Source organism: Dactylosporangium sp. CA-233914 (assembly GCF_050942935.1).
Taxonomy (GTDB): Bacteria; Actinomycetota; Actinomycetes; order Mycobacteriales; family Micromonosporaceae; genus Dactylosporangium.
This window is the reverse complement of sequence record NZ_CP192030.1, coordinates 7566332-7680615: the sequence shown is the minus strand read 5'-3', so window position 1 is coordinate 7680615 and position 114284 is coordinate 7566332. Positions and strand designations below refer to the sequence as shown.

At 69.4% G+C, this 114284-nt stretch carries 103 protein-coding genes (2 of these 103 running past the window's edge); 61 read left to right on the top strand and 42 right to left on the bottom strand.

Features of this window, described 5'->3' with window-relative positions; all coding sequences use genetic code 11:
* A protein-coding gene (locus ACQPY0_RS34210; RefSeq protein ID WP_432969963.1) for an MFS transporter crosses the window boundary here: on the top strand, positions 1 to 921 show its 3' portion. The gene continues 114 nt to the left of window position 1, outside the view; the window shows 921 of its 1035 coding nt (coding positions 115-1035); its start codon lies beyond the left edge, outside the window; its stop codon occupies positions 919 to 921.
* A 629-nt stretch (positions 922 to 1550) separates the two neighbouring features.
* On the opposite strand, the gene ACQPY0_RS34205 is transcribed toward ACQPY0_RS34210, so the two are convergent.
* Positions 1551 to 2468: an SDR family oxidoreductase gene (locus tag ACQPY0_RS34205; RefSeq protein ID WP_432969960.1), complete on the bottom strand. Its 918-nt coding sequence runs from the start codon at positions 2466 to 2468 to the stop codon at positions 1551 to 1553.
* Between the two features lie 177 nt (positions 2469 to 2645).
* Between ACQPY0_RS34205 and ACQPY0_RS34200 the strand changes: the two genes are divergently transcribed.
* On the top strand, positions 2646 to 2783 hold the full coding sequence (locus ACQPY0_RS34200) for a hypothetical protein (protein ID WP_432969957.1): 138 nt from the start codon (positions 2646 to 2648) through the stop codon (positions 2781 to 2783).
* Between the two features lie 155 nt (positions 2784 to 2938).
* Here ACQPY0_RS34200 and ACQPY0_RS34195 read toward each other — a convergent pair whose 3' ends face one another.
* A complete protein-coding gene (locus ACQPY0_RS34195) occupies positions 2939 to 3322 on the bottom strand; it encodes a winged helix-turn-helix transcriptional regulator (RefSeq protein WP_432969954.1) in 384 nt (127 codons plus the stop codon).
* A 135-nt stretch (positions 3323 to 3457) separates the two neighbouring features.
* Here ACQPY0_RS34195 and ACQPY0_RS34190 point away from each other — a divergent pair, with 135 nt between their 5' ends.
* Positions 3458 to 4015 (top strand): NADPH-dependent FMN reductase, encoded by a 558-nt coding sequence (locus ACQPY0_RS34190; protein WP_432969951.1) that lies wholly within the window; start codon positions 3458 to 3460, stop codon positions 4013 to 4015.
* A gap of 127 nt (positions 4016 to 4142) precedes the next feature.
* Positions 4143 to 5252 carry an IS630 family transposase gene (locus tag ACQPY0_RS34185; protein WP_432969948.1) on the top strand — a complete coding sequence of 370 codons (1110 nt, stop codon included), beginning with the start codon at positions 4143 to 4145 and terminating at the stop codon, positions 5250 to 5252.
* Here ACQPY0_RS34185 and ACQPY0_RS34180 read toward each other — a convergent pair.
* Together ACQPY0_RS34180 and ACQPY0_RS34175 are read right to left on the bottom strand one after the other, a co-directional pair.
* Positions 5249 to 6415 (bottom strand): mandelate racemase/muconate lactonizing enzyme family protein, encoded by a 1167-nt coding sequence (locus ACQPY0_RS34180; protein ID WP_432969945.1) that lies wholly within the window; start codon positions 6413 to 6415, stop codon positions 5249 to 5251. The genes ACQPY0_RS34185 and ACQPY0_RS34180 overlap by 4 nt on opposite strands.
* Before the next feature lie 687 nt (positions 6416 to 7102).
* Complete coding sequence (locus ACQPY0_RS34175) at positions 7103 to 7912, bottom strand: IclR family transcriptional regulator (protein WP_432969942.1); 810 nt, start codon at positions 7910 to 7912, stop codon at positions 7103 to 7105.
* Positions 7913 to 8712: 800 nt separating this feature from the next.
* Here ACQPY0_RS34175 and ACQPY0_RS34170 point away from each other — a divergent pair.
* On the top strand, positions 8713 to 9468 hold the full coding sequence (locus tag ACQPY0_RS34170) for an IclR family transcriptional regulator (RefSeq protein WP_432969939.1): 756 nt from the start codon (positions 8713 to 8715) through the stop codon (positions 9466 to 9468).
* Positions 9469 to 9604: 136 nt separating this feature from the next.
* Here the strand turns inward: ACQPY0_RS34170 and ACQPY0_RS34165 are convergent, their stop codons facing one another.
* Together ACQPY0_RS34165 and ACQPY0_RS34160 are read right to left on the bottom strand one after the other, a co-directional pair.
* Entirely contained in the window at positions 9605 to 10285 is a 681-nt protein-coding gene (locus ACQPY0_RS34165; RefSeq protein ID WP_432969936.1) for a hypothetical protein, read from the bottom strand.
* Between the two features lie 253 nt (positions 10286 to 10538).
* Positions 10539 to 10997: a hypothetical protein gene (locus ACQPY0_RS34160; protein WP_432969933.1), complete on the bottom strand. Its 459-nt coding sequence runs from the start codon at positions 10995 to 10997 to the stop codon at positions 10539 to 10541.
* 252 nt (positions 10998 to 11249) lie between these two features.
* Between ACQPY0_RS34160 and ACQPY0_RS34155 the strand changes: the two genes are divergently transcribed.
* Positions 11250 to 11930, top strand: a complete 681-nt coding sequence (locus ACQPY0_RS34155) for a hypothetical protein (RefSeq protein ID WP_432969930.1) — start codon at positions 11250 to 11252, stop codon at positions 11928 to 11930.
* A gap of 132 nt (positions 11931 to 12062) precedes the next feature.
* Here the strand turns inward: ACQPY0_RS34155 and ACQPY0_RS34150 are convergent, their stop codons facing one another.
* Positions 12063 to 12338 carry a hypothetical protein gene (locus ACQPY0_RS34150; RefSeq protein WP_432969927.1) on the bottom strand — a complete coding sequence of 92 codons (276 nt, stop codon included), beginning with the start codon at positions 12336 to 12338 and terminating at the stop codon, positions 12063 to 12065.
* A 156-nt stretch (positions 12339 to 12494) separates the two neighbouring features.
* Between ACQPY0_RS34150 and ACQPY0_RS34145 the strand changes: the two genes are divergently transcribed.
* Positions 12495 to 13106 carry a hypothetical protein gene (locus ACQPY0_RS34145; protein ID WP_432969924.1) on the top strand — a complete coding sequence of 204 codons (612 nt, stop codon included), beginning with the start codon at positions 12495 to 12497 and terminating at the stop codon, positions 13104 to 13106.
* Positions 13107 to 13146: 40 nt separating this feature from the next.
* Here ACQPY0_RS34145 and ACQPY0_RS34140 read toward each other — a convergent pair whose 3' ends face one another.
* Positions 13147 to 14148 (bottom strand): GlxA family transcriptional regulator, encoded by a 1002-nt coding sequence (locus tag ACQPY0_RS34140; protein WP_432969921.1) that lies wholly within the window; start codon positions 14146 to 14148, stop codon positions 13147 to 13149.
* Positions 14149 to 14325: 177 nt separating this feature from the next.
* Here ACQPY0_RS34140 and ACQPY0_RS34135 point away from each other — a divergent pair, with 177 nt between their 5' ends.
* Entirely contained in the window at positions 14326 to 14853 is a 528-nt protein-coding gene (locus ACQPY0_RS34135; RefSeq protein WP_432969918.1) for an LLM class flavin-dependent oxidoreductase, read from the top strand.
* On the opposite strand, the gene ACQPY0_RS34130 is transcribed toward ACQPY0_RS34135, so the two are convergent.
* Entirely contained in the window at positions 14837 to 15157 is a 321-nt protein-coding gene (locus ACQPY0_RS34130; protein WP_432969915.1) for a hypothetical protein, read from the bottom strand. The genes ACQPY0_RS34135 and ACQPY0_RS34130 overlap by 17 nt on opposite strands.
* Before the next feature lie 483 nt (positions 15158 to 15640).
* Between ACQPY0_RS34130 and ACQPY0_RS34125 the strand changes: the two genes are divergently transcribed.
* Positions 15641 to 16207, top strand: coding sequence for a dihydrofolate reductase family protein (locus ACQPY0_RS34125; protein ID WP_432969912.1), 567 nt, complete (start codon positions 15641 to 15643; stop codon positions 16205 to 16207).
* Positions 16208 to 16404: 197 nt separating this feature from the next.
* Here ACQPY0_RS34125 and ACQPY0_RS34120 read toward each other — a convergent pair whose 3' ends face one another.
* Positions 16405 to 16620, bottom strand: coding sequence for a hypothetical protein (locus tag ACQPY0_RS34120; protein ID WP_432969909.1), 216 nt, complete (start codon positions 16618 to 16620; stop codon positions 16405 to 16407).
* A 376-nt stretch (positions 16621 to 16996) separates the two neighbouring features.
* On the opposite strand from ACQPY0_RS34120, the gene ACQPY0_RS34115 reads away from it, so the two are divergent.
* The gene (locus ACQPY0_RS34115; RefSeq protein WP_432969906.1) at positions 16997 to 17896 is read left to right on the top strand and encodes a manganese catalase family protein; all 900 of its coding nucleotides are present in this window, start codon (positions 16997 to 16999) and stop codon (positions 17894 to 17896) included.
* A 147-nt stretch (positions 17897 to 18043) separates the two neighbouring features.
* Here the strand turns inward: ACQPY0_RS34115 and ACQPY0_RS34110 are convergent, their stop codons facing one another.
* From ACQPY0_RS34110 to ACQPY0_RS34095, 4 genes are all read right to left on the bottom strand, one after another.
* Complete coding sequence (locus ACQPY0_RS34110; protein ID WP_432969903.1) at positions 18044 to 18613, bottom strand: hemerythrin domain-containing protein; 570 nt, start codon at positions 18611 to 18613, stop codon at positions 18044 to 18046.
* Between the two features lie 434 nt (positions 18614 to 19047).
* The gene (locus ACQPY0_RS34105; RefSeq protein ID WP_432969900.1) at positions 19048 to 19302 is read right to left on the bottom strand and encodes a CsbD family protein; all 255 of its coding nucleotides are present in this window, start codon (positions 19300 to 19302) and stop codon (positions 19048 to 19050) included.
* A gap of 63 nt (positions 19303 to 19365) precedes the next feature.
* Entirely contained in the window at positions 19366 to 20421 is a 1056-nt protein-coding gene (locus ACQPY0_RS34100) for a chondroitinase-B domain-containing protein (RefSeq protein WP_432969897.1), read from the bottom strand.
* Positions 20422 to 20425: 4 nt separating this feature from the next.
* Positions 20426 to 21112: a response regulator transcription factor gene (locus tag ACQPY0_RS34095; protein ID WP_432969895.1), complete on the bottom strand. Its 687-nt coding sequence runs from the start codon at positions 21110 to 21112 to the stop codon at positions 20426 to 20428.
* A gap of 342 nt (positions 21113 to 21454) precedes the next feature.
* Here ACQPY0_RS34095 and ACQPY0_RS34090 point away from each other — a divergent pair, with 342 nt between their 5' ends.
* The 4 genes from ACQPY0_RS34090 to ACQPY0_RS34075 all read left to right on the top strand — a co-directional run bounded on the left by ACQPY0_RS34090 (position 21455) and on the right by ACQPY0_RS34075 (position 27042).
* Positions 21455 to 22672: a glycosyltransferase family 2 protein gene (locus tag ACQPY0_RS34090; protein ID WP_432969892.1), complete on the top strand. Its 1218-nt coding sequence runs from the start codon at positions 21455 to 21457 to the stop codon at positions 22670 to 22672.
* The gene (locus tag ACQPY0_RS34085) at positions 22669 to 24606 is read left to right on the top strand and encodes a right-handed parallel beta-helix repeat-containing protein (RefSeq protein ID WP_432969889.1); all 1938 of its coding nucleotides are present in this window, start codon (positions 22669 to 22671) and stop codon (positions 24604 to 24606) included. The genes ACQPY0_RS34090 and ACQPY0_RS34085 overlap by 4 nt, the downstream gene beginning before the upstream one ends.
* A 47-nt stretch (positions 24607 to 24653) precedes the next feature.
* Positions 24654 to 26018, top strand: coding sequence for a UDP-glucose dehydrogenase family protein (locus ACQPY0_RS34080; protein WP_432969886.1), 1365 nt, complete (start codon positions 24654 to 24656; stop codon positions 26016 to 26018).
* A 349-nt stretch (positions 26019 to 26367) separates the two neighbouring features.
* A complete protein-coding gene (locus tag ACQPY0_RS34075) occupies positions 26368 to 27042 on the top strand; it encodes a response regulator transcription factor (RefSeq protein WP_432969883.1) in 675 nt (224 codons plus the stop codon).
* A gap of 143 nt (positions 27043 to 27185) precedes the next feature.
* On the opposite strand, the gene ACQPY0_RS34070 is transcribed toward ACQPY0_RS34075, so the two are convergent.
* The 3 genes from ACQPY0_RS34070 to ACQPY0_RS34060 all read right to left on the bottom strand — a co-directional run bounded on the left by ACQPY0_RS34070 (position 27186) and on the right by ACQPY0_RS34060 (position 29956).
* Complete coding sequence (locus ACQPY0_RS34070) at positions 27186 to 28019, bottom strand: polysaccharide deacetylase family protein (protein ID WP_432969880.1); 834 nt, start codon at positions 28017 to 28019, stop codon at positions 27186 to 27188.
* Entirely contained in the window at positions 28016 to 29176 is a 1161-nt protein-coding gene (locus ACQPY0_RS34065) for an LCP family protein (protein WP_432969877.1), read from the bottom strand. The genes ACQPY0_RS34070 and ACQPY0_RS34065 overlap by 4 nt, the downstream gene beginning before the upstream one ends.
* Positions 29177 to 29560: 384 nt before the next feature.
* A complete protein-coding gene (locus tag ACQPY0_RS34060; RefSeq protein WP_432969874.1) occupies positions 29561 to 29956 on the bottom strand; it encodes a PhzF family phenazine biosynthesis protein in 396 nt (131 codons plus the stop codon).
* A 94-nt stretch (positions 29957 to 30050) separates the two neighbouring features.
* Here ACQPY0_RS34060 and ACQPY0_RS34055 point away from each other — a divergent pair, with 94 nt between their 5' ends.
* Entirely contained in the window at positions 30051 to 30500 is a 450-nt protein-coding gene (locus ACQPY0_RS34055; RefSeq protein WP_432969871.1) for an Lrp/AsnC family transcriptional regulator, read from the top strand.
* Positions 30501 to 30635: 135 nt separating this feature from the next.
* Here ACQPY0_RS34055 and ACQPY0_RS34050 read toward each other — a convergent pair whose 3' ends face one another.
* Positions 30636 to 31466 (bottom strand): helix-turn-helix domain-containing protein, encoded by an 831-nt coding sequence (locus ACQPY0_RS34050; protein WP_432969868.1) that lies wholly within the window; start codon positions 31464 to 31466, stop codon positions 30636 to 30638.
* Positions 31467 to 31550: 84 nt separating this feature from the next.
* On the opposite strand from ACQPY0_RS34050, the gene ACQPY0_RS34045 reads away from it, so the two are divergent.
* On the top strand, positions 31551 to 32198 hold the full coding sequence (locus ACQPY0_RS34045; RefSeq protein WP_432995492.1) for an NAD(P)-dependent oxidoreductase: 648 nt from the start codon (positions 31551 to 31553) through the stop codon (positions 32196 to 32198).
* 25 nt (positions 32199 to 32223) lie between these two features.
* On the opposite strand, the gene ACQPY0_RS34040 is transcribed toward ACQPY0_RS34045, so the two are convergent.
* From ACQPY0_RS34040 to ACQPY0_RS34030, 3 genes are read right to left on the bottom strand one after another with little or no spacing between them, the layout of a single operon-like run.
* Complete coding sequence (locus ACQPY0_RS34040) at positions 32224 to 33093, bottom strand: carbohydrate ABC transporter permease (protein ID WP_432969865.1); 870 nt, start codon at positions 33091 to 33093, stop codon at positions 32224 to 32226.
* A complete protein-coding gene (locus ACQPY0_RS34035) occupies positions 33090 to 34076 on the bottom strand; it encodes a carbohydrate ABC transporter permease (RefSeq protein WP_432995490.1) in 987 nt (328 codons plus the stop codon). The genes ACQPY0_RS34040 and ACQPY0_RS34035 overlap by 4 nt, the downstream gene beginning before the upstream one ends.
* Positions 34077 to 34123: 47 nt before the next feature.
* Positions 34124 to 35389, bottom strand: a complete 1266-nt coding sequence (locus tag ACQPY0_RS34030; protein WP_432969862.1) for an ABC transporter substrate-binding protein — start codon at positions 35387 to 35389, stop codon at positions 34124 to 34126.
* A gap of 160 nt (positions 35390 to 35549) precedes the next feature.
* Here ACQPY0_RS34030 and ACQPY0_RS34025 point away from each other — a divergent pair, with 160 nt between their 5' ends.
* On the top strand, positions 35550 to 37652 hold the full coding sequence (locus ACQPY0_RS34025; RefSeq protein ID WP_432969859.1) for a glycoside hydrolase family 9 protein: 2103 nt from the start codon (positions 35550 to 35552) through the stop codon (positions 37650 to 37652).
* A 169-nt stretch (positions 37653 to 37821) separates the two neighbouring features.
* Here ACQPY0_RS34025 and ACQPY0_RS34020 read toward each other — a convergent pair whose 3' ends face one another.
* A complete protein-coding gene (locus ACQPY0_RS34020; protein ID WP_432969856.1) occupies positions 37822 to 38373 on the bottom strand; it encodes a TetR/AcrR family transcriptional regulator in 552 nt (183 codons plus the stop codon).
* A gap of 218 nt (positions 38374 to 38591) precedes the next feature.
* Here ACQPY0_RS34020 and ACQPY0_RS34015 point away from each other — a divergent pair, with 218 nt between their 5' ends.
* Positions 38592 to 39416, top strand: a complete 825-nt coding sequence (locus ACQPY0_RS34015; protein ID WP_432969853.1) for an NAD(P)-dependent alcohol dehydrogenase — start codon at positions 38592 to 38594, stop codon at positions 39414 to 39416.
* 55 nt (positions 39417 to 39471) lie between these two features.
* On the opposite strand, the gene ACQPY0_RS34010 is transcribed toward ACQPY0_RS34015, so the two are convergent.
* Genes ACQPY0_RS34010 through ACQPY0_RS33995 form a run of 4 tightly spaced genes read right to left on the bottom strand, consistent with a single transcriptional unit; the run spans position 39472 to position 43194 of the window.
* A complete protein-coding gene (locus ACQPY0_RS34010) occupies positions 39472 to 40413 on the bottom strand; it encodes a PfkB family carbohydrate kinase (RefSeq protein WP_432969850.1) in 942 nt (313 codons plus the stop codon).
* Complete coding sequence (locus tag ACQPY0_RS34005; protein ID WP_432969847.1) at positions 40410 to 41165, bottom strand: SDR family NAD(P)-dependent oxidoreductase; 756 nt, start codon at positions 41163 to 41165, stop codon at positions 40410 to 40412. Before ACQPY0_RS34005 ends, ACQPY0_RS34010 begins: the two co-directional genes overlap by 4 nt.
* Positions 41162 to 42055, bottom strand: coding sequence for a dihydrodipicolinate synthase family protein (locus ACQPY0_RS34000; RefSeq protein ID WP_432969845.1), 894 nt, complete (start codon positions 42053 to 42055; stop codon positions 41162 to 41164). The genes ACQPY0_RS34005 and ACQPY0_RS34000 overlap by 4 nt, the downstream gene beginning before the upstream one ends.
* The gene (locus ACQPY0_RS33995; protein WP_432969842.1) at positions 42052 to 43194 is read right to left on the bottom strand and encodes a mandelate racemase/muconate lactonizing enzyme family protein; all 1143 of its coding nucleotides are present in this window, start codon (positions 43192 to 43194) and stop codon (positions 42052 to 42054) included. Before ACQPY0_RS33995 ends, ACQPY0_RS34000 begins: the two co-directional genes overlap by 4 nt.
* Positions 43195 to 43280: 86 nt before the next feature.
* On the opposite strand from ACQPY0_RS33995, the gene ACQPY0_RS33990 reads away from it, so the two are divergent.
* The 4 genes from ACQPY0_RS33990 (at position 43281) to ACQPY0_RS33975 (ending at position 46817) form a co-directional block, all read left to right on the top strand.
* Positions 43281 to 44093 (top strand): IclR family transcriptional regulator, encoded by an 813-nt coding sequence (locus tag ACQPY0_RS33990; protein ID WP_432969839.1) that lies wholly within the window; start codon positions 43281 to 43283, stop codon positions 44091 to 44093.
* A gap of 91 nt (positions 44094 to 44184) precedes the next feature.
* The gene (locus ACQPY0_RS33985) at positions 44185 to 44796 is read left to right on the top strand and encodes a bifunctional 4-hydroxy-2-oxoglutarate aldolase/2-dehydro-3-deoxy-phosphogluconate aldolase (protein ID WP_432969836.1); all 612 of its coding nucleotides are present in this window, start codon (positions 44185 to 44187) and stop codon (positions 44794 to 44796) included.
* Between the two features lie 209 nt (positions 44797 to 45005).
* Positions 45006 to 45911, top strand: coding sequence for an alpha/beta hydrolase fold domain-containing protein (locus ACQPY0_RS33980; protein WP_432969833.1), 906 nt, complete (start codon positions 45006 to 45008; stop codon positions 45909 to 45911).
* Positions 45912 to 46016: 105 nt separating this feature from the next.
* Positions 46017 to 46817 carry an IclR family transcriptional regulator gene (locus ACQPY0_RS33975; protein ID WP_432969830.1) on the top strand — a complete coding sequence of 267 codons (801 nt, stop codon included), beginning with the start codon at positions 46017 to 46019 and terminating at the stop codon, positions 46815 to 46817.
* Positions 46818 to 46892: 75 nt separating this feature from the next.
* Here the strand turns inward: ACQPY0_RS33975 and ACQPY0_RS33970 are convergent, their stop codons facing one another.
* On the bottom strand, positions 46893 to 50879 hold the full coding sequence (locus ACQPY0_RS33970; protein WP_432969827.1) for an NEW3 domain-containing protein: 3987 nt from the start codon (positions 50877 to 50879) through the stop codon (positions 46893 to 46895).
* 494 nt (positions 50880 to 51373) lie between these two features.
* Between ACQPY0_RS33970 and ACQPY0_RS33965 the strand changes: the two genes are divergently transcribed.
* The 8 genes from ACQPY0_RS33965 to ACQPY0_RS33930 all read left to right on the top strand — a co-directional run bounded on the left by ACQPY0_RS33965 (position 51374) and on the right by ACQPY0_RS33930 (position 62512).
* Complete coding sequence (locus ACQPY0_RS33965; RefSeq protein ID WP_432969824.1) at positions 51374 to 51994, top strand: DUF624 domain-containing protein; 621 nt, start codon at positions 51374 to 51376, stop codon at positions 51992 to 51994.
* 493 nt (positions 51995 to 52487) lie between these two features.
* On the top strand, positions 52488 to 53978 hold the full coding sequence (locus ACQPY0_RS33960; RefSeq protein ID WP_432969821.1) for an ABC transporter substrate-binding protein: 1491 nt from the start codon (positions 52488 to 52490) through the stop codon (positions 53976 to 53978).
* Entirely contained in the window at positions 53975 to 54964 is a 990-nt protein-coding gene (locus ACQPY0_RS33955) for a carbohydrate ABC transporter permease (RefSeq protein WP_432969818.1), read from the top strand. The genes ACQPY0_RS33960 and ACQPY0_RS33955 overlap by 4 nt, the downstream gene beginning before the upstream one ends.
* Positions 54961 to 55896: a carbohydrate ABC transporter permease gene (locus ACQPY0_RS33950; RefSeq protein ID WP_432969815.1), complete on the top strand. Its 936-nt coding sequence runs from the start codon at positions 54961 to 54963 to the stop codon at positions 55894 to 55896. The genes ACQPY0_RS33955 and ACQPY0_RS33950 overlap by 4 nt, the downstream gene beginning before the upstream one ends.
* Positions 55897 to 55905: 9 nt before the next feature.
* Positions 55906 to 58602: a hypothetical protein gene (locus ACQPY0_RS33945; protein ID WP_432969812.1), complete on the top strand. Its 2697-nt coding sequence runs from the start codon at positions 55906 to 55908 to the stop codon at positions 58600 to 58602.
* An 83-nt stretch (positions 58603 to 58685) separates the two neighbouring features.
* A complete protein-coding gene (locus ACQPY0_RS33940; protein ID WP_432969809.1) occupies positions 58686 to 59906 on the top strand; it encodes a glycosyltransferase WbsX family protein in 1221 nt (406 codons plus the stop codon).
* A gap of 1 nt (position 59907) precedes the next feature.
* Positions 59908 to 61080, top strand: a complete 1173-nt coding sequence (rhaI, locus tag ACQPY0_RS33935) for an L-rhamnose isomerase (protein ID WP_432969806.1) — start codon at positions 59908 to 59910, stop codon at positions 61078 to 61080.
* A 10-nt stretch (positions 61081 to 61090) separates the two neighbouring features.
* Complete coding sequence (locus ACQPY0_RS33930; RefSeq protein WP_432969804.1) at positions 61091 to 62512, top strand: arabinose isomerase; 1422 nt, start codon at positions 61091 to 61093, stop codon at positions 62510 to 62512.
* 141 nt (positions 62513 to 62653) lie between these two features.
* Here the strand turns inward: ACQPY0_RS33930 and ACQPY0_RS33925 are convergent, their stop codons facing one another.
* From ACQPY0_RS33925 to ACQPY0_RS33915, 3 genes are all read right to left on the bottom strand, one after another.
* The gene (locus ACQPY0_RS33925) at positions 62654 to 63187 is read right to left on the bottom strand and encodes a fascin domain-containing protein (protein ID WP_432969801.1); all 534 of its coding nucleotides are present in this window, start codon (positions 63185 to 63187) and stop codon (positions 62654 to 62656) included.
* Between the two features lie 447 nt (positions 63188 to 63634).
* The gene (locus ACQPY0_RS33920) at positions 63635 to 64975 is read right to left on the bottom strand and encodes a serine/threonine-protein kinase (protein WP_432969798.1); all 1341 of its coding nucleotides are present in this window, start codon (positions 64973 to 64975) and stop codon (positions 63635 to 63637) included.
* A 376-nt stretch (positions 64976 to 65351) separates the two neighbouring features.
* Positions 65352 to 65846, bottom strand: coding sequence for an RraA family protein (locus ACQPY0_RS33915; protein ID WP_432969795.1), 495 nt, complete (start codon positions 65844 to 65846; stop codon positions 65352 to 65354).
* A gap of 692 nt (positions 65847 to 66538) precedes the next feature.
* Between ACQPY0_RS33915 and ACQPY0_RS33910 the strand changes: the two genes are divergently transcribed.
* Positions 66539 to 67546, top strand: coding sequence for a glycoside hydrolase family 5 protein (locus ACQPY0_RS33910; RefSeq protein WP_432969792.1), 1008 nt, complete (start codon positions 66539 to 66541; stop codon positions 67544 to 67546).
* Positions 67547 to 67741: 195 nt separating this feature from the next.
* Positions 67742 to 69106 (top strand): MFS transporter, encoded by a 1365-nt coding sequence (locus tag ACQPY0_RS33905; RefSeq protein WP_432969789.1) that lies wholly within the window; start codon positions 67742 to 67744, stop codon positions 69104 to 69106.
* Positions 69107 to 69775: 669 nt separating this feature from the next.
* On the opposite strand, the gene ACQPY0_RS33900 is transcribed toward ACQPY0_RS33905, so the two are convergent.
* The 3 genes from ACQPY0_RS33900 to ACQPY0_RS33890 all read right to left on the bottom strand — a co-directional run bounded on the left by ACQPY0_RS33900 (position 69776) and on the right by ACQPY0_RS33890 (position 72434).
* The gene (locus tag ACQPY0_RS33900) at positions 69776 to 71260 is read right to left on the bottom strand and encodes an AMP-binding protein (RefSeq protein WP_432969786.1); all 1485 of its coding nucleotides are present in this window, start codon (positions 71258 to 71260) and stop codon (positions 69776 to 69778) included.
* 79 nt (positions 71261 to 71339) lie between these two features.
* Positions 71340 to 71591: a hypothetical protein gene (locus tag ACQPY0_RS33895; protein WP_432969783.1), complete on the bottom strand. Its 252-nt coding sequence runs from the start codon at positions 71589 to 71591 to the stop codon at positions 71340 to 71342.
* A gap of 252 nt (positions 71592 to 71843) precedes the next feature.
* Positions 71844 to 72434, bottom strand: coding sequence for a TetR/AcrR family transcriptional regulator (locus ACQPY0_RS33890; RefSeq protein WP_432969780.1), 591 nt, complete (start codon positions 72432 to 72434; stop codon positions 71844 to 71846).
* A gap of 95 nt (positions 72435 to 72529) precedes the next feature.
* On the opposite strand from ACQPY0_RS33890, the gene ACQPY0_RS33885 reads away from it, so the two are divergent.
* A complete protein-coding gene (locus ACQPY0_RS33885) occupies positions 72530 to 73486 on the top strand; it encodes a sugar phosphate isomerase/epimerase family protein (protein WP_432969777.1) in 957 nt (318 codons plus the stop codon).
* Position 73487: 1 nt separating this feature from the next.
* A complete protein-coding gene (locus ACQPY0_RS33880) occupies positions 73488 to 75005 on the top strand; it encodes a GMC oxidoreductase (protein WP_432969774.1) in 1518 nt (505 codons plus the stop codon).
* A gap of 74 nt (positions 75006 to 75079) precedes the next feature.
* Here ACQPY0_RS33880 and ACQPY0_RS33875 read toward each other — a convergent pair whose 3' ends face one another.
* The gene (locus ACQPY0_RS33875) at positions 75080 to 75886 is read right to left on the bottom strand and encodes an enoyl-CoA hydratase/isomerase family protein (protein ID WP_432969771.1); all 807 of its coding nucleotides are present in this window, start codon (positions 75884 to 75886) and stop codon (positions 75080 to 75082) included.
* 131 nt (positions 75887 to 76017) lie between these two features.
* Between ACQPY0_RS33875 and ACQPY0_RS33870 the strand changes: the two genes are divergently transcribed.
* The 7 genes from ACQPY0_RS33870 (at position 76018) to ACQPY0_RS33840 (ending at position 82836) form a co-directional block, all read left to right on the top strand.
* Positions 76018 to 77205, top strand: a complete 1188-nt coding sequence (locus tag ACQPY0_RS33870; protein WP_432969768.1) for a lipid-transfer protein — start codon at positions 76018 to 76020, stop codon at positions 77203 to 77205.
* Positions 77205 to 78032: an SDR family NAD(P)-dependent oxidoreductase gene (locus ACQPY0_RS33865; protein WP_432969765.1), complete on the top strand. Its 828-nt coding sequence runs from the start codon at positions 77205 to 77207 to the stop codon at positions 78030 to 78032. Before ACQPY0_RS33870 ends, ACQPY0_RS33865 begins: the two co-directional genes overlap by 1 nt.
* 10 nt (positions 78033 to 78042) lie before the next feature.
* Positions 78043 to 78951, top strand: a complete 909-nt coding sequence (locus ACQPY0_RS33860) for an SDR family NAD(P)-dependent oxidoreductase (protein ID WP_432969762.1) — start codon at positions 78043 to 78045, stop codon at positions 78949 to 78951.
* 80 nt (positions 78952 to 79031) lie between these two features.
* A complete protein-coding gene (locus ACQPY0_RS33855; protein WP_432969759.1) occupies positions 79032 to 79706 on the top strand; it encodes a TetR/AcrR family transcriptional regulator in 675 nt (224 codons plus the stop codon).
* A gap of 216 nt (positions 79707 to 79922) precedes the next feature.
* Positions 79923 to 81422 carry an AMP-binding protein gene (locus ACQPY0_RS33850; RefSeq protein ID WP_432969756.1) on the top strand — a complete coding sequence of 500 codons (1500 nt, stop codon included), beginning with the start codon at positions 79923 to 79925 and terminating at the stop codon, positions 81420 to 81422.
* On the top strand, positions 81415 to 82272 hold the full coding sequence (locus ACQPY0_RS33845; RefSeq protein ID WP_432969753.1) for an enoyl-CoA hydratase: 858 nt from the start codon (positions 81415 to 81417) through the stop codon (positions 82270 to 82272). Before ACQPY0_RS33850 ends, ACQPY0_RS33845 begins: the two co-directional genes overlap by 8 nt.
* A gap of 27 nt (positions 82273 to 82299) precedes the next feature.
* Complete coding sequence (locus tag ACQPY0_RS33840) at positions 82300 to 82836, top strand: hypothetical protein (protein ID WP_432969750.1); 537 nt, start codon at positions 82300 to 82302, stop codon at positions 82834 to 82836.
* Positions 82837 to 82906: 70 nt separating this feature from the next.
* Here ACQPY0_RS33840 and ACQPY0_RS33835 read toward each other — a convergent pair whose 3' ends face one another.
* Positions 82907 to 83722 (bottom strand): SDR family oxidoreductase, encoded by an 816-nt coding sequence (locus ACQPY0_RS33835; RefSeq protein WP_432969747.1) that lies wholly within the window; start codon positions 83720 to 83722, stop codon positions 82907 to 82909.
* Positions 83723 to 84018: 296 nt separating this feature from the next.
* On the opposite strand from ACQPY0_RS33835, the gene ACQPY0_RS33830 reads away from it, so the two are divergent.
* The 6 genes from ACQPY0_RS33830 (at position 84019) to ACQPY0_RS33805 (ending at position 91884) form a co-directional block, all read left to right on the top strand.
* Positions 84019 to 86232, top strand: coding sequence for an MFS transporter (locus ACQPY0_RS33830; RefSeq protein WP_432969744.1), 2214 nt, complete (start codon positions 84019 to 84021; stop codon positions 86230 to 86232).
* Position 86233: 1 nt separating this feature from the next.
* Positions 86234 to 89047 (top strand): ABC transporter permease subunit, encoded by a 2814-nt coding sequence (locus ACQPY0_RS33825; protein ID WP_432969741.1) that lies wholly within the window; start codon positions 86234 to 86236, stop codon positions 89045 to 89047.
* Positions 89044 to 89265 (top strand): hypothetical protein, encoded by a 222-nt coding sequence (locus tag ACQPY0_RS33820; protein WP_432969738.1) that lies wholly within the window; start codon positions 89044 to 89046, stop codon positions 89263 to 89265. Before ACQPY0_RS33825 ends, ACQPY0_RS33820 begins: the two co-directional genes overlap by 4 nt.
* Positions 89262 to 90680, top strand: coding sequence for an ABC transporter substrate-binding protein (locus ACQPY0_RS33815; RefSeq protein ID WP_432969735.1), 1419 nt, complete (start codon positions 89262 to 89264; stop codon positions 90678 to 90680). The genes ACQPY0_RS33820 and ACQPY0_RS33815 overlap by 4 nt, the downstream gene beginning before the upstream one ends.
* A gap of 74 nt (positions 90681 to 90754) precedes the next feature.
* Positions 90755 to 90970, top strand: a complete 216-nt coding sequence (locus ACQPY0_RS33810) for a hypothetical protein (protein WP_432969732.1) — start codon at positions 90755 to 90757, stop codon at positions 90968 to 90970.
* Positions 90967 to 91884, top strand: a complete 918-nt coding sequence (locus ACQPY0_RS33805) for an alpha/beta fold hydrolase (protein ID WP_432969729.1) — start codon at positions 90967 to 90969, stop codon at positions 91882 to 91884. Before ACQPY0_RS33810 ends, ACQPY0_RS33805 begins: the two co-directional genes overlap by 4 nt.
* Before the next feature lie 341 nt (positions 91885 to 92225).
* Here the strand turns inward: ACQPY0_RS33805 and ACQPY0_RS33800 are convergent, their stop codons facing one another.
* Positions 92226 to 93776 carry a long-chain-fatty-acid--CoA ligase gene (locus tag ACQPY0_RS33800; RefSeq protein WP_432969726.1) on the bottom strand — a complete coding sequence of 517 codons (1551 nt, stop codon included), beginning with the start codon at positions 93774 to 93776 and terminating at the stop codon, positions 92226 to 92228.
* 160 nt (positions 93777 to 93936) lie between these two features.
* Between ACQPY0_RS33800 and ACQPY0_RS33795 the strand changes: the two genes are divergently transcribed.
* The 7 genes from ACQPY0_RS33795 (at position 93937) to ACQPY0_RS33765 (ending at position 100497) form a co-directional block, all read left to right on the top strand.
* Positions 93937 to 95118: a lipid-transfer protein gene (locus ACQPY0_RS33795; RefSeq protein WP_432969723.1), complete on the top strand. Its 1182-nt coding sequence runs from the start codon at positions 93937 to 93939 to the stop codon at positions 95116 to 95118.
* Entirely contained in the window at positions 95115 to 95570 is a 456-nt protein-coding gene (locus ACQPY0_RS33790) for a MaoC family dehydratase N-terminal domain-containing protein (RefSeq protein ID WP_432969721.1), read from the top strand. Before ACQPY0_RS33795 ends, ACQPY0_RS33790 begins: the two co-directional genes overlap by 4 nt.
* Positions 95567 to 95974 carry a MaoC/PaaZ C-terminal domain-containing protein gene (locus ACQPY0_RS33785; protein WP_432969718.1) on the top strand — a complete coding sequence of 136 codons (408 nt, stop codon included), beginning with the start codon at positions 95567 to 95569 and terminating at the stop codon, positions 95972 to 95974. Before ACQPY0_RS33790 ends, ACQPY0_RS33785 begins: the two co-directional genes overlap by 4 nt.
* Positions 95975 to 96022: 48 nt before the next feature.
* Positions 96023 to 96850: an SDR family NAD(P)-dependent oxidoreductase gene (locus tag ACQPY0_RS33780; RefSeq protein ID WP_432969715.1), complete on the top strand. Its 828-nt coding sequence runs from the start codon at positions 96023 to 96025 to the stop codon at positions 96848 to 96850.
* An 11-nt stretch (positions 96851 to 96861) separates the two neighbouring features.
* Positions 96862 to 98007, top strand: coding sequence for an acyl-CoA dehydrogenase family protein (locus tag ACQPY0_RS33775; protein WP_432969712.1), 1146 nt, complete (start codon positions 96862 to 96864; stop codon positions 98005 to 98007).
* A gap of 19 nt (positions 98008 to 98026) precedes the next feature.
* A complete protein-coding gene (locus ACQPY0_RS33770) occupies positions 98027 to 99187 on the top strand; it encodes a TetR/AcrR family transcriptional regulator (protein WP_432969709.1) in 1161 nt (386 codons plus the stop codon).
* A 170-nt stretch (positions 99188 to 99357) separates the two neighbouring features.
* Positions 99358 to 100497 carry a cation:proton antiporter gene (locus tag ACQPY0_RS33765; protein WP_432969706.1) on the top strand — a complete coding sequence of 380 codons (1140 nt, stop codon included), beginning with the start codon at positions 99358 to 99360 and terminating at the stop codon, positions 100495 to 100497.
* Positions 100498 to 100759: 262 nt separating this feature from the next.
* On the opposite strand, the gene ACQPY0_RS33760 is transcribed toward ACQPY0_RS33765, so the two are convergent.
* Positions 100760 to 101287, bottom strand: coding sequence for a GGDEF domain-containing protein (locus ACQPY0_RS33760; RefSeq protein WP_432969703.1), 528 nt, complete (start codon positions 101285 to 101287; stop codon positions 100760 to 100762).
* A 421-nt stretch (positions 101288 to 101708) separates the two neighbouring features.
* Between ACQPY0_RS33760 and ACQPY0_RS33755 the strand changes: the two genes are divergently transcribed.
* Positions 101709 to 101915, top strand: coding sequence for a DUF397 domain-containing protein (locus tag ACQPY0_RS33755; RefSeq protein ID WP_432969700.1), 207 nt, complete (start codon positions 101709 to 101711; stop codon positions 101913 to 101915).
* Between the two features lie 55 nt (positions 101916 to 101970).
* Here ACQPY0_RS33755 and ACQPY0_RS33750 read toward each other — a convergent pair whose 3' ends face one another.
* The 5 genes from ACQPY0_RS33750 to ACQPY0_RS33730 all read right to left on the bottom strand — a co-directional run bounded on the left by ACQPY0_RS33750 (position 101971) and on the right by ACQPY0_RS33730 (position 107822).
* Positions 101971 to 102777, bottom strand: coding sequence for an SAM-dependent methyltransferase (locus tag ACQPY0_RS33750; RefSeq protein ID WP_432969697.1), 807 nt, complete (start codon positions 102775 to 102777; stop codon positions 101971 to 101973).
* A gap of 34 nt (positions 102778 to 102811) precedes the next feature.
* Positions 102812 to 103633 (bottom strand): helix-turn-helix domain-containing protein, encoded by an 822-nt coding sequence (locus tag ACQPY0_RS33745; RefSeq protein ID WP_432969694.1) that lies wholly within the window; start codon positions 103631 to 103633, stop codon positions 102812 to 102814.
* A gap of 448 nt (positions 103634 to 104081) precedes the next feature.
* Positions 104082 to 105773, bottom strand: coding sequence for a sensor histidine kinase (locus tag ACQPY0_RS33740; RefSeq protein WP_432969691.1), 1692 nt, complete (start codon positions 105771 to 105773; stop codon positions 104082 to 104084).
* A gap of 365 nt (positions 105774 to 106138) precedes the next feature.
* Positions 106139 to 107074, bottom strand: a complete 936-nt coding sequence (locus tag ACQPY0_RS33735; RefSeq protein ID WP_432969688.1) for a LysR substrate-binding domain-containing protein — start codon at positions 107072 to 107074, stop codon at positions 106139 to 106141.
* A gap of 439 nt (positions 107075 to 107513) precedes the next feature.
* Positions 107514 to 107822 (bottom strand): aldehyde dehydrogenase family protein, encoded by a 309-nt coding sequence (locus tag ACQPY0_RS33730; protein ID WP_432995488.1) that lies wholly within the window; start codon positions 107820 to 107822, stop codon positions 107514 to 107516.
* Here ACQPY0_RS33730 and ACQPY0_RS33725 point away from each other — a divergent pair.
* From ACQPY0_RS33725 to ACQPY0_RS33700, 6 genes are all read left to right on the top strand, one after another.
* Positions 107802 to 107951 carry a group II intron maturase-specific domain-containing protein gene (locus ACQPY0_RS33725; protein ID WP_432969685.1) on the top strand — a complete coding sequence of 50 codons (150 nt, stop codon included), beginning with the start codon at positions 107802 to 107804 and terminating at the stop codon, positions 107949 to 107951. The two genes, ACQPY0_RS33730 and ACQPY0_RS33725, sit on opposite strands and share 21 nt — an antisense overlap.
* 159 nt (positions 107952 to 108110) lie before the next feature.
* Complete coding sequence (locus tag ACQPY0_RS33720; RefSeq protein ID WP_432969682.1) at positions 108111 to 110051, top strand: ISL3 family transposase; 1941 nt, start codon at positions 108111 to 108113, stop codon at positions 110049 to 110051.
* Between the two features lie 240 nt (positions 110052 to 110291).
* Complete coding sequence (locus ACQPY0_RS33715; protein WP_432969679.1) at positions 110292 to 111152, top strand: branched-chain amino acid ABC transporter permease; 861 nt, start codon at positions 110292 to 110294, stop codon at positions 111150 to 111152.
* A 1-nt stretch (position 111153) separates the two neighbouring features.
* Positions 111154 to 112974, top strand: a complete 1821-nt coding sequence (locus tag ACQPY0_RS33710) for a branched-chain amino acid ABC transporter ATP-binding protein/permease (RefSeq protein ID WP_432969676.1) — start codon at positions 111154 to 111156, stop codon at positions 112972 to 112974.
* Entirely contained in the window at positions 112974 to 113738 is a 765-nt protein-coding gene (locus ACQPY0_RS33705; protein ID WP_432969673.1) for an ABC transporter ATP-binding protein, read from the top strand. Before ACQPY0_RS33710 ends, ACQPY0_RS33705 begins: the two co-directional genes overlap by 1 nt.
* A gap of 78 nt (positions 113739 to 113816) precedes the next feature.
* Positions 113817 to 114284: the 5' portion of an ABC transporter substrate-binding protein gene (locus ACQPY0_RS33700; RefSeq protein WP_432969670.1), read on the top strand. 738 nt of this gene lie beyond the right edge of the window; the window shows 468 of its 1206 coding nt (coding positions 1-468); it begins with the start codon at positions 113817 to 113819; its stop codon lies beyond the right edge, outside the window.

The window sequence follows — 114284 nt, the reverse complement described above, 5'->3', positions numbered from 1 at the left end:
TCGGTCATCCGTCACGACCTGCACGCCTCCCCGGGCTGGGGAGCCTGGATCCTGAGCGCCTTCCTGATCTCCAGTGCTGTCGCGACTCCCGTGTTCGCCCGGCTCGGCGATCTACACGGCCACGGCCGGGTCGTCATCGCCGTGCTGGCGATCTACGCGATCGGTACCGTGGTCGCCGCAGCCGCCCCCAGCATCGAAGTGCTCATCGCCGGACGCGTGCTGCAGGGCCCAGCGCTGTCCCTGGTGCCGCTCGCCTTCGCGGTCGCGCACGACGCCGTGCCGCTGCGACATCTGCACCGCACCACGGCCCTTCTGTCCGGGCTCATGGGCGGCGGGGCCGGTATCGGGCTGGTCCTCGGCGGAGTGATCACCGATCACGCTTCATGGCGCTCGCTGTTCATCCTCAGTGCCGGTCTGGCGGTCCTCAGCCTGATCCTCGTGCTGTCCTGGGTGCCGCGCGGCGCCGCCACAACGGCCGGCTCTCTCGACTGGCCCGGAACGCTGCTGCTGGCCGCTACCCTGGTATGCCTGCTGGTGACGATCACCCAGGGCGGTGCATGGGGGTGGACCAGCCCCGCATCGCTCTGTCTCAACGCGGCAACCGTGCTCCTCGCCGTCAGCCTGACCATGGTCGAACGCCGCTCGCCTCGTCCGTTGCTCGACATCGCTGAGTTCGCATACCGGCCGGTCCTGACCACACACCTGGCCGCGTTCCTCTGGGGTGCGATGTCGTACCTGTTCTACGTGGCCCTGCCCGCCTTCGCGCTGGCGCCGCGTCCCCAGGGCTTCGCGAGTACCGTCACCACAGCCGGCCTGATCATGCTCCCCGGAGCCCTCACGGTACTGATCGGTAGCACGCTCGCCCACCGGCTCGGGTACACACTCGGGCACCGCTGGCCTCTTGGAATCGGATTCCGATAAGCCTCAGGTGTAGGGCTTCTCCTGATGTACTTGGGCTGCTCGGTCAGCCAGCCCAGTTGGGTGACCATCCTGCCTGGCTCTCTGATCGCGGGTAACGGGTTGGGCCTGGCGAACACGCCCGTGACCAACACGACCACCGCGAGCGTGCCCGAGGCGCGTTCGGGTATGGCCTCCGGCATTGACATGACCGCACGCTTGACCTTCCTGGCGATCAGGCCTGTCCGCGGACAACCTCGCTGACCTGGCCCAGCGGGTCGCGAACGGCGAAGACACGGCTTCCCTCACGAACATCGAATCAAGGCTGCCGGCCGGCGAGACCGTCGAGAACCTTGCCGCCGCTGCTGTCGCCCACGGCTTCGGCCTCTCCGCGCGCTATGGCGCGATCGCTGTCGTGGTGCTCGCGATCACAAGCCGCTTCGTCTTTGGACGCAAGGCGAATCACGCGAGCGCGGAGGACAATCGTCGGATCGCAGAAGCGGAGTCGTGAACAACCAGACTCCGACGCCGACGCGGCGACGCACGGCATAGTGTGACCGCGGAAGTGAAGTTCGCTGATCGTGATGCGGCAGGGTGTCTGCGTGCGCTTCGATCTGGACGTCGGGCCGCTTTCAGGCGGTCAGCAGTGGCCGCTACCGGTTGGCAGATGCGCGTAGCGGCGGCTGAGCTTGTGTGAACGCTGCCCGGCCGTCGGGGTCGAACTCGGCGGCGTGGTCGGCTACCCACTGGGAGAACGTGCGCGCCGGCGTGCCGGTGACCGTTTCCACCGTCGTTGTCGGCTGGTCGGGTTCGGCGGCGGCCAGGCGGGCGTACGCGGCGAGCATGGCGTCCGCGTACGGCGCCGGCATCCAGGTGAGGAATTGTTCGCGGGCGACCTCCGGGGTTGTCTCCTCCCAGCGCGTTGGGCGGCCGATCACCTCGCCGATCACGCGGACCTGCTCGATCTGGGTGAGTGCCTGAGGGCCGGTGAGGTCGTACTTGGCGCCGGCGTGGCCGTCGGTGGTCAGTGCTGCTACCGCGACCGCCGCCATGTCGGCCTCGTGGATGAGGGTGGAGACCACCGAGCCGTAGGCGCCGCGAACGACGCCGTCTTCCCGGATCTGAGGTGCCCAACCCAGGGTGTTGGTGGCGAAACCATGTGGCTGGAGGAACGTCCACTCCAGAGTAGTGCGCTCGATCGCCCTCTCCACCGCCAAGTGGACCTGGCTGATCGGGTTCTCCCGGTCGGTGCGTTCGTCGCTGGCCGCGGTCGAGGACAGCAGCACCAGTCGGCTGGCGCTGGTGGCGATCGTGTTCGCGATCGCCGTGGCCAGGTCGCCGGAAGGCAGCGGCCACATCAGAAACACCGAGTCCACGTCACGCAGCGCCGGGCCAAGACTGTCCAGATCGGACAGATCTCCTTGGACGACCTCGACACCGTCGGGCAGACCGGCCCGTTCGGGCCGGCGGGCCAGCGCACGGACCGGCAGGCCACCTTCGGCCAGCTGGGTCACGACCTGACGGCCGACGTTGCCGGTGGAGCCGATCACCAGAATCGGGTTGGTTGTCATGGGGAGACCCCTTCTTGAGATCGCAGTGAAGCTCACAATAGGTTTCCAGCTTTCGATTGGTAGGTACATACCTCGGGGTAAGCTCCCCACGTCGTGGTAGGTCTTGAGGCAGTCCGGCATGCGGCCGCGGCGCGGGGTGACGCATGCAACAGTGACTGTCCGGCCACCCCACCCAAAGTGTCGTATGCACTCACCGAACTCGGTCAGGAACTCACGGTGCCGGTGCAGGATCTGCTGGGCTGGATCACCACGCGTGCCCTCGACGTGGTCCGAGCTCAACGGCAGCACGACAAGCGGTACAAGCCGGCAGACTGACCGGTTGTCGCGGGAAAGGACCGTCGCTTCGCCGCATCCGTGATGACGACCCAGGGATGCGAGGCGTGTCGGACAGGGAGCCGACGTCAACCGCCAAGTCTCAGCGTCGACGGGATGATGATCTGGGCGGCGGTGGAAGCCGGCCCCCGGCGCTGTTATCGGGGCGGTCCCGCCTGGCGGTTGCGTAGCACCGTGCTGCCGTGCTCCTCGACCCAACGCGTGAGGGCGGTGACCGGATCGAGGAGGGTGAGGCCGAGGGGCGTCAGCGCGTACTGAACCCGCGGCGGCACCTCGGCGTGCACGCCGCGCGTGACCAGACCGTCGTGCTCGAGGTCGCGCAGTGTCTTCGTGAGCATCCGATGGGAGATGCCGTCAATGCGCCGCTGCAGCACGGTGAAGCGGCACTCACCGCCGATGAGTGCTCCGACGACGGCGAGTGTCCACTTGTCCCCGATGCTCGTCAGAAGTCCGCGTAGCAGCCCCCTCAGTTCCTCGTCCCGGCATGTGGAAGACGTGGATTCCGCGTCTGTCGTCGTCATCGCTGTTCTCCTCCAAAACGCATCCGCAGGTGCGTGACGCACTAAATAGTGCGTCTTTCCCATTGGGAATCAAGCCTGGTTACCGTGCGCTCGATCAGTCGACGAAAGTCGTCCGAGTATGAGGAGCACGCAAGCATGACCAAGATCGCCATCATCGTCGGCAGTGTGCGGCCGGGCCGCTACAGCACCCAGGTCGCCGACTGGGTGTACGCGGAGGCGTCGAAGCGCACCGACGCGGAGTTCGAGATCGTCGACCTCGCCGATCACCCATTGCCGCACCTCGACGAGCCTATCCCGGCCTCCGGCGGGCAGTACGCCAACGAGCACACGAAGGCGTGGGCGGAGCGCATCGCGGGCTTCGACGGGTACGTTTTCGTCACTCCGGAGTACAACCACTCCACGACCGGGGTGCTGAAGAACGCACTGGACTACCTCTATGCCGAGTGGAACAACAAGGCCGCCGGGTTCGTCGGCTACGGCGTGGTGGGTGCGGTCCGAGCGGTGGAGCACCTGCGGCTGATCGCGGCCGAGCTCCAGCTGGCCACGGTCCGTGCCCAGGTGGCGCTGTCGCTCTACACCGACTTTGAGAACTTTGCCACGCTGAAGCCGGGCGCCCACCAGGCGGACACCCTTACCGCGACCCTGGACCAGGTGATCGCCTGGTCCGACGCCCTGGCCGTGCTGCGCAAGTAACGCGGTGAGCTGGTCGGCGTGCGTCGCCTCAGGCATCGCACGCCGACCCGTCCGGCAAGCCGGACCACCGGAGTTCGGAGATAGTTGCTAGTGTCTTGAGTCGTTAATTCGTTGGTAGATTAGGGCTATGGGTGATGGTCGTGGTCCGAAGTTGGCGGTGCTGGAGCTGACCCAGGCCGAGCAGGACGTGCTGCAGGCGTGGGCGCGTCGAGGCAAGACCGCGCAGGCGTTGGCGGTCCGCGCTCGGATCGTGCTGGCGTGCGCGCGAGGGCTGTCCAACAGCGAGGTGTCCAGGCAGCTGGGTGTGTCATTGCCGACGGTGGGTAAGTGGCGGGCCCGGTTCGTTACCGATCGGCTGGACGGCCTGGGTGACGAGCCGCGGCCGGGGGCGCCGCGCACCGTCACCGACGAGCAGGTTGAGGCGGTGATCGTGAAGACGCTTGAGGAAGTACCGTCCAATCAGGACAGTCATTGGTCGACGCGGTCGATGGCGAGGGCCACCGGCATGTCGCAAAGCGCGATCTCGCGGATCTGGCGGGCGTTCGGTCTCAAGCCCCACCTGGTTGACACCTGGAAGTTGTCGACTGATCCGCTGTTCATTGACAAGGTCCGCGACGTGGTCGGCTTGTACCTCGACCCGCCGGACAAGGCGGTCGTTCTCGCGGTGGACGAGAAATCGCAGATGCAGGCCCTCGATCGCACCGCGCCGATGCTGCCGATGATGCCCGGCGTACCGGGACGTCGCACGCACGACTACGTGCGCCACGGAACGACCAGCCTGTTCGCTGCTCTGGACATCGCTACCGGCAAGGTGATCGGCCAGCATCAGCGTCGGCACCGCCACCAGGAGTTCCTGCGCTTCCTCAAGACCATCGACAAGAACACGCCCAGTGATCTGGACCTGCACTTGATCTGTGACAACTACGCCACGCACAAGACCCCCGCGATCAAGGCCTGGCTGGCCGCGCATCCCCGCTTCCACCTGCACTTCACGCCGACTTCCGGGAGCTGGCTCAACCTGGTCGAACGCTGGTTCGCCGAGCTGACCAACCGCAAGCTGCGCCGCAGCACCCATCGCAGCGTCAAAGAACTCGAAGACGACGTCAATGCCTGGATCGCGGCGTGGAACGAAGACCCGAAACCCTTTGTGTGGACCAAAACCGCCGACGAGATCCTCGACAACCTCGCCAACTACTGCACTCGAATCAATAAAGCTTTCAATGACTCAGAACACTAGCGGTCGCCGACGAAGCGGTCGGGCACGCCGGCGAGGGTGCCCGCGACCCGTCTGCCTAGCGCCTGGTAGGGGTTCGCGGCGAGGGCTGACTCGTCCAGCGTCATGCCCAGCCCGGGGCCGTCCGGGATCGCCAGCTCACCGTCCACAATGGCGTCAAGGCCCGTCGGTGACTCAGGGCTCAACGTAGCGTATGCCGGCATGCAGTTGATGGGGTATTCGAGCAGGCGCACCGCCGGGATCGTGGCGGCGACGTGCAGGTTGGCGGCAAGGGCCAGCGGCCCGGCGCAATTGTGTGGCACGACGCGGACGCCGAAGTGCGCGCCGAGCAGCGCCATCTGCCGCGCCTCCTCGATGCCGCCGGTGGTGGCGGCATCGGCTTGGAGCACACTTAGCTCGCCGTTGCGGATCGCGCCGATTGCCTCGTCACGCCCGTAGAGGTGCTCGCCGTAGGCGAGGGGCACCGGTGAGCAGCGAGCCAGCTCCTGAATGCCCGCCCTGGCCCCCTGGGGCATCGGCTCCTCGAACCACACCACGCCGAGATCGGCCAGCCGCCGTGCGATCTCCCGTGCGGTAGGCAGTGTGTAGGTCTCACTGCCGTCAATCGCCACCTCAATGCCGGGGCCGAGCAGGTCGCGTACGCGGGCCAGGGTTTCGAGGTCCGCGCGCCAGTCCGGGCCGACGCGTAGCTTTACCATCCGCACCCCACGGTCGAGGATCGGCCTGAGCTGGTCGGCGTGCCAATCGGCTGGCCCCTCCTCTAGGAAGGCTGCCGAGGCGTATACAGCGACCCGGTCGCGGACCCGGCCGATCAGGTCGCTCACCGACCGGCCGGCGGCGCGGCCCAATAGGTCCCAGAGGGCGATCTCGACGGCGCTGCGCGCCTGCACCGCCACCCAGGCGTCCCCGAGTCGGCGCCTGGTGGCCAGACGTAACTGCTCTGCGACGGCGGGCGCGGCGGTTACCTCTTGGCCGATCAGCAGCGGTGCGTAAACGTCGTCGATCAGCGTAGCGAGCACGGTGCCGTATGAACAGCCGTAGCTGTCGCACGCCTCGCCGTAGCCGCTGACCCCGGCGTCTGTATCGACGCGCAGGAAGAAGTAGGACATCGGTCCCCGGTCTGAGGGGACGGTGACCGGCCAGGAGCGGATGGAAGAGATCTTCATCGGGGGCGCACACCGTTCTACTATCAGAGATACTGGTTTGCGATGCGGTACGGCGGTGATCGTATCAGGCGTTGACGCGCTGATGGGACAGCGTTTTTTGGGGTCTCCTGGAGTTCCTCGGCAAGAGTCCGTCCGAGTTCGACAGTTGGTGGGCATGCGGGGCGGGTCGGTGGCGGATCTGCGCAGGTGAGAGGGCTGGCGTCCACCGAGACTGTCTGGGGGCGTGGGTAAACGGATTTGCCGCGGGGACTGTTCTGGTCAGGGTTGTTGCCTGAGACGCGGGCATGTACTTGCGGAAGATTCAGCGGCGGAACAAGGACGGGTCGGTGGCGCGCTATCTCCAACTCGCCCACAACCGGCGCCGAGTGGGCCACCCGCGTCCAGGTCATCCCTGGCCTGGACACCCGGGTCAAGCGCCGCCGGCGCGGGCTGACCCGGGCGGGGAAGTTGCGCCTACGCGTGATGGTTGGCGAGTTCGACCGACAGCGCATCCCGGCGGATCACGGCGACCCCGGCCCGGATCTCATTGCCAGGTCGCCGCAGCGGGCTCCCCAGGAGGTCGGGCGGCTTGTGCCAAGGGTCGCTCGGCGGAGAGCGAGCCGAGAACCAGCACCAGGCACCCGGCCGCCCCGAAGCTGCGAGGTGCGGACGCGGGGTTGTCAGACGTCCTAGGTCGCCGGGAACGCGCTAGGTTGGCTCGCGGCTTAGCTCCGCCGTCACCATGGCGGCGACTCGGATCACGGCCGCAGCGACCGGGGAGTCCGTGCCTTCCGGCACCGAGCTGGTGGTGCCGACCACTGCAAGCGAGGCGATCAGGGATGCGCTGCGGAAGACCGGCGCGGCGATACTGCGTACCCCGTTCACCGACGGAGTGTTCGCCGATACACCGTCCGTGCGGATCGCCGCAAGCTCCCTGCGCAGCGCGCGAGATGCATTGAGCTGCTGCTCCAGGCCGGGCACCATCTCTGGCGGTAGGAACGCGCAGAACACCTTGCCCTGCGCCGACTCCACATGCGACAGTCGGGATCCCGTGCGGACACTCACCTGGACCAGCCGATCGGTGTTGTCGTTGACGTGAACCACCACCGGCGAGTCGCCGTCCCACACAGTGAGCACAACCGTCTCGTCGACCTCGCGGACTAACTGCTGCATGTGCTGTCCGGCCACGCCGATCACCGGCATACCGGCGCGGGCGGCGGCGGAGAGGTTGAGGATCTTTGGCCCCAGCGAGTACACGCCTTCGCGCTCGTCGAAACGCAACAGGCTGCTCTCCCGTAGCGCCTTGGTGTAACGGTGCGCGGTGGCTTTGCTGGTGCCCAGGCTGGCGGTCAGCTCGTTGAGCCGGAGCCGAGGCCGTCCCACCGTGAAGGCGCTGAGGATCGCCGCGGCGCGCTGCACGGTCTGGAATGTCGGCGTGGCGACCGTGGGCGAACCGCCGTCCGCGGTGCTGCCGGCATCGTCCGCCATCCCGGTGAATCCCTTCTGCACTTCGAGCATAAGGGCGAGACGCCATCATGGCACGCAGGACCAGTGGTGTCGATGGTCGCCGACGTTGGTGGCCGTTCGCCTAATGACGAGATGCAATACGGCGCCAGCGCTACCGGCCTCGTCCGAATGGCCCCACCATGGAACGGCGCCTTGAGCCGGATCTGGACGAACACGCCCAGGTTCGGGCGAAGACGATGTTCGGCGGCCAGTCTTCGCCACCACTGCCGCCGCCGGGGGGCGAGGCCGGATGCCGTCGTTCCGCCGAACGGTAAGTGGAGTGCCGGCACTGGACAGCAGCAGTGCGAGCGATGTGGCCAGTCTGTGGAGACGAGCGCGGGCCGCTCTGGCGAGCCGGACCAGCGCAGCCGCTTCGCGCAGTCGATGCCCAGCGAGGCGATTGGTTTCTCAGCGTCGATGACTTGCCGGTCGGAGGCAGGGTCGCAGGAGAGTGAGCGCGTCGAGGTGGGAGTAGAGCAGGAATTCTCGTCTGTCGGCATATCGCGACGTGGCTGAAAGGTTGCCTCCGGCCTGGCCGACGTGGTTCTCGCGTCGTTAATTGACGCACGGTCACCGCCGCTGCGCCCAGGCGGTGACCCAGGCAGCGAGTGCGCCGTCCTGCCGCTTTGGGCTCGGCACGGCGGTCAGCTCCGGTGGCGTCGACTACCTGCCCTGGGTAACCATCGGTGATGCGATATCCCATGAAGAGGAACGTAGCGTGTGGTCACGCCCGGCTTGCCGAGCAGGATCCGCCCCCGCACCGGTAGAGTTCGGCGTTGGTGGAGGCGATGGTGGTACATGGAGGTTGTGGTATGGCGGACGCATTACGCGAAGGCGAAACGGATGCCCCGGCAATCCAGACCGTCCAGAGGCTTGCCGCTGTCCTGAACATTTTCACCGTCGACCGTCCCCGGCTTACCTTCGCAGAGATCGTCGCCGAGTTGGCCCTCAGCAAGGCCACGGCGCACCGTTACGCCCGCGCGCTGCGCGAGGCCCGCCTACTGCGCTACGACACAGGCTCTGACACGTACGCTATCGGCCCCTTGGTGCTGGCCCTGGAAGCTGCGGCCCGCGCGGGGCTGCCCATCGTCACGGCCGCCGAGCCGTTCCTGGAGCGGCTGCTCGCCGAGACCGACCGCACCGTCGTGCTCAGCGTGTGGAACGGTGAGACCGCTACGGTAGTGCGCTGCCTCGACAACACCACAGGGGAGATCCGGCTTCGCGTGCGGGTGGGCGCCCAGCTGCACCCGACCCGGTCCGCCCAGGGCCGGATCTTCTGCGCGTTCCTGCCTCCGAGCGAGGCTCCCGCGGTGGCCCGCCAAATGCGCGCCTCGAGCGAACTGCGTCAGATTGTTGAGGAGATTCGCCGGACGGGCATGGCCGTTAACACCCAGGTCGACTACGGCGTACGCGTGCTCGCGGCACCGGTATTCGAGCAGACCCGGGTAGTTGCCGCAATGGCGCTGATGGGCACCAGCGTCACGCTATCCGGCGAGGACGAGGCGTCCGCTGCCGCGGCGCTGCGCCGGGTCAGCGGCGAGCTGTCCAGCCAGCTTGCCGCCGTATAGGCCCGGCTTGCCTCGGATCGCGCTCGCCCGAGGTGCCCTCGTGTCCGTGCCAGTCGCCATAGTTCGCGTTCCCCCCGCCGACGTCCGGGCGTACATCGCCCAGGTCACGCCGCGAACGATGTGACCGCCCGCTCCGTCATGACCGCCATTGACACCTCGGCGTTAGTGTCCCGAGTCGTTGAATCGTTGACAGTAGGCGGTGAGTGTTTCGAGGGTCTCGTCGGCGGTCTTGGTTCAGGTGAATGGTTTCGGGTCGATGTACCACGCCTCGATCCAGGCGGTCACGCAGGCTCTTGTCGGTGAAGCCGATTGCGGCGAGCAGCGTTTGGCAGCGGGCCATGCCCCGAGGATCGCCGAACCGCAGGGCTGGGGTCCTGTCGCCCGCCGCGTCAACGGTGGGGTGCGCGATCCGTTCGAAGGCCGGACTCGCGAGGACGCAGCCCTGACCGACATGTTCAGCGTCCAGGATCCGTCGGTTGCAGGCACGGGCTTTGGTCTGTAGGTCGTCGAGGTTGGGCAGGCAGGCGTTGCAGCCAAGGTCGCGGGGGTGATTGATGACGGTCTCGATGCGCATGGCGCGGCCGTCTTTGAGGTACTGCTTGATGGGGGAGTGCCGGTAGAAGACGTTAAGTAGCACGCCGCCGTTGTCGCGGCGGTCGATGGCGGTACGGAACGTGCCGAGGGTGTCGCGTCGGACTCGACGGCCGAAGGTGATCTCCACGTTGTGTGGCCGGCCCAGGTCGAGGTTGTCGACGATGAGGGTTCGAAAGCCGCGGGCATGCCGGGGCGCGTCGAACACGATGGTGCGGGAGGTCACCCGCTCTGAGGGCGGTGTACAGCTTGCCGACGAACTCGTCGGCCAAGCTGATCGTCATTGCCTCCACGCGGTCGAAGTCGACGGTGGCCACGACGCTCGCGGGAGCGTTCCTGACTTCCGTTTCCAGGCGTTCTCGAGCTTGCTGAGCCTTGCTTCTCGTCGCCAGGAAGGCGCCGAACTGACTCACCGGAAAGTCCAGAGCAGCGGAATCCACCGTTGTCTCCAGGTTCAGTGAAACCACTGAAACACGCCGTCACGGATCTCGCACCCGGAGCCACGCCCATGTTCCCCTGATCTCGTCCGCAGTTGTCGCATACGCTGGTCGTCGATCATGCTGGCGCGCCGCGACGCTGGCAAGCCCTCGCCCACTGCGCAGAACGAGCAGCAAGTAGCCGGCGGTGCCGGTCACGTTGAACAGGTCCGCCAGGCCGTTGCCGCGCTTGTCGTCGGTGCCCGTGACGCCGCGCTGCAGCGCCCGCCGAAGCGCAGCCTCGTCATCCTGCACGTCGAGGTTCCCCGGGTTCTTGCGCAGATGATCGAAGATGCCGATTCCTGTGTCGCAGATCGCGAACTCCAGCCCGCGTCGCTTCGAGGTCCGGCCGGAGTACGCCTGCAAGGCGGCGAACGCCTCGTCGGGGTGGTCGACGGCGATCCGGATCGCGTCGCGGACCGGTTCGCCGATCGCTACGCCGACGGAGAAGCAGGTGTTCATGCCGTGCTCGCACAGGGACCGGATGTGGGCCAACCCGTACGTGCAGCAGTGATCTGGGCCGGAGCATGAGCCTTGGGCTCTGTTGTGGGATGGTCACGTGGTGTTGCCGGATCCCCGGTCGCCGCGGTGCTGGCCGGCCTTGACCAGGCAATTCGACTTTTTGGACATCCGCTACAAATAGCAGTGCGACAATGCCATGTGGAGCATTGTAGGATCTTGCGGGCCGCAACGACCTGAGCGGCAGAAACGTTCTTGCCTTTCAAGGCCTGGCAGTTACTTGTCCTGCTGGAGGTGTATCTCATGGTTCTTCCTCCCGGCCGGTGCGGACTGGTGCCGGCCGGCGTCGCGGTGCTCCTGGGCCTGGCCGCGTGCAAGCCGGCGAACTCAGCATCAGCCCCGGCGCCAGTTCCGTCGGCGACTGTCACGCCGGCTTTCTCGCCATCGCCGGCTGGTCCGGACCCGACGCAGTCATCCACGCCGTCCGACCGGTCCACCACCCGACCCGCGTCGACCACGACGCCCCCTGCGACGAAGTCCGCCGGCCCCCGTGCGTCGGCGACGGCAACCCGCCGCGCCGACGCCACGCCACCGGTGATCGTCGGTCCGGTCAGCGCGAAACCCAACTATCTGTTGGACCAGGGATGTGGTGCCTCGGCCGTCTCCCGGTTCTCGGTGAAGGTCACCGATGCGACAGACCCGCCGACGCAACTGAAGGTGACCCTCACCTACCACAGCGACAACAACACCAGCGGAGAACTGGCCATGAGGAACAGCACGACGCCCGGGCTGTTTGAGGCGTCGGTGCCGGGTTTGCCGCTGATTCCCCACGGGTACGTAACCTTCACGGTCAACGCGTCGGATGCCGCCGGTAACCGGGCGACCCCGTTGGCTGGGCCGAAGTTGTACTCCTACGGACAGGGAACCTGCAATTAGTGTCATGAGTCGTTGATTCGTGCGAGTCCCCACCGCGTAAGCGTCGGTGCCGCAGCGGTTTTCACGGTGCCGTCCCATTGCATGACACTGGCAGCCTGGCTGCGACCACGTCCGCCCGAGCGCTGTCGAGGCCTAGCCTCGGCCTTTCATTAACTGTTGATCAACAATTTGACGGAGCCTTGTTGATCTTTGTTGGTGGGTTGTCGCGGTGAGGACATGGCGGCGGTCCGACGCGGCGGTCGGGTTCGTCCATCGGTCGAGGCCGGCCCGGTCGAGGCCGCCGATCGCGTCGACGCCCGCCGCGAGCGTCTCTTCCAGGAGCGTCGCGGTGCCCGGGTTCGTCAGGATGCCGTACTGCGGGAAGGCGACCTGCTGCACGGTGATGCGACCGTTGAGGCGGGCGACCACCCCGCAGGACCAGTTCGTCCATCGCAACCTCCGCGTTCGACCCTATCGGCCGCCGCCTTCATCTCGGCTCCAGCGCCCATGAAGCCAGGATGAAGCCGCCATGTGGTGCACTGGCCGAACGACCGGCAAAGACCCATTCAATCCAGAGGCGATTCCGTGTCCTTCCCTTTCGACCCCGGCCAGCAACCGCCGCCGCCCGCGTCCTACCCGCAGCCCTACGGCGGCGCGCCGCAGCAGTACCACGGCTGGCCCCCACCGGGTCCCGGCGTCCCGTGGCCGTACCCGGCGCAGCCCGGGCTCATCTATCCGGCGCCCGCCCCGGGGCCCGTCAGTGCCCTTCCGGCGTACGCCGCCGCCGCACTATTCGTCGTCTGCGCAGTGCAGTCATTCGTCTGGGCCGTGGTGAGCTGGGACGGCCACGGCAACCCGAAGGCGCTCGCCGCCGTGATCGGCATCGTGTACTCCGGGAGGATCACCGGCAACGTGGACTTCGGCATCAGCATGACCATGACCGTCGCCTGCACCACGCTGACCCTCGCCATGGTCCTGCTCGCCAGACTGGCCATCGCCCGATGGTTGCTGGCCGGACTCGGCGGCGCCGTCATCGCCTACTACGCGGTCGCGGTGATCTACCTCGTCGTCAACGGCGCCACCGAACTCGTCGCACTCCCCACGCTGGCGCTGCTTACCTGGGCCGCCGCCACCACCGTGGCGCTCCTACCGGCCACCGCACGCGCGATGCGGCGGCCAACCTGGCGCCGCGCCTGACGCCCTCGCCCTGGACGCCCGCCCTGACGGTACTGCTGGTCTAGCGTCGGCGGTGCACAGTCCGGTAGTGCGTCGGTGAGATGCCGAACCATGCGTTGAACGCCTGGCGCAGTGTTTCGCCGGACCGAAACCCGGTTGCCTTCGCGATCGACGAGATGGGCCGGTCCGTGGTGACCAGCGCGGTGGCTGCTGCTTCCAGCCGTGCGTGCCGCGCCATCCGGGCCGGGGTCTGGCCGGCGTGTTCCACCATCAGCCGGGTGAGGTGTCGCTCGCTCACGCCGGCGACCGCGGCCAGGCGTGCGGTGGACAGGTCCGCGTCGGGATGCGCGGTGACGTGGTCGAGGACGCGGCGCACCACGTCGTGTTCGGGGCGGCGGGCGCGTACGAAAATGCTCATCTGTGCCTGGTTTCCCGGGCGCTGCAGGTAGGTTACCAGGCCCATGGCCACCCAGCGGGCCCGCTCGGCGCCGTGGTCGGCCTCCACGAACGCCAGAGCGAGGTCGAGCGCCGCCGTGACGCCGCCGGACGTCCACACGTGGTTGTCCTGCACGAAGATCGGCGCGGGGTCGACCCGCACCGCGGGGTACGCGGTGGCGAACTCGTCCGCGTAGTTCCAGTGGGTGGTGGCCCGTCTGCCGTCGAGCAGGCCGGCAGCGGCGAGCACGGTCGCGCCGGTGCAGACCGATGCCACCCGGCTCGAGTTGCGGGCCAGCCGTTGGACCTGGCCGACAAGCCCCAGGTCCGCAGCGGCCGCCGTGTGCCCGAGCCCGCCGGAAACGACGAGCGTGTGCACCCCGCTGGGCACGTCCTGCAGCGCCACCTGAGCGTGCAGTTCGAGCCCGGAGTCGCAGCGCACAGCCCCGCCCGACAGCGTCGCAAACCGGACGTCGTAGGCGGGCGTGGCCCCGAGCCGGTTGGCCAGGTCGAGACAACTCGTCACGCTCGCGACGTCCAGCAGTTCGATGCCGTCGTAACCGACGACAACCACGCGCCGCTCGTGCTCGGCGCCCATGCCAGGCGTGTGCGTCGTCTGTCCGGACATGATGACCATGCTAGGAGGCCGTGGCGTCGGCTGTCCTGACACGTTTCCCAGGATTCCGGCCACGGGCACCGGTGCGCCTTGCCTGCCGGGATGGCCGGTCGTAACGCTCGCCTGGCGTGGCCGATCCTCACTAGGAGACGAGGATGCTGATGAGTAGGCCAGCGAACTGCCGTGCGGGTGAGCGTGAGTGTCACCAACTTCTCGTGGCGGGACGAGCGCCGCGGCCTGGGGGAGCAGCTCGCAGAGATCGCGGAGGCGGCCGACCGCGGAGGACTCTACGGCGTGTGGGTCTGCGACCATCTGCTACAAGCGGACCCGTATGGCGCCCGCCCCGGCGAGACCGAGATGCTCGAGGCGTACACCACGCTCGGCTACCTCGCCGCGCGGACCGCACGGGTACGGCTCGGCACACTGGTGACCGCGGTGACGTACCGCCCGCCGGCACTGCTGATCAAAGCCGTGACCACACTCGACGTGCTCTCGGCCGGCCGCGCGGTGTTCGGCCTCGTCGTCGGCTACCACGCCGAGGAGGCCGCCGCGACGGGCCTGCCCCTGCCGCCGGTGCCGGAACGGTTCGACCGGCTGGAGGAGACGCTGCAGATCGCGCTGCGCATGTGGACCGGAGACACCTCGCCCTACCGCGGCCGGCACTACACCCTCGAGGCTCCAGTGGGGAGCCCTGCGCCGGTCACCCGCCCATCCTGATCGGCGGCACCGGTGAGAAGCGGACCCTGCCGCTGGTCGCGCGATACCCGGACGCGTGCAACGTGTTCGACATGCCCGACGGCGGCGCGACGGTGCGGCACAAGCTCGGTGTGCTGCGCGGGCTGTGCAATGAGGTCGGACGGCCGTACGAGCAGATCGAGAAGGTGATCTCCACCCGGCTGCAGCCCGGCGAGTCAACGCCGTCGTTCGTGACCCGCTGCTCGGCGTTCGCCGAACTCGGTATCGCCACGCCGAGTGAATGTAACGACCGCCATCCCGGCGAGCAATGCGCAGCGGTGCCCATGGCCGGAACTCTGGGAAACGCGTCCAGACACCCGCGCCACGCGCGGACCGGAGGCGGCGGAACAACCTGGGCACGGTGCCCGGATGCCTCGGCAGCGGCGGTACCCCTCAGACCTGACCGGCGAGCAGTGGGCTCTGGTCGAGCCGTTGCAGCCGGAGCCGAAATGCTATAGCCGGCCGGAGAGGCGTCCACATCGGTCCATTGTGGACGGATCCTGCATGGAGCACTCTGCCATCGTCGGAGCGCATGAAGCGGTCCGGCGGGACACATTTCCCAGAATCTCGGACATGATGGCCGCCGCACCTTTCCCACAGGGTGGGCGGCGAGTACGGTTCTGCCGGTGGGCAGCTGCGTCGTAATAGCACTGTGTCGGACCTGGCCAGGCTATACGCTCGACCGCATCGACGCTTTCACTGACGGATCGCCCGGCTTCGCGTGGCGTCTTGTCAACACTCACACGCTCTACCGGAAGGGGAACACCGAATGGGCAGGCTGGTAGTCACCGAGTACATATCGGTCGATGGAGTCGTGGAGGGTCCCAGCGGCAGCGAGCAGTTCGCACGCACGGGCTGGGCTGATCGCTTCTCCCGCGGCCCGGAGGGCGACCAGTTCAAGGTTGACGAGACGATGGCGGCGGACGCCCAGCTGCTCGGACGCGTCACATACGAGCTGTTCGCCGCATCCTGGCCGCAATTCGAGGGCGAGTTCGCCGACGCGTTCAACGGGATGCCGAAGTACGTCGTCTCTTCCACGCTGAACGACCCAGAGTGGAAGAACACGACAGTCCTCACGGGCAACCTGGTCGAAGAGGTCACCAGGCTCAAGGGGCAGTACGAGCGGGACATCCTCGTGCACGGCAGCCCGCAGCTCGCTCAGGCACTCATCGAGCACGACCTGGTCGATGCCCTGCACCTTCTCGTGTATCCGATCATTGTCGGCGCGGGCAAGCGCCTGTTCGACGGTACGAGCGAGACGAAGCGGCTGCGGCTCGCCTCGACACGAACCGTCGGCGACGATGTTCACCTCCTGATCTACGAACGCGCCGTCTGAGGGCCGAACCTATCGGTGCCACCACCGTGCGGATGCTGGCCTACAACGGTTGTGACCCGCTACAAGGACAGCCTGCAGGACGGCGACGAACCCGAGAGCGCCACGGTCAAGCCATCACCACCGGGTGATCGTGCTGTTGACGATGATCGCCGCGGTGACCTTGCTGCCGGCGTTCCTGGGCTTCACCGGATACAAGATCAACTGGCCGGCCCGCGCGCGTCCCATATGCGAAGCTGCGCCTTGGCGTCGGTCTCGGTGCGCTCGTCGCCGTCCCGCCACCGGGCCGTGCTGTGCAGATGCTCGCCGAGCAGCCTCACGATGAGCCGCGCCTCGGCCTCGGCGCCCACCGCCGGATGGTGCGCGTAGCGGTCGATGGCCACCGGCACGATGTCGAACCCCGCGTCCTCATCCATCGGCGGTCGCCATCACGAGCTGCGTCACAGGCCATCCGCGGGTCACGGCTGTCACCCACCGAGGCGCTGGCCACGCCCTGACCTCCGAAGGGCGTTCCGGTGGCTGCCGGACTCTCACCACAGCCACCGGAACACTCGACGCGTCGGCTGCCGTTGTGGTGCTCGTCGGGCTGGCCGGATGTCCCGGGCGAGAGCGGTGAGCTCGGCGCCCGCGGACTCCGGCGATCCGGTGCCGAACGGCGGCGCCGCGTGGGCCCGCCGCCTCACCAGACTCGTTACCGACGGAGGGCACCGGTTTTGGCCAGCAGGGTGTGGGTAGCCGCCGCTGCGCCGGCCGCAGTCGGCCGGCGTTTTTCGAAAGCCGGATGGAGGTACCGTGTTCACGCACGTCAAGGACCTGCAGTTCGAGGTTCGGGTGGAGCGTCCCGATCCCCGGTTCGCCACGCTGATGCAGGAGCAGTTCGGCGGCGCCAACGGCGAGCTCGCCGCGGCGATGCAGTACTTCACCCAGGCGTTCATGCTGCGCAAGCAGAGCCCGAAGATGTACGACCTGTTCATGGACATCGCCACCGAGGAGCTGAGCCATCTGGAGATGGTCGGCGCGACCATCACGATGCTGCTCGATGGGCTCAACGACGATCTCAAGCAGGCCAGCGAGACCTGCAACTGGATGCCGTTGGTGGGCAACGCGGCCGGGCGGGACCAGGTGATGCATCAGGTGTCGTCCTCGCCGCTGTTCATGGCCCTGTCCGGCGGCGGGCCGGACGTCGTAAACGCCGCGGGCGTGCCGTGGAGCGGCATGTACGTCGACGCCAACGGCGAGCCGTCGGTCGACCTGCGCAGCAACATCGCCGCCGAGTCCCGGGCGAAGATCGTCTACGAGTACCTGAAGCAGTTCACCGACGACCCGGGGGTCCAGGACACGTTGACGTTCCTGATGACCCGCGAGGTGGCGCACTTCCAGCAGTTCACCGCGGCGCTGAACGAGATGCCGGTGAACTTCCCGCCCGGTCGGCTTCCCGGCGACGACCGGTTCCAGAACGTGGCGCTGAACATGTCCGATTCCGGCTCCGAGCGGGGGCCGTGGAACGAGGGCCAGGGCCCGTGGCCGGCGGGCATGCAGTGGAAGTACATCGAGCAACCCACGGCCTGGGTCGGCTCGCCGGAGCGGCGCAACCGGGGCGCCGACCCGGACGCGCCCCGCACGCCGGCCGTCGAGAGCCCACCGCCGTTCGTGCACGAGCAACACGTCGCCCAGGCTTCGGCGGCCCGCTAGCCGGTCCGCCGCCGCGCGGGGCGTCGCTGAGCACTGGTATGTGTGACGCCCGCGCGGCGGGGACCGCCTTCGGTAAGCCGCTGACCTGCCGACCGGCACGCGGGGCCTTGCGCGGTTGGCGCGGAAGGCGGCCGTGGGCAGCGCCGGTCAGTCGTCGGTGTGGGACTGGCGCCAGTCGCGCAGGGCGTCGCGCACTCTGTCGAACACGCCCATCGGCGGCCCGAGGAGCACGTTGCCCGCCGCGGATTCGCCGGCGGCCGGGTGCGGCCGGGTCGGTGAGACCTGTTCGGCGGCCCGGACGGCGCCGGCCATCCGACGTAGCCGGTCCGGGTCGGTGCTGCGGCGCAGCTCGGGGAACTCGTCACGTTCCTCGTGGCTGGCGTGGTCGAGGACGGCCCGCTCGAACTCGGCGAACTTGGCGTCGAACTCCGGCGCCTCGACGCCGAGGTCATACAGGTCCGACAGGACCTGCTTGGCCTCGCTTTCTTCGTGCAGGCGGGCGTCGACCACCTCGTTGCCTGCATTGCTGCGAGCGGCGGGGTGGACGACCTGTTCCTCTGCGCTCTCGTGCACGGCCAACAGCCGCACGAGGCTCTGGAACGACTGCCGCTTCTGCTCGCCCCGGGCCGCCTTGACCTGCGAGAACAAGGACTTGATTTCGTTGTGCTGGTCGAGCAGCAGATCGACGACGTCCTGCTGCCGAGTCGGTGCCGTCACGGGAACCTCCACTCGGACGTAGGGATATCCTGCCTTGGAGTACCCGCATTCCCGGCCGGCAACCGGTCACCATCCGGTCGGCGGCGCCTGCAGGTGTACCACCTTCGCGACGGTCATCTCGTCCAGGAGTTCCGGTCCGTATCCGAAGCCCTGACCGCTGCCCCGGCGGGGTGGGCCGCCGCCGGGTGCTCCGCCGGCCGTCGTCGCCGAGGAAACGTTCGGCCCCGTCGCACCCCTCGTAGCGGCTCAACGTCCGCGGCCGGTCCCACATGACGAAGGCCGAGCTGGTCGATGCCATCCAGAAGGCCAACGCCACCAGCACCCGCAAAGCTCGCAGCAGGTAACGCGCCGAGCCTCCTCGGGTTCAAGGGTGCGGCGCGGCCGTGCGTGACACGCCGCGCCGCTTGCAGGTTGCGCTCCGGGCCGTGGCAGGGTCAGCTCAGCGCGTCCTTGATCTTGCGGGCGGCGCCTCTGGCCTTGTCCCCGGCCTGCTTGAGGTTCGCGGTGTCCTGCTCGGCCTGGCCTTCGGCCTGCAGACGCTCGTCATCGGTGATGTCGCCGTACTTCTCCTTGGCCGCGCCTTCGGCTTCCTGGGCCTTGTGCCGGACCTTGTCCTCGAAGCTCCCGGCTGGACCGTCCAGGCCGGCACCACCACGGCATACAACCGACGCTCCTGCCGAAGATCTCATCCGCGCTGGTGAAAGCTGGTGCGAGAAGCATCCATGATGCACCCTGACAAAGGCATCCTGCGCTCACGACTTCGCCGCGGGGCAGGTCACGGCCGGAACGTCGCTGAAGCCCGCTCCACCCGGCTGCACCGTGTTGTCGGCGCAGACGACGTTCTCGTGACCTTTACACTCGGCGTTCCTGCCGTGGATGTCGAAGGCCCAGCCCTGGTTGACCTTGTACGGCGCCACCGAGCCGGTGTTGCCGCGGAAGGTGTTGCCGCAGCCCCAACCGTCGACCTCGACCCGGGTCTTGAAGCCCGACGCGTAGGCGGCGATGCCCTTGTTGTCAGCGATCGCGTAGTCGTTGCCCTTGACGTTGACCCAGCTTTCGCCCGAGTTCTCGCCGGTCTGGCCCCGCCCGTCGAAGACGTTGCCGCGTACCTCGCCCCCGGTCGTGCCTTCCTTGACGTCGACATGCTCCGCGGCGATGCCGGGGCCGAGCACGTTGTTGAGCACCTTGTTGCGGTCGCTGCGGTCGGGTCCGTTGGTCCAGTTGCTGGCCGCCTGCCCCAGGTAGATCGCCTCGCCGTACTCCGGTCGCCGCAGGCCCGTGTCGCGCACCTCGCTGTTGCGGATGATGTTGTCGCTGGAGTCGTCGCGGAAGTGGATGGCCTCGTCCCCGATGGTGTGTACCAGCAGGCCGTCCACGACCGTGTGCTGTGCGCCGAGGGCCATCAGACCCTTCTGTCCATTGGTGATCGTGAAGCCCTGCAGTCGCCAGTAGCTGGCCGTCAACTCGATTGTGCGGCCCTTGCTGGTCCCCTCGCCGTCGATCACGGCCCGCCGCGAGCCGTACAAGGTGATCGGCGCCTGCGCGGTGCCGCTCTTGACGATTTTGAACTGGCCCGCGTAGGTGCCGTCCGCGAGGTGGATCGCGTCCCCCGCCCGGGCGTCGGCCAGCGCGCGCGTCAGCTCGGCGGCATCTCGCACGTCGATCATGCGCAGCGGCGCGGGCCGGTCGCTGCTCCCGGCGGCGGGCGCGGTGGAGTCAGGCACCGTCGGGCCCCGGCCGCCGGACGTGCAACCGGCCAGCGCCAGGACCACCGAGCTCAGCGTGATGTGCACCCGAAGACGCCGCATCCAGCTAGACACCACTACCGACCCGATGCGCGGCGGGGTATCCGGACGCGCGGATTCCGTTGCGCAGCGCGAGGGACACCGTCTCGAGTGTCGAGTGTGTGCCGAGTTTCGCGATGAGATTCTGCGCGTGGGTCCGTGCCGTGTTCACCGACACTCCCAGGCGCGCGGCGATCTCGGCACGGGTCAGCCCGTCGACCATGCACTGCAGCACCTCGCGCTCGCGTATGGTCAGCCCGGCGAACGGGTCGAGCGCCGGATGCGGGGTGCGTGCCGCCATCTCGCTCAGCACCCGACCGAGAACGTCGGGCGCCAGGTACGCCTCACCGGCACAGACCCCACGGATGACCCGGACCAGACGATCCGTGTCGATGGTCTTGGGCAGCCAGGCCCGCACGCCGCGCGTGAGCCCGGTGAAGACCGGCTCGACCGACTCCATCGCCGTCAGTATCACAGTCCTCGTCGTCGGCGACAGCTCGCGGATGTCGTCGGCCAGATCGAGCCCGGTGCGATCGGCCAGCATCAGGTCGAGCACGATGACCGCCGGCTTGCTGCGGGCGAGGTGGGCGCGGAGCTGCGCGGCGCTGTACGCGACGGAGACCGGCCCGAGGTCGAGTTCATCGGCCAGCCGAGCCTGCAGCGCATCGGCGAAGACCGCATGGTCATCGACGACGAGTATCGATATTTCCCCCATGGCTAGTGATGATCCCGGTTCGCGCGGTTGAGCACATCATCCAGATGATGGAGCCTTCTACGCAGAAGAGGCCGGTATATACATATTGTCCGAATAATCGGAAAGCCCTCCACCACAAGACGTAGACGCGGCTGCGCCGATCGTGGGATCCCAGCACCGCCGTGGGCGGCCACTCTTGTGTGCACAAGGACGCGGATCGGCGTCCCTTTGCTGTCTGCGGCCGCGGAAATCGCCCGCGCAGTTCACATTTGATTCACGGGGGTTCGGGCGTTCGTGGGGGAGCTCTTCGAGTACGTCCGGTCGTGGTTCGGCACGACCGTCGGGGCGACGTCCTGGCGAGCAGTGGCGCCGCTCGGCGTTGCCGGCATCTTCATCTGGACGATCTGGCTCGGCCGTGCGGTGCTGTCCCGCCTCGCCAAACCGGTCGTCAACGACTACCGGACCAGCGTGTCCGTCGTCGTTCCGTCGTACCGGGAGGATCCGGCCATCCTGATGCAGTGCCTGAAGACATGGCTGGATCAGGACCCGATGGAGATCATCATCGTGCCCGACGTCGAGGACGTCGAGGTGCAGCGGCGCCTCGAAGCCGTTGGCGACCCGCGGGTACGGATGCTGGTCTTCGAACATCGCGGCAAGCGATCCGCGTTGGGGGTCGGTATCCGTGCCGCGAAGGGCGAGGTGATCGTCCTGGTGGACTCGGACACCCGGTGGCAGCCGGGTCTGCTGGCCGCCGTACAGATGCCCTTCGCCGATCCCGATGTGGGTGGCGTCGGCACCCAGCAGAACGTCTACCAGCGCGGAAGTAGTATCTGGCGGCGGCTCGCCGACTGGCTGGTCAACCTGCGCTACTACGACTACGTGCCGGCGATGGGACGCAAAGGCGGCGTCGCGTGCCTGTCCGGTCGAACCGCCGCGTATCGCCGCTCGGCGGTCATGCCGGTGCTGGAGCATCTGGAGAACGAGTTCTTCCTCGGCCGCAGGTGCGTGGCCGGCGACGACGGCCGGCTGACGTGGCTCGTGCTCGCCTCCGGCTACAAGACCGTTCACCAGTCCTCGGCGCGGGCGCTGTCGATGTTTCCCGCATCCTTCCGGGCATTCGTGAAGCAGCGGATCCGGTGGAGCCGTAACTCGTATCGCTGCTACCTGACGGCGTTGTGGAAGGGCTGGCTGTGGCGGGCGCCTTTGATCACCAAGGTCACGGTACTGCAGATCCTGCTGACGCCGGCGACCATGGGCATGACCATCGGGTACCTGGTGTTCAGCCGCCTCGAACCGACGTCCGGCGGTATCAGCTTCGCGGTGGTCTGGCTGCTCGCCGGCCGGGCCGTCCGGGGGTACTCCCATCTGCGGCGGCATCCGGGAGAGATCCTGTTGCTGCCGGTGCACGCGCTGGTGGTCATCATGATTTCGCTGCCGATCAAGCTTTACGCGTTTTTCACCATGAACAGGCAGGGCTGGCTCACGCGCGCCAGCGACCGCGTCGGCGGTGAAGGGCAGGACCTGGGATCACTGGTCGGCCACGACGGCCGCGTGCCCGCTGCCGTCTCGGAGGCACCGTGAGCACGCCACGCCGCGTTCGCGGCCACCGGATCCGTCGGATCGCTGTCTGGGCAGCACTTGCTGCGGCGGCGTCCGGGCTGTCGTTCCCAACGGCCACGACCGCCGATCCTGGCGGGCAGGTTCAGCAGGACGCACAGCGGCAGGCGGCGCTCGTCGCGGCCGAGGACAAGAGGCTGGATCAGATTCGCGCGGTCACGGCGTCCGCGAGCTTGCAATGGACCTACCAGGTGAAGAACCAGTCCCGCGGCACCAGAAAGCCCGCGAATCCCTGGCAGCAACCGTTCCGGGTCAACACCGGCAACGGTTACACCCTGGTACTCACGCAACGAGCCAACCCGTACACGCTCGCGGATCTCATCAGGCTCGCCCCGCAGACGTTCGTCAAGCAGCCTGACGGCGCGTACCTGTTGACCGAGAGCATCTATCTGGACAGCGGCGCACAGCTGGCGCTCTCCGACCCCGCAGGGCTGGTCATCCGCATGGCCAGCAGTGCCCAGGGCTTCGTCTCCATCGTGTCGTTCGGCGGCGTGCTCACCGTCGCGGGAACCGAGCGAGGGCCGGTGAAGATCACAAGCTGGGATCTCCGGACAGGCCGGCCGGACACCGACGTGACCGATGGACGCGCCTACATCCGCGCCGTTGGTGGCCAGCTGTCGATGACCCAGGCGGCGTTGTCGCATCTCGGGTTCTGGAGCGGCCGCACCGGTGGTCTCAGCCTCACCGGCACCGACCGGCCAGACCTCGGTGCCATCGCGGGGGAGCCGACCACCGGAGCCGGTCCGCCGGGCGCCAACACCGTCGACATCCAGCGCAGCGGCGAACTGACCCAACCCGCCAACCGGTTCGCGGTTCCCGTCGCGCCGTACGTCACCGGCCGGATCAGTCACTCCAGCATCACCGGCGACGCCTTCGGTTTCTTCGCCTCCAGCGCGCGCGGTCTGTCCATCACCGACACGACGGTCGAGCAGAGCCTCGCGGACGGCATCGTCATGCACCGGTTCGTCACCGACGCGGACGTCCAACGCGTCGTCTCCCGGGACAACGGTCGCGACGGCTTCGCCCTCCGTGCCACCCAGCAGGTCCAGGTGCGTGACTCCGTCGCCGAGCGCAACAAAAGAAACGGCTTCACCGTCAACGGGCAGCCGCTCGCCGACGGGCCGTCGGCCTCCGGTGAGTCCACGGCGCCGTACGGCGCGAACTCAGTCCTCAACAGTGTCGCCCGCGCCAACAGCCGCTACGGCATCGAGATCGCAGGCGGTCTCAACGTCGCCATCCGGAACAACCATGTCGAGGACGGCGACATGGGCGTCGTGATCCGCGGGGCCACCGACACCGTGACCATCGCCGACAACACCATCACCAAGGCGCGCCGGCACGGCATCTCCATCCGCGACGGGGTCGTCGGGGCCACGGTCACCGGCAACGTCGTGCGAGACATGACCGACAGCATCTACATCCGGGACTCCTACGCCGCCGTACGCGGCAACACCGTCGACGGCGGCGGCAACCACGGTATCTCTCTGGTCGGCAACGTTTCCGGAACCGTGGTGGCGTCCAACGTGGTCAGTGGGACCGGTTCGTCGGCCATCGACGCGCAACGGGCGCAGGGCAGCGTCGACGTCAAGGACAACCGAATCTCGGGCTGGTCCGACACGAGGTCGTTCTGGGGCGCGATCAGGCACTACGCGAGCCCGATGACGCTGCTCTGGACCGCGATCGTACTGCTGATCCTCCTGGCTGGGTCGCGGCGCACCCGCCGGCGACGGCGCCACGCGCGGAACGGGCGGTACGGCGTAGTCCACCCGTACGGCGACAAACTGCCCTTGCCCACGAGGGTCGTCCGCGAGTTCGGTCACCGCGGGAGGGCGATGCAAGCCGTCCAGACTCCCGCGGTCACCGACGACGCCCAGAACATTCCGGTGTCGGTGGGTTGACCGGCCACCCGTCCAATCGAACATTCATCAGTCGAAGGATCATGGATATGGCAGACGCTACAGACTCGACCGAATCGCCCCGGCTCACCGTCATCGGGACCGGCTACCTCGGCGCTACTCATGCGGTCTGCATGGCCGCCCTGGGCTTCGAGGTGCTGGGCGTCGATGTGGACTCCGACAAGATCAAGCGGCTCAACTCCGGTGAGGTGCCGTTCTTCGAGCCCGGGCTTCCCGAGATGCTCGCCAAGGCCCTCGAGTCGGGCCGGCTGCGCTTCACCGAGTCGTTCGCGGAGGCCGGCGCCTTCGGAGACGTGCACTTCGTGTGCGTCGGGACGCCCCAGCAGGACGGCTCGCACGCGGCCGACCTGCGGTACGTTTACGACGCGTTCGGCGAGTTGGCCGGCCACCTGCATCGCCGGACGCTCGTGGTCGGCAAGTCGACCGTCCCGGCCGGAACCGCCGATCGGCTCACCGCGTTGGTACAGCGGCGGGCCCCTGCGGGCAAGGACGTCGAGCTGGCGTGGAATCCCGAGTTCCTGCGGGAAGGCTTCGCCATCGATGACACCATGAACCCGGACCGCCTGGTGTTCGGCGTCGCGTCGGCATGGGCGCGGCAACGCCTGAGGGCCGCATTTGCCCCCGTGATCGCACAGGGCACGCCCGTGGTGGTCACCGACCTCACGACGGCCGAACTCGTCAAAGTGGCCGCGAACGCGTTTCTCGCCACGAAGATCTCGTACATCAACGCCATGGCGGAGGTCTGCGAAGCAACCGGAGCCGATGTGCGCGACCTCGCCGAGTCCCTGGCCTACGACGCCCGTATCGGCGGAAGGTTCCTCAAACCCGGCCTCGGCTTCGGCGGCGGCTGCCTGCCCAAGGACATCAGGGCCTTCACCCACTGGGCCCAGGAACGCGGCGTCGGCCAGGCCGTGGCCTTCCTGCGGGAGGTCGACGAGATCAACCAGCGGCGGCGCGCCCGCACCGTGGACCTGGTCGTCGAGCTTTCCCACGGCGATCTGGCGGGAAAGCGGATCGCGGCGCTCGGGGCCGCCTTCAAGCCCAACTCCGACGACATCCGCGACGCCCCGGCCCTCGATGTGGCCGGCATGCTGCACAACCGGGGCGCCCACGTCTGCGTGTTCGATCCGGCGGCCCTCGACAACGCCCGCCGGGTGCACCCGGAGCTCAGCTACGGCGAGAGCGCCCTCGACGCGGCCCGTGACGCCGACGTGGTCGTCCTGCTGACGGAGTGGGCCGAGTTCCGTGAGATCGATCCGGACGCGATGGGCGCGGTGGTCGGACACCGTCGCATCGTGGACGGGCGGCACGCGCTCGACGCGCAGCGCTGGCGTGGCGCGGGCTGGGAGTACCGCGCGTTGGGCCGCCCGGAGGTGACGAAGACGCCGCGCTGACCGGCGAACCCACGGATTCCGCCATCGAGAGAAACCCTGGAGGCACGTACCAAAAAACCGCAATCGCCCCTCTTTGCACACCCGTCTCACGTACGCTGTGCCCGGCATCGGTCGCTATGCGTATGGGGCGACCACACGGTACCCGGTCACCAGCCATGTTTCGGCGAGGGAACAAGGGGGTTTGTGAATTGAGCGGCTCCATGCAGAGGCCGTCCAGGCCGCAGGGGACACCATCCGACACGCGGTTGCGCGACGACAGCCCGCCGGGCCGGTTCATCGCGTCCCGCCCCTGTCAGGCCCGGCTCGGCATCGGCACCGCCGTTTCCGGGCCGGCGCACGACGAGGACGCATGATGCGCATCCTCGTGTGCGACCACCACGTCGTCTTCGCCGAGTCGCTGGCGCACCTGCTGGCGACGCGCGGCGCAGACGTGGTGGCGGTGACGAACGACCTCGACGAGACCCTCACCCTGCTCGCCCGCGAAACGGTCGACATCTGCCTGCTCGACGTGGTGTTCGGGGCGCAGACGGTGGTCGACCGCCTTGGCGACCTGCGCGTGGCGGCGCCGTCTACCAAGGTGGTGCTCGTGTGCGGACACATCGACCAGGCTTTGGTCAACGCGGCATGGGCCGCCGGTGTGAGCGGCATCGCCGACAAGCGCCAGCCGGTCGCCGAGATCATCGAGATCCTCGCCCGGGTGCATGCGGGCCGGCTGGCGATCCCGGCCCGGCCCCCGGCGGCGGTATCCATTCCGCGCGCACGTCCGAAGCCGGCGAACGACGCCCAGCGGCTCGCGACGTTCCTGACCCCGCGCGAGCGGGAGGTGCTCAGCGCGCTCGTGAGCGGCGTCAACACCAGCAAGCTCGCGCGAAACCTCGGCATCGCAACCGCCACAGCGCGCTGCCACATCCAGAGCGTGCTCACCAAGATGGGCGCCCACTCGCGACTCGAGGTGGCCACCACCGCAGTACGATCCGGCATGGTCAGCCCGCACACTGGAGAGTGGCTCATCCACACCGACTGAGCCGGTCGAGGTGGATGCGGCCACCGTTGAGCGTGTGGGCCCCCTGCTTTCGTGCCCCGGTGGACCTTGGCCATGCCCGCGGTTCGAGCCGCTCAGCAGACGCGGCTGCGTTTGCAGTTCGCGCGGGATCACGTTGTCCGTGTTCAGGGCTGGGCGAAGGTGTACCCGGCGTCGCGGAGCTTGGGCAGGACGATGCCGAGGGCGGTGAGGGTCTGCTCGCGATTGCCGCCGCCGTCGTGCTCGAGGATGATCGAGCCGGGGTGGGTCTGTTTCATGATCGTGGTCACGATGTGCTGGACGCCGGGGCGGCTCCAGTCGCGGGGGTCCACGCTCCAGTCCAGCGGGTGCAGCCCGAGGGCGCTGCACTGCCCGAGGACCGTCGAGGACCAGGCGCCGCCGGGGGAGCGGAACAGCGTCGGCCGGTATCCGCCGCCCGCCGCCTTGGCGATCGCGTCAGTGGCGCGCGCTATCTCCGTGTGGACGGTGCCCGCCGGCATCTTCGCGATGTTCATCGGGTGGCTGAACGTGTGGTTGGCGATGTGGTGGCCACCGGCGAGGACACGCTTGACGAGGTCGGGGTGCGCGGCGGCGCTGCGGCCGATCATGCAGAACGTGGCCCGGATTCCCTGCTGCGCGAGCAGGGCCAGCATTTTCGGGGTGTACGTCGGGTCGGGCCCGTCGTCCACGGTGAGTGCGATGTCGGTGCCGTGGCAGGGCAGGGAGTACTGCGGGCCACCGGGCTTCTGCTCCACCCCCGGCGGTGGCGGGCAGACGCCGGGTTGCGGAGGGTTCGCCGGCGGGACGACCAGCGGCGAGGCGGAGTCGGTCACGTCCGCCGACGCGGCGTCGCCCGGGCGCGAGTCGCCGGTGAGGTCGCCGGCGCCGTGCCAGGTCGCGTGGTCGTCGTCGCATCCGGCCAGCAGCCCGACCCCGCCCAGGGCGAACAGGAGCGCGCGCCGGGAAACCGTCCCGGTCACGCGCGGCTCCGGCGGGACGGGCCCGTCGCCGTGGGGCTCGGCGGGCCCGACGGCGTGCTGCTGCCGTCGTTGACCAGTTCCGGATGGGCGGCGACGAACTCGCCGACCCGGTCCTGGTCGACGGCCACGAGGAGCGCTTTGGTGGTGGCGTCGAGGATCTCGTACGACTGGCCGTCGACGACCTCGGTGTTGTACCGGCCGCCGTTGGCCTTCAGCGTCACCAGCCGGCTCGGCGTGATGCCGTGCAATGTGAGGATCCAGTCGGCGAGCGGGATGTCGTTGTTGTAGAACGACACCGCCTTGCCGATCGAGTTGAGCATGTGATCGACCTTCTGCGGGTTGGTGATGACGCCGGCGCTGGTGGCCTTGCTGAGCATGGCCTTGATGAACTGCTGCTGGTGGCGCTGGCGGCCGTAGTCGCCGTCGTTGTTCGCCAGTTTGTCGCGCTGCCGCACGTAGTCGAGGGCCTGCCAGGCGGCCATGTCGTAGCAGCCGGGCTCGTACACCTGCGGGCGCATGTTCGGTTTCAGGCTGGTCGGGATGCCGTCGGCGTTGAAGTTGTACGGCTCACCCTCCTGCCCCGTGCGGGTGTTCCATCCGGTGTGGATGGATGTGGTGCGCTCGTCTACGCACATGTGCACGCCGCCGAGCGCGTCGACGAGGTCCTTGAACCCGTCGAAGTTGACGATCGCGGCGCCGTTGAACTTCAGCCCGCCGGCGAGGTTGCTGACCGTCTCGGCCAGCAACGTCAGTCCCTCGTCGCGGCCGCCGCTGTTCTGGTACCCGAACTCGAACGCGGCATTGATCTTGTCGGTGCCGCCACGGTACTGGCTGCGGGCGTCCGGCGGGATGGAGACCCGCGTGTCGCGGGGGATGCTGGTCAGGTATACCACGTCGTGGCTCGCCGGCACGTGGGCGATGATGATCGAGTCGGCGCGGGCGCCCATCGCCGCGTTGCCGGTCCGCTCGTCGATGCCGACCAGGAGCAGGTTGAGCGGCCCGTCGATGTTGTGGCCGGCCGCCGCGGCCGAGCCGAGACCGCCGGGGTGGGTGACCTGGTCGCCGAAGTGCGCCAGGAGCAGGTCGCCGCCGATGAGGGAGCCGGCGCTGCCCAGGAGCAGCAGCGCGCCGATGGTCAGGCAGAGCCGCGCCCACAACGGGCTCCTGGTTCTGTGCGCCGGGTTCCGCCGTTGCCCGGTGGCGACCATCCGGCTCCTCTCGCGCGCGGCCCGCGGGTGCGGCCGTGCGCCGTCCCGGCGACGGCGCCGTCCCAGCGTCGTCGGAGCGCAGCGGCCCGACGTCCGCCCGAAGCCGCACAATCGCTACGGGTTTCCCGCAACGCCATGCGCCACTCGAGGCGCCGGGCGTACCCACGGGCAGCACGGCGCCGTACTCCGCGGCACCGACGGGAACGGTGCCCTCGAGCGTCCGTCCCCGCCGGGCGGCATTGCCGTTACGAAGTCGCCTGGTTGCCTCCGTTGTTGAGCCAGGCGCGGGTGGCGCCGTTTGTGGGGTCGACGACGAGGTAGTCGTCGAGGCCGTCACCGTCGAGGTCGGCGAGGTGGACTTCCACCGGGAAGCTCCCGGAGGCGGACCGGCAGGACGTCCTCGCCGATGTGCTGGCTGACGGTGATCGCGTCGTCCTCGAGGCCGAGCCGCCCGGAGGAGGTGAGCCACAGCCAGGCGCCCAGCGCGTTGTGCCCGGCGCCGAAGACCTCTTCGCCGGTCGGAGTGAACGAGCGTAGCCGCCGGGTCGTGCCGGGCCGTGAGGCCTGCAGGACGAACGTGGTCTCGGACTGGTTGAACTCGCGCGCGACGGCCCGCATCTGGTGGTCGGTGATGCCGTCGGCGGCGGGCACCAGCGTCAGCGGTGCCCCTGTCAGCGGCACGGATGCGAAGACGTCGACGTAGGCGAATTCGATGTGGGATTCGGTCACGCCTACGACGCTACGGTCGATCGCCCGCCTTCCAGTAGACCGATCGTGCGGTATCGCGGGCTGTTCGCCGCAGGATCTGCGGTAATGTTCGGCAATGGCCGCACCGCACAACCCGCTCGACGACGTCGACCGGCGACTGCTCGCCGAGGTGCAGCGCGACGCCCGCGCGTCGCTGACCGAGTTGGCCGGCGCCATCCATCTCGGCGTGTCCGCCACGCGGGCCCGGCTACGCAGCCTCGAGCAGCGCGGTGTCATCACCGGCTACTCGGCCGGTGTCGATCCGGCCGCGTGCGGGCTGCCGCTGCGTGCAGTCGTGCGGATGAAGGTCCACGGCGCGCTGTACGACAAGGTCGCCGCAGTCCTCGAGCGCGAACCACAGATCGTGCGGTGCGTGCGGGTGACCGGGGAGGCGTGCTACGTCGCGGAAGTCCTCGCGGCCGACATGCCGGACCTGGCCCGCATCACCTCTGAGCTCGCCCGCATCGGCTCCATCACCACCGACCTCGTCTACGAGGTCGTCGTCGACCGGGCCGTCCCCGCCTGACCGGCGGGACCGGCGAGGCCGACGTTGTCGCGCACCGCCGCTCCGCGATAGTCGAGGTCGTGTGGCAGCCCGTTGAGGACGAAGTCGTGCTGGCGTGGGTCGTCCAGGCCGCCGCTGACCGTGCCCGGATACGGGTCAACGGTGCCGGAAGGCTCCGGGGGTGTGGCCGTCGAGGCGGCGGAAGAACAGGCCGAAGGCGGATGGGTCGGTGAAGCCGAGGTGGCGGCTGATCTCGGCGACGGTGTGGTCGGTGTTGACCAATAGCCGGCGTGCTTCGAGCAGCACGCGCGCGTCGATGAGGTCCTTGGGGGTGCGCCCGCGGCCGGCCAGGCAGGCGCGGGACAGGGTGCGGGCTGACCAGTCGAGCGCTGCGGCGGCCTGCTGGGTGGTCAGGCGCTCGCGGTAGCGCCGTTCCACGAGGATTTCGAAGGCCCGCACGATCTCGCCGGTGCGCCCGGGTGGTTCGGGGTCCTCCGGCGTCAGGGCCGCCAGGTGCAGCAGGAGGGCGCTGAGCGCATACCGTGGGGAGCCGTGCGCCGGTGCTGCCGAGCGCAGCGCGGAGACGAGGCCATCGACCACGGCGGCGTCCGCGGGTGGCAGCCGCCAGGTGGTGCAGCGGGCCGACGGTCGCAGCAGGTCGCGGACGACCTGGCCGTCGGCGGGGGCGAGGCCGGTGAAGAGTACGGCGGCGCCGCCGATCTCCGGGTTCGGGCGGAACCGATGGACGACGCCCGGCCGGGTCCACAACACCGTTCCGGGATGGTACGGCCGCTCCACGAAGTCGACGTGGTGAGCTCCGGTGCCGCGGGTCACCCGGAACAGGACGTGGAAGTCGGACCGGTGTGGCCCGATCCGGGCGATCCCGGTGTCGGCGAACACCGTGGTCAGGTCGAGGACCTCGATTTCCCACGGCGCGGGCCCGGACGGCTGGAAGGGCAGATCGGGAAGCTGTCCACTTCTGTCCATGAGGTGACCATAGTCGTACTGGGATAGGCGGCCTCGCCGCTCTACGTTTGGGTCGGAATTATCCACCCGATCAAGGAGGAACGCATCGTGAAGATCGTCGTTCTGGGGGCCGCCGGCACCGCCGGGCAGCGCATCGTCGCCGAGGCCGGCGGGCGCGGCCACACCGTGGTCCCGGTGGTCCGCGACACTGCGAAGCACCCGGCCGTGGCCGGCGTCGAGACGGTGGCCGGCGACGCCACCGACCCCGTCTCGGTCACCGGGCTGGCCGCCGGAGCCGACGCCGTCGTGATCGCCATCGGGAGTTGGACCAGCGCTCCATGGCTCGCCGCCGCTCAGGCCGTGGTCACGGCGGTCGCCGCGCTCCCGCAACCCCGGCCGTACGTACTGCACGTCGGCGGCGGCGCCACCCTGACCACGCCCGACGGCACTCGGTTCCTCGACCTGCCCGAGTTCCCGGCCGAGTTCCTGCCCCCGGCGCGCGGCCAGGCCGACGCCCTGGACTACTACCGTGAGCACGCCTCGGACGCGGGCGTGGGCTGGACCTATCTCTCCCCGCCGCCGGTGGACTTCGCCGTGGGGGAGCGGACGGGTGCGTACCGGACCGGTGACGACCAGCCGGTGACCGACGGCGAGGGCCGGTCGTGGATATCGTACGAGGACTACGCGGTCGCCGTGGTCGACGAGATCGGCAAGCGCGAGCACGACGGTCGCCGGTTCACCGTCGGATACTAAAGGCTCGGGCCGTCGCCGGCGTCGGTCATGCCTTGACGGCTCCTTGCATGATGCCGCCGATGATCTGTTTGCCCAGGACGGCGAACACCAGCAGGATGGGTGCGGTGCTGATGAGGGTTCCGGCGAGCACGAGCGAGTAGTTCATGTAGTAGCCGCCGGCCAGCGTTGACAGGGCGACCTGGACGGTTGGGTTGCTTTGGCCGAGTGCTAGCAGAGGCCAGAAGAAGTCGTTCCAGGCGCCCATGAAGGTGAACAGGGCCAGCACCGCGGCGGCGGGTCGTGCTGCGGGCAGCGCGACGTGCCAGTACAGGCGGGCGGTGGAGCATCCGTCGACCCGGCCGGCTTCCAGCAACTCGTCGGGCAGTGCTTCGGACAGGTACTGGCGCATGAGGAAGACGCCGAAGGCGGAGGTGGCCGCGGGGACGATGACTGCCTGCAGGTGGCCGGTCCAGCCCAGCCATTGGGACATCATGATGTACAGCGGAATGACGCCCAGTTGCGCTGGGACCATCATGGTCACGACCAGGAACGCGAGCAATGCGGTGCTGCCGCGGAAGCGCAGCTTGGCGAACGCGAAGCCGGCCAGCGTGCTGGTGAGCACCACGGAAAACGTGATCGTGCACGCGATGATCGTCGAGTTGAGCAGCGCCAGGCCGAAGGCGCCTTGCGCGAACGCGCGCTGCAGGTTGGTCCATAGGTGGGTTCCGGGAAGCAGCGGGGGCGGCCAGCGTCCCGCTGCGGAGTCGTCACTGGAAGCCGCGACCAGCGACCAGTACAGGGGAAACGCCGACGCCGCGACGATCGCGCCCAGGACCACGTACGTCGACACCCCGGCGCGGCGCCGGCCCGGCGCCGAGGACCTGCGGTGGGCACGGGAAACCGGAATCACGCTCATGTGGTGCTCCGAATACGCCGGGAGAGCAGGTAGTTCACACCGACGGCCACGATGATGATCAGGAACATGGCCCAGGACACCGTGGCCGCGTAGGCGTACTTGCCGTGGCTCCAGAACTGCTCGTAGACGTACAGGGCCAAGGTCTGGAACTGGCGGGAGTCGCCGCCGGTCGGGCTCAGGCCCGGGTTGAACATGAGTGGTTCGGTGAACAGCTGTATGGTGCCGATGGTCGATATGATGACGGTGAAGATGATGGTCGGCCGCAGCGCGGGGATGGTGATGCTGCGGAACTTCTGCAGCTCGCCGGCGCCGTCGATGTCGGCCGCCTCGTAGAGGTCGTCCGGCACCGCCTGCAGCGCGGCGAGATAGATCAGGGCGTTGTAGCCGGTCCACCGCCAGGTGATCATGACGGCCAGCGCGAGCCACGCTTGCCAGGTGCCCTCCTGCCAGTCGATCTTGCCCAGGCCGACCAGGCTGAGCACCCAGTTGACCAGGCCGAAGTCCCGCCCGAACAGCTCGGCGAAGATCAGCCCGACGGCGGCGACCGACGTGACGTTGGGCACCAGGACACCCATCCGCAGCAGCGTGCGGGCGCGCAGCCGGCGATGCATGAGGTGGGCGATCCACATGGCGAGCAGCAGCTGGGGAACGGTGCCCAGCATTCCGATGGCGGCGGTGTTGCGCAGCGCGTTCCAGAAATAGTCGTCGTGGATCAGCCGTACGAAGTTGTCCAACCCTACGAAGATGTGCTCGCTGCCGGGCAGGTCGCGGTTCCACCGGGTGGTGGCCATCCAGCCGGTGTAGAGGATCGGGAACAGCCCGAACACCAGGAAGACCAGAAAGAACGGTGCGATGTAGAGGTACGGCGCACCCTTCACGTCAAACTTGTAGCGCAGGCGGGACCACCGATCGGCCGTTGCCCACGGGATACCTCGGCGCGCACGTTCCGCCGACGGAGGCGCGGAGACTGCCATCTGGCTGATGGCTCCTCTCTGAAGTTCAGGTCGGCCGCGGACCGCAGTCTCGCCGGCTACGGCTCGGTGGCGTTCGCGACGTCTTTCAGCACCTGTCGCCAGGACTGCTCGGGCTGCTGCCTACCCTTGTCCACCCGATTGATCCCCAGTCCGATCAACGGACCGATGTCTCCGTCCTTGGGACCCTGGTACTGCGGTCGCAGGTTCCTGGCCGCAGTGGTGAAGATCCGGCCGGTCGGCGCATTGTTGAAAAACGGGTTCGTGTACCCGACGATCGCCGGGTCGGTATACAGCGCGGGCTCGCTGGGCAGATGCCCCTGTGTCCGGAAGATCCAGCGCTCCTGTTCGGGCGCGGTCAGGTACTTGGCGAGCTCAACGGCTTCCTGCCGGTGCGTGCTCGTCTTCGGCACGGTCAGGAACGAGCCACCCCAGTTGCCGCTGCCGCCGGGGATCGTGGCGATGTCCCACTTGCCGCTGGTCTGTGGAGCATTCTGCTTGATGGTGTCGGTCATCCACGCCGGGCAGGCCACGGTCGCGAACGATCCGCGCTGGAACCCGGCGTTCCACTGCTGATTGAATGTCGTCAGCTTCGCCGACTCACCCGCCTGTACCGCCTCGACCGCCAGGTCGTATGCCCGCTTGACCGCCGGATTACTACCCACCACCACCCTGTTCGCGGAGTCGGTGTAGCCGACGGGTGCCTGACCCATGATGGCGTTGAAGATGTTGGAACCCGAGTCGAACCAGGCCACGTCCCTGGGTGCCTTGGCCATGAACCGCTTCCCCGTGGCGATGTAGGACCGCCAGTCCGGCCACATTGCCGCCACCTGGCCACGGCCGGTTGGCAAACCGGCCTGTGCGAACAGATCCCTGCGGTAGCACATCGCCAGGCCACCGACATCCGTACCCAGCCCGATCAGCTTCCCGTCGGTACTGGTCGCCTGCTGCGCCTTCCACGCCAGCCACCGGCCCGGGTCGACGCCGTACGCCTTGAAATCCACGAACTTGTCCGCCAGGACCCTGAACTGGGAGATGTAGCCCCCTTCGATCGCTTCGATGTCGCCGGTGCCCGACCCTCCCAGCAGGTGCGCCTGCAGGTTCTTGTGATGATCGTCGTACGACACGACATGCTCGACGATCTTGAGGCCGGGGTGGCTCTGCTCGTACTTCGCATACAGGTCGCGATAGCCGAAGTCGCCGAACGTGTCGACCACAATCTCGTTCTTGCCCGACTCGGTGAAGCCGCCGGCCGCAACCGCCGCACCGCCGATCGCCAGCAAGCACAGCGCGAGCACTCCTGCTTTGAACTTGCCGGTGTGCATCGGACCTCCTTGTGAAGATCCTCCGTGAGTACTGCAGCGCCCGAAAGAATCGGTATGCGGTGGTTTGATCCTACTTCGAGAAGAGTTGGCACTCCGGCGTCCGACAGGGCACAGTGGGAGAGCGCTCCCATAGTTCTGTTGTGCCAAAAATCAGGTTTCAGTGAAGCGCTCTCTCCTCGTGTCTGCCGCGGTGGCGTTGCTGGTCGCTCCAGTGACCACCCTCGCCACCCCCGCCGCAGCCCACCCGGACAGCGGCCCGCCGGTCCAGGTCAATCAGGTCGGTTACCTCACCGACGGGCCGAAGCAGGCCACTGTCGTCACGCAGGCGACCACCCCGCTGCCCTGGCAGCTGCGCAACACCGCGGGTGCTGTGGTCGCCCAGGGCACCACCACGCCGCGCGGCTACGATCCGACCTCGCGGCAGAACGTTCAGACCGTGGACTTCAGCGCGTTCCACACCCCGGGCACCGGCCTGACGCTGAGCGCCGGCGGCGGGACCAGCGTGCCGTTCGACGTCGGGGTCAACGCCGTATACGAGAAGCTGCGCGTCGACGCGCTGTCGTTCTACTACCCGCAGCGCAGCGGCATCCCTATCCTCGGCAGCATCGCGCCCGGCTATGCCCGGGCCGCCGGCCACCTGGGCGTCGCACCCAACCGGGGCGACACCGACGTGCCCTGCCAGCCGGGTGTCTGCGACTACCGGCTTGACGTGCGCGGCGGCTGGTACGACGCCGGCGATCAGGGCAAGTACGTCGTCGACGCCGGCATCTCCGTGTATCAGCTGATGAGCACGTTCGAGCGCACCAAGCTGGCGTCCGCCAGGCCGGACAGGCTCGGCGACGGCTCGCTGCGCATCCCCGAGCACGGCGACCAGGTCCCGGACGTGCTCGACGAGGCGCGCTGGGAGCTCGAGTTCATGCTTCGCATGCAGGTCCCGGCGGGTCAGCCGCTCGCCGGCATGGTGCACCACAAGGTGAACGACCGGGCCTGGACCCCGCTGCCACAGGACCCGGCGGCGGACCCGCAGCCGCGCGAACTGCACCCGCCGTCGACCGCGGCGACGCTCGACCTGGCGGCCGCGGCCGCGCAGGGCGCCCGGCTGTTCCAGCCCTATGACAAGGCATTCGCGGCCCGGCTCCTCGCCGCGGCCCGCACCGCATGGACTGCCGCCGTCGCCCACCCGGCGATCTACGCACCGGCAACCGACAGCGTCGGCGGCGGCGCGTACGACGACCCCGACGTGTCCGACGAGTTCTACTGGGCCGCCGCCGAGCTGTACCTCAGTACCGGGGAACACGCTTATCAGGACGCGGTCCTGGCCTCGAAGTGGCACACCGCCGACGTGTTCCGGCCGGACGCGTTCGGCTGGAAGTTCACCGCAACGGCCGGGCGGCTGGACCTCGCGACCGTCCCCAGCGACCTCCCGGACCGCGCGCGGGCACGCCAATCGGTGGTCGACGGGGCGAAGAAGTACCTGGCCACAATGCGCGCCAACCCGTACGAGATCGCGTACGCGCCGACCGGCGGGCTGTTCGACTGGGGCTCCAACAGCCTGGTGCTGAACAACCTCGTCGTGGTGGCGACCGCGTTCGACATCACAGGCGACCAGCAGTACCGCGACGGCGTCGCCGCCGGCATGGACTACCTCCTCGGGCGCAATGCCCTGAACCAGTCGTACGTCACCGGCTTCGGCCGGCGGGCATCGCACAACCAGCACTCCCGCATGTACGCCCACCAACTCAACTCCGCGCTGCCCAGCCCACCGCCCGGTGCACTCGCAGGCGGGCCGAACTCGTGGATCCAGGACCCGGCGGCGAGCAGCCTGCAGGGCTGCGCACCGCAGTTGTGCTACCTCGACGACATCAACTCCTGGTCGACCAACGAGATCGCCGTCAACTGGAACTCGGCACTCTCGTGGGTGGCATCGTTCCTGGCCGACCAGGGCGAAGGCGGCCCGGTGCCGGCGCCGGCCTGCTCGGTGTCCTACCGCAGGTTGCTCGACTTCCGTGGCCTGTTCCTGGCAATCGCCGCGGTTCGCAACACGAGCGGGCACACACTGCATGACTGGAAGCTCAGGTACGCCTACACCGGCACGCAGAAGGTCAACCTGGCAATCAACGGCACGGCACGGCAGACGGCGGCGTCGGTCGAGGTGACACCGTGGCAGTGGCGGCTGGGGCCGGGCGAGTCCACGACGATCCTGCTGGCCGGCCGAGTGGATTGGGGCCCGGACGCGGCGCCCGCGTACTTTTCCTGCAGGTAACGTCGACAACGCCCAGACAGGTGGTCGCTCAGGAGTGCGGCGCCGCGCCCAGCCGCGGATAGCGACTCTGCTCTTGGCAGATGCGCAGTCAGGCCGCGCGGATACCAGTGGCGCCCCTGATCGAAGTTGTCGACTGCAACACCCTGTGGTGCGAGCTGACCTGCGTTGATCACTGAATCGTGTCGAACGAGCGCAGCATGTGCGTCACGTATCGGCGCGACGCCGCCGCGGCGCCGGTTCCCGCGGCGGCGATGATTCCGGCGTTGCCGACCAGCAGCAACCAGAAGTCGTCGAGCCGGAGATCGTCCCGTATGGTCCCTTCCGCCTGGGCCCGCCGAAGCAGAGCGGTCACCACCCGCTCGGCCTGCGCGCGCTGCTGTTCCATGCCCCGTCGTGCGATCAGTGCCGTGGTGTACGCGGCGGTGAATCCCTTGTCGGCGACCTGATAGGCGCAAACCTTGCGGATCATGGCCAGCAACGCTCGCGCCGGGTCGGGATCGCGCAACGCTGCCGCGTACACGGACGTGCATTCGGCGTGCTGGCCGGCGAAGGCGGCGGCGACCAGTTGGTCGCGGTGGGGGAAACGCCGGTAGAGCGTCGCGACGGCGACCCCGGCGCGCCGCGCGACCCGCGCCATCGGCGCGCTCGCCCCAGCCTCGGTAAACACCTCGCGGGCCGCCGCCAGGATCCGGGTGCGGTTCTCCTCGGCGTCTGTGCGCATGATGTCAACGTACGCGGGTGAAGTGCGCACGAGCGGTGCGGATATGTCGCAGTTGCTGGCGCGCCGTTCCCCGCGGACGGAACTGTGAACGTGTGACGACCACCGCGCGCACCGCGCTCTATGACCGGTACGGCCCCCCGGATGTCCTGTACACCGCCACCACGCCACTTCCGGTGCCTGGACCGGGAGAGATCCGGGTCAGGGTGCACGGAGCCAGCGTGAACGCGATTGATGTGACGCTGCGCTCCGGCGCGTTGCGGCTGGTGAGCGGGCGTCGCTTCCCACGCCGTCTCGGCGTGGACTTCGCCGGCGAAGTCGATGCGACCGGGCCGGGCGTCACCGGATGGCGGCGGGGTGACCGCGTCTGGGGCGGTGTCCTCGGCTACGAGCGCGGCCAGGCCGGCGCCGCGGCCGACTACGTCCTCGTCCCGCACGCGCAACTCTCCCCGGCGCCGGCCGGAATCGACCTGATCACAGCGGCGGCTTTGCCGGCTGTAGGGGTCACGGCGCTGGTCGCACTGCGGCACGCGAGGCTGCGAGAAGGCCAGCGGATGCTGTTGCGTGGCGCTGCCGGTGGCTTCGGCAGCGCCGCCGTACAACTGGCGGCATCGCTTGGCGCGCACGTCACCGCTATGGCGAGCGCCCGCCATCTCGACGCGCTCCGCGACCTGGGCGCCAAGGAAGCACTGGACCGCCGGGTGATTCAGCCCCGAGATCTGCCGACTTACGACGTCGTTGTCGACGCGGTGGGCACCGACCTGGCCGCATACCGCAGACTGGCGCCGCGCACGGTGACCATCGCCTACGGACGGGCGGGCGCTCTGGCCGGCATCGCGGCGTCGACGGTCTTCGGCCCCCGCCGCATCCGCAGTTTTCGTGGCCGGCTCCGAGCCGCTGACCTGGCCCTGCTGACACAACGAGTGGAAGCAGGCCACCTGCGACCGATCGTGGCCGGCGTTTACCCGCTGGAGGAGGCGGCGCGCGCTCATCGCCAGATGGAGGCCGGTGGAAACCTGGGCAAACTCGTAATCCGCCCGCTCTGATGCCACATGTGGGGCGTCCGATCTGTGCGACGAACGCCATTCAACTTGCGCTCAGTCACAGGACTGGGGCTGCGGCGAGCAGTTCCGTGGCCGCGGCTGGCGACGGCAGGCCCTCGGTGTCGCCCGGCGCGGCGATCACTCCGGCGGCGAACTGGCTGCCGAGCCACGCCGCGCCGCGTGGCCCGATTCTCTGCAGCCGCGCGGCCAGGTACGCCCCGGCGAACGCGTCCCCGGCCCCGACCGGATCGACCACCCGGGTCGCCGCCGCCGGCAGATGCTCCGGCCGCCCGTCGTCCCCGTGATGCCAGCACCCGTCGGCGCCCGCCTTGAGCACGACTTCCCCGACCCCGGCCGCGGAGGCAAGCCGGAACACTTCCTGGGGCTCCTCGGCCCCAAGCAACGGCCCCGCCTCGTCGATTCCGAGCAGTAGAAACCGAGTCAGCGGCAGCAACCCGCGCAGCACGTCGACAATTGGCGGCAGTCCGGGACGCAGGTTCGGATCCATTGCCAGGTGTACCCCACGAGCAGCCGCCAACCGCGCCAGCCGCTCGACGGCAAGCCGCGGCCCGTCCCCGAGCGCCGCGGTCAGCCCCGAGACGGCGACGAGCACAGGATCGGCGGCCAGGGCGCGGTCGGCATCGGCCGAGTCCATCGCGGATGCTGCGGACCCGGCCCGGTAGTAGTGCACGCGCCGTGCCCCGTCGGCCCGCGTGTCCTTGGCGAACAGCCCCGTCGGTCGCCCGGGATCGACGACGACGAGCCCGGTCTCGACACCGAGCCCGGCGGCCGCGGAAAGGACCCGCTCGCCGAACGGATCGGCGCCGACCCGGCTGCAGAACGCGGCCCGGACCCCGGCCCGGGCAGCCGCCGCGAGCAGGTTCAGCTCCGCCCCGGCCACGTGCACGGACGCGGTCTCACACGCGGCCAGCGCAAGCCCGTCGGCCGGCTGGAACAGCACCATCGCCTCACCGAGCCCGACGATGAGCGGCCCGGTCACGAGGGCAGCCAGCGGGCGCGCAGATCCGGCCGCAGGAAGGCGGCCGGCGAAGCGATCGACAGCCCGCCGTCCACGGGCAGGCAGACACCGGTGATGAACCCGGCCGCGGGCGAGGCCAGGAACGTGACCGCCGCCGCGACCTCCTCCGGCCGCCCGACGCGCCCGAGCGGGTAGCCCTCGGTGGCGCCCGGCAGGTGCTCGCCGCCGATCATCCCCGGCGCGACGGAGTTGACCCGGATGCCGCGCGGCCCGTATTCGAGCGCGAGCTGCCGCACGAGCCCGTCCAGCCCGGCCTTCGCCGCGGAGTAGCCGGGCAGGCCGGGCGCCGCGAGGAAGCTGTTCACCGACGTGACCGCGACGATGGCGGAGCCGGGCGGCAGGTGAGGCAGCGCGGCCCGGCACGCGTAGAACGCGCCGGAGAGCGTCACGTCCAGCGCCGCTCGCCACTGCTCGTCGGTGTGCTCGGTGGCCGGCGCGACCGGCATCGCCGCGGCGGCCAGCACGAGCACGTCGAGGCGGCCGAGCCGGTCGCGGGCGAAGCCGACCGCCTCCGCGGCGCCGGCGCCGGTCGAGCAGTCGATGGCGGCGCTCGCCGCGAACGCCGGGTCGCCGCTCGGCTCCAGGGCGACGCCGGCCACCCGGTCGCCGCCGGCGGCAAAGGCACGCGCGATCGCCAGCCCGATGGGAGACGTGCCGCCGAGCAACAGCACACCGCGCTCGCCGGTGACCAGCGCGCCGCGCGAGCCGGTCACAGGCCCAGGTCCCGCAGGATGTGGCCGAGGGCGGCCAGGGTGGCCGGGTCGGCGTCGGTGGCGGGGGAGCGGACCGCGGTGGAGGCGATGACGCCGCGATGGTGCAGCACGTGCTTGTGGATCGACCAGGCGATACCCGGCTGCAGCCCGAAGCGGATGAGCGGCAGCAGCCGGTTGAAGCCGGCCCGGGCCGCGGGGAGGTCGCCGGCGGCGTGCGCACGCAGCACCGGCAGCAGCAGGTCGGGGAACTCGCCGGCCGGCATCGTGCCCACCGCGCCCCGGTCGTACTCCTCCAGCACGAACAGCGCGTTCTGCCCGCCGAGCACGGCGAAGTCCGGGGCGGTGGCCTCGACGACCGCGCCGACCTTCGGCGCGGGTGGCTGGGTCTCGACCTTCACCGAGGCGACGCCGTCGAGCTCGGACAGCTTGGCGATGAGCGGCACCGGCAGGGTGACGCCGGTCGAGGCGGGCGCGTCCTGCACCATCACGGGCAGCCCGCCCTCGGCGGCGACGGTGCCGTAGAAGTCGACGATCTGGGCCGCGGACGGCTTCACCATGAACGGCGGGATCACCATGGCGACGCTGGCGCCGGCCTCGGCCGCGGCCCGGGACTGCGCGACGGCGTCTGCGGTGCCTGTGGCGGAGATGCCGGCGACGACCGGGGTCTGCGGTGGGAGCTCATGCAGTACGACATGGAGGATTTTGGCTCTTTCGGCAGAGGTCAGGGAGAAACCTTCGCTGGCGAAGCCGAACACCGCCACCCCGTCGACGCCCGCCGCCAGCGAGAAGGCGACCAGGCGGCGCAGGCTGTCCGGGTCGATCGACCCGTCGGCGTGGAAGGGGGTGGCGAGCACGGGGATCAGCCCGCGCACGTCGGTCGAGCGGGTCACGAGTCCTCCACGAGTGCGGCGATGTCGACGTCGACGCCGAGGCCCGGCGCGGTCGGGACGGGGAACGAGCCGGGGCCGCCGGCCAGCGGGCGGGTCAGGATGCGGTTGGCGACGGGGAACGGGCCGGGCTGGAACTCGAAGGCCGGCATCGCCTCGATCGCGGCGGCGACGTGCAGGCCGGCGGCGAGCGCGACGCCGAGGCCGGCGGAGTGGTGCGGCGCGACGGGCACGTGGTGGGCGGCGGCGAGCTCGGCGATCGCCATCGCCTCGGTGATGCCGGTGCGGCCGACGTCGGGCTGGGCCAGGTCGAGCGCCCGGGCCGAGAGCCACTGGCGGAACTCGTATCGGTTGCGCAGCGCCTCGCCGACCGCGATCGGGGTGGCCAGCGCCGCGGCGAGCTCGCGGTGGCCTTCGATGTCCTCGGGCGCGAGCGGTGCCTCCAGGAACCAGGCGCCGCGCTCGTCGAGCGCCCGGCCCAGCCGCAGCGCGTCGGCGAGGTCGTAGGCCCAGTGCGCGTCGACGGCGACCCGCAGGCCGGTGGCGGCGACCGCGTCGTAGGTCGCGAGGTCCGCCGCGACGCCGTGTCCAAGGTGGAGCTTCACCGCGCTTGCATTATCTGCAAGCCACTTGCGGGCAAGTGCGGCGCGGGCCTCGTCGTCGGCCGCCGGCAGCCCGGAGACGTAGGTCGGCACGGTGTCCCGGAAGGCGCCGCCGAGCAGGGCGTGCACCGGCCGTCCGGCCGCCTTGCCGGCCAGGTCCCACAGCGCGATGTCGACCGCGGCGGCGGCGTCGGCCTGGTGCCCGACCAGGTGGCCGCGCTCCCGCATGAGCCCGGTCAGCCGCGACCACAGCGGCCGCACCGGCCGCGGGTCGGCGCCGAGCAGCACCGGGGCGAGCAGCCGGTCGACGACCGCCCGCGGGATCTCCGGCCCGACCGGCGCGAGGCACTCGCCCCAGCCGACAGCCCCGCCGTCGCAGGTCAGTCGCACGATCAGGGTCTCGTAGCGGTCCGAGTACAGGCTGCGCCAGGGCGGGCGCAGGTAGTAGGCCGCCGGGGACGGCTCCCCGGTCACGGCGCCCAGAGAGACGTCCCCGGCGCGCAGCTTCACCACCCAGGTGGCGACATCAACGATCTTCACAAGTCATCTCCACATAATGGTTGACTGCTTGCAGCATCCGCCGATATCTTGCCGTATCGCGCAAGTAACTTCCAGAGAGGGCTCCGATGGCCGCCGATATCGGAAACAATCAGAGCGTTGAGCGGGCGCTCACGATCCTGCGGCTCTTCACCGCCGCCGGCCGGGCCGAGCTGCGCGTGTCCGACATCGCGAAGCTCGCCGAGCTCAACCTCTCCACCGCGTCGCGGCTGCTCGCGACCCTGGAGGCGAGCGGCGTCGTGGACCGCGACCCGGTCAGCGGCCTCTACCGGCTGGGTCTGGACATGGTGAGCCTGGGCGGGGCGGTGCTCAACGCGCATCCGGTGCACCGGGAGGCCCGCCAGATCGCGCAGAACCTTGCCGCCGAGGTCGGGCTCGGCGTCAACGTCGCGGTCCGCCGCGACGCGAGCCTGTTCTACCTGCTCAACTTCGAGGGCCGGCAGGCGCCGCGGTCGTTCGTGCTGGCCGGGCAGCGCAACCCGCTGCACGCCACCGGGCTGGGCAAGTCGCTGCTCACCGGTCTCGATCCGGCCGAGCGGCGCGCCCTGCTGCCCAGCTCCTGGCTGACCGCCTACACCCCGCGCACCGTCACCACCCACCAGCAGCTCGACGACGAGATCGACAAGACCCTGGCCCGCGGCTACGGCACCGAGCTCGAGGAGCTGGCCCTGGGCCGGGCCTGCGTGGCCGCGCCGATCCGCGACGCATCCGGCGGCGTGGTCGCGGCGCTGTCGGTCTCCGGGCCGCTGTCGGCCATCGACCTGCCGCACCGCGAGGACGCCCTCGCCCGCAAGGTCATCGAGACCGCCGACTCGGTGAGCATCGGCCTGGGCTACGTCGGCCCCGCCCACCGCCTGCCCATGGACACGGTGACCCCGTGAAGGACCGCACGTTCGGCTCGATCCTCATCGGCAGGAAGAACCCGAAGGACGCGCTCGCACGCGCCCGCGACCGGATGACCGTACCGATCAAGTGAGCTTCGACTTCGGCTTCGAGGAGTTGCTGTCCGGGCGGCCGCTGGTCGCCATCCTCCGTGGCGTGCCGGTCGACCGGGCGCTGGAGCTGGCCCGGGCCGTCTGGGACAGCGGCCTCGGCGTGGTCGAGGTGCCGATCCAGACGCCGGAGGCCCTGGAGTGCCTCCGCGCGCTGGCCCGGGCCGGTTCCAGCGCCGGGGCCGTCGTCGGCGCCGGGACCGTGCGCAGCCCCGCGCAGGTGGCGGCCGCGGCGCAGGCCGGTGCCCGGTTCACCGTCGCGCCCGGCTTCGCCGCCGAGGTGGCGCGGGCCAGCCACGACGCCGGGCTGGCGCACCTGCCCGGCGTGGCGACCGCGACCGAGGTGCACCACGCGCTGAACGCGGGCTGCGTGTGGCTCAAGGCGTTCCCCGCCGGGTCGCTCGGGCCGGGCTGGCTGCGCGAGATGCGTGGCCCGTTCCCGGAGGCGCGGTTCGTGGCCACCGGCGGTGTCGACGCCGGCAACGCCCGCGACTACCTGGCCGCGGGTGCCGCCGCACTCGGCGTCGGCGGCGCCGTGGCTCGCCCCGGCGGCCTTGCCGCGCTGCTGCGGGTCCTGCGCGATGAACGATGAACTCCTTGAGCGCGCAGCGTCGACTACCGGTACAAGATCTGGGGCTTCGGCGAAGGCATGGCGCTGCGCGGTCTGCAGCTGGCCGGCGGGCGGCCCGGCCGACCTGGTCGCGCGGAGCCTCCACCGCCCGCCCGACTTTCGAGGAGAGGAGGATCAGGATGCCGCTTCACCCGGAGTTCGCCGAGCACCGCCGCCGTCTCGTCGAGGCAATGCAGGCCGATCAGTCCGATCCAGCGGTGCGTGCCCGTGTCGCTGAGCTGACGGCGAAGCGGTCCTCGTGGAGCGACCCCAGCGTCGCCGTGGCGGACATCGACGTCCCCGGTCCCCACGGCCCGATTCGTTTACGCGTCTACCGGCCGCGCGGGCCGCTCTCTCGCGCGCTGCTCTGGGCGCACGGTGGCGGCTTCGGCGCCGGCTGCATCGACATGCCGGAGGCGCACACGGTCAGCGGTGAGCTGGCCCGCCGCGCCGGCGCCCTGGTGGTCTCCGTGGACTACCGGCTCGCCGGTGACGGCGTGCGGTATCCCGTGCCGCTCAACGACGTCCACGCCGCATGGCGCTGGCTCACGAGCGACGGCATCGCGTCGCTGCCCGGAGGCAGTCCGGCCGCGGTCGGCGGCGCCAGTGCCGGTGCGGCGCTCGCGCTTGCCACTGCCCTGCGGGCGCGCGACGAACGCCCGGCAGATGCGGTGCTGCTCGCCTATCCGTTCGCCCATTTCCCGAATCCGGCGCTCGACGGCCCGATCGTGGCCGAGATGGAGCTGCAACCGGCTTTCACCCGGTGTACGGCGACGATTGTGGAGGCTATGGTCCGGGGGTACGTCGGCCGGATCAGCGACCTGCCGCCGGACGCGCTGCCCGGCGCCGCGCGCCTCGACGGCCTGCCGGCTACCCGGATCTCGTTGTCCGAATACGACGATCTGCGTCCGTCCGGCGAGCTGCTCGAGCGCCAGCTGCGCGACGTCGGCGTCCCGGTCAGCAGCCTGCTGGTCGAGGGAACGCCGCATGGGCATCTCGACCACGACGGCATCATCCCGCCGGTCGAGGAGTCGCTGGAGTTCCTCGCCGGCGGTCTACGACAGGCTTCACGCCGGCCAGGAACGCAGTTTGCCTGATGTCCGATGGCTGTCGGCAAGATCTCGAGTAGCCGCGATGGAACGGCAGGCGGAGTGCATCTATGATGTGGATGGGAGAACCATATCGAGCGAGAGGTGGCTGGCGTGCCGCGTATCGTCGGGCGCGAAGCGGGTCCCGGCACGCAGAGTGTCGAGCGGGCCCTGTCGCTGTTGTCGGAGTTTACCGAGGCGCATCCGCAGCGCCGGGTGTCCGAGCTGGTGGAGGCGACCGGGCTCGGTCAGTCCACCGTATCGCGGCTGGTCGGCGCGCTGGTGGCGCTCGGATTCCTGATGTACGACGACCGCAGCGGCATGTATGGGATCGGTCCGCGGGTGATCACGCTCGCCGGTATCGCGCTGAATGAGATGCCCGTGCATCAACAGGCCCGGCAGGTCGCCCAGAACCTCGCGATGGACCTCGACCTCGGGGCGAACGTCGCTGAGCGGCGGGTCGCCGCACTGTTTTACCTATGCCACTTCGAAGGCCGCACCGCGGGACGCTCGTCGACCCTGATCGGGCGTCGCGGCCCCTTGCATGCCACGGCGATGGGTAAGGCGCTCATGTGCGAGCTGCTGCCGAAGGAACTCGGCGAGTTGCTCGGTGACCACCTCGCCCGGTACACGCCGCACACGATCACGGATCGGGCGGGCCTGGAAGCGACCCTGCGCGAGGTCCGCGACCGCGGTTACGCGACCGAGGTGGAGGAGCTCGCGTTCGGCCGGGCCTGTATCGCCGCGCCGATCCGCGACCGTACCGGCACGATCGTGGCGGCGCTGTCGGTGTCCGGGCCGCTGTCGGCGATGAACCTGCCGGAGCGCGAGCAGGTCCTGGCCACCAAGGTCATCGAGCAGGCGGACCAGATCTCGTCGGGCCTGGGATATCACGCCGTCGCGCCGGTGGGCTGAGCCGCCGTCGACGGGGAGGAGGGTGCAACCGCGTTCACGGCCGCGGGCCGTGAACGCGGTTGCGCGTTCGGTGGATCAGCGGCGGGTGAAGCGGCAGGCGTTTGCGCGGGTGTAGAGACCGCTGATCGCGGTGAGCGTGACGCCGGCGCCGGGCTCGAGGTCGAACACACCGAGTTCGCGCCATTGGCCGGCGCGATCGGTCTGATCGACATGCAGCTCGTACCGGCCTGTGGCGGTGCTCACGGTGTACAGCGCGTCCTTCGTGGTGTCGGCGTTGGTCGGGTACCACACGGACACCTGATACGTGCCGGCCTTGAGGTCGGGCGGCCGCCAGGTCACCTTCGGGCCGTAGGTCTCCGGTGGGCTGTACCGGGTGCCGGATCCGCCGTAACCGGGCAGGCCGCTCTGCAACCAGGCGCCGGCCTCGGAGTACCCCTGGTCGCCTGGAGTGATGATCAGGTCGTCGGGGTTGACCAGACGGAGACTTGTCGAGAGGAGGGCGGCGCCCCCACCCAGGTTGACGAAGACGGTGCCGCTGATGCCTGTGGCTGCCGTGCCAGGCTGGACCACGAGGTCGAACTCCGCCAACGCGCCGCCGGGGATCGTCCAGGGGATGGTCGTGGGTTGCACTGTCCACCCGATCGGCACGCTGACTCGCAGCGTCCCGGACTGGGGCATCGGGCTCCGGTTGACGTAGGCCGCGGTAACCGTGGCCGACTTGCCGATCTCCACCGTACTCGCCGAAGCGGTCACGCCTACGGATGCCAGCGGCGCGATGACTTTCAGCCGGGTCTCGGTCAGGTCCGCGTGTTGGGCGGACCCGTCCGGCCCGGCCCAGCCGAGCGTGCCGGTGATGACGGTATCCCCCGGGGCCGCGTTCGCCGCCACCGTCACCTTGTACTTCGCCGTCGCGACCGCGCCGCCGGGCAACGTTGCCGGTGGCGGGGTGTCCGAGGTGACGGTCCATCCGCTCGGGGCGGTGAGTGTCACCGTGGTCCCGTCGAGGGCGGCGCCGGTGGCGTTGCGCAGTGTGACGGTGAGGTCGAGCGTGGCGGAGGGGGTGGCGGAGGCTTGGGTGGACAGTTCGCCGCCGGCGGTCCGGCCGGGCGGCAAGGCGCCGGTGACGGTGCCCGGCAGGTACAGATCGGCCTGGGGACGGGCGAGGCCGTTGACGCTGGCCTGGTAGCTGAACCCGGCGCGCAGGTCATCCACGCCAATGGTCCACTCGTAGGGCAGCGGCTTGGCCGGCGCGTCCTGCCAGGCGCCGTCCCCGATCCGGTAGCGCAGGCTGACCGGCTGCGACAGGCCGGTCGACACGTACACGTCGTACCCGGACCGGTCCGGCCGGGGTAGCGCCATCGCGCGGATCTGATCATTGGTCGTGTCCGCCGAGCCGTCGAGGTCGTCGACGTGGAAACTTACCCCGGACCGGTCCGGGGTCCCCGGGGCGTGGTGCCAGGGAGCCAGCCGGCCGGCGCCCGGGATCTTGATCGCGGTGATGCCGTGGCCGCAGACCTGGACCTTGATCCGCGCGCCGGCGACCTGTCCGCCGTACCTGCGTCCGTCGGCGATGACCTCGGCGCGGTAGGTGCGAGCGGCGTCGATGCCGGTCAGCTCGGGATCGAAGGCGATCCAGGCCGAGCGGGTGGTCGGGCTGGCGTTGGTCAGGCTGACGTAGAAGCCCTGCGCGGACACGGCGGTGAGCCAGTTCAGCTGGGAGTCGGAGACAGCCACGATGCCCTTGGGGAAGTACGGCCAGACGCCGTCGTCGCCGTAGAACGTGCCCGGCGCGTGCCCGTACACGTGGTACTTGAAGTAGAGGTAGGCCGCCTCGAACGTGTACGGGAAGTCGATCCGGCCGTCGGAGCGGGTGTGGTGCTCGCTGATCAGGTAGTCGACCGCCAGGCCGAGCTGCGCCGGGGTGTGGTGGTAGTAGATGGCGGCCAGTCCGAACGGCCCGCGCAACGGGTAGTCCGGGTGCAGCGGCCAACTGACGAACTGCCGGTCGTAGTACCCCGGATAGCTGGTGAACCGGCCGGTCACCATGTTGTGGGTGAGGTCGCGCATGTAGGTGTCACCGGATTGGTGGGCGAGCCGGGCCAGGAACGGCGCCCAGATCGGGTTCCGGGTGAGACCGCCGCCGGGGTTGGTGCCGACGATCTTGAGCGTGGTCAGTTGCTCGAAGGTCTGCCCGGTCGTCGAGACGACCCACTTCTCCACCCGCTCCGAGGGCGGCGTGGTCAGCTCGTACTGCGGGATGCCGGGGCTGACCTTCCAGCTGTACGCGGTGAAGTCGACCGGATTGCCGACCGGTGAGGTGACCAGGCCCTCGGGAACCGGCCGGACCATGAACAGGCCCAGGTAGCGCCGGGCCTCCTTGGTGGCGGCCTGGAGCATTTCCCGGTCGCCGGTGATCTCGTAGAGCACCTGCAGTTCGAGCCAGGCCTTGACCGCCATCGCGCCGAACTGGCTCTCGGGGACGTTGGTCGTGTATGGGGCGTCGATGGCGGTGCGCGCGTACCACTTGGCGGTGCGCACGGCCTGCGTCAGCCAGGCCTCGTCGCCGGACACGAGATAGGCCGACAGCGCAACGCTCCACGGGCTGCGGTTGCTGCCGGCCTGCGCGCCGACGGCGGAGTCCATGGCGAGCTGGTTCATCCCACCGCTGGTACCGCGGAGCATGAGCGCGGCCGGGCCGATCGTGTTGACGTCGCCGTACCAGCCGCCCAGTGGGTAGTTGCCGAAGCCGGCCTTCGGGGAGTAGCCGAAGTCGTGGCGGGAGACGATGTATTCGATCATCGGCCGCGCCCGGCGCTCCCAGAGCCGGGCGTACTCCTGCGGCCGGGAGGCGACCAGGCCCGCGCCGAGCACCACGCTGCCGGCCGCGGTGCGGGACTGCTGGTCGGCCTCGATGTTGACGAACCCCTTCGCGCGGTCCCACCAGCCGGACAACGATGGGACGAAGTCGACCGAGTCGTCGCCGTCCGGTTCGATCGAGATCAGGTCGATCATGTTGTGGATCGCGCCGGTCAGCGAGGTGTCGTAGACGTTGCGCCGGTAGCGTTCGAGGCCGTACTCCTCCCGCGCCAGCGCCACGTAGGCGTCGTACAACGTCCCGGGCCGGGCGAGGACGCCGAACGCGTAGCCGATGCGGTCTCCGGCCTTCAGCGCCGACCTGGCTCCGCCGGGTGGGGCGTACACGCACGTCTGGATGCCTTCACCGAGGTTGCGCAGGCTCATCCCGAACGGCTGGTCCCAGCCAAGCGTCCGCTCATGCTCGAACAGCAGCACCTCCGACGGCACGAACGTGCCGCTGGTCAGCGCAACGGTGCCGGCCGTGCTCTGGATCAGCGACATCGGCGCGAACAGCTCCCAGGCGAGCAGAGCGGTCGGCGAGCCGATCACCTTCGCGTGCTGCAGAGCGCCGCACATGACTTCGTCGACGGCATCGAACTCGTGCTGCGCACCGGACTGGTACCCGACGACGTAGTTGCTGTCCCGATGCACTTCGAGGGTCCACTGCAGTTCAGGTTGCGGCCGGTCCACGGTCCAGCGGACGGTGAGTTCGGCCAGTCCCGCGACCCGCGCGGTCAGCTCGGCGACGGCCGGACTGAGTTTGCGCACGCTGTCGACGGCGAGCCAGCTCTTCGCCGCGACACCATAGTTGCCGAAGCCGATCAGGTTCGCCCGGTCCTCGGCGACGACCAGCCATTGCTCGTCGAACCGTTCGGATTCACCGCACGCGGTCAGCCAGCCACCGGCGTGCGCGACCTCGAGGTCACGGACTATCGCGCCGACCCGGCGACCGGCCGGATCGTCCCAGGTCGCCTGCCAGAACGTGACTCGGTGGTTCCGGCCGGCGATGCTGGTGAGCCGCTCGTACCGCAGTCCAGGCTTCGGGAGATCACGCAGTGGCACGTCTGGCGGTGGCGCCGCGACGGTGGGCTCGGCCGCCGCGGGCTCGGCCGCGGCGAACTCGGTGCTGACGGCTGCCAGAGCAGCCGAACCGACCAGCAGGCGGATCACACTGCGGCGGGAGAGGGCGGGATCCTTGGCGGTCATCGGATCGGACTCCTGTCAGGGTTGGGGGGGAACCGGACCACGCGGTTGACCGTGCTCTGGCCGCCTCGAGTACGGCGGGTTGGAATCGGTGCGATCGTCGTTGCCCTGGCCGGTCATGGCCGGGTCCGCGCGGTTGTGGGTTGTATCGTTTCAACGATGCGTCGCGGACGCGCACGCTCAGGGCGCGCTACGGTTTGGCGATTCGGGTCGACGCGCTGGTCCGGCGGCGGTCGGGGTCCAGTGCGGCGCCGGCCGCATTACCGAGCGGGATGCCGGAGGCGGTGCGATGCGGTGCGAGGTGGCATGTGGATGTCCCATCGCTATTGTGGAACCATTACTCGTATCATAGAGGCTCACAGCATTGCTGCGTCCTTGTCAAGGCCCCGTCGTCGGAGCCGGTTGATCATCGTTGGTGGATCTGTATCGTGCGTGGCGCGCCTACGTGCGATGGAGGGGGTGGGGGAATGGCGCGGGATGGTGGGCGCGGAGCCGCGGTGGATTGGCGGCGGATCTACCGGGCCGCCGATTGGTTGATGATCGCACTCGCCCTCCAAGGACTGTGGATTCTCGGGACGCTCGCCGGGCTGGTGGTGCTCGGCTACGGCCCGGCGTCCACCGCACTTGCCGCCTGCTGGCGGTCGATGGTTCACGAGAGCACTGAATCGAGTGTCCAGGAAGGGTGCTGGCGGCTGTTCTGGCGGACCTGGCGACGTGAGCTGGGGCGGAGCCAGGGGGTCGTGCTGGTGCCCACGCTCACGCTGTGGCCGATCGTGTTCTGGGCCTTGCGGACGCGATCGCTTCCGGTGGCCGTGGTGGTGCTCGCGATCGGCTGTGGTCTGCTCCTTACGCTCGTCTACTTTCCGGTCGCCGCGGCGGCCGGTTCGGGGCGCGGTGTGGTCGAGTCCTGGCGACTCGGTGTCGCGCTTGCCTGGACACGGCCCGGGCCGACCATGGGGATTGGGCTCGGCGTGGTTGCACTGGCGGTCGTCAGTGTGACCGTCAGCTCGATCGTCTGGCCGCTGTTCGTGCCAAGCCTTCCCGTACTGGCGGCTGTGTGGTCGAGCGAGCGGACGCTCGGCCGTCGTCAGGCGGTCGAGCTCGACCCGCCGGCGTAACCCAGCACGGTCGCGGACGGTTCCACCGCGGCGATGATTCGGCAGCTGCGATGGGATGCGATACAAAGATGTAACATTCACATTGTGGATTCCTGCTGCTATGGTCAACTCCATCGCCGCCGTCGAAGGAGTCTCAATGAGTGTTCAAGCCGTAGCGCGGCGACCTCACGGCGGCGGCCCAGTTGCAGGTGCTCACCACCGAGGCCGCCGCGCACCCGCCAATGCTTGTGAAACGTTTCACAATGACTGAAGTGGGGTGATCGTGTGCTCGGCTTGGTCACCTCGCAGGAGCACACCGCCTCGCCGGCCTCGTCGGCCGCGCACGCATGATGTGCGGCCTCACCACAGATTTCAATCAGCAGCCAGGGCGTCCAGAACGAGCTGTCGGCCACTCCTTCCGGGCCGCCTCAACGGCACGCAACCATCCGCCACACCCCGCCGCCCTGGGTTTCAGGACCTGCCCCAACATCAACACCCCCTGTGGAGTCTCACCATGACCGGTTCATCGCCTCCATCTCGCGTTCCCACCCTGACCCGCCGCACCCTGCTCGGCGGCGCGGCCGCCGGCATCGCCGCGCTCACCGGTGGCTGCACCCTGGTCGGTGGCGGCAGCAAGAGCGGCTCCGGACCGACCATCCGGATCGCGCTCATCCCGGACCCGACCGGCGCGTCGGCGTTCTACCGCACCCAGTTCGACAAGTTCACCGAGCAGACCGGGATCACCGTCGAGGTGATCGAGAACCCGGCCGCCCAGCAGGTCAACGCGGTCCAGCTGATGTTCAAGCAGGGCAACCCGCCCGACGTCTACCGCGCCCAGGGCGCGGCCCTCGACTCGTTCAACTCCCAGGGCTGGGCCGCCGACCTGACGGCGTACGCCGACAAGGACAAGGTCGCCGACCGGCTCGGTGCGGCCAACCTCGATCCGCGTACGTCCGGGCTGCACCGCGACGGGAAGTTGTTGTCGCTGCCGCTGGTCGCCGGTAACTGGTCGTCGGCCAACCTGCTGCTGTGGAGCAAGAGCGGCCTGGCCGAGGTCGGTGCCACCAAGCCACCGGCGACGATCTCCGAGCTGGACCAGGTAGCCCGCGCGATCAGCGCCAAGGGCAAGGGCAAGTACTACGGCTACGCGTTCACCACCGCCCTGGGCCGTCCGGCCGCGGACGTCAGCATGCTCATCAACCAGGCCGCTCCCTCGTCCATCTGGGGCACGTCGTGGGACCTGCGGACCGGCAAGGTCGCCTACACCGATCCGGGCCTGCTCCGGTCGGTCGAGTTCTACCGCAAGCTGCACGCCGACGGCGTGGTCGAGCCGGGCTGGCAGACCTGGGAGCCGACCCGGGCGTACACCGAGTTCGCCAAGGGCACCACGGCGATGTTTCTTGGCTCGTGCTATCAGGTGAACGAGATCAAGAAGCTGAGCCCGGACCTCGACTTCGGCGTCGCGCCGGCCCCGGTCCCGGACACCGGCCGGGTCGGCTACGCGGGCCAGCCCTACTCGTTCTCGCCGATCTGGTCGATGTCCAGCCAGTCCAAGAACCCCGAGGCGGCCTGGAAGCTGATGAACTTCCTCGTCTCGGAGGAGTTCCAGCGGGCCTACTTCGAGACCTTCCGGAGCTTCACCGCGGTCACCTCGGCCTGGAAAGGCAAGTCGACACTGTCGGCGCAGGAGTCGCAAATGGTGGACGTGCTGTCCGCCACGATCAAGCGCATACCCGACCCGACGGTGGTCGGTTCGGCCGCGGTTCGCCAGGCGATGATCGACTTCAGCGGGAACCCGGACTTCGTCTTCGCCAGCCTGGCGTCCCAGGCAATCTCCCGGAACCAGCCGATCGACGCGCTGGCGAAGGACCAGCAGCAGAAGGTCGAGGCATTCTGGAGCACCGAATTCGCCAAGCTCAACGACGCCGGCAAGAAGATTTCGGCCGCCGACTTCACCTACGCGGACTGGGACCTGCTGAAGGACTGGACCCCGGCCGGCCGATGACGACCGCATCCACCCACACACAGGTTCAGCCCCGGGGCCGGACCGGTCGGCGGCGCACCAACAGGAGGCGGCTGCGGCAGCGGATCTGGGCGCACCGCGGCCACTACCTGTTCCTGCTGCCCACGCTGGTGCTGTTCTGCCTGTTCACCGCCTGGCCGATGATCGCGAGCTGGTACTACGCGTTCTTCAACTGGGACGGCATCTCCGCGGCCACCGACTTCGTCGGCTGGGACAACTTCGTGGACGTCGTCACCAACCCGCGGTTCTGGAACGCGTTCAAGAACAGCCTGATCTTCTCGGTGGTGGCGATCTTCGTGCAGCTGCCGCTGGCACTGGTGATGGCGATGCTGCTGAACAACCCGCGACTGCGGGGCCGGACCCTCTACCGGCTGTTGCTGTTCGTCCCAGTGGTCACCACCACTGCCATCGTCGGCATCGTCTGGGGGATCATCCTCGATCCCAACGGGGGCGTAGCCAGCGAGGCACTCGGCACGATCGGCATCGGCCCGGTCGACTTCCTCAGCAGCGAGCACCTCGCGCTGCCGACCCTGCTGGCCATCGACGTCTGGAAGGGGTTCGGCATCTCGCTCATCTACTGGCTCGCCGCACTACAGACCATCCCGGCCGAGATCTACGAGGCGGCCCGCATCGACGGCGCTCGCGGCTGGCGGACGCTGGTCCACATCACGCTGCCCCTGCTGGTACCGATCGGCACGGTGATCGTGCTGCTCACCTTCCAGGGCAGCATGAACCCGTTCGACCTGGTCCAGGCCACCACCCGCGCCGGTCCCAACTTCAGCACCGACGTCGTCGGGACCTACATCTACCGGTACGCGTTCGAGCCGGGCAGCTCCGCTGAGGCCGCCGTTCCACGCTACGGCTACGCCTGTGCGGCCGGCATCGTGTTCGGCGTGTTCACCCTGCTGATCACGTTGGTCCAGGCGCCGTGGCTGCGCCGCCTCTACGGGAGGGGGACGCACTCGTGACCGCCACCGGCAACAGCCCCCGATCGCGTCCGGCCGAGGCCGGGCCGACCCAGCCGGCCGCCGTCGCGCCACCGCCGCGGTCGGTTGCCGATTCCACCACTCGCTGGTGGGCGCGGCACCGGATCAACCTCTGGCACCTGCTGCTCGTTCCGCTCTGCGCGCTGTGGGTGTACCCGTTCGTGTGGGTCGTCTCGGCGTCCTTCAAGTCCCAGCGTGAAATGCTGCTCGGCGGGTTGTCGATCATCCCGGACAAACCGACGCTGGACAACTTCGTCCGGGCCTGGAACGTGGCCAGATTCGGCGAGTATACGATCAACACGGTCACCTTCTCGGTAGCGGTGGTGATCCTGGTCCTGCTGGTCTCGGCGACCGCCGGATACGCCCTCGGCCGCGGCAACGTCCCCGGCCGGAAGGTGATCGTGGGCGTCCTGGTGGCAACCATGTTCATCCCGCACGGCTACACGATCATCCCGGTGTTCGAGCTGATCACCTCACTCGGGCTGTCCAAAGGCCTGATCGGCGCGGTGCTGGCCCAGGCCGGGCCGACCCATGTGATCCAGATCCTGCTGTTCATGGGCTATTTCGCCGGCATCCCGCAGGAACTGGAGGACGCGGCCCAGATCGACGGCGCAGGATTCTGGCGGACGTTCTGGTCGGTGATGCTGCCGCTGTCAAGACCGGTGCTGGGCAGTGTCACGCTCTTCGTGTTCATCTCGGCCTGGAACGCGTTCTTCGTCCCGCTGGTCTTCACCCTCGGCGACACTCGGCTACGCACGCTCGGCGTCGGGATGTACAGCTTCTACGGCCAGTACACAACCGATTGGACCGGCCTGGCCGCCGGAGCCTTCATCTCGCTGATCCCGATCATCATTGTCTTCGTCTGCCTGCAGAAGACGTTCGTGGAAGGACTCGCCGGTGCCGTCAAATCGTGATCCCGAGCCGTGACGATCACGGCGGTCGAGATGAGCGGAGGAGGCGCGTCGATGGAACGCCGCAAGGGTTTCCAGTGGCGGAGTGTGGTGGCGGAGGGGAATTTCGTCGCCCCGCTGGTGTGGCATCACGGCGAGGACCGGGAGACGATCGCTCGCGAACTGACGGAGATCGCCAACTGCGGCATCAGGTCGTTCGTTCTCGAGCCCCGGCCGCATCCCGACTACCTCGGACCTGGGTGGTGGGCGGACCTCGCGACGGTTGTGGAACTGGCCCGGTCGCTGGGTCTGAGGTTCTGGATCTTCGATGACGGGCGATTTCCCAGTGGTCACGCCGGCGGCCGGGTCCCGGCGGAACGGCCGGAACTGCTGAAGCGGTTCCTGGTTGAGCGGCACATCGACGTGACCGGTCCGCTCGAGCGTCGCGCCTTCAACGTCGGTGCGTGGCTGGATGAGGGCGAATCGCTGATCACCGTGGTCACCGCCCGGCGTGTCGACGACCACAGGGTCGATGAGTCGTCGCTGGAGGACGTTACGGCGCTGGTGGCGGATGGTTTGGTCGAATGGGCCGTCCCCAACGGCCGGTGGCGGATCCACATCGTCGTCTCGACCGATCGCGGGGGAGAGGCGGAGACCTCGGACTATCTGAATCCGGTTGATCCCCGTTCTGCACGCGCCTACATCGAACTGGTCCACGAGCCCCATCTCGCCCGTTTCCGGGCCGAGTTCGGGCAGACCATTCTGGGCTTCTTCCAGGACGAGCCGAGGTTCGGGAACGCTCCGAGCTACGCGGCGCGGCTGGGGGCGCGCTGGATGGAGTTTCCCTATGCGTCGCCGCGCGGGCCGACCGGCAATCATGAGGCCGCGCTCCCGTACAGCGACGCACTGCTCACCCGGTTTCTCGACTCACCTCGCGTCGCTGGACCGGCTGCGCTGCCGCTGCTGTGGTTCGACGGAGACGGCGATGCGACGGCTCTGACACGATATGCGTTCATGGACGCGGCCAGCTGGTCGTTCGCCGACTATCTCGGCGAGCTGGGCGAGTGGTGCCATGCGCACGGCGTCGGACTCATCGGGCACCTCATCGAGGACAACGGCGCCCATGCGCGGCTCGGATACGGGCCGGGACACTATTTCCGGGCGATCCGCAGCCAGTCGGCGCCCGGCATCGACGTCGTCGGTCAGATCTTCCCCGGCGAGGTCGACGGCCGCAGCGCGTCGGCCTTCGGCCATCTCGACAACGAGTTCTTCTACTGGGGACTCGCGAAGCTCGCCAGCTCGGCGGCGCATCTCGACCCCGCTTCGTCCGGCATCGCACTCTGCGAGGCGTTCGGCGCGTACGGGTGGCAGCTGGGGCTTCCTCTCATGAAATGGCTCACCGATCACCTGTGCGTCCGAGGAATCAACTTCTTCGTTCCGCACGCCTTCTCGCCACGCCCGTTCGACCCGGACTGCCCGCCGCACTTCTTCAACGGCGGCTTGAATCCGCAATGGCCGTACTTCCGGATCTGGGTGGACTACGCCCAGAAGCTGTGCGCGGCACTCTCGGGCGGACGCCACGTCTCGCCGGCAGCGGTGCTCTACCACGCCGAGGCGGAATGGGCGGGTGACGCGATGGGTTTCGAGCGCGTTATCCGGGCGCTCGCGGAGGATCAACTCGATGCCGATGTGGTCCCCCTGGGCGACCTGGGCCGGGCGTCGGTCCAGGCGGGCCGGCTCCACGTCGGGACCGAGACCTACCCGGCCCTCGTCATCCCAGGGTCGACCGCGATCGTGCCGGAGGCGGCCACGCTGCTGGAGAACCTCAGCCGGGAAGGGCTTGCGGTTGTCGTGGCGGGCGAGTCCCCTCGCGTCGTGGGATCGAGCCGGCGGCTCGCCGTCCCTGCGGTTGCCCTGCCGGAGGTGGCGCAGGCGCTGCGCACGATTGGAGTCGTGGCCGTCTCTGCCGGCTCGCGGGAACCGCATTTGCGGGTGTACCACTACGTGAAGGACGAGGTTCACAGCTTCTTCTGCGTGAACGAGAGCCCGGCCGGCGAGGTCCACACCGAACTGCGCCTCCCGGCCGCGGGGTCCACGACCGTGATCGACCTGTTCGAGGGCACCGAACGACACCTACCGACGCTGCCCGAGCCCGGAGGGTCGCGCATGTCGCTCGACCTCGGCCCGACCGAGTCGTGCCTCATCAGCGTCGATCCGTTCGCACGTGACCGCGAGGCGGGCCCGCCGCGGGGACATCGGACTCTGCTCGACATCCCCGTGCCGTCCTGGACGGTGAGCCTGTCCTCGCTTCCAGCCGGACCGTTCACCGAGCACGCCCGAGGGAACTCCCTGAGCGAGCTGTCCAATCTCGAAGACCTCTCGCGATTCTCCGGAGCCATTCGGTACGACTGCGACTTCACCCTCACCGAGATACCGCGGACGATCGTCCTGGCCCTCGGCGCGGTCCACGAGGTGGCCGACGTGACGGTGAACGGCTCGCACGCCGGCGTTCGCATCTGCCCGCCGTACGAGTTCGCCCTCTCGCCGGACGTGCTGAGCACTGGCGAGAACTCGCTGACCGTCACGATCTGCACCAGCCTGGCACGTGCCGCGGGCGACAACCGATTCGACCGGGGACGCCCACGACCGCCGATCGGGCTGCTGGGCCCAGTGCGCTGGTTCACCGTGGAACCCCTTGAACTTCCGCAGGAAAGAACGCCTTGTGCGTGATTCGCCCACACATCGGCGTGCTGCGGCCGGATGCACAAGCAGGCGGGCGGTCCGGAGACCGCCGCAGCTGAGGAGGCACCAGCGTGACCCTGCCCATCGATCCATCCCGGGAGGCCGACGCCTTCCCGCTGCGTCGTCCGGCGCCCGCGCGTGCGACCGCACCCGCGGCGCAGACCGGCCCGACTCAGGTGATGGCCTACTACTTCCCGCAATGGCATATCGACCCGCGCAACGACGCGATGTTCGGCCCAGGCTGGACCGAGTGGGACGTGCTGCGCGGCTGCGAGCCACGCTTTCCCGGGCACGTACAACCGAAAAAGCCGCTGTACGGGGAGTTTGACGAAAGCGATCCGGTGCAGGCCACTGCCATCGTCGACCGGGCCCTGGAGCATGGGGTGAACGGGTTCATCGTCGACTGGTACTGGTACGACAACGCACCGTTCCTCAACGGATTCCTCGACCGCGGCCTGCTGCAGGCGCAGCGGCTGGACGAGTTCCGGTTCGCGCTCATGTGGGCCAACCACGATTGGACCGACCTCTATCCGGCGTGCGAGCCGGCCCCGACCGTGATGCTGCCCGGGCCGAACACCCGCTACCACGCGGAGCGCGCGTTTGCGCACGTGCTTGAGAACTACCTGACCCACCCGTCGTACTGGCGGCTGGGTGGGCTGCCGTACTTCTCAATCTATGACCTCCCCAGCCTGATCAAGGGCATGGGAGACGTGGCGCGCACCGCCCGGCTGCTGGACGCGTTCCGCGAACGGGCGCGGGCGGCCGGGCTCGCGGGGTTGCACCTGGGCGGCACCGTCAACTTCGGCATCCGAGAACCCGAGCGGCTCGTCGCCGAGCTGGGCCTCGACAGCGCCACACACTACACCTGGTGGCATCACACCGGTTCGGCGTTCAAGCGGTTCCCCACGGTGCCCTACGAGGACGTGCACGCCGAGGCGCGTGACGAGTGGCGGCGGATGTCGGAGCTGCTGCCGGGGGCGTACCTGCCGAACGTGACGGTCGGCTGGGACCCCAGCCCGCGCACCGTCGCCTGGCCGCTGGACGGCGATCGCGGGTACCCGTTCACGTCGGTCATGACGGGGAACACGCCCGAGCGGTTCGGCGCGGCCATGCGCGACGCACTGTCCTTTGTGGCCGGACGCGGCGGACCGCGCGTGGTCACCATCAACGCCTGGAACGAGTGGACCGAGGGCAGTTACCTCGAGCCCGACGAGCAGCACGGCGATGGATACCTGCGCGCCCTGCGCGACGCCCGGGCCGAGGAGACAGACAGCACAGACCGGAAGGATTGACATGGACAGCGGACAGTTGAAGCAAGCCGTCGGGCGGCTGAAGATCGAGACGCCGTCGTGGGCGTACGGCAACTCGGGGACCCGCTTCAAGGTGTTCGGGCAGCCCGGCGTGCCGCGCAGCCCGTACGAGAAGCTGGCCGACGCCGCGCAGGTGCACGCCTTCACCGCAGCGGCGCCGAGCGTCGCGCTGCACATTCCGTGGGACAAGGCCGACGACTACCGAGACTTGGCCAAGGCCGCCGACGAGGTCGGGCTGCGGATCGGGGCGATCAACCCGAACACCTTCGGCGACGACGACTACAGGCTCGGCAGCGTCTGCAACCCGGACCGGCGGGTGCGCCGCAAGGCGGTCGAGCACCTGTTGGAGTGCATCGACGTGATGGAGCAGACCGGGTCGACGATCCTGTCGCTCTGGTTCGCCGACGGCACCAACTATCCCGGCCAGGACGACCTCGCCGCCCGGCAGGGCCGCCTGGAGGAGGCGCTGTCCGAGGTGTACGGGGCGCTGCCGGCCGGAACGCGGATGCTGCTGGAGTACAAATTCTTCGAGCCGGCGTTCTACGCTACGGACGTGCCGGACTGGGGCACCTCGCTGCTGCACTGCCTGCGGCTGGGCGAGCGGGCCCAGGTGCTCGTGGATACCGGCCACCACGCGCCGGGCACGAACATCGAGTTTCTCGTCATGGCGCTGCTGCGGGCCGGCAAGCTCGGCGGGTTCCACTTCAACAGCCGCTTCTACGCCGACGACGACCTCATCGTCGGGGCGGCCGACCCGTTCCAGCTGTTCCGGATCATGCTCGAGGTGGCACGCGGCGGCGGCCTGGAGCCGTCGGCCAACGCCGGCGCAGGCGTGGCCTTCATGCTCGACCAGTGCCACAACCTCGAGGAGAAGATCCCGGCGCAGATCCGCAGCGTGATGAACGTGCAGGAGGCCACGGCCAAGGCGCTGCTGGTCGACGCCGACGCGCTGGCGGTGGCACAGCGCGAGGGCAACGTGCTCGCGGCGCAAGACGTGCTCATGGACGCGTTCAACACAGATGTGCGCCCGTTGCTCGCCGAGATGCGTGCCGACCAGGGCCTCGACCCCGACCCGGTGGCGGCGTATCTGCGCAGCGGGTACGGCGACACGATCCGCGCCGAGCGGGTCGGCGGCACGGCGATGGGCTGGAACTGACGCCATGCGCATGACACCTCAGTTGCAGCGCGTGGCCCCCCGGCCGCCGCGCGTCGGCTTGGTCGCCGGCGGCCTTGCCGCGTACTGGCCGCAGTTCCCCGGCCTCTACGACCAGGTGCTGGCCTGCACCCGCAGAGTCGCCGAGCGGCTGGCCGGCTTCGGCGCCGAGCTCGTCGATGCGGGCTTCGTCGACGAGGCCACGCAGGCCGGCCCGGCCGGCGACAGGCTCCGAGCCGCCGGGTGTGACCTGGTGTTCTACTTCGTCCCTACATACCTGACGTCGTCCATGGTGCTGCCGGTGGCGCAGCGGGCCGGCGCCCCCATGGTGGTGCTCAACCTGCAGCCGAGCGCCAGCATGGACCACGACACGTTCGACACCGGCAAGTGGCTCGCGTACTGCGGGGCGTGCCCCGTGCCGGAGATCGGCAACACCTTCCTGCGCGCCGGCATCGGCTTCCGCTCGATCTCCGGCCACCTCGACGAGGAGCGCGCCTGGGCGAAGGCCGAGCGCTGGGTCCGGGCGGCCGGGGTGGCCCGCACGCTGCGCACGGGCCGGTTCGGGCTCATGGGCCACCTGTACCCGGGCATGCTCGACGTGTCGACGGACCTGACCCTGCTGCCGGCCCGCATCGGTGGGCACGTCGAGGTGCTGGAGTTCGACGACCTACGGGAGCGCGTCAACGCGGTGACGCCCGACGAGATCGACAACCTGCTGGAGCGGGCCCGGGCGATCTTCGACCTGGACGAGTCGGTCAACGACGACGACCTCCGCTGGGGCGCCACCGTGGCCGCCGGCCTGGACCGGCTGGTGACCGAATTCTCGCTGGACAGCCTCGCGTACTACCACCGGGGCCTGGCCGGGGAACTGCACGAGCGGCTCGGCGCCGGCATGATTCTCGGCTCCTCGCTGCTCACCGCCCGGGGGATCCCGGCCGCCGGCGAGTACGAGCTGCGCACCAGCGTTGCGATGCTCATCATGGATCGGCTCGGGGCGGGCGGCTCGTTCACCGAGTTGCAGGCGCTGGACTTCGACCGCGGCCACGTCGAGATGGGCCACGACGGCCCGGCCCACCTGGCGATCAGTGACAAGCGTCCGCTGTTGCGCGGCCTCGGGACGTACCACGGCAAGCGCGGCTGGGGTGTCTCGGTGGAGTTCGACGTGGCGCACGGCCCGGTGACCGCGCTCGGCATCGCGCAGCTGCGCGACGGCACCCTCAAGCTCGTCGCCAGCCAGGGCGAGGTCGTGGACGGTCCGCTGCTCAAGATCGGCAACACGACGAGCCGGGTGGACTTCGGCGTCAACCCCGGGGAGTGGACCGACGCCTGGTCCGCCTCCGGCATCGGCCACCACTGGGCACTGGGCACCGGCCACCGGGTCGATGAGCTGCGCGCGGTGGCGAACCTGCTGGACCTCGAGCTGACGGTGGTCTGAACTCCGCCGTCGCAGCGACCCCGACGGTCCAGTTCGTCGTTCGTACCGTCGCGGGAGCTGGCCAGGCGCGCGGGCGGCGCACAGGAGGCCGCCCGCGCGCTCGCGGGTTTCACCGAACTCGGCGAGGGTCGCCGGTTACGGTCAGACGTTGCAGGTGAAGCGGAAGGTGGTGTCGGGCAGGATCAAGTTCGTACGGTTGGAGTCGAAGGCGCGTGAGGTGCGGTTGCCGCCGTTGAGAGCGGCCAGGAAGTGGTTGTCCCACACCCGGATACCGACCCCGCCGCTGGCGAGCGTGACGGTGGAGAACTGCTCCCAGGTGCCGATCCGAGTTGCGTCGGTATGCAGGACGTCAGGAACCGTGCTGCTACTCAGGCCGCCACTGTTGACGGCCGTCACGTAGTTGCCCGACCAGGTGCGTAGGGCGAAGTGGGAGAAGAGGTCACCCATCGGGACCATCGTGAAACGCTCCCAGGTGCTGGGGACGGTGGCGTTGGTGTGCATGACGTCCGTGGTCCGGCCGCCACCGCCGACCGCGGTGACGTAGTGGCCGTCCGCGGTCTGGATGAAGCAGGTGAACGGATTGGTGGCGTGGGCGGCGGACGGTGTCACCAGGATCGTCGCCGCGGCGGCGACGGCAGCCACCGCTACGCTGAGCAGCTTGCCGCGAATGTTCATCGGTCCTCCATCGTGGGCGCCGGAGCGGCACCCTCGAACTGGTACGCGTTCCAAGCCGTGCCATGGGAACGATCTGTCCGATTACCGGCAAACGCGGGGCGGCCCGTCGCGGCGACTTGCCGTTCGTTCCGGCCTGTGCGGAAGTTGGCCGCTCGCCAGCCCGGCGCGGCTGATCGGCGGACATCGCGAATGCGGGAGACCGCGCGAGTCAGACAAGAATGCCGAGCGGTTGGCCGAGGTGGGCGAGGAACGCCTGCAGCCACTCGGCGGCTCTATCAATGGCGCGGTGACGACCTCTACGGTGTCGTCGTTGAGAAGCGCAGGCTCGCGACGAGCGGCGCCCTCGGCAAGGATCGCCGGCTGTGGTGGATGGGGGTCGCTGAACCGTTGGCCGAGACGGGGTAGGCGTCGTTGTTTCCGTATGCCATTGGGCGGTGGCGCGCGTCGTTACGGTTGTGTGGCAACGTCGCAGTGCGTGCCGTTCAGCGCGAATTCGTCCGGGACGCGGCCGGCGTCCGAGCCGTTCACCGTGGCGCCGACGTCCGTCACCGACTGGCCGGCCGCCAGGTCCGCGTGCCCGGGCAGGCCCATCACCGTGACGCGGGAGCCCTGCTGCTGCCAGTCTCCGTTCCAGGCGCTGCCGGTCTGCACCTGCCCGGCGGCGTCGAACGTCAGCGCCCACTCGGGCAGGTCGGCTCGGCTGGTGTTGGCGACTGTCAGCGAGATCGTCGCGCCGCCCTGCCACGACTCTTTCACCCGGTACGACACCGTGCACGCGGCCCCCGCAGGTGCCGGGCCGAAGCCCGCCGAGCCGGGATCTGATGACGGCGCGGCGGGCCCGGCCGGGGTGGCGGAGCCGGCCGGGGTGGCGGAGCCGGCTGTCCAGGTCGCGTTGCCGGAAGGGTGCAGCAGGCCGAATGCCGTGACGACGCCGGCGAACCCCACGGCGAGGACCGCGAGCGCGGCGACGGCGACCGCCGCCATCCGGGCCGGCCGGCGCTCGCGCACCGGCTTGCCGTGCCGGTCCAGCCTGGCCAGTACCGACGCGGTCGTCAGCTCGCGCGTGTCGGCCACGGTCGGCGGCTCGTCCGGCAGGCCGTGCACGTCGATGGCGCCCACCCGGATGCCGGCGAGGGTCGCCAGCCGGTGCGCGAGCGCTGCCGCGGACGGGCGCGCGGCCGGGTCGGGGGCGAGGCAGTGCTGGTAGAGCGCCGCGACCTCCAGGGGCATCCGCGGCACCAGCGGCAGCGGTGGCGGCTCCGCGCCGTGGCGGGCCGGCCGCTGCGGTGGACGGCCGGTCAGCGCGGCGGCGAGGACGACGCCGAGCGCGTACACGTCGGAGGGCGGGCCTGGGCGCCGCTCGGGCGGCAGGTAGGCGGATGTCTTGGCGAGGCGTTCGGCGGTGCCGAGGTCGACGAGCTTCACGCCGGACTCGGTGAGCACGATGTTCGCGGGCGTCACGGCGCCGTGCACCAGGCCGCGCGCGTGGGCGGCGGACAGCCCCGCGGCGACGTGGGCGCAGATCTCGAGCGCGCCGCGCCACGGCAGCGGACCCTGCACGAGCCGCGCCGCGAGCGGCGTCCCCTCGACGAGCTCGCTCACCACGTACAGCGTGCCGCCGTCCTCGCCCGAGTCGTAGACCGCGGCGATGCTGGGATGGTTCACCAGCACCGCGGGCCGCAGCCGCTCCGCGTTGCCGGAGTTCGGCTCGAGCAGCGTGACGGCGACCCGGCGCCGCAGCGCCTCGTCGTGCGCCCGCCAGACGTTCGCGCCGATGGGATCGATCAACCTGTACCGAGCGGACAACAGCCTGGGCATTGCAACCACGCAAAACAGTGTGCCACGGTCATTCTGGTACGGAACCTGGCAAATGGCCGCTCTCCACGACGTCTGATGCTGAATTGACCGGCCTCTCGGGCACGACGTGGGTGATCCGGCGGGCCGCAGGGCCGAGGTTATGACCCCTGCATCGACGGCGGGGCCCAGCACCTATAAGCGAAGCATAGAAGTAGGAAAGTGTGGCGTGCCGAACCGCGCGCGTGCATGCCTGGTGTACCCGTAGGAGTGGCGCATCGGTGCCTCGATGGGCACGGTGACGGCGAACGCCTCGAGCTTGGTGATTTTCATGAGGTCCTCAGGTCGGGTCGGAAGCGCACGGGGCCGGTCACAGGACGCCGAACTTGTCGTAGGCAACGACGGCGGGCATACCCGCGGCAACGGCGTCCCGGAACAGGTGCTCGTCGGCCTGCTTCTCCAGCGCGGCGCCCACGACCCGGGCGATGTGGGCGCGCGGGGTGATCACGCAACCGTCGAGGTCGGCGAACACCAGGTCCCCGGGCTCGATCCGGACGCCGTCGATCGAACAGGCGACGCGGTGCCCGACGATCTCGTGCCGGCCCTTGCTGTCGTAGGGGATGGTGCCCGCGGCGGCGACCGGGAACCCCAATGCCTCGATCGCGCCACAGTCCCGGACCAGTCCATCGGTCAGCGCGCCGGCGGCACCTCTCGCCCCGCAGCAGGTGGACAGCAGCTCACCCCACACGGCGAGGTCGCGGGCGCGGGCCGTGGGCGTCACGAACACCTCGTCCCGACCGATGGCGTCGAGCGCCGCGAGCAAGCCGGCGAACGGCGTTTCCGGAACGTCGTAGACCCGCCGCACGGCGACGGGAATGCGTAGCCGACGACCGTGGTCCCGCTCTGCAGCGGCGCGATACCGGGGCCGAGGCATTGCCGGCGCAGCCCGATCCCGTCCAGCATGTCGGACAGCAGCGCACTGGTGAGCCGGGTCCGGACGATGTTCAGGTCGACCGACGATGCGGCGTCCTGGCCGAATGACATGAATGCCTCCTGGTGCGGTCCTTGGGTTACAGATCGGGGCCGCCGAACGCGACCAGGCACCCGCGCTCGGCCAGCAGCCATGGCAACGGCCCGCCCGATACCCGAGGCCGCACCGCTCACCAGGACGACGCCGGGGGGAGCGGGTATCCGCGTTGCAACCGTCATCGGACCTCCAGACCTGTGCGAACCTGCGCGCGATGATCGCGCATGGCGTGTCGGCATCCACGGCCGTGACGCTGCTGCTCGCCAACTTCTCACTTAGCAACGTATCAGCCAAGTTGTTGACGTGAGAAGACGGCAAGGTGCACAGTCTTCTCAAGTCTCGCGCGACCGTGATCGAAGCCTCGTCCCCGCCGGCGAGGCGTTCGTGCTGATCGTCGATCCGCCTCGCGAGTTCACCCCACTTCCATCGAGCGAAGGAACTCAACAATGGCCGGCACCACACCGAGATGGCGCGGTTTCAACCTTCTCGATCTCTTCACCACCAGCCTCCGGTGGAAGGATCACTTCCCGATGGGCGACGGGGTGTTCGCGGAGTCCGACTTCGCCTGGATCCGGGAATGGGGATTCGACTTCGTGCGCATCCCGATGTCGTACCTGTACTTCGTGGCCGGGCCGGACGGCAGGTCGATCGACGAACGCCGGCTCAAACTGATCGACGCCGCGGTGGAGTACGGACGCAAGCATGACGTGCACGTGTCTCTGAACTTCCATCGCGCGCCGGGCTACTGCGTCACCTCGTACCCGTTCGACACCCCCGAGCCGGGAAACCTGTTCGCCGACGAGAAGTCCCTCGAGCTCTTCACGCGGTACTGGTCGACGCTCGCCGAGCGCTACGCGGGCATCCCCAGTACACAGCTGAGCTTCGACCTGGTCAACGAGCCACCATTTCTCACCGACACGGTGACCATGAACGACTTCGATCGGGTCTACGGGACCACGCTGGATGCGATCCACTCCGCCGACGCGGACCGCCTGGTGATCCTCGAGGGGCCCGACGCATCGATGAGCCTGTTGCCGCCATCGTTGACCCACCGCCCCAACGTCGCCCTGAGCACGCACTACAGCTACACGCCGTTGCAGATCTCCCATCACCGGTGCCCGTGGGTGCCCGACTTCTTCTACGACCAGGCCGATCCCGCCTGGCCGTACGACCAGGCCGGCCTCGACGCCGATTCGCCCTATCGCGACCTCATCGACCGCCTGGGCCTCGGCGGGACCGTGCGGTGGGACCGCGATGCGCTGGCGAAGCAATTCGCACCATGGCTTCAGCTGGCGGACGACGGGGTCCTGGTCCACTTCGGAGAGGCCGGCGCGTACCGCGAGACCCCGCACGCGGTCTTCCTCGCCTGGCTGGACGATCTGTTCGGCGTCCTGCAGGACCACGGCATCGGTTGGGCTCTGTGGAACTTCCGCGGCCCGTTCGGTGTGCTGGACTCCGGCCGCTCCGACGTGGCCTACGAGGACTGGCACGGTCACGCGCTCGATCGGGAGCTGCTCACCCTCCTGCAGCGGCGCTGACCCGCAGCCCACACAGTGCCCGGCCAGGACGAGTCCGATGAGGACGGTTCCTGGTCAGGGCTGGGGTTACCACGTGCGTCGCTCTGTGCCGCATCGCGGCTCGACGTCCCCGCCAAACGCAGCCATCCCGAGCGGGACGCTGCGTGACGTGCATGCCATCGGCATGCGTTCGAGTAACCAGATCGGAGATGCGCCATGACAACGCAGCACCTTGCTGCCGCCGTCGAGATCCCGCGTGCCGGTGTCACCCCGCTGCGCCGCCTGGTCCCGGCCATGCTGTCTTCCCTGCTCGGCTTTGCGATCGCCATGATCACGCCGCTGCAGCTGCTGTTGACGTTGCGTCTCAGCACGATCGCGGGCGACGACGCGACTACGGCGTTCGGGATCGTCACGGGGTTCGGAGCACTCGTCGCACTCGCGTTCGGCCCGATCGCCGGGCGGCTCTCGGACCGCACCCGCGCCCGCCTCGGACGACGCAGGACCTGGATCCTCACCGGATCACTCCTGCTCTCCCTCACCCTCGTCGCCATCGCCGCAGCGACCGAGGTCTGGCAGGTCGTCGTCCTGTGGTGCGTCGCCCAGTCGGTGGGGAACCTCCAGTTCGTCGCGCTCAGCGCCCTGGTCGCGGACCAGGTTCCCGAGCATCGGCGCGGAGGAGTGTCCGGGCTGATGGGCATGATCTTCGCAGTCGGTCCGCTCGCGGGCCTGGTCCTGACCAACCGTTTCCCGGGCGGAAGCCACGCCCAATGGTGGGCCATCGCAGCGGCCGGGTTGGCGTTGAGCCTCCTGGCCGTGGCACTCCTGCGCGACCCGCGCAACACCGGGCCGAAGCAACCGCTGAACCTGCGGACCATCGCGACGACATTCTGGTTCAACCCGCGGCGGTACCCCGCCCTCGGGTGGGCCTGGCTGGTGCGGTTCCTGATCACCTGCGCCTACGCCAGCACCACCTACAACACCTTCCTGCTCATGCAGCGGTTCGAGGTGAGCGCGCAAGAGGTCGGAGGACTCGTGCTGCGGATGAGCCTGCTCATGGTCGGCTGCCTCGCCGTCGCGAGCGCCGGCGCCGGCTACCTCTCCGACGCGGTGCGGCGGCAGAAGCCGTTCGTGGCCTGCGCCGGAGCGCTGGCCGCCGCGGGCCTCGTGCTGACCGCCACGGCCTCGGACTTTGGGCAGTTGTACGTGGCGTCAGCCCTCCTCGGCCTCGGGACAGGCACATTCTTCGCGGTCGACCTCGCACTCTGCGTGCGTGTCCTGCCCGACGGCAGCGACGCCGGCAAGGACCTGGCCATCATCAACCTCGCCAACTCACTGCCGCAGTCCCTCGTGCCCTTCGCCGCACCCGTACTTCTCGCACTGGGCGGTTTCCATGCGCTATACCTGACGCTGGCCGTCGTCGGGATACTCGGGGCCGTCGCGGTCCTGCGCATCCCCGAAGTGGGCCGCGAGCGCGAACCGAGTCGATGGACGGTACCGATCATCAGGGTTCCGGCAGCCACACTACAGCCGGAAGCAGTGAAGGCGAACACATCGCCAGAATCGAGCCCAATCCAGGGCTAGGTTCCCGGTCTGCCCGGCACGATAGCGGTCGTGCCGGGCGCCCGCGAGTCCCCTGCTCATCGCCGGACATACCGGCGTATTCGCCATTCAGCAGGCTGTGCGTTCAACTGCGCCGCACGGTGGCCGCGCGGGTTTTCGACGTCACGACCCGTTTGCCTGACGGGCGGAATCTGGGGAATGTGACCTTGCGTGTGCGGACCTGCTGATGCGGCAGTTCGGGCGGTCGAAGACGACCGCCACACGCTACCTCGCCGCTGCCGTAGGCAACTTCCGCGGCGCGCAACATCGTCCAATGAGGACGATGAGGCGATGAGCGGACGGCCTACGACGCTTCCCCCGGGTATCCAGCAGATAGGCAGGTTTGGTTGGGAAGGCGCCTCGGAGGGCGAAGTCTGACGGCGGTACGCAATGTCCGCCGCCAGGCTTCGTCTCACTAATATCGGCCGTGGGCCAGTGACTGCGGGTCGGCGGGCTTGGGGTGTCCGTGCCGGTTCTGGTCATCGGTGTGCGGGGGATGACTCGCTCGATTGGGGAGCCCTGAAGGGCCACATCGTCGGCGGTACGAGCCGTGGCGGTTCGGCTGTCGATGCGGCCGGGCTCCGCGAGCTGATCCTCGAGAAGCTCTCCCGGCGGGAGCCAGGTAAGCGGCGGGAGGGCGCAGTGACGTGATCAGGCTCGGCTCTTCATCCGCTCGATCGCTGCGTCCCGCAGTGCGCTGCGGCGGACCTTGCCGGAGTCGTCGCGCAGCGGCTGGTCGATGAACTCGACGGAGCGCGGGATCTTGTAGCGCACCAGCCGGTCGGTCAGGAAGTCGAGGATCTCCTGGGCCGTCGTCCCGGGCTCGGCCTGCACGAGGGCGTGCACCCGCGCGACAAGGTCGTCGTCCGGCAGGCCGACCACGACCGCCGACATCACCTTGGGATGCAGGTCGATGGCGTTCTCGACCTCGGCGGGGTAGACGTTGGCGCCTCCCGTGACGATCATGTCGACGCGCCGGTCGCTGATGTAGAGGTAGCCGTCCTCGTCCTTCCAGCCGAGGTCGCCGAGGGTCGTCCAGCCGTTGATCGACTTCGCCTCCGCGCCGACGTACTCGTAGCTCGCGGGCATGCCCTCGGGGCCCTTCATGTAGATCTCGCCGACCTCGCCCGGGGGCAGTTCGTTGCCCTCGTCGTCCAGGATCTTCATGTCGCCGATGGCCGGTCGGCCAACGGACCCGCGGTGCCGCAGCCACTCGGTCCCGGAGATCATGGAGATCGCGATCGCCTCGGTCCCGCCGTAGAGCTCCATGACCTTCTCCGGTCCCAGGAGTTCGATCCACTTCTCCTTGAGCCACTCGGGGCACTTGGAGGCCATGTGCCAGAACAGCCGGATCGAGGAGAGGTCGTACACGCCGCCCTCCTCGATCCGGCGGTACATTCGGTGCATCATCGTCGGCACCAGCACCATCCAGGTGATCCTGTGCCGGCCGATCAGCCGGAGCAGTTCGTCCGCGTCGAACTTCGCCATGACCACGACGTGCTGGCCGAGCAGGAGACCGCCGACCGAACTGGCCAGCGACATGTTGTGATACAGCGGGCCCACGACGACCTGGGTGTCGTTCGGACCGTACTGGTACGCCAGCGCCGTGAACGCGGGCGATCCCTCCGCGCCCGTCCCGTTGCGGATGATCTTCGGTAGACCGGTGCTGCCGCCCGAGGCGGGTGCCTTCCACGAGGGGGATACCACCTCGGGGAGGGGTGCATCGCTCACGCTGTCATCAGGCCTGAACCCGACCGGCAGCGACGGGTAGCCGGGGTGGTCGTCTCCGCCGACACCCACCAGCACGACAGGCTTCGTCAGCTCGATGATGCCCTGCCGCTCGGCGACGGGCAGGCGGTAGGAGAGCGGCATCGGCACCGCGCCGACCTTGAGCGCGGCGAAGAAGGCGACGTAGAAGTCGATGCTGTTGGGCAGCGCGACCGCGATGTAGTCGCCGAGCTTCGCGCCCATCTCGGAGTAGACCCGGGCCAGCCGGTTCGATTCCTGCTCGAGACGGCGCCGTGTCATGGACTCGTCGCCGAAGCTGAGGGCCACGAAGTCCGGGTCCTCGGCCGCGAGTCGCGCCAGCGTGCGCACGAACGGCTCGGACGGGCTCGCAGCCAGGATCTGTTCCATGATCGCAGCATCCATGGTGTACCTCTCGTTGTCGGACGTCATCGACGTCATGGGCACACGGGCCCGTCGGGAGATTCGGCTATCGACGCTTGCCGTCGAAGGGGATCTTGAAGAAGGACTGCACCGTCGCGATGCCGGCCACCTGGTCGCCGTCCGCTGTCGCGCTGAACTCGACCATCAGCGGCATCGGCTGTGTGACCTGGGCGCGCCACGTGGCGGAGTCGCCGTCGACGGCGACGTCCAGCGGATCCGTCGGTGCGTCACCAGTGCTCATCGTGCCGCGGGGCGGCTCGTCCGTGACCAGGTCGAGGGTGTCGCCGTCGCCCCACATGTCGTTCAGCGGGGACTCGCCACTGATGGACCTCAGTGGTTGTCGTCGGATGGGACATGGTCACCCCTTTGTGCGTTCACCCGAGTGTTACCGCGGGGCAACAGACTATGCTGGACGACACAGAGAATCCAGGGGTGCGAACACGAAGGAGCGTGCTTGAGTCATCGAGGGCCCGCGCGCGGGCGGCGCCAGCACCGGCGGGGCGGACGTCCTACCGTCGGACCGGGCCGGCGGCAGGTGGCCGGCGACCGGTCAGAGCCGGGGAATGACGAGCCGGGTCCGGGCAATCGCCGCCAGGGTGCGGTCGGCGGCCCGCTCCCACGAGTCGCGGGTGTGCCCCGCGGACCATGCCTGGCCGACGATCTCGTACACGGCGAGGACCATCCTCGCCGCCAGCGAGACCGTGAGGTCGTCGCTCGGCAGCTGGGCGCGCGTGGCGATCACCCGCTCGAGGTCGCGGGTCGAGCGGTTCACCAGGTCCCACAGTCGCGCCCGCGGCCCCGGGGCGTGGTCCACGATGCGGCGCAGGGCGACCAGGCGCTCGCGGTCGATCGCCTTGCCGGGGTAGGACTCCCGGATCACGGCACCGAGCGCGGCATCCAGCGGCTCGTCGGCGGGTCGCTGCTCGAGCCGCTGGGCGAAGTCGAGGACCTGGGTGAATGGCTCGAGCACGAGGAGTTCCTTGCTCGGGAAGTAGCGATAGAGCGTCGAGGTGCCGACCTCGGCCCGCTCGGCGATCTGCTCCATCGTGGTCGGGTCATAGCCCTGCTCCAGGACGAGATCCAGTGCGACCTCGACGATCTGCCGGCGCGTGCGGGCGGCCTTCATCTCCCGAAGCCCCATGCCGGAAGTCTAGAGCAATCCCATGTGGTATTGACTCCGAAACGGGTTAGCCACCATTCTGGGAATCACTACCAATTTACTCGAAGGGGTACGCCGTGCCCGACACCGTTCTGTCCGTCTCGTCGTTCAGCCTCCGCGAACAGCTCGGACCGATCGTCTTCCGCTTCCGCGATCCCTCCGGTGCCGAGCAGGCCTTCACCCTCGACAACCCGAAACTGTTCGGCCTCGGCGACTACCCACGCCGGGCCCGGGACACGTTCGGGATTGACGCGATCGAGACCGCCGGGTTCCAGTTCACCGGCCTCGACGATCCCGAGATCGACCTGTTCGCGGCCGGGTTACGTGCCTCGGGGACCAGCCTGCTCAACATCGCGGTCGACGTCGGCGACCTTGCCGACCCCGACCCCGAGCGCCGAGCAGCCGATGTCGCCGAGCTGAAGGCATGGATCGCGCGCTTCGCCGCCATGGGCTCGACGTTCGTCCGCGTGAACCCGGGCTCGCCGATGAGCGCGCACCACGGCACCGAACCCCCCGACCAGCTCGTGGAGGCACTCGTCGACCTGGGTTCCTTCGCGGTTGCCGAAGGGACGCGGCTGCTGGTCGAGAACCACGGTGGCCGAAGCAGCGACCCGCGGTGGCTCGCGGCGCTGCTGGACGCGGTCGGTACCGAATCCTGTGGCCTGCTGCTCGACCTCGGAAACTTCGATTCGCTGCTGAAGCCGATGCGAGCGAGGTTCCAGCAGATCCCGGACGCCGACGACCCCGAGGTGGCCGGGTTCCTCGCCGGGCTCGACCTCAGCCAGCTCTACGCCGGCATCGAGGCGTTGGCTGCGCGGGCGGAGCATGTGAGCGTCAAGGCGCACCTGGTCGCCGACGACGGCACGATCGGTGCCGTCGACCTGGGGCGGGCGCTGCGCATACTCGTCGATCACGGTTACGACGGGCCGTACGCCGTCGAGTATGAAGGCGCCGGCGGTGACCCCTGGGCGAAGTCCCGCCGCGTGCTCGATGCCACGCGCGAGGCGCTCGCCGCTGCACGGACGGGGCACTGAGATGGCGGCCACGACACCTGACGTCGATGTCCTCATCGTGGGCAGCGGCCCGGCCGGTGCCACCTTCGCCCGCACGATCGGCGATGCCGTGCCGTCGGCCACCATCCTCATGGTGGAGGTCGGGCCGGCGATCCCCGGCGTGCGGGGCGAGCACACCCAGAACATGACCGAGGCCGACCGCGCGGCGGCACAGCTGCTCACCCAGGGACCCCACGCCGGCATCGAGCGCGCAACGGCGCTCGCCGACATCGCCGAGGGGATCGATCCCAGCCTCGAGTTCCGTCAGACCGTCCTGCCGGGCCTCTTCTTCGTCGACCCGCGGCCGGTCCACGGGCCCGGCGAGGTGGGGCTGCCCGCGGCGAGCATGGCCAGCGGCGTCGGCGGCATGGGCATCCACTGGGCTACCTCATGCCCCCGCCCGCGTCAGTCGGAGCGCATTGCCTTCATCCCCGGCGACCAGATGGACGCCGCGCTCGACCGGGCCGAGCAACTGCTCGGAGTCTCCCGCGTCGAGGGTGGCGACATCGGCGTGCCCGGCGCGCTCCGGGCGGCCATGGCCGCCGAGTTCGACGGACCGGGGCTCTCCCCGGTCGGCCTCATGCCCAGCGCCGTCCGGTGGGAGGGCGACATCCTGCGCTTCTGCGGCACCGGCGTGATCCTCGGCGAGATCGAGCGGACCGTGCCCGGCTTCGAGCTGCGCTCGGAGACCCTCGCCCGACGGGTGGTCGTCGAGGACGGTGTGGCGATCGGCGCCGAGCTCGAGGACCGCCGTACCGGCGCCGTCACCCTGGTCCGAGCCGGCCATGTCGTGGTCTGCGCCGATGGTCTCCGCACGCCGCAGGTGCTCTTCGCCTCCGGAGTGCGCCCGCCCGCGCTCGGGCACCACCTCAACGAGCACTTCCAGATGGTGTCCTTCGTCCAGCTCAACGACGAGTTCGATCCCGCGGCCTGCCCGCCCGAAGAGCGGGGCGCGCTCGGCTACGTGCTGATCCCGTTCTCCGACGCCCGCCCGATGCAGGGCGGCGTGATGGCCCTCGCGAACTCGCCCTACAAGCTGAGCATGGGCGACAACCCCGCCACGCAACGGCTCGGGCTGGTCGCGTGGTACGGCGCGAAGGACGTGCTGTACCACGACGCGGTCGAGTTCAGCGAGACCGAGACCGACTTCTACGGGATGCCGAAGATGTCGATCCGCTACCGGCGCACCGAGCGTGACCTGGAAACGATCGAGCAGATGCGCCGCAACTGCCTGCGCAGCGCCGAGCTGATCGGGCGGCTGATCGAGGAGCCCACGCTCGCAGCCGGCGGCTCCTCACTGCACTACCAGGGCACAGTGCGCATGGGGGCGCTCGACGACGGTCTCAGCGTCTGCGACCCGTACTCGCGCGTGTGGGGCGTCGAGAACCTGTACGTCGGCGGGAACGGAGTCATCCCCACGTCGACCGCGGCCAATCCCACGCTGACGACCGTCGCCCTCGCCTGGCGCTCGGCGATCCGCCTCGCCGCGGCGCTGGGCTGAAACGACCCCGATCCGAGGCTGATCCCGGTAGCGGGAATCGTCTCCTCCGCCGCCGGGTCGCCCGCGTCCACGGATCAGCGTTCGCGGCGCTTGGTGGCCGCGAGCGTCTCCGCCATCGCTGCCTGCGCGGCGGTACTCAGCGCCCCGATCGTCTGGGCTCGTGCCTCGGCGGCCAGGTGGTCGTGCAACGGGGAGCTCAGGCCGGCATCGAGCAGCCTCTTGCTCGCTCGAACGCCGTAGGGCGGCTGGTCCGCCAGGTGCGACGCGAGCTCGGTCGCCGCCGCGAGCGGGTCCGCGCTGATCCCGGCCGCGAGGCCGGCGGCGACCGCCTGGCCGGCGTCCAGGGCGCCGGCCGAGAAGAAGAGGTGCGCGGCACGGCCGTGGCCGACGATGCGGGGCAGCAGCCAGGAGAGCCCGAAGTCGCCGACGCTCATGCCCAGCCGCAGGAACGGTGCCGAGAAGCGGGCGTCGGCCCCGACCATCCGCACGTCGGCGGCGGCGGCGAAGGCGAAGCCGGCTCCCACGGCATGACCCTGGACCGCGGCGATGACGGGCTGCGGGATCGTACGTATCGCCGAGGTGACGGCTGCGCCCGCCTCCATGCCGGCCTGCATCGCCTCGACCGGATCGTCCAGCGCGGGATCCGCCAGGCCGGCCTCGAGGTCCAGGCCCGCGCAGAACGCCCGCCCCTCGCCGGCGAGCACGACGGCCCGTACGTCATCGCGTGCGCCGAGGCCGAGGAGGGCCTCGCGCAGCTCCACCAGCAGGGTGTAGGTGATCGCATTCAGCCGGTGCGGGCGCGCCAGGGTCACGGTGCCGACCCCGTCGCGTACCTCGACGCGGACGGTGGCCCGACCGTCCGATCCAGATCCGTTGGTCATGCGACAGTTATAACACCCAGCATAGAGTTGAATATAACACCCAGCATAGACTTGAACGGTGAGACAATCAGGTGGCAGACTCCACGACGCTTCGCTGATCCTCCGCAGCGCTGCCGGGACGAGGAGAGGGCATGTCTGACAACAGAGCAGTGGTCGCCGGCGTGGGGATGATCCCCTTCGCCAAGGCCGGCCGCAGCGACCCGTTCGATGCCATGGGCGCCGAGGCTGCTCGCCGAGCGCTGGCGGATGCGGGGATCGGCTACAGCGCGGTCCAGCGGGCGTACGCCGGTTACATCTACGGCGACTCGACCGGCGGCCAGAAGGCGCTCTACAAGCTCGGGCGGTACGGCATCCCGATCATGAACGTCAACAACAACTGCTCCTCGGGTTCCAGTGCGCTCCTGCTCGCCCGCGAGGCCGTCGAGTGCGGACTGGCCGACGTCGTGCTGGCGGTCGGCTTCGAGCAGATGGAGCCTGGCGTCGAGGGCAGGTGGCCCGAGCGCCCGCACCCGCTCGAGGATTTCGCGAAGGTCGTGATCGGCAAGTACGGCATGCCGGAGAGCCTGCCGGGCGCTGCCCTCTTCTACGGTGCGGCGGGCAACGAGTACGTCGAGGAGTTCGGCATCGATCCGGCGGTCTTCGCGCACATCTCCGTCAAGGCTCGCCGGCATGCGGCCAACAACCCCAACGCCGTCTTCCGCGACCCGCTGACGCTCGAGGAGGTGCTGGCGTCACGGCAGATCTACGGCCCCATCACCAAGCTCCAGTGCTGTCCTCCCACCTCGGGTGCGGCCGCCGTGGTCGTCGTCTCGCGGGAGTACGCGACGAGGCACGGCCTGCGCGGCGACGTCGTCATCGCGGGTCAGGCGATGACGACCGACTACGCGAACACCTTCGAGGGCGACATGCGCAAGCTCGTCGGCTACGACCTGACGGCCTCGGCGGCCAAGGCGGTCTACGAGCAGAGCGGCATCGGCCCCGAGGACGTGCGCGTTGCGGAGGTGCACGACTGCTTCACCGTGCATGAGTTCCTGATCTACGAGGGGCTCGGCCTCACGCCGAAGGGTACGGCCGAGAAGTTCGTGCTCGATGGCGAGAACACCTACGGCGGCCAGGTCGTCATCAACCCCTCGGGCGGCCTCATCGCCCGCGGTCACCCGATCGGGGCTACGGGACTCGCGCAGTGTGCTGAGTTGGTCTGGCAGCTGCGCGGACAGGCAGCGGGCCGCCAGGTCGACGGTGTCACCACGGCCCTGCAGCACAACATGGGCATGGGCAGTGCCTGCGTCGTGACCATGTACCAGAAGGTGGACGGCTGATGGGCAAGCTGGAGGGCAGGACGGCGCTTGTCAGTGGAGCGGGCCGCGGCGTGGGCCGGGCGACCGCCCTCAAGCTGGCCGCGGAGGGTGCCTCCGTCGTTGTCAACGATCTGGACGCCGGGCCGGCCGCCGACACGGTCGAGAAGATCAAGTCGGCCGGCGGGCAGGCGATCGCGGTCCCCGGCAGCGTAACGGCCGACGGTTTCGCCGACCGGTTCATCGGTGCGGCAGTCGAGAGCTTCGGCGGCGTCGACATCATCATCAACAACGCCGGCTACACGTGGGACAACGTGGTGCAGAAGATGTCCGACGAGCAGTGGGACGCGATCGTCGACCTGCACCTCAAGGCGCCGTTCCAGATCCTGCGCGCGGCCCAGCCCGTCATCAGGGCCGCGGTGCGGCGGGAGGCGGAGCAGGGCATCGTGGTCCACCGCAAGGTGGTCAACGTCTCCTCGGTCTCGGGCATCCGCGGCAACTCCGGGCAGGCGAACTACTCCTCGGCGAAGGCGGGCCTCTTCGGCCTGACCAAGACCCTCGCCAAGGAGTGGGGTCGCTACCACGTCAACGTCAACTGTGTCGCCTTCGGCTTCATCGAGACGCGGCTCTCCCAGCCGATCGCCGAGGGCGGCTCGACCATCGAGGTCGAGGGGCGCGAGATCAAGGTCGGCGTGCCGGCGCAGGCGTACGAGGCGATCAAGATGATCGTCCCGTTGGGCCGCGCCGGTTCGCCCGAGGAAGCAGCAGGTTCGGTGGTCATGCTCACGTACCCGGAGGCGGACTACGTCTCGGGACAGGTGCTCGTGGCCGGCGGCGGATATGAAGGGTGAGGACAAGGCCATGAACACCTTCACGGACACGAGCGAGGGCATCTCCGACTTCGAGGGGCGCCTCGCCTTCGTCACGGGCGGGGCTCGGGGCATCGGCCTCGGCATCGTCCGGGCGCTGCTGCGACGCGGTGCGAACGTCGCGATCGCCGACATCAGCGCCGATGCGCTCGAAAGCGCCGGCGATCTGCTCGCCACCGGGCCGGAGCGCTTGCGCTGCTACCGGCTCGACGTCGCCAACCGGGAGCAGTACGCCGAGGTGGCCGCCGAGGTGCAGCGCGACCTCGGTGCCGTGACGCTGCTGTTCAACAACGCCGGCATCATCGACTCGGTGAGCCCGGCCAGGGCGACCTTCGAGATGTGGGACTACGCCATGGGGATCAACCTCGCGGGCGTCTACCACGGGATCCAGACGTTCCTGCCCGGGATGTTGGCTGCCGGCGCCCGCGGCCACATCGTCAACACCTCGTCGGAGGCGGGGCTGCTTCCCGCCGGATCGGGCTTCCTTTACCACGCGAGCAAGTACGCCGTGGTCGGGCTGAGCGAGTCGCTGCGGGCCGAACTCGCCCACCTCGGCATCGGGGTCTCCGTGCTCTTCCCGGGCCCGGTGGCCACCGACATCGTCGAGAACACGCGCCAGCTGCGTCCCGACACTGCCCCGGCCCACTCGGCGCGGGTGACCCAGATCCTCGATACCGCCCACCAGATCCTCAACGCCCAGGGCGCCTCGCCCAACGGTGTGGGCGAGCTGGTGTTGCGAGCCGTGGAGAGCAACGCGCCCTACATCGCCACGCGCAACGCGATTCCGGAGCACCTCCGTCAACGTACCGAGGAGATCGCCGTGGCCATGGCCGACGCCGAGGCGTTCCTGGCGAACTTCGACCCGGCAGCCGGCCAGGCTGTGGGGGTGAGCCGCAGGTGATCGGCACCGGTACCCTGCTGGAGTCGGCGCGGGACCCGGCTTGCGGCAGCCGGAGGGCGGTCCTGTCTATGATGGCGACCGTGAGTTCACCTGGACGACGCCGGATCGACGAGATCGGCGACGAGAGTCGTCGGCGCATCCTCGACGCGGCGGAGCAACTGTTCGCCGAGCGCGGCTTCGATCGGACTTCGTTCGTGGACATCTCCGAGCGCTCCGGCATCAGCCGCGGCTCGATCCCGTGGCACTTCAAGAACAAAGACGGGCTGATCCTGGCCGTTGTCGGGCGCGCCATCGACCGGGCGATGGGTCCGGAGCACTACGAGACCGTCCCCCGTCTGGCGGAGGTCCTCGACGAGTACGCCAACTGGCTGCGCAGCGGCAACTCGGCGCTGATGTTCATGATCCTCACCGAGGCGATGAGCAGCACCGGCGCGGTCCACACCCAGTACCAGGAGTTCCTCGCCAGGCGACGCAAGGGCGTCGAGGTCTGGCTGCGCACACAGCGTCCCGAGGGGGTTGACCCGGCCTTCGCGACGGAGCGGGAGCGTGCCTTCGCCGTGGCGGTCAGCGGAGCGGTGAGCGGCATCCACCTCCAGGCACTCATCGACCCTGACGGCGTCGACCTCGACACGGCACTGCAGGCGCTGGCGAGCGTGTTCGACAAGCACGTCGCCGATGTGTGGGCGCAGCCGGCACCGGAGCAGCAGCGCAAGGCTGGCAAAAGTGGCGGCTCCCGGCGCGGCAAGTCCCGCTGACTGAGGGCGTCCGAACCTCGTCGGCGCGAAGAACCGGGCGGACTCGCCCGGCCGTACCGTCCATGGTGACTCGGCCGGCGATCGTTCGCCGCACTTCTTGGGCTCGGCTGTCGGCCTGAGCCGGCCACCTTCGCCGAAATTCCGCCAAGTAACTTGCCTCACTCTATGGTGGCTAGCATAGAGTTGGTCCAGTTGCTCGTCGAGGAAAGGTGTGCAATGGACGCTGCAGCCGTGGCGGAGCTCATCGCCGCAAACCCAGCCGAGCCCTATGTGCGGACGATGGCGCGACTCGCCGGGGAGGCCCCCGACTTCATCGCCATCAGCCATGGGGACGACGTCGTTACCCGTCGCACGCTTGAGCAGCGCTCCAACCGGCTCGCTCGCGTCTACCTCGGCGAGGGCGTGACGTTCGGCGATTACGTGGTGATCGCCCTGCCGAATGGGATCGACTTCTACGTGGCCTTCTTCGCGGCCCTCAAGGTCGGCGCGGTGCCGATACCGCTGTCGTACCGCCTCCCGATCACGGAGCGGCAGGCGATCATCGACCTCGCCAAGGCGGCGCTCCTGGTCGGCGTGGACGAGGGGGACCACCCCGGCTACGCCGCTCTGCCGTTGGGGTTCGAGCCGGACGACTCGGTGAGCGACGAGCCGTTGCCCGAGGTGATCTCCCCGGCGTGGAAGGCGCCGACATCTGGTGGTAGCACCGGGCAGCCCAAGATCATTCGTGCCGGTGCCGGTGCCGAGGCGTCGCCGGCGATCAACCAGTTCCTGTTCCGCTACACCTCCGCCGACACCCAGCTGGTGGTGGCACCGCTCTACCACAACTCGTCGCTGACGATGTCGGTCGGCGGCCTTCTCCTGGGCCAGCACATCGTGGTGATGGACAAGTTCGACGCCGAGGAGACGCTGCGGCTGATCGAGCAGCACCGGATCACGTGGCTGATGCTCGTGCCGACGATGATGCACCGGATGTACCGGGTCATCGAGTCCAGCGGGGCCCGCGACCTCTCCTCCATCCGGATCCTCTGGCACGGCGCCTCCAAGTGCCCCGAGTGGCTCAAGGAGAAGTGGATCGAGATGCTCGGGCTGGAGAAGGTTCTGGAGCTCTACGGCGGCACCGAGTCGATCGCCATGACGGTCATCACCGGCGAGGAGTGGCTGCGGCACCGAGGCTCGGTGGGGCGGCCGATCGTCGGCGACATGAAGGTGCTCGACGCCAACGGCGCGGAGGCACCGGCCGGTGAGATCGGCGAGATCTACATGAAGGGCAGCGAGGGCATGGGGCTCTCGTACGAGTACGTCGGCGCGGAGGCGAAGTCGCTCAACGGCTGGGAGACGCTCGGCGATCTCGGCTGGAAGGACGAGGACGGCTACCTCTACATCAGTGACCGGCGCGTCGACATGATCGTCTCGGGAGGCGCCAACGTCTACCCCGCCGAGGTCGAGAACGCCATCAGCCAGCACCCCAAGGTGCTCTCGGCCGTCGTCGTCGGATTGCCCGACGACGACCTGGTCCAGCGCGTCCATGCCCTCGTGCAGGCCGAGCCGGGCACGACGGCCCAGGAGATCCTCGACTTCCTGGCCGACCGGCTGGTGCGCTACAAGATCCCGCGCTCCGTCGAGTTCATCGACCAGCCGCTGCGCGACGACTCCGGCAAGGTCCGCCGCAGCAAGATGCGTGACGAAGCCATCGAAAGGATGAAGAGCAATGCCTGAGACCGCCCCCCAGACCGGCTTCGAGAGGATCCGCTACGACGTTCCCGCCGAGCACGTCGCCCGGATCACGCTGGCGCGCCCGGAGATGCGCAACGCGCAGGACTACCAGATGCTCCACGAACTGGACACCGCTTTCCAGCGGGCCACGACTGACGACGAGATCAAGGTGATCGTCCTGGCGGCGGATGGACCGCACTTCTCCTCGGGTCACGACCTGACCAACAGCGCGAGCGGCGCCGACTTCGAGCCGCACTGCATGACCGGTGGCTACCTCCAGCCCGGCCAGGCCGGCGGGATGGCCAACGAGGAGGAGTTCTACCTCGGGATGTGCTGGCGCTGGCGCAATGTTCCGAAGCCGACGATCGCCCAGGTGCAGGGCAAGGTGATCGCGGGCGGCCTGATGCTGGTCTGGCCGATGGACATCATCATCGCCAGTGAGGACGCCTCGTTCTCCGACCCCACGGTTGCGTTCGCCGTCAACGGCCACGAGTATCACACCCACACGTGGGAGCTCGGGGCGCGCAAGGCCAAGGAGATGCTCTTCCGCAGCAGTTCCCTGACCGCCGAGGAGTGTCGCCAGCTCGGCATGGTCAACCACGTGGTGGCGCGGGCCGATCTGGAAACGTTCACTCTGGAGATGGCATCGGAGATCGCCCGGCGCCCGGCATTCGGGCTCAAGCTGGCGAAGCTGTCGGTCAACGGTGCCCTGGAGGCGCAGGGCCAGTACAACGCCCTGCGTCATGCCTTCGCCCTGCACCAGGCCGGCCACGCCAACGCGCGCGCAGTTTTCAACGGAATCCCGGTCGATCCCACGGGCATCGACGTCATCCGCCAACTCTCCAAGTCCTAGCAACCAGTGCCCCGGGTAGGAGTCCACATGCGCAAGACCATCCTGGCGGTCGCGGCCACGGCAGCGAGCCTGGTGCTGGTCGCCGGCTGCGGCGAGAGCGGCGAGGACGTGAGCGCCGGCCAACCGCCGTCGGCCACGGGCTCGCCCTCGACACCGGCGACGAGCGGCGAGAAGACGGCCGGCGCAGGGGTGGCCACCTTCGAGACCAAGCTGACGCCCAACGCGGACATCGCACCGGGCACGGTGCTGACCGCGACCGCCACCGGCGCCACGCCCTCGACCGCGTACTACTGCGTGGTCGCGACGTACTCCACCAAGCAGGCCGGTGTCTCGGCGCCGCTGAAGTCCTCGTTGACGAAGGTGGAATCCGGCGCTGACGGGAGCCTGGCCTGCAAGGTGACCTACGAGCCGTTCCAGGCGGTGGACACCAAGGGCGTCGTGCGGCATTGCCCGACGACGGCCGCGGACCGCGAGGACGGGTTCCTGTGCGGCGTCGCGCTGGCCGACGCGGCCACCACTGGCGCGCTCTCGGCCTCCCTCGCGAGCTTCACGCCCGCGCAGTAGTGCTCGAACCGACGCGGGGCGGTACGGCCCTGGCCCGTACCGCCCCGCCTGCTTCGGCAGGCCCCGGCCCTCAGACGACGCCGGACGCCGCCGCGGGGAACGCGTCGAGCAAGGCTTCCGCCCGCATCTTCACGTACGGCTCGATCTCGCTGTCGGTGAGGATCCAGGTCGCCTTCGACTCCATCCCGTCGAGCACCATTTCACCGACGACGTCGATCGAGAGCCCCGAGCTGATGTAGTCCTCGGTGCTCTTGCGGGCGTCGGTTCGCTGGCCGAGGCCCGCCGCGGAGCCGAGGGCGTCGGTGTTGTGCAGGATGTTGGTGGCCACCGCAGCGGGGCACAGCACGCTTACGTCGATGCCGTACTTGGCGGCCGCGTGCTTCAGTGACTCCGACATCCCGACGACCGCGTACTTCGAGGTCGTGTAGAGGACGTTCGGCCCGGCGACGAGGCCGGCGCCCGAGGCCGTGTTGACGACGTACCCGCCCTTGCCGCGCTCGATCATCCGTGGCATGAACGTCTGGACGCCATTGATCACTCCGTGCACGTTGACCCCCATGACCAGGTCCCATTGCTCGTACCGCATCCGGCGCAGTGACGAGTACGGCGCGATGCCGGCGTTGTTGAACAGCAGGTCGACCGGGCCGAGACTCGACTCGGCCTCGTCGGCGACCGCGGCGAACGCCTCGCGGTCGCGCACGTCGAGCCGGTAGGTCTCGACGCCGGTCAGCGCGGAGAGCTCTCCCTTGCTGGAGGCCAGCGCGGCCTCGTCGATGTCGGCCAATGCCAGACGTACACCACGCTTGGCCAGCGCTCGCGCGATCCCGAGGCCGATTCCCTGGCCGCCGCCGGTGATGAAGGCGACCGATCCCTTCCATTCCCTCACAAGACTGCCCTGCCTTCTGGTCATCACTTCTCTATGTCGGATGGTTGACCCTATGATACCTAGCACAGACGCTTGCCGGCTTCATGTCACACAGCGGGAGAGGGAGATCCGAAGGCCTGGCAAGCATCGAGCGGGACGGCGATCGCGCCGGCCGGGGCGACGCCGCCTGCCTCGGCAGCTCGGACGCCGTGAAGGTCGCCGCCGGACGCTGATTGGCCGGTCCCACGCACAGAGTCTGCTACCAGCGTGCCGCCTGACCACGCGTCATGACCCCAGTACACCGTGGAGGGACACCGATGACCGATGAAGATCGCGCCACGACCAGTGATCCGCGATTGCTCGCCTCCGTCGTGCTGGACCGGGACTCGACCCGCGACCACCACGGATCCGACGACGATGGCCTGCGTGCCGCCGAAGCGGCCCTCAAGAGCGCAGCCGAGCCGGAGGCGACCTTCAAGGACGTCATGAGCGCCGGCGGCCGGATGACGCTCGGGTTGCTCTTCGGCCTGGCCGTGATCGACAGCGTGGACAACGCGATGTTCACGGTCTTCGCGCCCGACATCCGCGAGTCGCTGCGGATCAGCTCCTCGGCGGTGGCCGTGGTCGGTGCGCTGGCCGGCGTGATGGTCTCCCTCGGGGCGCTGCCGCTGGGCTCGCTGGGCGATCGCTTCCGTCGCACCTTCATCGCCGGCCTGTGCACGCTCGGCTGGGCGGTGGCCGCCGCCGGCCTCGGACTCGTCCAGGCGCTGTGGCAGCTGGTCATCGTGCGCATCATCGCCGGCCTCGGCAAGGCGAACGAGGGGCCGATCCAGGGCTCGCTCCTCGTCGACACCTACCCGCCGGCCGGGCGGGGCCGGGTCTTCGCCGTCCATCGCAGTGCTCTGCCGCTCGGCATCGTGCTCGGCCCGGTGCTCGCCGGCGCGGTCGCCGTGGCCGTGCCGGGCGACCGGGACGCCTGGCGGTGGGCCTTCGCCGTCCTGGCCGTGCCGGGCGTCATCCTGGCGCTGGGGGTGCTCCGTCTGCCCGAGCCCACGCGGGGACGCTTCGAGCAGGAGGCACTCCTCGGCGGCGAACTGCCGCCCGACCCCGACGCGCTCCCCGTCACGCTCGCAGCCGCGTTCGCGCGGCTGAAGAAGATCCGCACGTTCTACTTCGTGATGGCCGCACTCGGCGCGTTCGGCCTCTGCGTCACCACCGTCCCCATCTACCTCAGCCTCATTCTCGAGGATCACTTCGGCCAGGGTGTCGAGGCGCGCGGCATGATCGGCGCCGTCACCGCGCTCGGGGGCCTCATCGGCGCCGCCCTGGGCGGTGTGTACAGCGACCGCCTCTTCCGCCGCAGCCCCGAAGCATGCCTGTACATGGGTAGCGGCGCCCTCGCCGCCCTCGGCGTCGGGTTCGGCGTCCAGGCATACGCGCCCAACGTCACGATCTACGTCGTCGTCGGCCTGATCACCTCAGCGATCCTCTTCTTCGGCCTCGTCCCCCTGACCCTCGTCGTCGCGTCGGTCACTCCCACGGAGTTCCGCGCAACGGCCTTCGCCCTCGTCGGGCTCTACCTGGCCCTGGTCGGCGGTCTCGGTGGCGCCCTGGTGACCGGTCTGGCCGAGGAGTCGTGGGGTGCGCGGGCCGCGATCGCCGTGGTCGCGCCCGCGGCCTCCGTCCTCGCCGGGGTCATCCTCGCCAGCAGCGCCGGACACCTGCGTGGTGACATCGCGCGCGCCGCTGCCGACCTCCTCGAGGAGCGCACCGAGCGGCTGCGCCTTGCCCGGGGCGACGAGATGCCGTTGCTCCAGGTCAGCCACCTCGACTTCTCCTACGGCCCGGTCCAGGTCCTCTTCGACGTCTCGCTCGAGGTCCGCCAAGGGGAGACCCTCGCGCTGCTCGGCACCAACGGCGCCGGCAAGTCGAGCCTGCTGCGGGTAATCTCCGGCCTCGAGTACGCCGACCGCGGCGCGGTGCGCATCTCCGGCCGCACCGTCACCTACGCCGACCCGGCGACCCGGGTGAAGCTCGGCATCGTCCAGGTGCCCGGTGGCCGGTCGGTTTACCCGAACCTGAGCGTCTCGGACAATCTGCTCATCGGCGGGTACACGCTGCTCGGCGACTCCCGCAACCTCGAGCAGCGCGCCCACGACGTACTCGAGCGGTTCCCGCTCCTGCGGCAGCGGCTCGACCAGCCGGCGGGCACGCTCTCCGGTGGCGAGCAGCAGATGCTCGGCCTGGCCACCGCGATGCTGCTGCGACCGGAGATCCTGCTCATCGACGAGCTCTCCCTCGGCCTCTCGCCGGTCATGGTGCAGGAGGTGCTCGCGATCGTCGATGGGTTGAAGGCCGAGGGTCTGACGATGGTCATCGTCGAGCAGTCGGTGAAGATCGCCCTCTCGATCGCCGACCGAGCCGTCTTCATGGAGAAGGGGCAGGTCCGCTTCGAGGGCCCGGCCCACGAGCTTGCGCACCGCGACGACCTGGTGCGCGCGGTCTTCCTCGGAAAGGGCGCAGGTGCCTGAGATGGACATCCCCGCTACGACGTGGTCGATCACGTCCGACATGCTGGTCTTCGGACTCCTCACCGGCCTGGCCTACGCGATCCTCGCCGCCGGCATCGTGCTGGTCTACCGCGCCACCAAGGTGATCAACCTCGCGCACGGTGAGATCGGCGCCTTCGGTGCGGTGCTGCTGGCCAAGATGGTGCTGGACTGGCACTGGAACTTCTGGCTGGCGCTGGCGGCCACCCTGGTGTGTGGCGCCGCGATCGGCGCCGTCGTCGAGATGGGCGTCATCCGCCGGCTTGCGAAGGCGCCGCGCCTGATCCTGCTCGTGGCCACGCTGGGCGTCGGCCAGCTGGTCTTCCTCGGACGCGTCCTGCTCCCCGAGATGGAGAACTACGGCTCCTTCCCCTCGCCGTTGGACCGCGAGGCCAACGTCGGCGGAGTGGTCCTGAGTTCCCCGCACTTCATGATGCTGGCCTTCGTGCCGGCGGTGATCGTCGGGCTGACTGTCTTCCTGACCAGGACGCCGTTCGGCCTCGCGGTCCGTGCCTCGGCCGACAACCCCGACCGGGCCAAGCTCGCCGGTGTCCCGGTGATGCGCGTCTCGACGACCGTGTGGGCGATCTCCGGTGCGCTGGCGGTGCTGACCGTGGCGCTGCTCAACCCGATGACCGGCGCGGTCGTCGGCCTCCCGACCGCCTCGGTCGGTCCCGGTCTGCTCGTCCACGCGCTCGCCGCGGCGCTGGTCGGCGGTCTGACGTCGATGCCGCGGGCCATGATGGGCGGCCTCGCGGTGGGACTGATCGAGACGGTGATGGTGTCCAACGGGGCGCCGACCGGTTCGCCCGAGCTGGTCCTGTTCCTCGCGATCCTGGTCCTGACCCTCCTGCGCCGCCCCGGCATGGGCGGTGGCACCGACGGCCTCGGCATCACCGTGAAGACCCCGCCGATCCCGAGCGCGATGCGCAACGTGTGGTGGGTACGTCGCTCCGGTCTCATCGGTGCCGTCGTCGCGGTGGCTGTCGCGGCTCTCCTCCCGCTGGTCTTCACGACATCGGCGGACCAGTACATGTTCACCAGGGTCCTGATCTTCGCGTTGGTCGGGCTCTCGGTGACCGTCCTCGCCGGTTGGGCGGGCCAGCTGACCCTGGGGCAGTTCGGCTTCGTCGGGATCGGCGCGCTCGTGGCCACGCAGCTTGCCTCGAACGGTGTCCCGTTCCTCGCCGCGGTCGCGCAGGGTGCGGTCGCCGGTGGCCTCGCCGCCTTCGTCGTCGGGCTCCCCGCCCTGCGCGTCGAGGGCCCGTTCCTCGCCGTGACGACGCTCGCGTTCGCGGTGGCGTGCCAGTCCTGGCTCTACGGGCAGGGAATCTTCGGCGCGGGGCCGACCTATACCTTCCCCGCTCAGCGGCTGTTCGGGCTCGACCTCTCCTCCGAGCGCACGTTCTACCTGCTCACGCTGGCGATCGTCGTCGTCTGTGCCGCAGCGGTCGTTCGCCTGCGACGCACCGGCGCCGGCATCTCGATGATCGCGGTGCGGGACAACGACCGGGCGGCCTCGAGCTTCGCCGTCGCCCCGGTCGGGGCGAAGCTCTCGGCCTTCGTCTTCGCCGGCGCGCTGGCCGGCCTGGCCGGTGGCCTCTACGCCGCGGCGGCCGGCCAGTACGGCCTCGCCTCCGCTACGTCGCCGGCGATCTTCGGTCCCGAGCAGTCGACCTTGATCATCTCGATGGTCGTCATCGGCGGGCTGGGCCGAGTCTCCGGCTCCATCCTGGGCGCGATCTATCTGATCGGCCTGCCGGCCGTGCTGGGTGACTCGTTCTCGGTGAGCCTGGCCACCTCCGGCATCGGCGTGCTGGTGCTGATCCTCTTCCTGCCCGGGGGACTCACCCAGCTTGGGCTGACCGCCCGTTCGGCGATCCTCAGCCACCTCGCCCGCGGGCGTGCCGCGGTCCCGGACCCGGTGCGGCCACCGATCGAGACCTTGCCGCGCCCCGAGCCGGTCCTCGTCACCGACCCGGCCGCGCCGGCGATCGCGGTCACCGGTGTGAACGTGAGCTTCGGCGGCCGCGTCGCGCTCAAGGACGCCTCCCTGACCGTCGCACGGGGCGAGGTCGTCGGCGTGATCGGGGCCAACGGCGCCGGCAAGTCGACCCTGATGAACGTGATCAGTGGCTTCGTACGACCGCAGTCGGGCCGGATCGAGATCGGCGGCGTCGACGTCACGTCATTCGCCCCGCACCAGCGTGCGGCCCTCGGGATGGGCCGCGTCTTCCAGGACGCGCGCCTCTTCGGCGACCTGACCGTGCACGAGACCGTTCGGGTGGCATTGGAGGCCCGCGATCGCTCGGAGTTCGTCCCGTCGCTCCTCGCACTGCCCGGAGGGCGGGCGCGTGAGCGGAGGAAGAACGCGGACGCCGACAGCTACATCGACTTCCTCGGGCTCGGCCGCTACGCGCACTCGCTCACCTCCGAGCTCTCCACCGGCACGCGCCGCATCGTCGAGATGTGCTGCCTGCTCGCCCAAGGGGCCGACGTGCTGATGCTCGACGAGCCGACCGGCGGTGTGGCCCAGAAGGAGTCCGAGGCGTTCGGCCCGCTGATCAAGAGCATCCAGCGCGAACTGTCGGCCACCGTGGTCATCATCGAGCACGACATGCCGCTGACCATGTCGATCTCCGACCGGATGTACTGCTATTCGGCCGGCCAGCTGATCGCCGAGGGCGCCCCGGAGGTCGTCCGCGACAATCCCGATGTCGTCGCCGCCTACCTCGGCACCGACCGGCGCGCGATCGAGCGCAGTGACAGCCTCATCATCGCGGGGGGATCGGCATGACCGACCGCGATCGCACCCACCGGCCCCGTCCCGTGCTGGGCCTGTCCGCCGGCCAGTGGCAGACGATCCTCCTCGCCCTGATCCTCGCCGCGGCCCTCCTCGCCGCCACACTGCCCCCCGTCCTCGACGCACACGACGGCGCCCGGCAGCGCAGCGATGCTGCCGCCGGCCCGAACCCCGCCGAACTGCGCACTCTCTGCCCCGAGGGAGACCGATGAACCCCCCACCGCACACCGAGCACTTCCGCGTGGTGGCACCCGCTCGCGCCTACGGCGTGCTCGTCGCCCTGTCCGGCCTGCTCCTCGCCGTCGGCCTGGCGATCCCGCTCGGCCTGGCGTCCTCGGCGCCGTCCACAGCCGGTGCGGGCCGGTCCGGCAGCGGTCCCATCGAGGTCGACGGCGGCAACGTCGGCGCCAGGCCGGGTGGTCTGACCGGCACCTCGACGGCCGGCCAAATCACCGACGTGGCCCAGGGCGTCACCGACACCACGATCAAGGTCGGCGTCATGATGCTCGACCTCTCCGCGGCCGAGCCACTGGGCCTCGGCCTGCCGAACTTCAGCGTCGACCTCCAGCGGGCGGCCTACCAGTCGCTGTTCGACAAGATCAACGCTGGAGGCGGCATCAAGGGGCGCACGATCGAGCCCGTCTACACCAGCTGGGATCCCCTCACCACGACGGGGGAGCACTCGGACAAGGCGATCTGCATCCATCTCGCCAAGGATGAGAAGGTCTTCGCCATCCTCGGCACCAACGACGCCAGCCGCTGCACGGGGGCCCAGTACCAGCTGCCCGTCGTCGCCAAGAATCCCTCCCTCGAGCATGTCTACCGGGACTCGCACGGCCTCCTGGTCAGTCTCGACCCCGCACTCGAGCGGACCGGCCGCAACTGGGCGTCGATCCTGCTGAAGGCCGGACAGGTGGAGGGTCGCACGCTGGGTGCGGTCGCCGTCGCCGACGGCGCCGCCAGCCAGCTGCCGGTCAAGGCCGCGGCCGACAGGCTCGCCGAGCTCGGCCACCCGCTGGCCGTCCTGGGAGAGCTCGACCCGGCCAACAGCATCGCGCAGGTCCCCGCGCTCATCCAGAAGATGAAGTCGGCCGGCGTCGACTCGGTCATGCTCGGCACCGACTTCGCCAGCGCACTGCGCTTCATCGCCCTCGCCGAGTCCCAGCACTTCTACCCGCGGTACCTCACCAGCGACATCGGGGCGCTCGCCTCCAACGGCGTCCTGGCCAACGCCGGGAACAGCTTCGACGGTGCGGTCGGGTTCACGGCCAGTGCCTGGCCGGCCAAGGGGGAACTGGAGACACCCGAGAACACCGCCTGCATCAAGCAGTACAACGAGGCCACCGACGCCCCCGACGTCCCGCTCGGCGAGGAGAACGCCGTGGCGATCATCTGCGCGGTCGTGGCGGTCTTCGCCAACGCGGCCGCGGCCGCCGGGCACGACCTGAACCCCCGGACCTTCGTCCAGGCCGTCGAAGGCCTCGGCACGATCGACGGACTGCCCGCAGTGCTGCCGGGCTCGTACGGACCGGGGAAGACCGACTACGCCGACCGGCTCCAGCCAGTCCGTTGGTCGAGCGGGACGAAGCGCTACTCCATCGACGGCGCGCCCATCTCAGTGAACTGATCAGCCCGCGTGTCGCACGCGCACCGAGCCGGATGCGCGATTCCGACGATCCAAACAGGAGGGATTCCGTCGCCATGAGCACCACGACGCCGGAGTGGTTCAGTGTCGCACTCGGGAGCCGTCCCGACGAGGGCGCGACCGACGTGGACGGCACCGGACACCACATCATGCTCGACCAGCCGCTCGCGCTGGCCACCGCACTGCGCACACTCCTGGCCGACTGGGATCACTCCCAGCCCAGCGCCGGCCCGGTCGCCGTCGGAGCCCGCCCGCAAGGCAGCGTCGGATGAGCGGCGCCGTACCGTGGAGCGCCGGGTACGCCCGGCGCTCCTTCCAACACGGCGGCGGGACGGTCAGCTGGCTGGAGCTGACCGATCCGGCGCGTCCCTCGGCCCTCCCCGTCGTGCTGGTCCACGGGATGCAGGGGACCGCGCTCGAGCACTGCGGCGTAGGTCGCCGCCTCGGCGGTCCGGCCTACCTGCTGGACCTGCGCGCCCACGGCCGGTCCTCGCCCGCTGCGTCGAACCCGGACGCCGGCTCCGTGGCCGATCAGGTCGCGATCGTGACGGCCTTCATCCGCCAGGTCGTCGGCCGCCCGGTGGTACTCGTCGGCAACTCCTTCGGGGCGATGATCTGTGCCCTCGCGACGCGCTCGGCACCGGACGACGTGCTTGGGCTGGCGCTCATCGGACCGGCGGTGCGGCCCTCGCGCCTGCCCATCGACCCGGTCCGCTACCTGCAATGGCTGATCCAGAAGGCACCGCTGGCCCGGGCGGCCTTCGACCGTGACGTCCAGGCGGGCAAGCGCCCCGAAGACCTGGATGCCCTCGTCGCCAGCGCGACACCCTACCTCGACCTGATCCCGCAGGCATACCTCCAGGAGTTGCGCGCCGAACCGGAGCCCGCCTGGTCGGTCCACGACCCGGACGGCCGGGCCGCACTGTGGCGCAGCCGTAACGACGCCCTGGTGCACCTGAGCCGCCCGCGCCGATGGCTCGGCCTGCTCGGCGAGCTGACCCCGCCCGCGCTGTGGCTGCACGGGCTCGACGACCCGCTCATGCCCGCCGCCACGGCCGAGACCGTCCGCCGCCTCCTGCGGCGGTGGGAGGTGGTCACGCTCGGTGCCACTGGGCACATCCCGCACCTGGAGCGGGTCGAGGAGACCGCCACGAGCATCCAGGAGTGGCTGGGCTCGGCCATCTAGTCGACCGGCGCCGCGCTCCATCCGATGAGCACATCATCGAGGGACGACGTCCGCCCGGGGCCGCGGGCGCCGTGACGCTGCCCGACAGCTGGGGTGCGGCACCCGCGAGCACGTCTGACGAGCAGCATCGAACCGCCGTGTCCACGGAGGCGACCTCGTGACCGGGACACTGCCGGTGCCCGCCGTGGGCGACGCGGGTCCGCGCAAGCTCGTGGGACCCTTGACATCCTCCCCACGCCCGATGGCGGGGGATTCCCGTGCGCCGTTCGGGTGGTTGCGCTTCGTAGACCGCCCGGCGGCGAGGTCTCCACGCCCGGTGACTGCCAGTCCGGCGGCCAGACCTACTTGTCAGGTGTGTGCGGGGTGTGCTCGGAGTGCTGCTTGCGGAGTTCGCGCTTGAGGATCTTGCCCGCGCCCGAGATCGGCAGCGCGTCGACGAGGGCGAGACTGCGGGGAAGCTTGTATCCGGCGATCATCGGCCGGCAGAAGTCCCGGATCTCATCGAGCGTCACGGTCGCGTTCTCGCGGGGGACGACGACCGCGTGCACGTGCTCGCCCCACCGCTCGTCGGGCAGGCCGACGACGGCGACCTGGGCGACGGCTGGGTGCTTCGCGACGGCGTTCTCGACCTCGACGGAGTACACGTTCTCTCCGCCGGTGATGATCATGTCCTTGATGCGGTCCACGAGGAAGACGTAGCCGTGCTCGTTCATGTAGCCCGCGTCGCCCGTGTGCATCCAACCGTTGCGGAGGGCGGCCTCGGTCTCCTTCGGCTTGTTCCAGTAGCCCGTCATGACGTGGTCGCCGCGGACGACGATCTCGCCGACCTCGCCACGCGGAAGCTCGTTGTCGTAGGGGTCGACGATGCGCAACTCCGACTGGGCGGCGGGACGTCCGCACGAGCGGGCGAGGGACGGGTCCTGATGGTCCTCGGCGGTGAGCAGGGTGGCGATCGGGGCGAGCTCGGTCATGCCGTACGCCTGCGTGAATACGGCGTTCGAGATGGTGGCGCGGGCCTTCGCGAGCACGGTCTCGGAGATCGGAGAGGCGCCGTACAGGACGTGTCGGACGCTGGACAGATCGGCGTCGGCGGCCTGGGGTGCCTCGACGAGCATCTGGATCATCGTCGGCACGAGGAGCGAGTCGGTGACCTTGTGTTTCTCGATGGCCTCGATGACGCCGGCCGGTGTGAACGACGGCACCATCACATGCGTCGAGCCGGTGAGGTTGCCGATGTTCCAGGCCGCGATGTCGGCGAGGTGGAACATCGGGGCCGCGTGCAGCAGGACGCCGCCCCGTCCGAGGACGTCGGCGGTCACGAGGCTGCCCATCGCGGAGGCCAGGCAGGCGCGGTGCGACAGCATCACGCCCTTGGGCTCCCCGGTGGTCCCACCGGTGTAGAAGACGCCGTAGAGGTCGTCGTCGCCGCGGCGCGCGTCCCGCACCGCAGCGGTGCCGGCGACCAGCCGCTCATAGTCGAGCAATTCCTGTGGTGTCTCGCCCTCGCCGCAGAAGACGACGGTGCGCAGGTTGGGCGCGCGGTCCTTCAGCTCGTCGACGAGCGGCGCGAAGGTGTCGTCGACGAAGAGGACGTCGGTGCCGCAGTCGCGCAGCGAGTAGGCGATCTCCGCGGGGCTCCAGCGCACGTTCACCGGGTTGACCACGGCGCCTGCCCACGGCACGGCGAAGAGCAGTTCGTGGTAGCGGTCGCTGTTGAGGGAGCAGATCCCGACGCGGTCGCCCTCCTCCACGCCGAGCGAGCGGAGCGCCCCGGCAAGCCGTGACACCCGGTCGATCGTCTCGCCGAAGGTTCGCGTGCGGCGCAGGTAGATCGTCGCGGTGCGACCCGGATCGCGTTGTGCCGCGTTGTGGAGCGACTGCGTGAGCTGCATTTCGATGGTCCCCTCGGGTGCCGGTCGGAACGCACGCTAGTGAATCATCATGTGCGTGAGATGCGTTACACAGTAGGTCGCACATGGCATGCAAGCAAGGCTGTGTGACAGCCTAAGTGAAGTATGATTCTTCTAGTCGAGCCACATGGAGGTGAGTCCGATGCGCCGTGCACTGGTAGCCGGAGTCGGAATGATCCCGTTCGCGACGCCCAGCAAGGGCCAGCCGTATGACGTGATGGCTCCGGCCGCTGTGCGTGCCGCGCTGGCCGATGCGGGAATCACGCTCGATCGGGTGCAGCAGGGGTACGCCGGCTATGTGTACGGCGACTCGACGAGCGGTCAGCGAGCGCTGTATCAGGTCGGCGCCACGGGCATCCCGATCTTCAACGTCAACAACAACTGCTCGACCGGATCCTCGGCGCTCTACCTCGCCCGGCAGGCGGTGGCCAGCGGCGTCGCCGACTGTGTGCTCGCGTTCGGGTTCGAGCAGATGGAGCGGGGTGCGCTGCAGATCAGGTGGCCGGACCGCCCGAACCCCCTCGGGGACTTCATGGAGATCGCGGAGGCCAGGAACGGCGCCAGCGCGGCGCCGTTTGCCGCACAGCTCTTCGGCGCGGCCGGTGCGGAGTACGCCGAAAAGTGGGGGACCCGGCCGGAGACGTTCGCGCGGATCTCGGTCAAGGCCCGCGCGCACGCCGCGAACAACCCGTTCGCCGTCTTCCGTGATGCCGTCACGGTCGACGAGGTGCTGGCGTCCCCCCGGATCTTCGGCCCGCTCACGCGGCTGCAGTGCTGTCCGCCCACGTGCGGCGCCGCTGCCGCGGTCATCGTCAGCGAGGAGTTCGCCGCCGCCCACGGGCTGCGGGCGGATGTCGCAATCGTCGCCCAGGCAATGACGACCGACAACGCGAGCACGTTCGACGGCGATCTCGGTCGCCTCGTGGGGTACGACATGACGCAACGCGCCGCCGACGAAGTCTACGAGGCCGGCGGCGTCGACCCGACCGACATCAGAGTCGTCGAGCTGCACGACTGTTTCACCGCCAACGAGTTGCTGAGCTATGAGGCGCTGCGGCTGACGCCCGAAGGGACCGCCGAGAAGTTCATCCTCGACGGCGACAACACCTACGGCGGTCGCGTCGTCACCAACCCGTCCGGCGGCCTGCTCTCCAAAGGGCACCCGCTCGGCGCGACCGGACTGGCTCAGTGCGCCGAGCTCACCTGGCAGCTGCGGGGCGAGGCCGGGCCTCGTCAGGTCGACGGGGTCACGCTCGCCCTCCAGCACAACATCGGCCTCGGCGGGGCCGCGGTCGTGACCCTGTACGAAAAGGTCGGCGCATGATCGACCGCGACCGAGCCCTGTCGCTGCCGTTCGCCCCGCTGACCTTCGAGGTCGAGCGGGGCCGACTGCGCGCGTTCGCACGTTCGACAGGCGAGACCAACCCGATCTACCGGGATGTCGACGCCGCTCGTGCCGCAGGACACCCCGACCTTCCCGCCCCTCCCACCTTCTTCTTCACCATGGGCCTGGAGCGGGACGAGCCGCTCGGCTACCTCGGCGAACTCGGCATCGACCTGCGGTTCGTGCTGCACGGCGAGCAGGCCTTCGATTACCGGCAGGTGGCGTACGCCGGCGACACGCTCGTCCTGCAGGACAGGATCACCGACGTCTACGACAAGCGGGGCGGTGCGATGGAGTTCATCGTCAAAGAGACCGCGTTCCATCGCGCGGGCACGCTGGTGGCCACCGCGAAGTCCGTCCTCGTGGTCCGGGACCCCGAGGCGGCCGCATGACCGGGATTAACTGGCGAGTCCTCGAGGTGGGCACCGAACTGCCGCCGCTCGCGGTGGCACCGATCGCTCGGTCCACCCTCGCGCTCTTCGCCGGCGCCAGCGGCGACACCAACCCGATCCACATCGACCTCGACGTCGCCAGATCCGCGGGGTTCGACGACGTGTTCGCGCACGGCATGCTGTCGATGGCCTATCTCGGCCGGCTGCTGACCGGCTGGGTTCCCCAGGAGCGGATCCTGAGCTTCGGCGCGCGGTTCGCCGCCATCACACCGGTCCACGCCCAGCCGACGTGCACCGGTGTCGTGTCTGCCGTCGGCGACGGCGTTGCGAGCGTCGATCTGAAGGTCGCGCTCGCCGACGGCACCGTCACGCTGGTCGGCCACGCCGACATCCGCATCGGCTGATGCTCTCATCCCACCATCGAGTTCCCGGTCGACACGAAAAGGACGCCCATGGGCACGCTCAACAAGAAGGTCGCGATCGTCTCCGGATCCGGTCGCGGTATCGGACGGGAGATCGCGATCAAGCTCGCCTCGCAGGGTGCGGCGATCGTGGTGAACGACATCGACGAAGCACCGGCGAAGGAGACGGTTGCCGACATCGAGGCCGCCGGCGGTAGGGCGGTCGCGGTCGTCGGCAGCGTCACCGAGGACGGCTTCGCCGAGCGGTTCGTCCACACCGCGGTCGACGCCTTCGGCGGTCTCGACATCATCGTCAACAACGCAGGCTACACCTGGGACTCGGTCATCCAGAAGATGACCGACGAGCAGTGGACCGCGATGATCGACGTACACCTCACGGCACCGTTCCGGATCCTGCGTGCGGCCCAGCCCGTCATCTCGGCGGCGGTAAAGGCCGGCGTGGCAGCCGGGGAGCCGGTGCCCTGCCGCAAGGTCGTCAACGTCTCGTCGATCGCCGGACTGGGCGGCAACGCCGGACAGGTCAACTACGCCGCCGCGAAGGCGGGCGTCACCGGTATGACCAAGACGCTCGCCAAGGAGTGGGGTCGCTACAACGTCACCGTCAACACGGTGGCGTTCGGCGTGATCACGACGCGCCTCACCGCGGCGGCCAGCGACGACGGCACGATCGACGTCGCCGGGCGGAAGCTCAAGGTCGGCGTGAGCCGGCAGCTCCTCGACGCGATGGAGACCCAGATCCCGCTCGGGCGGGCCGGCACCCCGCAGGAGGCGGCCGGGGCGGTCTACCTGCTCACGCTGCCGGAGTCCGACTACATCTCCGGGGAGACGCTCGTCTGCGGCGGCGGCTTCCACATCTGAGGCAGGCGTCCATGGACCGCACGATCTTCGAGTCCGAGCACGACGCGTACCGCGCGAGCGTGCGCACGTTCCTGCAGAAGGAGGTCGTGCCTCACTACGACGACTGGGACCGCGACGGCATCGTGCCGCGTGAGCTCTTCACCCAGGTCGCCGAGCTGGGTGCGTTCGCCGCCGTGCCCGAGGAGTACGGCGGCGCCGGCATCTCCGACTTCCGCTACAACGCGGTGCTCCTCGAGGAAGCCGCGGCCCTCGGCGTCGGCCCGGCGCTCCTCGGTCCGACGCTCCAGGCGGACGTCTGCATGCCGTATCTGCTCGACCTGACCACCGAGGAGCAGCAGCGGCGCTGGCTGCCGGGCGTTGCGACGGGGGAGACGATCGTGGCCATCGCCATGACCGAGCCGGGCACGGGCTCCGATCTCGCCGGGATCCGCACTCGTGCCGTACGCGACGGGGACGACTACGTTGTCAACGGCGCCAAGACGTTCATCACCAACGGGATCAACGCGGACATCGTGATCACAGCGGTCCGCACCGGCGATCACCCGCACCGCGGCATCAGCCTGGTCCTCGTCGAGACCGGCTCGCCCGGCTTCACACGGGGCCGGAACCTCGACAAGCTCGGCCAGCACGCGCAGGACACGGCCGAGCTGTTCTTCACCGACGTCCGCGTGCCGGCGGCGAACATCCTGGGAGAGGAAGGTGCCGGCTTCGCCGGTCTGACCAACAACCTCCCGCAGGAGCGGCTGTCGCTGGCCGTCTCCGCCGTCGCCTCGGCCCGGGCTGCGCTCGACTGGACCGTCGCGTACGTCCGCGAGCGCCGAGCCTTCGGCCAGGCGATCGGTGAGTTCCAGGCCACCCGGTTCCGGCTCGCCGAGCTCGTGACCGAGGTGGACATTACGCAGGCGTACGTCGACAGGGCGATCCTTGAGCTCAACGCCGGCCACCTCGGTGCCGTTGACGCGGCGAAGGCGAAGCTGTGGGCCACCGAGCTGCAGGGCCGCGTCGTCGACGCCTGCCTCCAGATGCACGGCGGGTACGGGTACATGCGCGAGTACCCGATCGGACGCGCCTTCGCCGACGCTCGCGTGACCCGCATCTACGGTGGCACCAGTGAGATCATGAAGGAGATCATCGGCCGGTCACTGAAGCTCGGCTGACGCGCAGTGAGGGGGGCAGATGCCTGAGGTAGGTCGCCCGGTCCGGGGGACGCGGCCGACGAACCGGCGCGCGCTCATCCTCGATGCCGCGATGGCGCTCTTCGCCGAGCGAGGCTACGAGAATGTCGCCATGGGCGACATCGCCGAGGTGGTCGCCGTCGGACCGTCGGCGCTCTACCGGCACTTCCCCGGCAAGGCGGAGCTGCTCGTGGCTGCCATCGGTGAGGTCGCCGCCGAGCTCATCCGGCTCACCGAGGGCGCGGAGTCGCTCCGGTCGGTGCTGGTCGACCTGGCCGCGTACTCGGTTGAACACCGCTCCGCCGTGCTGTGGCAACGCGAGTCCAGGCAGCTGTCGGCCCAGTTGTGGGCGCCCGTCCGCGACCACCTTCGCGCCGTGCGGGACCACGTCGCGGGCGCCGTGATCCGTGAGCGCCCCGGGTTGGCGCTGGACCAGGGACGGGCGCTCGCCGTGGCCACGCTGGGAGCCCTCTTCAGCCCGTCCTTCCATCACACCTCGATGGCGAGCCCAGGCTTCGAGGAGCGGCTGGTGGAGGTCGCGTACCGCGTGGCGGTGGTGGACGTGCCAGCCGCACCGGCGCCGGTCGCCCGCCGGACCGGTCTCACCCCCGCGAGCCGGCGTGAGCATGTGCTCGCTGCGGCGATGCGTCTCTTCGCCGAGCGCACCTACGCCAGCGTCGGGATGGAGGAGATCGCGCAGGCGGCCGGCATGGCTACGTCGAGCGTCTATCTCCACTTCACCGGCAAGGCCGAGATCCTCTGGGTCGCCCTGCAGCGCGGCACCGGCTACCTCCAGCTCACCTCCAACGAGGTGTTGGCGACGGCGCCCGACGAGCGCAGTGCGCTCGACGGGCTCGTCACGATCTACGCACAGTTCGCGATGCGCCATCCGGAGCTCGTCGATGCTCTGATCACCGAGGTCAGGAGCCTGGGCGCGGAGGCGACCGCGGCCTTGACCATGGCCCAGCGCGAGTACGTCGCCGAGTGGGTCCATCTCTACCGACGCCTGCATCCGGGCGCGGGCGTCCCGGCCGCGACCATCACGGTGCAGGCCGCACTGATGGTGGTCAACGACCTCGCTCGGACGCCGGCCTTCCGATCTCGGTCCGATGCTGCCGACGTGGCCGCCGCCCTCAGCCGAGCAGCCCTCGGGTTGTCCTGACGCCAGCGCGCGGCGCGGGCCTCGACGGCCGTGGCTGAACGCGCGCAGGAACGACCCCAGCATCGCATCCGGCTTGCCGATCGCCGGGCGGGCTGTCGAACAGCGAGATCGCCGATCGGCTGGGCGGCGTTGTCGTCGCCGGGCGGCCGGCGGTGCGCAATAGTGATCGGATGAGTTTCGGCAGTCTGGCGGTGGTGTGCGCGGTCGCGCTGCTGGGGCCGCTGCTGGCCTTGCCGCGGCGTTGGTACCTGCCGGTCGTGCTCGGGGAGCTCGTCGCCGGGGCGGCGGTCGGGCGGACCGGCGCGGGCATCGTCGACGCCCGGGACGGCACGTTCGCGTTCCTGGCGAACATCGGCTTCGCGCTGGTGATGTTCGTGGCCGGGACGCATGTGCCGGTGCGTGACCTGCGCCTGCGTGGCGCGCTGCGGATCGGCCTCACGCGCGTGGCGGGCGTCGCGGCGCTCGCGTGCATTCCCGCGGTACTCCTCGCGAACATCTTCTTCCACACCGGGCATGCGGTGCTCTACGTGGTGCTGATGGCGTCGTCGTCGGCCGCGCTGATCCTGCCGATCGTCGATGGCCTCGGCCTGGCGGGCGACGCGGTGCTGCAGTTGCTGCCGCAGGTCGCGATCGCCGACGCCGTGTGCATCGTGGCCCTGCCGCTCGCGATCGACCCGCGGCACGCCGGCCGGGCGGCACTCGGCGCCGGTCTGGTCCTCGCGGCGACCGCGGTGCTGTACGTGCTGCTGCGGTGGCTTGAGGCGTCGGGCCTGCGCAGCCGGGTCCACCGGGTGTCCGAGCGGCGCAAGTTCGCCATCGAGATGCGCGTCAACCTCGTCATCCTGTTTGCGCTCGCGGCGCTTGCGCAGGCGACACACGTCTCGATCCTGCTCGCCGGCTTCTGCTTCGGGCTGGCGGTCGCGGCGGTCGGCGAACCGCGGCGGCTGGCGCGGCAGCTGTTCGCGCTGACCGAAGGGTTCCTGGGCCCGCTGTTCTTCGTCTGGCTGGGCGCGACGCTCGACGTGCGGGCGCTCGCCGCGGATCTCCGGTCGGCGGTACTCGCCGTGGCGCTCGGCCTGGGTTCGGTCCTGGTCCACCTGGCGATGCGGCTGACCGGCCAGCCGTTCGCCTACGGCGGCCTGGCCGCGGCGCAGCTCGGCGTTCCCGTCGCCGCGGCGACGCTGGGCACACAGCTCGGGCTGCTGCGTCCGGCCGAGGCCGCCGCCCTGATCCTCGCCGCGATACTCACGATCGCCGTGGCCGTGTGGTCCGCCGCGGCCGCGTCGCGTGCGGCAGCCTCGACGCCCTAGCACAACTGCCCGGCCGCTGACCCCCGCCACGAGGCGGCGCCACACGCTCACAGCGCAGGTCAACGCCGCCGAGGCCGGTCACCGTTCGGCCGGTCGGTCGCTGCTGCGCGCCCTGACGGCGCCCAACACCTCCGGGAGGTACCCATCATGGCCAAGAAGCACCGCACCACCACGACGTCAGCGTCGGCGCCGACCGTCAAGGTCATGATCGTCTGTGTGCCGGACGGGCTCGAGCGACACAGGTCGGCGTCCCGGGCCGGTGTCAGTCCCAGACGATGTTGGAGCAGTAGCGGTCGGCCTTGGCGCGGTACATGGCCAGGTCGGCGCGGCGCAGAAGTTCGGCGATCGTGGCTGGGCCGTCGTTGGTGGTCGCCACGCCGATCGAGGCGGTGACCCGCAGCTCGCGGCCGTCGATGGCCATCGGCTCGGCGATCGCCGCGGCGATGGCGCCGATCCGGGAGGACCAGTCGGAGCCGTGACCGGGCAGCGAGGACTCGGTCAGGATGGCGGCGAACTCGTCGCCACTCAAGCGCACGGCCAGATCATCGCCAAGGCAGCGGGATAGCCGCCGGGCGACCGTGCACAGGACGTCGTCGCCGACCGAATGGCCGTACTGATCATTGATTGGTTTGAAGCCGTTGAGGTCCAGGACCATGACCGCGCACCGACCGGCACTGCTCAGGATGGACGGGCCGGCGTTGACGAGCAGGCGGCGGTTGGCCAGCCCGGTGAGGTCGTCATGGTTGATGTCCCACCAGAGCGCGGCCCGTTCCGACTGCAGGGAGGCCACCTGGGCCCGCAGTGCTACCAGTTCCGCTTCCGCCTGAGTGTGGTCGGGTTCCGGCGCGGCAGCGGCAAGGTTTGTAGGGCTGAGGATATCCACTGGTGTCCCCCCTTACCGCAGCGGTGGTAGCTCCGAACGACACGGAAGGGTCCCGACGACCGGTGCCGGATCACGCCCATCATGGCGCCGGATCTTCCGTTGTGCAAGATTTCACGGCGGAAGACTTCTGGGTGACATCTTGGCACCGAGGCTTGATCAATTACACTCAGTACGTAAAAATTTCACGACGAAAGAAGAAGCGGCGATTGTTCGGTGATAAATCTGCCCAATTGTCCGTTTTGTGACCACTGGGCGCTGATTCGCGTTACTGCCCGTTACGAACGGGTCTCCGACCCGGAGACGCGTCACTGAGAGGAGAATCAGCACAATGCATAGCGACGACAGCGACTGGATCATGTCGAGCAGGTCGACGGGGAATGGTGGCAGCTGTGTCGAGGCGCGCCGCCGCGCGGGTCAGATCGAGGTGCGCAACAGCAAACGGCCCGAGGAGAGCACCGTGCTGTTCACCATCGAAGAGTGGGACTCTTTCCTCGATGGCGCGAAGAAGGGCGAGTTCGACCAGCTACTCGGCTGAGCCGGCTGGGCCTCGGCCAGCCCAGCCGGGCCTGAAAACGTCAGACTCGGACGGGTCAGACCTTGCAGCCGACCCCGACCCAGATGCCGCCCAGCCCAGGGGGTGTCGTGTCGGCGACCTCGGCACCGGCCTGCCACTGCTGCGCCCACACCACGCCGGGATCGACCAGTTCGAGGCCGGCGAACAGTTGCTCGACCTGCTCGCGGGTGCGGACCGTGCCGGGCGTCGACGTCCGGCGCTGGTAGATATTCTCGGTGATGGTGCTCTGGTCGATGAGCGAGAAGCTCTCGGTGGCCGTGTGCGACAAGACAACGAAGCTGCCCTTCGGCAGCGCCGCGACAAACTCCGCGACGACCCCGTCGGCGGCCTCGTGGTCGGGAATGAAGTGCAGCACGGCGGCCAGCACCAAGCCGATCGGCTCGCTGAAGTCGAGGGTCCGGCGCAGCTCGGGATGGCCCAGCACAGCGCGCGGGTCCTGCACATCGCCGCGCACCGCGACCGCGTGCTCATCGCCGTCGAGGATGTCCATGCTCTCGGCCACCGCGTCCGGGTCGATGTCGACGTAGACAACCCGTGCGTCCCGGTGCGAGCGGCGCGCGATGGCGTGCACGTTGTCAACGGTCGGGATGCCGGAGCCGAGATCGAGGAACTGGCGGACGCCGGCACTCGCCACGTGCTGCACCGCGTTGACCACGAACGCCCGGTTGGCCCGGGCCGCGTCACGGATGAACGGGAACTGTGCGATGACCGCCTCGGCGGCTCTGCGGTCGGCGTCGAAATTGTGGATGCCGCCGAGGTAGTAGTCGTACATCCGCGCGGCCGTGGCCGCCTTGCGGGCGGTCCGGGAGCTGTTGTCGTTCATGCCGGTCATCGCCGCCCGTTCGGTAGCTGTGTCGTCATCGATAGTCCGCGACTGGGATGGCGGCCTCGCAGATCAGGGCGAAAATCCGCCGGTACTCGTCCACTTCAGCGGCCTCCTCGAGATACAGAGCGCCGAGGTGCGATTCGAGGTAGACCACGTCGGGGTCCTCGGGATCTTCGAAATCCATGATGCGGAACGCGCCCGCCATCGCCGCATGCGCCCCCGCCGACCACGGCAGCACCAGCACGTCGATGTTCTCCTGCTTGGACACCTCGTGCAACTTCTCGATCTGCCCGGCCAGCACGCCGGGGCCGCCGACCTGACGACAGAGCACTCCTTCGCCGAGCACTGTCACCAAGCGGGGGCGGGGGTTACGGGCTGCGAGCGCGGCTTGGCGCTGCATCCGCAGCTTCACATGCCGGTCGGCGGCCTCGGCCTCCACCGCCTGTTCGGCGCCGTAGACGGCCCGCGCGTACTGCTCAGTCTGTAACTCCCCAGGCACGACCTCGCCCTCGTACGTACAGACGCGCTGCGCGCTCGCCTCGAGCCCGACGTAGAGCTTGAACCAGTCAGGGATTATCGGATTCGCGTCCCACCACTCCTCCTGGGAGGTGCCCAGGGCAAGGTCGGACAACGCCTCGGTGATGCTCTCGTCAACGCCATAGAGCCAGCACAATGCGCGGACATTGGCAACCGTCACCGGCACCTTGCCCGTCTCGATACGGTGCAGTGTCGGTTCGGAGATGCCAAGCTTCGCCTCGGCCACCTCGCGCCGGCTCTTCCCGGTCGCCACCCGCAACCGCGTCAGCCTCCGCCCGAGTGCGCGCCGCACAACCCGCTGACCGGTGACCGGCATGCTCCCACCTCCGCCGCACGCACGCTACGAAATCATCCGGATGCTGCGGGCAACACCATACCCCCGAGAGAACCGCCCCGCGCAACACCTCCGGAACTTGGGCCGGCCAGCCCGCCAACCGCACGTTGACGACAGGCACGACGCGCGGCGAGGAACCGGATCGCGCGACCCGCATGGCCTACCCGGCGCTGGCCGGCGGCGTCTCGGCCGGCGGCGCGCAGGTCTGGCAGCTTTCTCCGCGTCGTTGTCCCGTCCCCCCACCGGCAGCCGCGGCAGTCGCGGTCCACGCCGGTCTTGACGGCCGGGCGACGCGTTGACCAAGAGGAGGCAGGCGGGGGCCCGCCACCTGCACGGACGGACGCCATGAGCGCACACCCGCCGGCCTGGTCGTCGCCGCGTTGACCATGGCCGCCGTCGCCCGCGGCGGCGATCTCGCCGGAGTGATCATTCACTGCGACCGGTTGAACCTGTTCAGCGTCGGCGTGGCCTGGTCGACCTGTACTCCCGCCCCAGCGGGCGGGGCGAGCGGTAGTTCAATCTCCACGGTCGTACCTCCGCCCGGTGGGCTGCGCAATGACAGTCCGCCGCCGAGTGCCTCGACTCGGTCCTGCAGGCCGATGATGCCGGTGCCGTGGGTGGGGTCGGCGCCGCCGCGTCCGTTGTCGCGGATGCGGACGCGGAGGGTGGTGTCGTCGGCGTTGACGTCGACATCGACGGTGGAGGCTGCGGCGTGCTTGGCGGCGTTGGTCAGTGCCTCGGAGACGGCGTAGTAGGTGGCGATCTCGATCGGTTCGGGGAACCGTGTGTCGGTGTGCAGGTGGAGGTGGACTGGGACGGGGGAGCGGTGGGCGAGGGTTTTGAGTGCGGGGTGGAGGCCGCCTTCGGCGAGGGTTGCCGGGTGGAGGCCTCGTGCGATCTCGCGCAGTTCGTTCAGGACGCCGGTCAGTTCGTCGGCGATGTCGTCGAGTTGCTGGGCGAGTTCGCCGGCTGTGGGTGGTACCGCTGCGCGGGCGGTGCGTAGTTGCAGGGCGAGGGAGACGAGGCGTTGCTGGGCGCCGTCGTGCAGGTTGCGTTCGATGCGGCGGCGGGTGGTGTCGGCGGTGGCCACGATCCGGGCGCGTGAGGCGGTCAGTGCGGCCTGGGCCTCGGCGTTGGCGATCGCGGTCGCGACCAGCTCGGTGAACCCGGCCAGCCGCGCCTCGGTGTCGGGTGGCAGCGGCTCAGTACGCCTGGATGCCACAACAATCCCGCCCCACAGCCGGCCTTCGACGGTGATGGGCATGCCGACCGCCGAGCGGATCGCAAGGTCGCGGCCAAACTGGGCGGCCGGACCCCACGCGTCGTCGTAGTCATCGATCCGCGCCGGCCGGTGGGTCTGGAACATCAGCGTGTTCAGGTTGCGCCCGCCGAGTGCCAAGCGGAGGCCGACCGGAAGCGGTCGGCCGAGGTCGCTGCTGGTCCAGCTTCCCACGATCGTGGCCGCCCCATCCGCGTCGTACCGGGGCAGGTCGGTGTAGTCGCTGCCCAGCAGCCGCCCGACCTCCTCGGCGACGCGGGCGAAAACCTGCTCCGCGGGGGCTGCCCGGGCCACCAGCGTGGCCACCCGGCGCAGCGCCACTTGCTCGTCAGCGAAGTTGCGGAGCTCGGCGCGCGCCTGTGCGTTGGCGATCGCGGAAGCAATGAGTTCGGTGAACTCGGTCAGCCGCGCCTCGGTGTCGGCCGGCAGCAGCTTGTCACGGGTGAGCGCCACGATCATGACGCCCCACAGCCGTCCCTCGACCGTGATCGGCACGCCCACCGACGAGCGCTCACCGCTCACGTCTGCGGCGTCGGTGTAGTCCATCCGCGCCGGCCGGCCCGTCCGGTACACCTCGGTAGCCACGTTCCGCCTGCCGTGCCGCGACCGATTGGCGGCGGGCGGTGCTGTCGTGTCCGTCCTGGTCCATCTGCCGACAGTGGTGAGCGTGCCCTGCCGGTCGTATCGGATCAGGACTGCGAAGTCGACCTCCAGCAGCCGGCCGACCTCGGCTGTGACCGCGGCGAACACCGCCTCCGGCGCAGCGCCACCGGCGACCAGTGTGGCGACCCGCCGCAGCGCTGCCTGCTCGTCGGTGATCCGCCTGCTGGGCCGGGTAGCCATCCTGTCTCCGTCCCGGCGGGCGTTCCCGCCCAGCGCCCTACCCGCACCGCATTGCGCCCACGTAGAAACGCTACTCGCCGACTGTTATACCCGCCGCAAGAACCTGGGCGTCATCACAACGCCTCAAACGAACGTTGCCTTCCCGCCGCACTCGGCAGTTTCCTTTCCCGCTGCACTCGGCTTGGGCTCGTTCCTCGCACGACCCGAGACCGTCAAGGCCAGGGAGTCCGATCCCTGACCGGGCGGCGCCTGGCCCAGCTCGTGGCCGATCGGCGGCCGCTGCCCACGCTCATCGTCTACGAGCAACTGCTGTGCCACCCCGCGCCGAAGGGACCCACGCCATGACACCCACACGTCATCGAGGACTACTGAGCGACCTTGCGCAGGGCGGCCAGCAGCGCCTCCACCGCCGGCTGCCCTTCGCGGCCCGCCGCCACGAGCACGTCGAGGTGGCGGGCGCCGGGGCCGGGCAGGTCGGTGACGCGCAGTCGGTCGGCGTCCCGGCCGATCCCACGCAGGGCCAGGTCCGGGGTGATCGCCGCACCGTGCCCGGCGGCGACCAGTGCGAACACTGCCGGGTAGTCGACGCAGACGTGGGCCCGGCGCGGGGTGAAGCTGCGCTGCCGGCCGAGCCGCTCCAGCACCTGGCCGGTCGTCGAGGACGGCGGGCCGGCGATCCACGGCCGGTCCGCCAGGTCTCCGTAGTCGTGCACGGGCGGCCAGCCGGCGGGGACGACCACGCGGTACGGATCCTCACGCAGCGGTACCACGCTCACCTGCTGACGACTCTCCAGGCCCAGACTCGCGTCCCGATCGGTGATCGTGAGGTCGAGGACGCCTCGCCGGAGCTCGCGCAACGCCGGCGCGCCCTCCATCTCGGTGATCGAGCAGACGACGCCCGGGTGCTCGCGGGCCAGCCGGTCCATCGCCGGGATGAGCAGGTGGCGGATCGCCGTCGAGAATGCAGCAACCCGTACCTGGCCCGACACTCGGCCGGACGGCGCGGCCAGCTCCCGCTCCGCCGCCTGCTCCGCGACCTGCTGCGCCGCTTTCCGGCTCCGGCGGGCCAGCCGGTACATCGCGACCGCCCCGATGCCGACCCACACCACGTTGAGCACGGCCGAGGGCCAGGCGCCGTGGACGGCGGAGTTCAGCGTCAGGGCGACCGCGCCGGCGATGTTCATCGCCTGGAACGCGACACCGTCGCCGACCAGCCGCTGGGTCGAGACGAGCGCGTATGCCAGGACGAGCGTCGCGGCGCCGGCCCAGCCGACCAGGTTGATGAGGAGCTGCTGATGCACCGGATCCATCGTTGCATGCAGTACACCCAGCGCGTGAGCGGTCTTGGTGAGGATCGGTCGGTGCTGCGAGGTCCGGTCCTTGGCGACGTCCACGCCCCAACTCGGCGCAAGTGACCGCCAACCGGCGATGTGAGTGCACCCCGTTTGCCGGTGCGGGCTCGATTGCGTTGTGTTCCGAATGTGTTCGGACGTTCCGCGATTGACGAGCACAGACGGCTGCGTTTCGGCACGGGCGTGAAGTTGCACAGGCTTTGTGGGCGGTCTGTACTCGGTGTAGCGCGTGGGCCAGCCGAAACACAGCGAACTCCACGAGCATGAAGCGCGGACGGCTTACTGCAGAGCCAGGGTTAAGGGTTCACGGAGGGTCTTCTGAGGGATTTCACTCCGCAGAAGACCCTCCACGAACGTGTGAATGAAGTCTTTGTATTGTCCCTGGCGGTCAGGAAGAAGCCCCTTCAGGGACGCTTTGAGGCAAGGCGTCAAGCACGATGGTCTTCATCTCAACGTAGGACTTCAAGCCCTCCTCGCCGCCCTCCCTGCCGACGCCGGACTGCTTGAATCCACCATGTGCGATACTGAAATCGGGCTTCAGGCCATTCTGCGCGAGACTGCCGACCTTGACCGAAGCCGCGATGCGATACGCCGCGGCAGAGTCATTTGTGAAGACCGCGCCGGCGAGGCCGAATCTCGACTCAGCAAGCAAGCCCTGAAGAGGATCAGTGCCGAGGTGCGGTCGTGGCGGCTGCATCATCGCACACGCCTGATCGAGAAGGACCTCGCCGATTGGATAAACCCGATCGTCCGGGGTTGGATGAACCACTACGGGGCGTTCTATCGATCTGCCCTGTATCCCCTCCTGGAACGCATCAACGCATAGGGCTTGCCCGTGGCCACTGCTCGTCCCGTCGACCGGAATGCTAGCGGACGCTGAAATCTGGTGTCCGCCCACACAGCGCTTCAAAGACCGCAGGACAGGACTTCGTCGGCTCTGGCACGGTCTCGGTGATCGTGCGTGGTCGATGGTGGATCATGCCTGGTGTCCATAGTGGAGCTTCTCGCGGTCTTCTTCCCGCACCTGTCCGGGCTGCGCATCACGAACGTGTCGACGAAGGGCTCGTCGGTGCGGGTGAACGCTGAGACCAGCAGCGTTGCGGCCAGATGCCCGGCCTGCTCGACCCTGTCACGGCGGGTGCACAGCCGGTACGAGCGGCGGCTGCTCGACGCGGTGGTCGCTGGTCGGGAAACCGTGGTGCAGTTGCGGGTACGGCGGTTCTTCTGTGCCCTGGCCGGATGCGTGCGCAGGATCTTCGCCGAGCAGGTCGACGGGCTCACCGTGCGGCACGGCCGCCACAGCACGCTGGCCCGCCGGATGCTCGAGGCCGTGGCTCTGGCACTGGGCGGGCGGGCCGGCGCTCGGCTGACCGACCGGCTCGGGCCGCAGGTGGGCCGGATGACGTTGCTGCGCCTGATCCGCGCTCTGCCCGAGCCGCTCGTACCCTCACCGACGGTGCTGGGCGTCGACGATTTCGCCTGGCGCCGCGGGCACACCTACGGAACGGTGCTGGTCGACATGGCCACCCGTCAGGTGATCGACGTCCTCGACGAGCGCTCCGCAGACGGTCTGGCCGCCTGGCTCAACGAGCATCCCGGTGTTGAGGTGATCTGCCGGGACCGGGCCGGCTGCTACGCCGAAGGCGCCGCCCGCGGCGCGCCCGCCGCCACCCAGGTAGCAGACAGGTGGCATTTGCTGCATAACCTGTCTGACGCGGTGAACAAGGCCGTCACCCATCACCGCCGCTGCCTGCAACCACCGCCCGAGCCACCGGCCCCGGCCGGGGACGCCCCGCTGGGTGAACAGGCGGCCGATGGACTGCGGGTGCAGCGCACCCGGGCCCGGCACGCCGAGGTCCACGCCCTGCGTGAGCAGGGCCTGGGCGTCTACACCATCGCCCGGCGCCTCGGGCTGGATCCCAAGACGGTGCGCCGCTACGCCGACGCCAGCGGCCCCGACGTGCTGCTCGGCCCAAACGGCACAGCCCGCGACAGCATCCTCGACCGGCACAAGAGCTACCTGCAGCAGCGCTGCATGGACGGGGTCACCGGCACCAACGAGCTCCTGACCGAGATCCGGGCTCGTGGCTACCGAGGTAGCGAGCGGACGCTGCGCCGCCACCTGATCAGCATCCGCGGCCGCAACCAACCAGCACCAGTGCCGCCACCGGTCCCACCAGCTCGGGACATCACCGGCTGGATCATGCGCCCGGTCGACAAGCTCACCAACGAACACCACGCCGAACTGGAGCGGCTGTGCGGGCTGTGTCCCGACCTGGCCGCCATCCGGGATCTGGCCCGCGGGTTCACCGACCTGGTCCGCACCCGCGGCGGCAACCGCCTCGCAGCCTGGGTCGAACACGCCGAACACGGCACCATCACGGAGATCCGCTCCTTCGCCGCCGGCCTGCGCAAGGACTGGAACGCCGTCAAGGCCGGTCTGACCATGGTATGGAGCTCCGGCGCCGTCGAAGGCGCCGTGAACCGCATCATTCTGTGGAATCAGAGTTTGTCGATGGATACTGCTGATTCGTTCGGCGCCGGAGTCGGTGGCAGCACGGTCAGGGGCAGTTGCCTGCCGGGCTCGGCACGTAGTTGGTTCGGCGTCGGGCCGGCCGGGGTGGCGACGTCGGCGAGGCGTTGCAGGAGGCGGTCGACGGCGGCTTGGTCGTTGTCGATTGCGGCGCGTTCGTCGTCGGTGAGCGGGATGCCGACCAGCATGCGCTGCAGGCCGGCAGAGCCCTGGGCCGTGCAGGAACTGCTTGACCCAGTCATGGCCGCCGGCCGGCAGGGCGGCGACCAGCGGCGCTATCAGGCCGCGGACGGTGTCCGGGCCACCGGCGCGGGTGAGGGCATCGGCCAGGGTGAGCAGGGCCGCGCAGGGCGCCGCGCGGGGTCGTGGATCGGTTGGGAAGGCTCAGCGTGAAGCTGGCGCTGCTGTAGCGCCTCCACCCCTCAGGGAGGAGCGCCTCCGCGCGTTGCTGTGAGCGCTCATATCCGCATGACCCGGCGGCACCGCGAGGTGCGCCGGGTCGTGGTCGGCGCGCCCGAATGCCCCAGTTTAGACCCTCTCAATCCGTCGTTGACATGACGAGCGTCACATGCCATTGTTCCGAGATCGTAAACGCACATACGTGCGCACACCGCACAACCGTCGGGAGAACCGTTGACAATCATCTGGACCGGCCTCGCCTTCGGGTCGCTCTACACGCTCATCGCGGTCGTGTTCAACATCGGGATGGCGCAGTCGGCTGTGTTCAACTTCGCGGCACCGCAGACGGTGATGATCGGGGCCTTCATCAGCTACGAGCTGGGCGCCTCGCGCGGCGTTCCCGCGGTCTTCGTCCTGGCGACCTGCATCCTCGTCGGCGCCCTGATCGGCGCCCTCGTGGAGGTCGTCGCCATCCGCCCGCTGTCGGTCGGCGGCCACGGTGCCCTGGTCACCACCGTCGGCGCGGCGTTCGTCATCGAGGGCGCTGCCTACGTGATCTGGGGTGAGGACATCCGGCGCCAGGACTTCCTGGCCGGTGAGCGGACCTTCACGCTCCTCGGTGGCCGGGTCGCGACGGTGGACATCGTGGCCATCGTGGCGGCTGTCCTGGTGGTGACGGCCATGCACCTGGTCACCCACCGCACGCGCTGGGGGCTGTACGGCCGGGCCGCGACCTCGGACCGCGAGGTTGCGATGCTGCGCGGCATCAACGTGCCGGCCGGAAAGACCTCGGCGTTCGCGGTCGCCGGCGCCTTGGGCTGCTGTGTCGGCGTGCTGGCCGGTCCGATGGTCTACGTCGGCTTCAGCCTCGGCACGGTGTTGATCATCTACGCCTTCGTGGCGCTGGCGGTCGGTGGCATCGGCAGCTATTGGGGGTGCCTCGCGGGAGGGCTGTCGGTGGGACTGTTCCAAGCCCTGTCCGACCGGTACCTGGGCGGCACCTACACGCTCTCGGCGATCTTCCTAGTCCTCCTCGCGACCCTGCTGGTGCGGCCCACCGGGCTGCTGGGGGTCCAGAAGCTGCGGATGGTCTGACATGGTTGCCACAACGTCGAGCACCAAGAGATCCCGCTTCGAGAACCTCGTGCCCACCGCCGTCCGCAGGGCCTGGCTGGTCCCTCTCGTGCTCTGGATCGGGGCGCTGCTCCTGCCTGCTCTCGGCACCTCCGCCTACTCGCTGCGCCAGATCGCGCTGATCGCGGTCTACGCCCTGGTCGTCTCGGGGCTGAACCTGAGCTTCGGCTATGCCGGCGAGCTCGCGCTCGGCCAGGTCGCGGTAATGGCGGTGGGTGCCTACGCCACCGCCATCGCCGGTGCCCACGGCTACACCGACATCCTCATCGGGCTCGCGGTGGCCGCGGCGGCGGCCGCGGTGATCGGCCTGGTCACGGGAGTGCCCGCGCTGCGTCTGAGCCAGTGGGCCCTCGGGCTGGTCTCCTTCTTCCTCGTCCTGCTGCTGCCCAGCGTGGTAAAGGCGAGCGAGTCCGAGACTGGCGGCCTGATCGGCACGGCCGTTCCCTTCGCGACGTTCCTGGGCCGCCAGCTCGACTCCACCTACGACCTGTACATGCTCGCCCTGATCGTGTGCGGTCTCTGGTTCGTGGTGTTCCGCAACCTGATCGACTCCCGGTACGGACAGGCCCTCCAGACCCTGCACCGCAGCCCGACGCTGACCGAGTCCCTGGGTGTCTCGAGTCGCAACCTTCGCCTGAGCGCCTACGTGATCGGCGCCCTACCCGCCGGCCTCGCCGGCTGCGTGTATGCACACCTGGCCACCTACATCTCGCCGGTCCCCTTCGCCATCGAGCTCGTGATCGCGGTCATCGCCGCCTCCGTCGTGGGCGGGGCGGGCAGCATCTACGGAGCCGTCTTCGGCGCTGCCCTGCTCGTGGTCGGGCCGACCCAGGCCGACGCGTTCCAGTCCTACGCCGTGGTCGTCTACGGCGCCTTCCTGCTACTCGCAGGCACCGTCTTCTCCAAGGGACTCGCGGGCCTGGCACGCAACCTGCTGTCGCACTGGACCACGCCCCCCGCGCCTGCCTCGATCCGCCGGCTCGACGCCACCGAGCTGAGTGTCCCCGGTGGCCGGCTCGTCGCCGAGGGCGTCGCCAAGGCGTTCGGAGGGGTGGCAGCCCTGCGCTCGGCCCGCATCGAGGCCTCACCCGGTCAGATCACCGCGCTGATCGGCAGCAACGGCGCGGGGAAGACGACCCTGCTCAATGTGATCTCCGGTCTCATCCAGCCCGACGAGGGCACGGTGCGCATCGACGACGCGCGCATCGACCGGCTGAGCCCCTCCAAGGTCGCGCGCATGGGCATCGGCCGGTCCTTCCAGACCCCGCTGATCCCCGAGGAGATGACGGCCAAGGAGGTGATCGCCAGCGGCCGCCTCCTCGACGGGCACTGGAACGTCCTCCAGTCTATCGTCCGGCTGCCTGCGTTCCGGCGCGACCGCCGAGAGGCGGACGTGGCGGCCTACGCGCTGCTCGAGCTGGCCGGCCTCCTGGACAAGGCACACCTGAAGGCTCGTGACCTCCCCCTCGGATCGCGTCGGATGCTCGAGGTGCTGCGCTGCGTCGCCGGTTCCCCACGCGTGATCATGCTCGACGAGCCGGCCGCCGGTCTCGACGACGAGGCACTGAGTGCCTTGGGCCGGCTGCTCGAGGACCTGCGCGACGCCGGCGCGACCATCGTGGTGATCGAGCACAACGTCTCCTTCGTGCTGGGGCTGGCCGACTACGCCTTCGCCATGGAGCTGGGACGCACCATCGCCGACGGGACGCCGGACGAGATCCAAAACCACCCCGAGGTGATTGCCAGCTACCTCGGACGCCGCACGGAAGGGACCAACGCCTGATGAGCACAGCGAGCACCCCCGTCGGCAGCCCGGCCGCCGCCACCGGCAGCGAGGCCGCCTCCGCGCTGTCCGCCCAGGGTCTGCAGCTGGCCTACGGCGACATCACCGCAGTCTGGGATGCCTCCCTCACGGTCCGTCCTCACCAGGTGACCGTGCTGCTGGGCCACAACGGGGCCGGCAAGTCCACGCTCCTGTTCGGTCTGTGCGGCCTGGTGTCGGCCAAGAGGGGCTCGATCCGGCTGGGCGAGGCCGACATCACCCGGCTCCCGGCCTGGCGCCGAGCTTCACGGGGGATCGCGCTGGTGCCGGAGGGCAAGCGTGTCTTCCGAGACCTGAGCGTCGAGGAGAACCTCCTCGTCTCGCTGCCGTCGGGACGCCGGGCCCGGGCCGAGCGCCTCGAGGAGACCTACGCGGAGTTTCCCAAGCTCGCGGACATGCGACGCAAGACGGCCGCCGACCTCAGTGGCGGACAGCAGCAGCTGCTGGCTATCGCGCAGGCCGTGGCCGGGCGCCCGGCGGTGCTCCTCGTCGACGAGCCGTCGTCCGGGCTGGCGCCGCAGGTGTTCGAGGAGATCCTCGGCATTCTGCGCAACCTGCGTGATCGCGGCCTGGCCATCCTGCTCGTGGAGCAACAGGTCACCGAGGTGCTCTCCTCGGGTGTCGCCGACCAGGTCGTTGTCATGGAGCGCGGCCACGTGGTTCGGGAAGCGGCAGCCGCCTCGGTCACCGCCGAGTCGCTCCTCTCGGGGATCGGTGGTGGATGAGGAGAGACGCACGTGGCGCCGGATGGCCCGTCACCGAACAGCAACGTCACCCTTTCGACACTCTCAACGAGGAGCAAGATGAACCGTTCCATCACCCGTAAGGCCAGCCTCCTGGGCGCGGCCGTGCTGTTGGCCAGCACCCTGGCCGCCTGCGGCGGCGACGAAGCCGCACGCAGTTCCGACGACCCGTTCCGGGTCCTGACCTTCCTAGGCCTCGGCGCGCCGTTCACCGAGCTCGGCCAGGCCTACCGCGCGGGCGAGCAGGCCGCCGCGGATGTCATCAACGCCGACGGCGGCGTCAACGGCCGCCAGATCGAGGTGACGGCGGCCGACACCGCGTGCGACGCGACCAAGTCGGTCGCGGAGTTCCAGGAGCGGGTCGTCGACTCCGGTAAGACCCCCGACGTGCTGATCCCCGGATGCAGCGGCGAGACCCTGGCGCTGCTTCCCCAGACCACCCAGCGCAAGATTCTCACCGTCAACGCCATCGGCAACGACGAGGTCAACGACGTCAAGAAGTACCCCTACGAGTTCAACGTCTACCCG

Bases quoted from the DNA above. Each gene is read 5' to 3' on its own strand.
- ACQPY0_RS33780 (WP_432969715.1), top strand. From the start codon at position 96,023: ATGGGCACGCTCAACAAGAAGGTCGCGATCGTCTCCGGATCCGGTCGC.
- ACQPY0_RS34185 (WP_432969948.1), top strand. From the start codon at position 4,143: ATGGGTGATGGTCGTGGTCCGAAGTTGGCGGTGCTGGAGCTGACCCAG.
- ACQPY0_RS33870 (WP_432969768.1), top strand. From the start codon at position 76,018: ATGTCTGACAACAGAGCAGTGGTCGCCGGCGTGGGGATGATCCCCTTC.
- rhaI (WP_432969806.1), top strand. From the start codon at position 59,908: ATGGACAGCGGACAGTTGAAGCAAGCCGTCGGGCGGCTGAAGATCGAG.
- ACQPY0_RS33770 (WP_432969709.1), top strand. From the start codon at position 98,027: ATGCCTGAGGTAGGTCGCCCGGTCCGGGGGACGCGGCCGACGAACCGG.
- ACQPY0_RS34175 (WP_432969942.1), bottom strand. From the start codon at position 7,912: ATGCTCGAAGTGCAGAAGGGATTCACCGGGATGGCGGACGATGCCGGC.
- ACQPY0_RS33730 (WP_432995488.1), bottom strand. From the start codon at position 107,822: ATGCAGCCGCCACGACCGCACCTCGGCACTGATCCTCTTCAGGGCTTG.
- ACQPY0_RS33860 (WP_432969762.1), top strand. From the start codon at position 78,043: ATGAACACCTTCACGGACACGAGCGAGGGCATCTCCGACTTCGAGGGG.
- ACQPY0_RS33820 (WP_432969738.1), top strand. From the start codon at position 89,044: ATGACCGACCGCGATCGCACCCACCGGCCCCGTCCCGTGCTGGGCCTG.
- ACQPY0_RS34030 (WP_432969862.1), bottom strand. From the start codon at position 35,389: ATGCACACCGGCAAGTTCAAAGCAGGAGTGCTCGCGCTGTGCTTGCTG.
- ACQPY0_RS33980 (WP_432969833.1), top strand. From the start codon at position 45,006: ATGCAGGCCGATCAGTCCGATCCAGCGGTGCGTGCCCGTGTCGCTGAG.
- ACQPY0_RS34170 (WP_432969939.1), top strand. From the start codon at position 8,713: ATGGCGGACGCATTACGCGAAGGCGAAACGGATGCCCCGGCAATCCAG.
- ACQPY0_RS34095 (WP_432969895.1), bottom strand. From the start codon at position 21,112: ATGGGGGAAATATCGATACTCGTCGTCGATGACCATGCGGTCTTCGCC.
- ACQPY0_RS34055 (WP_432969871.1), top strand. From the start codon at position 30,051: ATGGCCGCACCGCACAACCCGCTCGACGACGTCGACCGGCGACTGCTC.
- ACQPY0_RS33815 (WP_432969735.1), top strand. From the start codon at position 89,262: ATGAACCCCCCACCGCACACCGAGCACTTCCGCGTGGTGGCACCCGCT.
- ACQPY0_RS34020 (WP_432969856.1), bottom strand. From the start codon at position 38,373: ATGCGCACAGACGCCGAGGAGAACCGCACCCGGATCCTGGCGGCGGCC.
- ACQPY0_RS33925 (WP_432969801.1), bottom strand. From the start codon at position 63,187: ATGAACATTCGCGGCAAGCTGCTCAGCGTAGCGGTGGCTGCCGTCGCC.
- ACQPY0_RS34040 (WP_432969865.1), bottom strand. From the start codon at position 33,093: ATGAGCGTGATTCCGGTTTCCCGTGCCCACCGCAGGTCCTCGGCGCCG.
- ACQPY0_RS33960 (WP_432969821.1), top strand. From the start codon at position 52,488: ATGACCGGTTCATCGCCTCCATCTCGCGTTCCCACCCTGACCCGCCGC.
- ACQPY0_RS34205 (WP_432969960.1), bottom strand. From the start codon at position 2,468: ATGACAACCAACCCGATTCTGGTGATCGGCTCCACCGGCAACGTCGGC.
- ACQPY0_RS33795 (WP_432969723.1), top strand. From the start codon at position 93,937: ATGCGCCGTGCACTGGTAGCCGGAGTCGGAATGATCCCGTTCGCGACG.
- ACQPY0_RS33775 (WP_432969712.1), top strand. From the start codon at position 96,862: ATGGACCGCACGATCTTCGAGTCCGAGCACGACGCGTACCGCGCGAGC.
- ACQPY0_RS33750 (WP_432969697.1), bottom strand. From the start codon at position 102,777: ATGAACGACAACAGCTCCCGGACCGCCCGCAAGGCGGCCACGGCCGCG.
- ACQPY0_RS33875 (WP_432969771.1), bottom strand. From the start codon at position 75,886: ATGACCAACGGATCTGGATCGGACGGTCGGGCCACCGTCCGCGTCGAG.
- ACQPY0_RS33895 (WP_432969783.1), bottom strand. From the start codon at position 71,591: ATGTGGGGCGACGGCGACACCCTCGACCTGGTCACGGACGAGCCGCCC.
- ACQPY0_RS34105 (WP_432969900.1), bottom strand. From the start codon at position 19,302: ATGAGATCTTCGGCAGGAGCGTCGGTTGTATGCCGTGGTGGTGCCGGC.
- ACQPY0_RS33790 (WP_432969721.1), top strand. From the start codon at position 95,115: ATGATCGACCGCGACCGAGCCCTGTCGCTGCCGTTCGCCCCGCTGACC.
- ACQPY0_RS33830 (WP_432969744.1), top strand. From the start codon at position 84,019: ATGACCGATGAAGATCGCGCCACGACCAGTGATCCGCGATTGCTCGCC.
- ACQPY0_RS33825 (WP_432969741.1), top strand. From the start codon at position 86,234: ATGGACATCCCCGCTACGACGTGGTCGATCACGTCCGACATGCTGGTC.
- ACQPY0_RS34160 (WP_432969933.1), bottom strand. From the start codon at position 10,997: ATGAACACCTGCTTCTCCGTCGGCGTAGCGATCGGCGAACCGGTCCGC.
- ACQPY0_RS34075 (WP_432969883.1), top strand. From the start codon at position 26,368: ATGATGCGCATCCTCGTGTGCGACCACCACGTCGTCTTCGCCGAGTCG.
- ACQPY0_RS33810 (WP_432969732.1), top strand. From the start codon at position 90,755: ATGAGCACCACGACGCCGGAGTGGTTCAGTGTCGCACTCGGGAGCCGT.
- ACQPY0_RS33845 (WP_432969753.1), top strand. From the start codon at position 81,415: ATGCCTGAGACCGCCCCCCAGACCGGCTTCGAGAGGATCCGCTACGAC.
- ACQPY0_RS34140 (WP_432969921.1), bottom strand. From the start codon at position 14,148: ATGTCCGGACAGACGACGCACACGCCTGGCATGGGCGCCGAGCACGAG.
- ACQPY0_RS33740 (WP_432969691.1), bottom strand. From the start codon at position 105,773: ATGGCTACCCGGCCCAGCAGGCGGATCACCGACGAGCAGGCAGCGCTG.
- ACQPY0_RS34125 (WP_432969912.1), top strand. From the start codon at position 15,641: ATGGGCAGGCTGGTAGTCACCGAGTACATATCGGTCGATGGAGTCGTG.
- ACQPY0_RS33900 (WP_432969786.1), bottom strand. From the start codon at position 71,260: ATGGAACAGATCCTGGCTGCGAGCCCGTCCGAGCCGTTCGTGCGCACG.
- ACQPY0_RS33850 (WP_432969756.1), top strand. From the start codon at position 79,923: ATGGACGCTGCAGCCGTGGCGGAGCTCATCGCCGCAAACCCAGCCGAG.
- ACQPY0_RS33710 (WP_432969676.1), top strand. From the start codon at position 111,154: ATGGTTGCCACAACGTCGAGCACCAAGAGATCCCGCTTCGAGAACCTC.
- ACQPY0_RS34120 (WP_432969909.1), bottom strand. From the start codon at position 16,620: ATGGATGAGGACGCGGGGTTCGACATCGTGCCGGTGGCCATCGACCGC.
- ACQPY0_RS33970 (WP_432969827.1), bottom strand. From the start codon at position 50,879: ATGACCGCCAAGGATCCCGCCCTCTCCCGCCGCAGTGTGATCCGCCTG.
- ACQPY0_RS33765 (WP_432969706.1), top strand. From the start codon at position 99,358: ATGAGTTTCGGCAGTCTGGCGGTGGTGTGCGCGGTCGCGCTGCTGGGG.
- ACQPY0_RS33705 (WP_432969673.1), top strand. From the start codon at position 112,974: ATGAGCACAGCGAGCACCCCCGTCGGCAGCCCGGCCGCCGCCACCGGC.
- ACQPY0_RS34180 (WP_432969945.1), bottom strand. From the start codon at position 6,415: ATGAAGATCTCTTCCATCCGCTCCTGGCCGGTCACCGTCCCCTCAGAC.
- ACQPY0_RS33890 (WP_432969780.1), bottom strand. From the start codon at position 72,434: ATGGGGCTTCGGGAGATGAAGGCCGCCCGCACGCGCCGGCAGATCGTC.
- ACQPY0_RS34130 (WP_432969915.1), bottom strand. From the start codon at position 15,157: ATGGGCACCGCTGCGCATTGCTCGCCGGGATGGCGGTCGTTACATTCA.
- ACQPY0_RS34050 (WP_432969868.1), bottom strand. From the start codon at position 31,466: ATGGACAGAAGTGGACAGCTTCCCGATCTGCCCTTCCAGCCGTCCGGG.
- ACQPY0_RS33930 (WP_432969804.1), top strand. From the start codon at position 61,091: ATGACACCTCAGTTGCAGCGCGTGGCCCCCCGGCCGCCGCGCGTCGGC.
- ACQPY0_RS33865 (WP_432969765.1), top strand. From the start codon at position 77,205: ATGGGCAAGCTGGAGGGCAGGACGGCGCTTGTCAGTGGAGCGGGCCGC.
- ACQPY0_RS34195 (WP_432969954.1), bottom strand. From the start codon at position 3,322: ATGACGACGACAGACGCGGAATCCACGTCTTCCACATGCCGGGACGAG.
- ACQPY0_RS33840 (WP_432969750.1), top strand. From the start codon at position 82,300: ATGCGCAAGACCATCCTGGCGGTCGCGGCCACGGCAGCGAGCCTGGTG.
- ACQPY0_RS34190 (WP_432969951.1), top strand. From the start codon at position 3,458: ATGACCAAGATCGCCATCATCGTCGGCAGTGTGCGGCCGGGCCGCTAC.
- ACQPY0_RS33785 (WP_432969718.1), top strand. From the start codon at position 95,567: ATGACCGGGATTAACTGGCGAGTCCTCGAGGTGGGCACCGAACTGCCG.
- ACQPY0_RS33800 (WP_432969726.1), bottom strand. From the start codon at position 93,776: ATGCAGCTCACGCAGTCGCTCCACAACGCGGCACAACGCGATCCGGGT.
- ACQPY0_RS33755 (WP_432969700.1), top strand. From the start codon at position 101,709: ATGCATAGCGACGACAGCGACTGGATCATGTCGAGCAGGTCGACGGGG.
- ACQPY0_RS33910 (WP_432969792.1), top strand. From the start codon at position 66,539: ATGGGCGACGGGGTGTTCGCGGAGTCCGACTTCGCCTGGATCCGGGAA.
- ACQPY0_RS33990 (WP_432969839.1), top strand. From the start codon at position 43,281: ATGGCCGCCGATATCGGAAACAATCAGAGCGTTGAGCGGGCGCTCACG.
- ACQPY0_RS33880 (WP_432969774.1), top strand. From the start codon at position 73,488: ATGGCGGCCACGACACCTGACGTCGATGTCCTCATCGTGGGCAGCGGC.
- ACQPY0_RS33955 (WP_432969818.1), top strand. From the start codon at position 53,975: ATGACGACCGCATCCACCCACACACAGGTTCAGCCCCGGGGCCGGACC.
- ACQPY0_RS34100 (WP_432969897.1), bottom strand. From the start codon at position 20,421: ATGCGGCGTCTTCGGGTGCACATCACGCTGAGCTCGGTGGTCCTGGCG.
- ACQPY0_RS34080 (WP_432969886.1), top strand. From the start codon at position 24,654: ATGGCAGACGCTACAGACTCGACCGAATCGCCCCGGCTCACCGTCATC.
- ACQPY0_RS33745 (WP_432969694.1), bottom strand. From the start codon at position 103,633: ATGCCGGTCACCGGTCAGCGGGTTGTGCGGCGCGCACTCGGGCGGAGG.
- ACQPY0_RS33805 (WP_432969729.1), top strand. From the start codon at position 90,967: ATGAGCGGCGCCGTACCGTGGAGCGCCGGGTACGCCCGGCGCTCCTTC.
- ACQPY0_RS33905 (WP_432969789.1), top strand. From the start codon at position 67,742: ATGACAACGCAGCACCTTGCTGCCGCCGTCGAGATCCCGCGTGCCGGT.